At 72.3% G+C, this 113,052-nt stretch carries 100 protein-coding genes and 3 tRNA genes (1 of these 103 running past the window's edge); 61 read left to right on the top strand and 42 right to left on the bottom strand.

All coding sequences use genetic code 11. The features are described 5' to 3' along the window. Nucleotides 1–1,319, top strand: partial view of a lactate utilization protein B gene (locus K3N28_RS13340; RefSeq protein WP_228093028.1) — the 3' portion only. Its footprint begins 124 nt before the window's first position; 1,319 of the gene's 1,443 nt are visible here — the last part of the coding sequence; its start codon lies off the left edge, out of view; it ends in the stop codon at nucleotides 1,317–1,319. Nucleotides 1,320–1,392: 73 nt separating this feature from the next. Next, a complete protein-coding gene (locus tag K3N28_RS13335; RefSeq protein WP_228093027.1) occupies nucleotides 1,393–1,986 on the top strand; it encodes an LUD domain-containing protein in 594 nt (197 codons plus the stop codon). A 153-nt stretch (nucleotides 1,987–2,139) separates the two neighbouring features. On the opposite strand, the gene K3N28_RS13330 is transcribed toward K3N28_RS13335, so the two are convergent. Continuing rightward, nucleotides 2,140–3,333, bottom strand: coding sequence for an erythromycin esterase family protein (locus K3N28_RS13330; protein ID WP_228093026.1), 1,194 nt, complete (start codon nucleotides 3,331–3,333; stop codon nucleotides 2,140–2,142). A 185-nt stretch (nucleotides 3,334–3,518) separates the two neighbouring features. Continuing rightward, nucleotides 3,519–4,232: a glycosyltransferase family 2 protein gene (locus K3N28_RS13325; protein ID WP_228093025.1), complete on the bottom strand. Its 714-nt coding sequence runs from the start codon at nucleotides 4,230–4,232 to the stop codon at nucleotides 3,519–3,521. Nucleotides 4,233–4,329: 97 nt separating this feature from the next. On the opposite strand from K3N28_RS13325, the gene K3N28_RS13320 reads away from it, so the two are divergent. The 6 genes from K3N28_RS13320 to K3N28_RS13295 all read left to right on the top strand — a co-directional run bounded on the left by K3N28_RS13320 (nucleotide 4,330) and on the right by K3N28_RS13295 (nucleotide 11,193). After that, nucleotides 4,330–6,474 (top strand): hypothetical protein, encoded by a 2,145-nt coding sequence (locus K3N28_RS13320; protein WP_228093024.1) that lies wholly within the window; start codon nucleotides 4,330–4,332, stop codon nucleotides 6,472–6,474. A 188-nt stretch (nucleotides 6,475–6,662) separates the two neighbouring features. Then, on the top strand, nucleotides 6,663–7,310 hold the full coding sequence (locus tag K3N28_RS13315; protein ID WP_228093023.1) for a dihydrofolate reductase family protein: 648 nt from the start codon (nucleotides 6,663–6,665) through the stop codon (nucleotides 7,308–7,310). Between the two features lie 220 nt (nucleotides 7,311–7,530). Beyond that, nucleotides 7,531–8,106, top strand: a complete 576-nt coding sequence (gene dcd / locus K3N28_RS13310; protein WP_228093022.1) for a dCTP deaminase — start codon at nucleotides 7,531–7,533, stop codon at nucleotides 8,104–8,106. 98 nt (nucleotides 8,107–8,204) lie between these two features. Next, on the top strand, nucleotides 8,205–9,098 hold the full coding sequence (locus tag K3N28_RS13305; protein ID WP_228093021.1) for a hypothetical protein: 894 nt from the start codon (nucleotides 8,205–8,207) through the stop codon (nucleotides 9,096–9,098). 227 nt (nucleotides 9,099–9,325) lie between these two features. Further along, nucleotides 9,326–9,916 (top strand): TetR/AcrR family transcriptional regulator, encoded by a 591-nt coding sequence (locus K3N28_RS13300; RefSeq protein WP_228093020.1) that lies wholly within the window; start codon nucleotides 9,326–9,328, stop codon nucleotides 9,914–9,916. A gap of 362 nt (nucleotides 9,917–10,278) precedes the next feature. After that, nucleotides 10,279–11,193 carry a hydroxymethylglutaryl-CoA lyase gene (locus K3N28_RS13295; RefSeq protein ID WP_228093019.1) on the top strand — a complete coding sequence of 305 codons (915 nt, stop codon included), beginning with the start codon at nucleotides 10,279–10,281 and terminating at the stop codon, nucleotides 11,191–11,193. 384 nt (nucleotides 11,194–11,577) lie between these two features. Here the strand turns inward: K3N28_RS13295 and K3N28_RS13290 are convergent, their stop codons facing one another. Then, nucleotides 11,578–12,183, bottom strand: a complete 606-nt coding sequence (locus K3N28_RS13290; protein WP_228093018.1) for a hypothetical protein — start codon at nucleotides 12,181–12,183, stop codon at nucleotides 11,578–11,580. Nucleotides 12,184–12,384: 201 nt separating this feature from the next. Here K3N28_RS13290 and K3N28_RS13285 point away from each other — a divergent pair, with 201 nt between their 5' ends. Next, the gene (locus K3N28_RS13285) at nucleotides 12,385–15,246 is read left to right on the top strand and encodes an AAA family ATPase (protein WP_228093017.1); all 2,862 of its coding nucleotides are present in this window, start codon (nucleotides 12,385–12,387) and stop codon (nucleotides 15,244–15,246) included. 207 nt (nucleotides 15,247–15,453) lie between these two features. Here K3N28_RS13285 and K3N28_RS13280 read toward each other — a convergent pair whose 3' ends face one another. The 3 genes from K3N28_RS13280 to K3N28_RS13270 form a co-directional block, all read right to left on the bottom strand. Further along, entirely contained in the window at nucleotides 15,454–15,840 is a 387-nt protein-coding gene (locus K3N28_RS13280) for a type II toxin-antitoxin system VapC family toxin (RefSeq protein ID WP_228093016.1), read from the bottom strand. Then, nucleotides 15,837–16,091, bottom strand: a complete 255-nt coding sequence (locus K3N28_RS13275) for a hypothetical protein (RefSeq protein ID WP_228093015.1) — start codon at nucleotides 16,089–16,091, stop codon at nucleotides 15,837–15,839. Before K3N28_RS13275 ends, K3N28_RS13280 begins: the two co-directional genes overlap by 4 nt. Nucleotides 16,092–16,194: 103 nt before the next feature. Continuing rightward, nucleotides 16,195–17,577 (bottom strand): MFS transporter, encoded by a 1,383-nt coding sequence (locus K3N28_RS13270; RefSeq protein WP_228093014.1) that lies wholly within the window; start codon nucleotides 17,575–17,577, stop codon nucleotides 16,195–16,197. A gap of 180 nt (nucleotides 17,578–17,757) precedes the next feature. On the opposite strand from K3N28_RS13270, the gene K3N28_RS13265 reads away from it, so the two are divergent. Together K3N28_RS13265 and K3N28_RS13260 are read left to right on the top strand one after the other, a co-directional pair. Then, a complete protein-coding gene (locus tag K3N28_RS13265) occupies nucleotides 17,758–18,360 on the top strand; it encodes an NADPH-dependent FMN reductase (protein ID WP_228093013.1) in 603 nt (200 codons plus the stop codon). 356 nt (nucleotides 18,361–18,716) lie between these two features. Next, nucleotides 18,717–21,446 (top strand): AAA family ATPase, encoded by a 2,730-nt coding sequence (locus K3N28_RS13260; RefSeq protein ID WP_228093012.1) that lies wholly within the window; start codon nucleotides 18,717–18,719, stop codon nucleotides 21,444–21,446. 450 nt (nucleotides 21,447–21,896) lie between these two features. Here K3N28_RS13260 and radA read toward each other — a convergent pair whose 3' ends face one another. After that, a complete protein-coding gene (gene radA, locus K3N28_RS13255) occupies nucleotides 21,897–23,303 on the bottom strand; it encodes a DNA repair protein RadA (RefSeq protein WP_228093011.1) in 1,407 nt (468 codons plus the stop codon). Between the two features lie 106 nt (nucleotides 23,304–23,409). On the opposite strand from radA, the gene K3N28_RS13250 reads away from it, so the two are divergent. The 4 genes from K3N28_RS13250 (at nucleotide 23,410) to K3N28_RS13235 (ending at nucleotide 27,279) form a co-directional block, all read left to right on the top strand. After that, a complete protein-coding gene (locus tag K3N28_RS13250; protein ID WP_228093010.1) occupies nucleotides 23,410–24,288 on the top strand; it encodes an HAD family phosphatase in 879 nt (292 codons plus the stop codon). A gap of 34 nt (nucleotides 24,289–24,322) precedes the next feature. Beyond that, on the top strand, nucleotides 24,323–25,342 hold the full coding sequence (locus K3N28_RS13245; RefSeq protein WP_228093009.1) for a LacI family DNA-binding transcriptional regulator: 1,020 nt from the start codon (nucleotides 24,323–24,325) through the stop codon (nucleotides 25,340–25,342). A 545-nt stretch (nucleotides 25,343–25,887) separates the two neighbouring features. Further along, nucleotides 25,888–26,247, top strand: a complete 360-nt coding sequence (locus tag K3N28_RS13240; RefSeq protein WP_228093008.1) for a helix-turn-helix transcriptional regulator — start codon at nucleotides 25,888–25,890, stop codon at nucleotides 26,245–26,247. Nucleotides 26,248–26,442: 195 nt separating this feature from the next. Next, nucleotides 26,443–27,279, top strand: a complete 837-nt coding sequence (locus K3N28_RS13235; protein WP_228093007.1) for a hypothetical protein — start codon at nucleotides 26,443–26,445, stop codon at nucleotides 27,277–27,279. Between the two features lie 85 nt (nucleotides 27,280–27,364). On the opposite strand, the gene K3N28_RS13230 is transcribed toward K3N28_RS13235, so the two are convergent. Beyond that, nucleotides 27,365–28,549, bottom strand: a complete 1,185-nt coding sequence (locus K3N28_RS13230) for a hypothetical protein (RefSeq protein WP_228093006.1) — start codon at nucleotides 28,547–28,549, stop codon at nucleotides 27,365–27,367. A gap of 214 nt (nucleotides 28,550–28,763) precedes the next feature. Here K3N28_RS13230 and K3N28_RS13225 point away from each other — a divergent pair, with 214 nt between their 5' ends. From K3N28_RS13225 to K3N28_RS13215, 3 genes are all read left to right on the top strand, one after another. After that, nucleotides 28,764–29,735 carry a DUF368 domain-containing protein gene (locus tag K3N28_RS13225; RefSeq protein ID WP_228093005.1) on the top strand — a complete coding sequence of 324 codons (972 nt, stop codon included), beginning with the start codon at nucleotides 28,764–28,766 and terminating at the stop codon, nucleotides 29,733–29,735. Between the two features lie 427 nt (nucleotides 29,736–30,162). Then, on the top strand, nucleotides 30,163–30,567 hold the full coding sequence (locus K3N28_RS13220; protein ID WP_228093004.1) for a hypothetical protein: 405 nt from the start codon (nucleotides 30,163–30,165) through the stop codon (nucleotides 30,565–30,567). A 351-nt stretch (nucleotides 30,568–30,918) separates the two neighbouring features. Beyond that, nucleotides 30,919–31,911 carry a chaplin family protein gene (locus K3N28_RS13215; protein ID WP_228093003.1) on the top strand — a complete coding sequence of 331 codons (993 nt, stop codon included), beginning with the start codon at nucleotides 30,919–30,921 and terminating at the stop codon, nucleotides 31,909–31,911. A gap of 160 nt (nucleotides 31,912–32,071) precedes the next feature. On the opposite strand, the gene K3N28_RS13210 is transcribed toward K3N28_RS13215, so the two are convergent. Together K3N28_RS13210 and K3N28_RS13205 are read right to left on the bottom strand one after the other, a co-directional pair. Further along, nucleotides 32,072–32,596 (bottom strand): SRPBCC domain-containing protein, encoded by a 525-nt coding sequence (locus K3N28_RS13210; protein ID WP_228093002.1) that lies wholly within the window; start codon nucleotides 32,594–32,596, stop codon nucleotides 32,072–32,074. Then, nucleotides 32,593–35,112 carry an Hsp70 family protein gene (locus tag K3N28_RS13205; protein ID WP_228093001.1) on the bottom strand — a complete coding sequence of 840 codons (2,520 nt, stop codon included), beginning with the start codon at nucleotides 35,110–35,112 and terminating at the stop codon, nucleotides 32,593–32,595. Before K3N28_RS13205 ends, K3N28_RS13210 begins: the two co-directional genes overlap by 4 nt. A 380-nt stretch (nucleotides 35,113–35,492) precedes the next feature. Here K3N28_RS13205 and K3N28_RS13200 point away from each other — a divergent pair, with 380 nt between their 5' ends. Continuing rightward, entirely contained in the window at nucleotides 35,493–38,588 is a 3,096-nt protein-coding gene (locus tag K3N28_RS13200) for a glycoside hydrolase family 3 protein (RefSeq protein ID WP_228093000.1), read from the top strand. Between the two features lie 274 nt (nucleotides 38,589–38,862). Here the strand turns inward: K3N28_RS13200 and K3N28_RS13195 are convergent, their stop codons facing one another. Next, nucleotides 38,863–39,744 (bottom strand): NUDIX hydrolase, encoded by an 882-nt coding sequence (locus K3N28_RS13195; RefSeq protein WP_228092999.1) that lies wholly within the window; start codon nucleotides 39,742–39,744, stop codon nucleotides 38,863–38,865. Continuing rightward, nucleotides 39,741–41,789: an RNA degradosome polyphosphate kinase gene (locus K3N28_RS13190; RefSeq protein ID WP_228092998.1), complete on the bottom strand. Its 2,049-nt coding sequence runs from the start codon at nucleotides 41,787–41,789 to the stop codon at nucleotides 39,741–39,743. Before K3N28_RS13190 ends, K3N28_RS13195 begins: the two co-directional genes overlap by 4 nt. A 452-nt stretch (nucleotides 41,790–42,241) precedes the next feature. Between K3N28_RS13190 and K3N28_RS13185 the strand changes: the two genes are divergently transcribed. Next, nucleotides 42,242–42,706: a hypothetical protein gene (locus tag K3N28_RS13185; protein ID WP_228092997.1), complete on the top strand. Its 465-nt coding sequence runs from the start codon at nucleotides 42,242–42,244 to the stop codon at nucleotides 42,704–42,706. A 90-nt stretch (nucleotides 42,707–42,796) separates the two neighbouring features. Here K3N28_RS13185 and K3N28_RS13180 read toward each other — a convergent pair. Next, nucleotides 42,797–42,871: transfer RNA gene (locus tag K3N28_RS13180), tRNA-Asp, on the bottom strand. An 89-nt stretch (nucleotides 42,872–42,960) separates the two neighbouring features. After that, nucleotides 42,961–43,033 (bottom strand) — tRNA-Glu (locus K3N28_RS13175). A 216-nt stretch (nucleotides 43,034–43,249) separates the two neighbouring features. On the opposite strand from K3N28_RS13175, the gene pheA reads away from it, so the two are divergent. From pheA to K3N28_RS13155, 4 genes are all read left to right on the top strand, one after another. Beyond that, nucleotides 43,250–44,167: a prephenate dehydratase gene (pheA, locus tag K3N28_RS13170; protein WP_228092996.1), complete on the top strand. Its 918-nt coding sequence runs from the start codon at nucleotides 43,250–43,252 to the stop codon at nucleotides 44,165–44,167. 29 nt (nucleotides 44,168–44,196) lie between these two features. After that, entirely contained in the window at nucleotides 44,197–44,856 is a 660-nt protein-coding gene (locus tag K3N28_RS13165) for a GPP34 family phosphoprotein (RefSeq protein WP_228092995.1), read from the top strand. A 54-nt stretch (nucleotides 44,857–44,910) separates the two neighbouring features. Next, on the top strand, nucleotides 44,911–45,612 hold the full coding sequence (locus tag K3N28_RS13160) for a helix-turn-helix transcriptional regulator (protein WP_228092994.1): 702 nt from the start codon (nucleotides 44,911–44,913) through the stop codon (nucleotides 45,610–45,612). Between the two features lie 108 nt (nucleotides 45,613–45,720). Beyond that, nucleotides 45,721–46,989, top strand: coding sequence for an MFS transporter (locus K3N28_RS13155; protein ID WP_228092993.1), 1,269 nt, complete (start codon nucleotides 45,721–45,723; stop codon nucleotides 46,987–46,989). Between the two features lie 45 nt (nucleotides 46,990–47,034). On the opposite strand, the gene K3N28_RS13150 is transcribed toward K3N28_RS13155, so the two are convergent. The 5 genes from K3N28_RS13150 to K3N28_RS13130 form a co-directional block, all read right to left on the bottom strand. Continuing rightward, nucleotides 47,035–48,291: an ABC transporter ATP-binding protein gene (locus K3N28_RS13150; RefSeq protein WP_374209761.1), complete on the bottom strand. Its 1,257-nt coding sequence runs from the start codon at nucleotides 48,289–48,291 to the stop codon at nucleotides 47,035–47,037. Further along, nucleotides 48,273–49,076, bottom strand: a complete 804-nt coding sequence (locus K3N28_RS13145) for an ABC transporter permease (protein WP_228092991.1) — start codon at nucleotides 49,074–49,076, stop codon at nucleotides 48,273–48,275. The genes K3N28_RS13150 and K3N28_RS13145 overlap by 19 nt, the downstream gene beginning before the upstream one ends. Nucleotides 49,077–49,090: 14 nt before the next feature. Beyond that, complete coding sequence (gene modA, locus K3N28_RS13140; protein WP_228092990.1) at nucleotides 49,091–49,876, bottom strand: molybdate ABC transporter substrate-binding protein; 786 nt, start codon at nucleotides 49,874–49,876, stop codon at nucleotides 49,091–49,093. Between the two features lie 14 nt (nucleotides 49,877–49,890). Then, nucleotides 49,891–50,286 (bottom strand): molybdopterin-binding protein, encoded by a 396-nt coding sequence (locus K3N28_RS13135; RefSeq protein WP_228092989.1) that lies wholly within the window; start codon nucleotides 50,284–50,286, stop codon nucleotides 49,891–49,893. Nucleotides 50,287–50,661: 375 nt separating this feature from the next. Then, entirely contained in the window at nucleotides 50,662–51,003 is a 342-nt protein-coding gene (locus K3N28_RS13130; RefSeq protein ID WP_374209776.1) for a metallopeptidase family protein, read from the bottom strand. 66 nt (nucleotides 51,004–51,069) lie between these two features. On the opposite strand from K3N28_RS13130, the gene serS reads away from it, so the two are divergent. Further along, the gene (gene serS, locus K3N28_RS13125) at nucleotides 51,070–52,329 is read left to right on the top strand and encodes a serine--tRNA ligase (RefSeq protein ID WP_228092987.1); all 1,260 of its coding nucleotides are present in this window, start codon (nucleotides 51,070–51,072) and stop codon (nucleotides 52,327–52,329) included. Nucleotides 52,330–52,728: 399 nt separating this feature from the next. On the opposite strand, the gene K3N28_RS13120 is transcribed toward serS, so the two are convergent. After that, nucleotides 52,729–53,094, bottom strand: a complete 366-nt coding sequence (locus K3N28_RS13120; protein WP_228092986.1) for a DUF488 domain-containing protein — start codon at nucleotides 53,092–53,094, stop codon at nucleotides 52,729–52,731. Nucleotides 53,095–53,210: 116 nt separating this feature from the next. On the opposite strand from K3N28_RS13120, the gene K3N28_RS13115 reads away from it, so the two are divergent. The 3 genes from K3N28_RS13115 (at nucleotide 53,211) to K3N28_RS13105 (ending at nucleotide 55,338) form a co-directional block, all read left to right on the top strand. Continuing rightward, nucleotides 53,211–54,056: an HAD family hydrolase gene (locus K3N28_RS13115; RefSeq protein WP_228092985.1), complete on the top strand. Its 846-nt coding sequence runs from the start codon at nucleotides 53,211–53,213 to the stop codon at nucleotides 54,054–54,056. A 146-nt stretch (nucleotides 54,057–54,202) separates the two neighbouring features. Further along, nucleotides 54,203–55,030, top strand: a complete 828-nt coding sequence (locus tag K3N28_RS13110) for an HAD family hydrolase (RefSeq protein ID WP_228092984.1) — start codon at nucleotides 54,203–54,205, stop codon at nucleotides 55,028–55,030. 122 nt (nucleotides 55,031–55,152) lie between these two features. Further along, complete coding sequence (locus K3N28_RS13105) at nucleotides 55,153–55,338, top strand: hypothetical protein (RefSeq protein WP_228092983.1); 186 nt, start codon at nucleotides 55,153–55,155, stop codon at nucleotides 55,336–55,338. Between the two features lie 315 nt (nucleotides 55,339–55,653). Here the strand turns inward: K3N28_RS13105 and K3N28_RS13100 are convergent, their stop codons facing one another. Next, nucleotides 55,654–55,989: a hypothetical protein gene (locus K3N28_RS13100; protein WP_228092982.1), complete on the bottom strand. Its 336-nt coding sequence runs from the start codon at nucleotides 55,987–55,989 to the stop codon at nucleotides 55,654–55,656. Nucleotides 55,990–56,225: 236 nt separating this feature from the next. Then, a complete protein-coding gene (locus tag K3N28_RS13095; RefSeq protein WP_228092981.1) occupies nucleotides 56,226–57,872 on the bottom strand; it encodes an ABC-F family ATP-binding cassette domain-containing protein in 1,647 nt (548 codons plus the stop codon). Nucleotides 57,873–57,958: 86 nt separating this feature from the next. On the opposite strand from K3N28_RS13095, the gene K3N28_RS13090 reads away from it, so the two are divergent. From K3N28_RS13090 to K3N28_RS13080, 3 genes are all read left to right on the top strand, one after another. Next, a complete protein-coding gene (locus K3N28_RS13090) occupies nucleotides 57,959–58,117 on the top strand; it encodes a hypothetical protein (protein ID WP_228092980.1) in 159 nt (52 codons plus the stop codon). A 147-nt stretch (nucleotides 58,118–58,264) separates the two neighbouring features. After that, on the top strand, nucleotides 58,265–59,485 hold the full coding sequence (locus K3N28_RS13085) for a cytochrome P450 (RefSeq protein WP_228092979.1): 1,221 nt from the start codon (nucleotides 58,265–58,267) through the stop codon (nucleotides 59,483–59,485). A gap of 20 nt (nucleotides 59,486–59,505) precedes the next feature. Beyond that, entirely contained in the window at nucleotides 59,506–59,703 is a 198-nt protein-coding gene (locus K3N28_RS13080) for a ferredoxin (protein WP_228092978.1), read from the top strand. A gap of 105 nt (nucleotides 59,704–59,808) precedes the next feature. On the opposite strand, the gene K3N28_RS13075 is transcribed toward K3N28_RS13080, so the two are convergent. Further along, nucleotides 59,809–60,474, bottom strand: coding sequence for an NAD(P)H oxidoreductase (locus K3N28_RS13075; protein ID WP_228092977.1), 666 nt, complete (start codon nucleotides 60,472–60,474; stop codon nucleotides 59,809–59,811). Between the two features lie 107 nt (nucleotides 60,475–60,581). Between K3N28_RS13075 and K3N28_RS13070 the strand changes: the two genes are divergently transcribed. Continuing rightward, nucleotides 60,582–61,517 carry an AraC family transcriptional regulator gene (locus K3N28_RS13070; RefSeq protein ID WP_374209775.1) on the top strand — a complete coding sequence of 312 codons (936 nt, stop codon included), beginning with the start codon at nucleotides 60,582–60,584 and terminating at the stop codon, nucleotides 61,515–61,517. A 44-nt stretch (nucleotides 61,518–61,561) separates the two neighbouring features. On the opposite strand, the gene K3N28_RS13065 is transcribed toward K3N28_RS13070, so the two are convergent. Further along, nucleotides 61,562–62,488 carry an SAM-dependent methyltransferase gene (locus K3N28_RS13065; protein WP_228092975.1) on the bottom strand — a complete coding sequence of 309 codons (927 nt, stop codon included), beginning with the start codon at nucleotides 62,486–62,488 and terminating at the stop codon, nucleotides 61,562–61,564. 128 nt (nucleotides 62,489–62,616) lie between these two features. On the opposite strand from K3N28_RS13065, the gene K3N28_RS13060 reads away from it, so the two are divergent. The 9 genes from K3N28_RS13060 to K3N28_RS13020 all read left to right on the top strand — a co-directional run bounded on the left by K3N28_RS13060 (nucleotide 62,617) and on the right by K3N28_RS13020 (nucleotide 74,503). After that, on the top strand, nucleotides 62,617–63,519 hold the full coding sequence (locus K3N28_RS13060; protein ID WP_228092974.1) for a Rossmann-like and DUF2520 domain-containing protein: 903 nt from the start codon (nucleotides 62,617–62,619) through the stop codon (nucleotides 63,517–63,519). Between the two features lie 110 nt (nucleotides 63,520–63,629). After that, nucleotides 63,630–64,406, top strand: a complete 777-nt coding sequence (gene panC, locus K3N28_RS13055) for a pantoate--beta-alanine ligase (RefSeq protein ID WP_374209774.1) — start codon at nucleotides 63,630–63,632, stop codon at nucleotides 64,404–64,406. Continuing rightward, the gene (panD, locus tag K3N28_RS13050) at nucleotides 64,403–64,825 is read left to right on the top strand and encodes an aspartate 1-decarboxylase (protein ID WP_228092972.1); all 423 of its coding nucleotides are present in this window, start codon (nucleotides 64,403–64,405) and stop codon (nucleotides 64,823–64,825) included. The genes panC and panD overlap by 4 nt, the downstream gene beginning before the upstream one ends. A gap of 11 nt (nucleotides 64,826–64,836) precedes the next feature. Further along, nucleotides 64,837–66,321: a S10 family peptidase gene (locus tag K3N28_RS13045; RefSeq protein WP_228092971.1), complete on the top strand. Its 1,485-nt coding sequence runs from the start codon at nucleotides 64,837–64,839 to the stop codon at nucleotides 66,319–66,321. A gap of 450 nt (nucleotides 66,322–66,771) precedes the next feature. Next, nucleotides 66,772–68,598, top strand: a complete 1,827-nt coding sequence (locus K3N28_RS13040) for an L-aspartate oxidase (RefSeq protein WP_228092970.1) — start codon at nucleotides 66,772–66,774, stop codon at nucleotides 68,596–68,598. Next, nucleotides 68,595–69,494, top strand: a complete 900-nt coding sequence (gene nadC, locus K3N28_RS13035; RefSeq protein WP_228092969.1) for a carboxylating nicotinate-nucleotide diphosphorylase — start codon at nucleotides 68,595–68,597, stop codon at nucleotides 69,492–69,494. The genes K3N28_RS13040 and nadC overlap by 4 nt, the downstream gene beginning before the upstream one ends. Nucleotides 69,495–69,498: 4 nt before the next feature. Continuing rightward, complete coding sequence (locus tag K3N28_RS13030) at nucleotides 69,499–70,263, top strand: type III pantothenate kinase (protein WP_228092968.1); 765 nt, start codon at nucleotides 69,499–69,501, stop codon at nucleotides 70,261–70,263. Between the two features lie 35 nt (nucleotides 70,264–70,298). Continuing rightward, complete coding sequence (locus K3N28_RS13025) at nucleotides 70,299–70,772, top strand: GNAT family N-acetyltransferase (RefSeq protein WP_228092967.1); 474 nt, start codon at nucleotides 70,299–70,301, stop codon at nucleotides 70,770–70,772. A 374-nt stretch (nucleotides 70,773–71,146) separates the two neighbouring features. Next, entirely contained in the window at nucleotides 71,147–74,503 is a 3,357-nt protein-coding gene (locus K3N28_RS13020) for a BTAD domain-containing putative transcriptional regulator (RefSeq protein WP_228092966.1), read from the top strand. Here K3N28_RS13020 and K3N28_RS13015 read toward each other — a convergent pair. Beyond that, entirely contained in the window at nucleotides 74,451–75,074 is a 624-nt protein-coding gene (locus K3N28_RS13015; protein WP_228092965.1) for a hypothetical protein, read from the bottom strand. The genes K3N28_RS13020 and K3N28_RS13015 overlap by 53 nt on opposite strands. A gap of 621 nt (nucleotides 75,075–75,695) precedes the next feature. Between K3N28_RS13015 and K3N28_RS13010 the strand changes: the two genes are divergently transcribed. Beyond that, complete coding sequence (locus K3N28_RS13010) at nucleotides 75,696–76,115, top strand: hypothetical protein (RefSeq protein WP_228092964.1); 420 nt, start codon at nucleotides 75,696–75,698, stop codon at nucleotides 76,113–76,115. A gap of 113 nt (nucleotides 76,116–76,228) precedes the next feature. Here the strand turns inward: K3N28_RS13010 and K3N28_RS13005 are convergent, their stop codons facing one another. The 5 genes from K3N28_RS13005 to K3N28_RS12985 all read right to left on the bottom strand — a co-directional run bounded on the left by K3N28_RS13005 (nucleotide 76,229) and on the right by K3N28_RS12985 (nucleotide 83,709). Beyond that, nucleotides 76,229–79,111: a BTAD domain-containing putative transcriptional regulator gene (locus K3N28_RS13005; RefSeq protein ID WP_228092963.1), complete on the bottom strand. Its 2,883-nt coding sequence runs from the start codon at nucleotides 79,109–79,111 to the stop codon at nucleotides 76,229–76,231. Nucleotides 79,112–79,646: 535 nt separating this feature from the next. Continuing rightward, nucleotides 79,647–80,579: a 4-(cytidine 5'-diphospho)-2-C-methyl-D-erythritol kinase gene (locus tag K3N28_RS13000; RefSeq protein WP_228092962.1), complete on the bottom strand. Its 933-nt coding sequence runs from the start codon at nucleotides 80,577–80,579 to the stop codon at nucleotides 79,647–79,649. Next, nucleotides 80,580–81,449 carry a 16S rRNA (adenine(1518)-N(6)/adenine(1519)-N(6))-dimethyltransferase RsmA gene (rsmA, locus tag K3N28_RS12995; RefSeq protein ID WP_228092961.1) on the bottom strand — a complete coding sequence of 290 codons (870 nt, stop codon included), beginning with the start codon at nucleotides 81,447–81,449 and terminating at the stop codon, nucleotides 80,580–80,582. It lies immediately after the preceding gene. Beyond that, a complete protein-coding gene (locus K3N28_RS12990; protein ID WP_228092960.1) occupies nucleotides 81,449–83,080 on the bottom strand; it encodes a peptide chain release factor 3 in 1,632 nt (543 codons plus the stop codon). The genes rsmA and K3N28_RS12990 overlap by 1 nt, the downstream gene beginning before the upstream one ends. A 173-nt stretch (nucleotides 83,081–83,253) precedes the next feature. Continuing rightward, nucleotides 83,254–83,709, bottom strand: a complete 456-nt coding sequence (locus K3N28_RS12985; RefSeq protein WP_228092959.1) for a GatB/YqeY domain-containing protein — start codon at nucleotides 83,707–83,709, stop codon at nucleotides 83,254–83,256. Nucleotides 83,710–83,733: 24 nt separating this feature from the next. On the opposite strand from K3N28_RS12985, the gene K3N28_RS12980 reads away from it, so the two are divergent. The 7 genes from K3N28_RS12980 to K3N28_RS12950 all read left to right on the top strand — a co-directional run bounded on the left by K3N28_RS12980 (nucleotide 83,734) and on the right by K3N28_RS12950 (nucleotide 89,892). Beyond that, the gene (locus K3N28_RS12980) at nucleotides 83,734–84,630 is read left to right on the top strand and encodes a metallophosphoesterase (protein WP_228092958.1); all 897 of its coding nucleotides are present in this window, start codon (nucleotides 83,734–83,736) and stop codon (nucleotides 84,628–84,630) included. A 132-nt stretch (nucleotides 84,631–84,762) separates the two neighbouring features. Further along, nucleotides 84,763–84,836, top strand: a tRNA-Pro gene (locus tag K3N28_RS12975). A 338-nt stretch (nucleotides 84,837–85,174) separates the two neighbouring features. Beyond that, nucleotides 85,175–85,804 carry an excalibur calcium-binding domain-containing protein gene (locus K3N28_RS12970; protein ID WP_228092957.1) on the top strand — a complete coding sequence of 210 codons (630 nt, stop codon included), beginning with the start codon at nucleotides 85,175–85,177 and terminating at the stop codon, nucleotides 85,802–85,804. 90 nt (nucleotides 85,805–85,894) lie between these two features. Then, nucleotides 85,895–87,154: a sensor histidine kinase gene (locus K3N28_RS12965; RefSeq protein ID WP_228092956.1), complete on the top strand. Its 1,260-nt coding sequence runs from the start codon at nucleotides 85,895–85,897 to the stop codon at nucleotides 87,152–87,154. Continuing rightward, entirely contained in the window at nucleotides 87,142–87,801 is a 660-nt protein-coding gene (locus tag K3N28_RS12960) for a response regulator transcription factor (protein WP_228092955.1), read from the top strand. Before K3N28_RS12965 ends, K3N28_RS12960 begins: the two co-directional genes overlap by 13 nt. Further along, the gene (locus tag K3N28_RS12955) at nucleotides 87,798–88,595 is read left to right on the top strand and encodes a DUF4097 family beta strand repeat-containing protein (protein WP_228092954.1); all 798 of its coding nucleotides are present in this window, start codon (nucleotides 87,798–87,800) and stop codon (nucleotides 88,593–88,595) included. Before K3N28_RS12960 ends, K3N28_RS12955 begins: the two co-directional genes overlap by 4 nt. A gap of 451 nt (nucleotides 88,596–89,046) precedes the next feature. Then, the gene (locus K3N28_RS12950) at nucleotides 89,047–89,892 is read left to right on the top strand and encodes a hypothetical protein (RefSeq protein ID WP_228092953.1); all 846 of its coding nucleotides are present in this window, start codon (nucleotides 89,047–89,049) and stop codon (nucleotides 89,890–89,892) included. A gap of 123 nt (nucleotides 89,893–90,015) precedes the next feature. On the opposite strand, the gene K3N28_RS12945 is transcribed toward K3N28_RS12950, so the two are convergent. Continuing rightward, the gene (locus K3N28_RS12945; RefSeq protein WP_228092952.1) at nucleotides 90,016–90,678 is read right to left on the bottom strand and encodes a pentapeptide repeat-containing protein; all 663 of its coding nucleotides are present in this window, start codon (nucleotides 90,676–90,678) and stop codon (nucleotides 90,016–90,018) included. Between the two features lie 72 nt (nucleotides 90,679–90,750). Beyond that, on the bottom strand, nucleotides 90,751–91,602 hold the full coding sequence (locus K3N28_RS12940; RefSeq protein ID WP_228092951.1) for an EF-hand domain-containing protein: 852 nt from the start codon (nucleotides 91,600–91,602) through the stop codon (nucleotides 90,751–90,753). Nucleotides 91,603–91,806: 204 nt separating this feature from the next. Between K3N28_RS12940 and K3N28_RS12935 the strand changes: the two genes are divergently transcribed. Continuing rightward, a complete protein-coding gene (locus tag K3N28_RS12935) occupies nucleotides 91,807–92,796 on the top strand; it encodes an epimerase (protein WP_228092950.1) in 990 nt (329 codons plus the stop codon). 13 nt (nucleotides 92,797–92,809) lie between these two features. On the opposite strand, the gene K3N28_RS12930 is transcribed toward K3N28_RS12935, so the two are convergent. Together K3N28_RS12930 and K3N28_RS12925 are read right to left on the bottom strand one after the other, a co-directional pair. Further along, nucleotides 92,810–93,478, bottom strand: coding sequence for a YoaK family protein (locus K3N28_RS12930; RefSeq protein ID WP_228092949.1), 669 nt, complete (start codon nucleotides 93,476–93,478; stop codon nucleotides 92,810–92,812). Between the two features lie 208 nt (nucleotides 93,479–93,686). Next, nucleotides 93,687–94,541 carry a TetR family transcriptional regulator gene (locus tag K3N28_RS12925; protein WP_228092948.1) on the bottom strand — a complete coding sequence of 285 codons (855 nt, stop codon included), beginning with the start codon at nucleotides 94,539–94,541 and terminating at the stop codon, nucleotides 93,687–93,689. A 74-nt stretch (nucleotides 94,542–94,615) separates the two neighbouring features. Between K3N28_RS12925 and K3N28_RS12920 the strand changes: the two genes are divergently transcribed. Further along, nucleotides 94,616–95,842 (top strand): MFS transporter, encoded by a 1,227-nt coding sequence (locus K3N28_RS12920; RefSeq protein ID WP_228092947.1) that lies wholly within the window; start codon nucleotides 94,616–94,618, stop codon nucleotides 95,840–95,842. A 12-nt stretch (nucleotides 95,843–95,854) separates the two neighbouring features. Next, nucleotides 95,855–96,244: a carboxymuconolactone decarboxylase family protein gene (locus K3N28_RS12915; RefSeq protein WP_228092946.1), complete on the top strand. Its 390-nt coding sequence runs from the start codon at nucleotides 95,855–95,857 to the stop codon at nucleotides 96,242–96,244. A 135-nt stretch (nucleotides 96,245–96,379) separates the two neighbouring features. On the opposite strand, the gene K3N28_RS12910 is transcribed toward K3N28_RS12915, so the two are convergent. After that, the gene (locus tag K3N28_RS12910; protein WP_228092945.1) at nucleotides 96,380–97,537 is read right to left on the bottom strand and encodes a DUF5925 domain-containing protein; all 1,158 of its coding nucleotides are present in this window, start codon (nucleotides 97,535–97,537) and stop codon (nucleotides 96,380–96,382) included. 205 nt (nucleotides 97,538–97,742) lie between these two features. On the opposite strand from K3N28_RS12910, the gene K3N28_RS12905 reads away from it, so the two are divergent. From K3N28_RS12905 to K3N28_RS12895, 3 genes are read left to right on the top strand one after another with little or no spacing between them, the layout of a single operon-like run. After that, nucleotides 97,743–99,815, top strand: coding sequence for a cytochrome c oxidase assembly protein (locus tag K3N28_RS12905; RefSeq protein ID WP_228092944.1), 2,073 nt, complete (start codon nucleotides 97,743–97,745; stop codon nucleotides 99,813–99,815). Further along, nucleotides 99,812–100,231, top strand: a complete 420-nt coding sequence (locus K3N28_RS12900) for a YkvA family protein (RefSeq protein WP_228092943.1) — start codon at nucleotides 99,812–99,814, stop codon at nucleotides 100,229–100,231. The genes K3N28_RS12905 and K3N28_RS12900 overlap by 4 nt, the downstream gene beginning before the upstream one ends. A gap of 46 nt (nucleotides 100,232–100,277) precedes the next feature. Further along, the gene (locus K3N28_RS12895) at nucleotides 100,278–101,423 is read left to right on the top strand and encodes a PLP-dependent aspartate aminotransferase family protein (protein WP_228092942.1); all 1,146 of its coding nucleotides are present in this window, start codon (nucleotides 100,278–100,280) and stop codon (nucleotides 101,421–101,423) included. A 446-nt stretch (nucleotides 101,424–101,869) separates the two neighbouring features. Here the strand turns inward: K3N28_RS12895 and K3N28_RS12890 are convergent, their stop codons facing one another. From K3N28_RS12890 to K3N28_RS12880, 3 genes are read right to left on the bottom strand one after another with little or no spacing between them, the layout of a single operon-like run. Next, a complete protein-coding gene (locus K3N28_RS12890; RefSeq protein WP_228092941.1) occupies nucleotides 101,870–102,760 on the bottom strand; it encodes a biotin-dependent carboxyltransferase family protein in 891 nt (296 codons plus the stop codon). Continuing rightward, the gene (locus K3N28_RS12885; RefSeq protein WP_228092940.1) at nucleotides 102,757–103,410 is read right to left on the bottom strand and encodes an allophanate hydrolase subunit 1; all 654 of its coding nucleotides are present in this window, start codon (nucleotides 103,408–103,410) and stop codon (nucleotides 102,757–102,759) included. The genes K3N28_RS12890 and K3N28_RS12885 overlap by 4 nt, the downstream gene beginning before the upstream one ends. Continuing rightward, nucleotides 103,407–104,150 carry a LamB/YcsF family protein gene (locus K3N28_RS12880; protein ID WP_374209773.1) on the bottom strand — a complete coding sequence of 248 codons (744 nt, stop codon included), beginning with the start codon at nucleotides 104,148–104,150 and terminating at the stop codon, nucleotides 103,407–103,409. The genes K3N28_RS12885 and K3N28_RS12880 overlap by 4 nt, the downstream gene beginning before the upstream one ends. A gap of 429 nt (nucleotides 104,151–104,579) precedes the next feature. Here K3N28_RS12880 and K3N28_RS12875 point away from each other — a divergent pair, with 429 nt between their 5' ends. Next, the gene (locus K3N28_RS12875; protein ID WP_228092938.1) at nucleotides 104,580–105,530 is read left to right on the top strand and encodes a hypothetical protein; all 951 of its coding nucleotides are present in this window, start codon (nucleotides 104,580–104,582) and stop codon (nucleotides 105,528–105,530) included. Nucleotides 105,531–105,643: 113 nt separating this feature from the next. Further along, a complete protein-coding gene (locus K3N28_RS12870) occupies nucleotides 105,644–106,483 on the top strand; it encodes a serine protease (RefSeq protein WP_228092937.1) in 840 nt (279 codons plus the stop codon). Nucleotides 106,484–106,579: 96 nt separating this feature from the next. On the opposite strand, the gene K3N28_RS12865 is transcribed toward K3N28_RS12870, so the two are convergent. The 3 genes from K3N28_RS12865 to K3N28_RS12855 all read right to left on the bottom strand — a co-directional run bounded on the left by K3N28_RS12865 (nucleotide 106,580) and on the right by K3N28_RS12855 (nucleotide 108,160). Beyond that, the gene (locus K3N28_RS12865; RefSeq protein ID WP_228092936.1) at nucleotides 106,580–107,056 is read right to left on the bottom strand and encodes an SUKH-4 family immunity protein; all 477 of its coding nucleotides are present in this window, start codon (nucleotides 107,054–107,056) and stop codon (nucleotides 106,580–106,582) included. A 6-nt stretch (nucleotides 107,057–107,062) separates the two neighbouring features. Next, a complete protein-coding gene (locus K3N28_RS12860) occupies nucleotides 107,063–107,599 on the bottom strand; it encodes an SUKH-4 family immunity protein (protein ID WP_228092935.1) in 537 nt (178 codons plus the stop codon). 120 nt (nucleotides 107,600–107,719) lie between these two features. Further along, nucleotides 107,720–108,160 (bottom strand): DUF1707 domain-containing protein, encoded by a 441-nt coding sequence (locus tag K3N28_RS12855; RefSeq protein WP_228092934.1) that lies wholly within the window; start codon nucleotides 108,158–108,160, stop codon nucleotides 107,720–107,722. Nucleotides 108,161–108,396: 236 nt separating this feature from the next. Between K3N28_RS12855 and K3N28_RS12850 the strand changes: the two genes are divergently transcribed. Further along, nucleotides 108,397–109,521, top strand: a complete 1,125-nt coding sequence (locus tag K3N28_RS12850; protein WP_374209772.1) for an NADH-quinone oxidoreductase subunit D — start codon at nucleotides 108,397–108,399, stop codon at nucleotides 109,519–109,521. 163 nt (nucleotides 109,522–109,684) lie between these two features. Here the strand turns inward: K3N28_RS12850 and K3N28_RS12845 are convergent, their stop codons facing one another. Continuing rightward, a complete protein-coding gene (locus tag K3N28_RS12845) occupies nucleotides 109,685–110,332 on the bottom strand; it encodes a hypothetical protein (RefSeq protein WP_228092932.1) in 648 nt (215 codons plus the stop codon). A 91-nt stretch (nucleotides 110,333–110,423) separates the two neighbouring features. On the opposite strand from K3N28_RS12845, the gene K3N28_RS12840 reads away from it, so the two are divergent. The 3 genes from K3N28_RS12840 to K3N28_RS12830 all read left to right on the top strand — a co-directional run bounded on the left by K3N28_RS12840 (nucleotide 110,424) and on the right by K3N28_RS12830 (nucleotide 112,941). Next, complete coding sequence (locus K3N28_RS12840; protein ID WP_228092931.1) at nucleotides 110,424–111,380, top strand: sigma-70 family RNA polymerase sigma factor; 957 nt, start codon at nucleotides 110,424–110,426, stop codon at nucleotides 111,378–111,380. Between the two features lie 16 nt (nucleotides 111,381–111,396). Then, nucleotides 111,397–111,900, top strand: a complete 504-nt coding sequence (locus K3N28_RS12835) for a carboxymuconolactone decarboxylase family protein (protein ID WP_228092930.1) — start codon at nucleotides 111,397–111,399, stop codon at nucleotides 111,898–111,900. 369 nt (nucleotides 111,901–112,269) lie between these two features. After that, a complete protein-coding gene (locus K3N28_RS12830; RefSeq protein ID WP_228092929.1) occupies nucleotides 112,270–112,941 on the top strand; it encodes a phosphotransferase in 672 nt (223 codons plus the stop codon). The last annotated feature ends 111 nt before the right edge of the window (nucleotides 112,942–113,052 follow it).

Below are 113,052 nucleotides of genomic sequence, written 5' to 3'. Positions count from 1 at the left end.
TCGCCCACGCCACCGGCACCATCCGCGCCAAGCGCGCCCGGCTCGTCGACGAACTCGACGACTGGGAGCGGCTGCGCGACACCGCCGCCGCGATCAAGGCCGACGTCCAGCACCGCCTGCCCGAACTCGCCGTCGAGTTCGAACGCAACGCCACCGCCGCCGGCGCCACGGTCCACTGGGCCCGGGACGCCCGGGAGGCCAACGAGATCGCCGCCCGCCTCGTGCGCGAGGCGGGAACCGACGAGGTCGTCAAGGTCAAGTCCATGGCCACCCAGGAGATCGAGCTCAACGAGCACTTCGAAGCCGTGGGGCTCAAGGCCTTCGAGACCGACCTGGCCGAACTCATCGTCCAGCTCGCCGAGGACCGGCCCAGCCACATCCTCGTGCCCGCGATCCACTACAACCGCACCGAGATCCGCGACATCTTCGACCAGCGCATGAGCGACGCGCCGGCCGGCCTCACCGACGACCCGGCCGCGCTCGCCGAAGCGGCCCGGCTGCACCTGCGCCGCCGCTTCCTCTCCGCGAAGGCGGCCGTCTCGGGCGCGAACTTCGCGGTGGCCGAGACCGGCTCGCTCGTCGTCGTCGAGTCGGAGGGCAACGGCCGCATGTGCCTCACGATGCCCGAGACGCTCATCAGCGTCGTCGGCATCGAGAAGCTCCTGCCGCGCTTCGCGGACCTCGAGGTCTTCATGCAGCTGCTCCCGCGGTCCTCGACCGGCGAGCGGATGAACCCGTACACCTCGGTGTGGACCGGCTCGCGCGACGGCGACGGGCCGAAGGACGTCCACGTCATCCTGCTCGACAACGGCAGAACCGGCGTCCTCGCCGACGAGGTCGGACGCCAGGCGCTCTCGTGCATCCGCTGCTCGGCCTGCCTCAACGTCTGCCCGGTGTACGAGCGGACCGGCGGGCACGCGTACGGGCACGTGTACCCGGGCCCGATCGGCGCGATCCTCGCGCCGCAGCTCGAACCGGGGAGGCACGACGACCTGCCGTACGCCTCCAGCCTGTGCGGGGCCTGCTACGAGGTCTGCCCGGTCAAGATCGACATCCCCGAAGTGCTCGTCCACCTGCGGCAGCAGGGCCCGCACCACGCGGGCGAGCGGGCCGTTATGGGCGCGGCGAAAGCCGTGATGGCCCGGCCGCGCCTGTGGCGGACGGCGTTGCGCGCCGCGAGGTTCGGATCGATGCCTTGGCGCCGCAAGGGATTCATGCGGCGACTGCCTTGGCCGGGATCGAAGTGGACGGTGAGCAGGGACATGCCGACGCCGCCGAAGGAGGACTTCCGGGACTGGTGGAAGGAGCGGCGGCGGTGAGCGGGCGGCGAAGCGGCGGTCAGGCGAGCGCACGCGAGAATTCCTGTGGCGCAAGCGGAGAGTCGGTGATCGGATGAGCGCGCGCGAAGAGATCCTGGAGCGGATGCGGCGGGCCCTCGAAGGCGCCGGCGAGGCCCCTCCGGCGCCTCGCGAGTACCGCCGCGCGCTCGACCCGGAGGTCGACATCGTCGAGCTGCTCATCGACCGGCTCGTGGACTACAAGGCGAACGTGCACCACGGCCTTGATGCGATCCCCGAGGCACTCGGCGGCGCGAAGCGCGTCGTGGTCCCCGGGGACCTCCCGGAGGAGTGGCAGCTCGGCGGGGCCGACTTCGTTCCCGACGAGGCCTTGTCCACTGCGGACCTGGACGGCATGGACGCGGTGCTGACCGGCTGCGCCGCAGCGGTGGCGGTCTCGGGCACGATCATGCTCGACGCGGGCGCGGCCCAGGGCCGGAGGGCGATCACGCTGGTGCCGGACCACCATGTGGTGGTGGTCCGGCGCGACCGGATCGTGGGCCACCTGGCGGAGGCGCTGCCGATGCTCGACCCGACCGCTCCGCAGACCTGGATCTCCGGTCCGTCGGCGACGAGCGACATCGAACTCCAGCGGGTGGAAGGCGTCCACGGCCCCCGCCGCCTCGATGTCGTCATCGTCGGGCCCTGACCGAGCCGATCAGTTCCGCGAGCGGCGCCTGAGCGACAAGTGAGGCGGCGACGCCGAACCGCGCGCTCGGGGCGCGTCGGCGACGGCGTCGTTCCGCCGACGGTGCGGCCGTAGGCGAATCGCTCGCCCGCCGCCGTGCTCCGCGGCCCTTCCTCAGCCGGCCGACTCCAGCACCGTCGTCGGGGTGATCCGCGGGAGGTACGCGACCACGTCGAACCACTCCTGCAACGACTCCGCGACCACGTGGTGCTTCTCGTCCTCCGCGGGGTCGTAGACGCCCGGCACCACTCGCACCTTGCCGCCGCCCTCCAGCCACCTCGCGACCTCCTCCGGTGCCGGCGTGCGCAGGTCCAGGTAGTAGGACTCGCCGGTCCCCAGGGCGGTCTCGGCGTAGTCCGCCGGCGGGGCCGGAACCCGCACGCCGTCGTGGATCTCGCCCTCCCCGAAGCCGATCATCATCGACAGGTACCGGTCGCCCAGCCGCTCCCGCAGATGCCCGCCGGCCGTGGTGAACCGCTGGTCCGCGTCGATCGCGACCTGCATCGCATGCGAGTTCGCGGTGATGGCGATGCCGTCCCAGTAAGCGATCTTCGCGCCGGTCTCCCGGTGCCGCCGCAGGAGCGTGTCGGCGACCGTCCGCATCCACGCGGCGAAGTCCATGCCCGCGGCCACGCTCGACGAGTGGTGGTCCACGATGGCTTGCGCGTAACGCAGGACGTGCTCGCGTTCCTCGTCCTCGGGCAGGGCCGCCACCAGGTCGTAGGCGTCGCGGGCGTCCTCGGCGAACGGCCTCCCGGGGTGGGCGCCGCGGAAGCGCTGAATGTGCTCGTCGACCCGGTGGGCGCTGCGCGGCCCGGCGAGCAGCGCCTTGATCGCGTCGAGCCGCTGCGGGGCCGTGCGCCGCACGTAGTCGACGACCGCGTCGTAGTGGTACGGCTGCGCCCCGGCCGCGTCGGTCCCGAAGACCCGCACCGGGTCGTCCGGGTGCTCGCGGTTGTAGGAGCGGATCCATTCCAGGGCCGCGACGGTCTCCTCGGTGCGCCACGGCGGCCAGGCCTCCGCGAGCACCGCTTCGGGGTCCTCGCCGCCGCCGCGGACCAGGTCGTCGAGCCGTTCGCCGATGATCTCGCCGTCCTTGATCGCGAGCGCCCGGAACCCGAGCTCGTCGACCATGACCTGGAACATCCGCAGCCGGAGGCGGTCGATCTCGTGGGCGGCGCGGGTGGTCTCGCCGATGCCGACGATCGCGGCGTCCCCGATGATCGCGGGCAGGGCGCTCAGATCGTCGAGAGGATGGGCGTTGGCCTTGATCCACTGCCGCACTTGCTCGTTCGTGGTGTCGTTCATGGCGTCTCCTCGGCGGGAGGCCGCCGGAGGCTCCGGCGGCCTGTCCTCGCCGAAGCTACGAGCGGAACGACTGGAGCGACATCCGTCAGGTGACCGGTCGCGGTACGGGGGGCCGGGGGTGCGGGGTCGCGGGCGCTCAGCGGCGGCGCGGCGCACGCGAGCAGGGGACCGCTCGCGGCGAGGGGTCAGCCGCGCTCGATGCCGGGGCGCCTGCTGCGGCGGACGCGTTCGCGGCCGAGGAGCCACAGGGCCTGGACGCCGTCGGTCCAGGTGATCTTCTTGCCCTCTTCGCGGCTGCGCGCCGTGTACGAGATCGGCACCTCGTACGGCCGGATGCCCTTTTTGAGGAGCTTCGCGGTCAGCTCGGCCTCCATGCCGAAACCGCCCGAGCGGATGTTCATGTCCAGGTACATGCTCCTCGGCAGGAGTTTGTAGCAGGTCTCCAGGTCCGAGATGTACGAGTTGAACAGGATGTTCGCCGCGAGGGTGATGCCCTTGTTGCCCATGACGTACCAGAACGAGTACGCCGAGTGCGAGCCGAACGAGCGCGACCCGTACACGACCTCGGCCTTGCCCTCCAGTACCGGGATGAGGAGCCTCGGCAGGTCGGCGGCGTCGTACTCGCCGTCGGCGTCGAAGACGACCACGTAGTCGCCGTGGGCGGCCTTCACCGCGGTGCGGATCGCCGCGCCCTTGCCCCGGTTGCGGTCGTGGCGGATCAGCCGCACACGCGCATTGTCCTCAAAGGTCTGGAGGGCTTCCCAGGACCGGTCGCGTGAGCCGTCGTCGACGGCCACGATCTCGGTCTCGCAGGGGAATTCCACTGCGAGCAGCTCTTTCAACGTCCCAGCGGCGAGGCGTTCCTCATTGAAGACCGGGACGAGAATCGACAACAGCATTGCTGCTCCGTCCCCGCGGATCGAACAAGATATTGCACAACCATAACGCGCTCATGCCAGTACGGCGTCGGCCGGACGGGTCGTGTTGAATGGAGCGGTGCTGCTCGTCCTGTGGCTCCTCGTCCAGCTTCCGGCGCTCGCCTACGCCCTCCGCCCCCGCGACGGCGCGGTGCTCGCGCCCGTCCGGCTGGCGGTGGTGCGGGCGGCGCTCGTGCTCGGCGCCTACGCCGTGGCCGTGGTCGAGGCGGCCACCCTGGCCACGGCCCTGACGAGGACCACCATCGCGGTCGCGTGGGCCGTCGCCACGGCGGCCGTCATCGCCGCGGTCCTGGTCCGCTGCGTGCGCGACCTCGCCCCGGAAGGCGGACGCCGCGGCCAGCCGCTCGACGCGCTCCGCGAGGAGCTGCGGTCCCGCCGCGGCGCCACCCGCCGCACGTGGCGGCGCACCAAGTCCGCCGCCGCGGCCGCGCCCGCCTGGCAGTGGGTCATCGCCTGCGTCGTCGCGATCCTGGCCGTCAGCGTCGCCGTGCTCGCGATCGGCTCGTCCCCCAACAACTTCGACTCCCAGACCTACCACCTCCCGCGCATCGAGCACTGGGTCCAGAACGCCGGCGCGGCCGTCTACCCCACGGCCATCCACCGCCAGGTCGACCTCGGCCCCGGGGCCGAGTACCTGCTCACGCACCTGCGGCTCGTCTCCGGCGGCGACGGCGCGTACCACCTCCTCCAGTACTTCGCGGGCGTCGGCGCGGCCCTCGCCGCCTCCCGGATCGCCGCGCAGCTCGGCGGCGGCCCCGTCGCCCAGCTCGCCACGGTCTTCCTCCTCGCCACCACCCCCGAGGTCCTGCTGCAGGCCTCCAGCACCCAGGTCGACCTCGTCGCGGCCGCCTGGGTCGCGTGCCTCGCCACGGTCGTCCTCGACGAGTTCACCCGGCCCGGGGACGCCGCGGGCGCGGGGACCGCGGTCCTCCGGGCCGCGGCCCCGCACTCCGACGCCCTCTACCTCGGCCTGGCCCTCGGGCTCATCGCCGTCACCAAGACCACCGGGCTGCTCGCGGCCGCGCCGCTCCTGCTCATCTGGGGCATTGGGCGGCTCGTCCGCGACGGACGCCGCCGCCGCCCGTGCCTGTGCGGACGCAGCCCGGGCCGCTGCTCGCGCGCCGACGGCTCCCGCGCGTGGCAGTCCCGCGCCGCGACCGTGGCGGCCTCGCTCGCGGTGCTCGCCCTCGCCCTGGTCCTCGTGGGGCCGTTCCTCTGGCGGATGCAGCAGACGTTCGGGCACCCGCTCGGGCCGGACATGCTGCGCGAGTCGATCGGCGTCCAGACCGCCGACCCGCGCCTGCTCCTCGTCAACGCGCTGCGCATCGCCCAGACCGGCCTCGACACGCCGCTGCCGTTCCTCTCCGACGCCTTCGCCGCCCTCGTGAACGGCCTCGCGAGCCTCATGGGCGTCGACGTCAACGACCCGCGGATCACCTTCGGCTCCACCGAGTTCCCGGTCCCCGCCTGGTATCCGGACGAGGACCGGGCGGCCTTCCCGCTCACCGGTCTCGCCACGCTCGCGGGTGTGATCTGGTTCGCCGTCAAGGGCCCGGGGCTGCGCCGCGCCTACGCGGCCGCGCTGGTGTTCGCGTTCATCGGCGTCGCCTGCACGGTGTCCTGGCAGCCGTGGGTGAACCGGCTCGTCATGTTCCTCGTCGTCCTCGGCGCTCCCGCGGCCGGCCTCCTGGCCGCGAGCCTGGTCAGAAGCGTCGCGCGCAGCCTCGCCGAGCGACGGCGACGCCGCGTCGCGATCGCGTTCGTCACCGCCGTGGCCGTCGTCGCCTCGCTCGCCGGGGTCCTCACGGTCGCCTACGGCTTCCCGCGGCGGCTGGCCGGGACCTGGTCGGTCTTCACCCTCACCGACCTTGAAGAGCGCTTCGTGCGCCGGCTCGAATGGCTGCCGCAGTACGAGGAGGCCGCCGCCGCGGTCGCCGCCCGCGAGCCCGAGCGGATCGGCGTCGTGCAGGGCAACGACTCGTGGGAGTACCCGTGGTGGGTGCTGTTCCGGGACGAGGTCGAGGACGGCATGGCGATCGTCGCGCTGCAGTCGGTCGTCCCCGGCGAGGAACCGGCCGACCCGGCCTCGGTCGACGCGATCGTCTGCGCCGAGGACCTCGACGAATGCCGCGGCCTCACACCGGAGGGCTGGGAATTCCACGACCTCGGCACCGTCGCGTACGCGCTGCCGCCGCAAGCCTGACGCCGCTGCCGCGGGGCCGCGGCCGGACCGCGCCGGCGCTCGCCCGTCCTTGCTCCGGTCCCCGACACTTTGCCGTTGCGCTCAGTCAATTGTTGCGCCATACTTAGCCTCATGGCAAAGTATTCGATCCCGCGCTACGGCGTCCTCCCCGACCACCGCACCGCCCCCGCCCGGCGGGAGTCGATCCGATGAAGATCGCCCTCACCCAGTTCCTCACGCTCGACGGCGTCAGCCAAGGACCCGGCTCGCCGACCGAGGACACGAGCGACGGCTTCACCCGGGGCGGCTGGCTCGTGCCGTACCTGGACGCGCTGTTCGTCCGCCGCACCTCGGCATGGCTCGATGAGGCCGACGGGCTCCTGCTCGGCCGCCGCACCTATGAGGCGTTCGCCCGCGACTGGCCGCAGATCACCGACCCCGACGACCCCTACACCGAGCGGATGAACGCACTCCCCAAGTACGTCGTGACCAACACCCTCGATGAGGGAGGCTGGCGCCCGACGACCGTGCTCCGCGGCGACCCGGTCGAATCCGTCGGGGCGCTGAAGTCCCGGCCGGGGCGGGAACTCCAGATCCACGGCAGCGCCCGGCTCGGGAACGCCCTGCTGGCGGCCGGCCTGGTCGACACGCTCCGACTCGTCGTCGCCCCGACCGTCGCCGGTTCCGGCCGGCGGCTGCTGGACCACCCGGGCAGTCCGACCGGCCTGCGGCTCGTCGACTGCGAAACGACCCTCAATGGCCTGCTCCTCGTCCAATACGAGCGGACCGGCGACGCTCCGCTCGGGGCCTACCAGGGCGTCGCCGACCTGGCCCGGCGCGACCGAACCGGCGAGTGACGACCGAGGCGGCCCGTCCGCGATCGCCGCCGGCGGCGATCGCGGACGGGCCGCCTCGCCCGACACCGCACCCGGCGACCGACCGTGCCGCCGTCCCGGCGCGCCTCGGCGAGACGCCCCGGCACGGCGCCGCGGCCCGCCCTCCCGGCCCGCCGTGAGCGGCGCCCGAACCCTCGGGACCGCGCGACCTGGCCCGCCGCACTGCCACTAGCCTGGTCGCATGCTGCTTAGCGACCGCGACATCCTCGACGCCGTCAAGAACGACCGTCTCGGCATCCAGCCGTTCGAAGCGGAACTCGTGCAGCCCTCGAGCATCGACGTCCGGCTCGACCGTCGCTTCCGGGTCTTCAACAACCAGAAGTACACCCACATCGACCCGGCCAAGCAGCAGGACGACCTCACCTCTCCGGTCGAAGTCCGCGACGACGAATCCTTCGTCCTCCACCCCGGCGAGTTCGTCCTCGCCTCCACCCTCGAGGTCATCTCGCTCCCGGCCGACCTCGCCGCCCGCCTCGAAGGCAAGTCGAGCCTCGGCCGCCTCGGTCTGCTCACCCACTCCACCGCCGGGTTCATCGACCCGGGCTTCTCCGGGCACGTGACCCTGGAGCTCTCCAACGTCGCCAACCTGCCGATCACCCTCTGGCCCGGGATGAAGATCGGCCAGCTGTGCGTGTTCCAACTGACCGGCCCCGCCGAGAACCCGTACGGCGCGGGCGCGAACTTCTCCCGCTACCAGGACCAGCGCGGCCCCACGCCGTCGAAGTCGTGGATGCACTGGCGGACTTGGCCCACCTAGGCCCGTTCGTCCCGAATCGACGGTTCCGCCTACAGCAATGCCGGCCTTTATCGCGCGAAACACCTGAATACGGTCATTATCCGGCCTACGTTACGGGTATGAACATCTCGCAGAGCTTCCAGAACATGTTGGACAGCGTCGTCGCGTTCCTGCCTCGTGCGCTGGCGTTCCTCGCGATCCTCGTCATCGGCTGGATCGTCAGCAAAGTGGTCGGCAAACTCGTCGGCAAGCTGCTCCACAAAGTCGGTCTCGACAAAGTCGGTGAGAAGTCCGGCCTTCGCCGCTACACCGGCAAATTCGAATTGAGCGATCTGCTCGGCAAACTCGTCTACTTCGCACTGCTGCTGTTCACCCTGCAGCTCGCGTTCGGGGCGTTCGGGAACAATCCCGTGTCGGACCTGCTCAACCAGCTCGTGGCATGGCTGCCGCAGCTGTTCGTCGCGCTCGTCATCGTCGTGGTGGCCTTCGCGATCGCCAACGCCGTGCACAGCATCATCAGCGGCACGCTCTCCGGTACGAACTACGGCAACATCGTCGCCCGCATCAGCCAGGTCGCGATCATCTTCTTCGGTGCGGTCGCCGCGCTCGGCCAGGTCGGCATCGCCACCACGGTGACCACGCCGATCCTGTGGACCGTGCTCGCGATGATCGCGGGCACCGTGATCGTCGGCGTCGGCGGCGGCCTCATCGGGCCCATGCGCCAGCGCTGGGAGAAGATGCTCGCCACCGCCGAGGGCGAGGCGAGCAAGATGAAGGAGTCCAACGGCAGCCAGGGCGACCCGACCTCGTCGATGTCGCAGACCTACCGGTCCGGCCGGTACGGGACCGAGACCAACGCGCAGGCGCCGTCCGGGACCGTCGGCGAGGAGGCCGGCACCAGGAGCGGGACGACCTACGGCGCCACCGGCGGCACGGGTGCCGGCACGACGGGCGGACCGAGCGCCGGAGGCCGCATCGAGACCGAGCGTCCGATGCCCCCGAACGAGCCCTAGCGACCGCTCCGGGAGGCGATGCGTCGAGCCTCCCGTGGTGGTGACGACGTGCGGCGCCGTCGGCCAGGCGGCGTCGCCGCAGCACAAGCGCTGCTCGACAGTCGGCCGCATCCCGTTCGCGGGGTGCGGCCGACGCGCGTCCCGCCCCCGGAGCTGACCGCCCGGGGAAAGTGGGCTTTTGCTCCGTGCTCGTGCGAGTACGCCCGAGTAACCTCATCGAGGTGGAGATGAATGCAGTCGACAGCAGGAGCGGCTCCAAGCGACGCCGCGAGATCCTCGACGTCGCGGTCAAACTGCTCGCCAAGCACGGGTATCACGGGGTGTCGATGGACGACATCGGCGCGGCCGCCTCCATCACCGGGCCGGCGCTGTATCACCACTTCAAGGGCGGCAAGGAGCAGATGCTCGCCGACGCGCTGATTCCGGTGTCGGAGCGGCTGCTGGCGGGCGGGCGGCATTGGGCGTCGGTGCATTCGGACGATCCGCAGGCGGCGGTGGAGGCGCTGGTCGACTTCCACCTGGAGGTCGTGATCGACTCGCCGGAGATCGTCATTCTGCATTTGCACGAGCTCGACCGGCTGCCGGAGGAGCCGCGGCGGCAGGTGCGGAAGCTGCAGCGCGTGTACGTGGAGGAATGGGTGGGGGTGCTGTGCCGGCTGCGGCCGGGCCTGCTGCCGGAACAGGCGCGCGTGCTCGCGCACGGCGCGTTCGGCCTGATGAACTCGACGCCGTACCTGTCGTTGGGCGAAGAGGTCAGCGCCGATGAGACCGCGGCCCTGCTGCGCGCGGCGGCCCTGCGGGCGCTCGACCCGGGCTAGGCCGGAGGCCGGCTCCCCGAGCCCTCGATCCGGGCCGGTTCCGACCCGGCTACCCCGTTCGGGTGACAAGGCGGCCGGGGAGGCCGGTTCTTGTCGCACCCCCGAGGAACGCTGGGCACTACGGTCCCCCGGGTGGGTGGGGGTTGGGGACGGCAGACAGCCTTACCGGTAGTAGTGCCTATTCCGGCCAGGTCGCCTCACCGCCTGCTCGACGTCGGACCCCTGAGGCGCCATCGAAGCCGGGGCGCTCGCTACGCCCGATTTGTCAGGACGCTCCAAGACACGCCCGTCCCGGGATGCGGGACGACGGGTTAGCATGGTCGGGTGGGCCGCAACGGATCCCGGCCCCGGGGAGGCGGAGCATGTACCAGCCGGATCGGGTCTCACTGCGCGAGGTCGCCCCTCGCGACGGACTCCAGAACGAACCGCCCGTGCCCACCGCCGACAAGATCCGGCTCATCGACGCCCTCGGGCGCACCGGCCTCTCCCGCATCGAAGCCGTGAGCTTCGTGAGCCCCAAGGCCGTCCCGCAGATGGCCGACGCCGCCGAAGTCTGGGCGGCGGTCGAGAAGCACTCCGGGATCCGCTACAGCGCGCTCGCCCCCAACCGCCGCGGCGTCCAGCGCGCCCTCGAGGCCGGGTTCAGCGCCGTCGAAGTGGTCGTCTCGGCCTCCGAGAGCCACAACCGCGCCAACGTCGGCCGCAGCGTCGCCGACTCGCTCGCCGAGCTGCCCGACATCTGCGCCCTCGCCCGCGAGAACCTCGCGTCGGTCGAGGTCATCATCGCCACGAGCTTCGGCTGCCCCTTCGAAGGCGACGTCGCGCCCGCGCAGGTCGCCCGCATCGTCGAGGCCGCCCAGGAGGCCGGGGCCGGCCGGGTCGCGTTCGGCGACACCACCGGCATGGGCACGCCCCGCCGCGTCACCGAACTGCTCGACGCCGTCGCCACCGACCTGCCGATGCTCATGCACTTCCACGACACCCGCGGCACCGCCCTCGCGAACCTCCTCACCGCGCTCGACCGGGGCGTCACCGAGTTCGACGCCAGCGTCGGCGGGCTCGGCGGCTGCCCGTTCGCCCCGGGCGCCTCCGGGAACGTCGCGACCGAGGAGGTCGTCCACATGCTCCACGACATGGGCGTGGAGACCGGCGTGGACCTCGACGCGCTCATCCGCACCGCCGGCCTCGCCCAGGAGATCGTCGGCCGCCCCCTCGAATCCGGGGTCCTCCGCGCCGGGCCGAGGACCGAGCTCGCGCCGAAACCCGAACCGGTCTGAAGCGGCTGCCGGCGCCGTTCCCGAGGGCCGCGCGCCGACGCACGCCGAGACCGGGGCCTCGTGTTCGGGGGAATCCCTGGCGCGCAACGCATCACCGCGTACCTCAGCGGGGCGTCCGCGCGCGACCGCGCCTCGTGGCCGGGCCCTGCGTTTCGCGGGAACGCCCCGCCGCGCCGGCCGAAACGTCGCGCGCACAGCGAAGGCCCCAGGGTCTCGAACCTCCCGGGGCCTTCCTCCGGACACCGACACAGGACGGTCGGCGCCCGCGCACCGGGTAAAACCTCCGAATACCCGGACGACTCATAATGACATTCGAACCCGCCGCTCCCTTGGAACCCTGACGAAGCTCACGTCATATGCTGCAACGCTCGAACCGCCTCCCGGCTAGGCGTCGTCGGGCACGTGCTCGGCGAACTTCCACACCGCCAGCACCCCCGCCACCACCACGAGCCCGAACACGCCCCGCCAGCCGTACACCGGCAACGCGAACAGCGCGCCCACGCCCGCCGTGATCGCGGCCAGCAGCGCCGCCGCCGACAAGGCCGCCGAACCCGTGCCGTCGCCGATCTGCGCCGCCGCCATCACCCGCCCGGCCGTGGCGATCACCAGGCCCGCCGCCGCGCCGAACACCCCGGCCGCGCCCACGGCGAACCAGAAGCTCGGCGCGAACGCCAACGCGGCCGCGCCGAGCACCAACGCGCCCAACGCGATCGAACCCGTGTAGCGGGCCCGGGCCAGGGCGCCCGCGCGCCGCGAGCCGTTCACCGTCACGACCAAGCCGATCGCGAAGGCCCCCAGCGGCCACAGCCGCGTTCCGGTCGCGGCGCCGAAGCCCGCGGCGATGTCGTTCACGAGGAGCGCGGTCACGGCGGCGGACGCGAAGGCGACGGCCTGGGCGTACGTCGCCCACAGCGCCGGGGCCCAGCGCAGCGGGCGCCGCGAGGAGTCCCCGCCGCGTGCGGGCCTGTGGATCTCGGTCGATGCGGTCATGGGAACGACGCTAAGGCCGTTCCCGCGGGCGCGCCTCGGTCGCACGACCGGCCGCCGCGACTGGGTCCCGAACCCGGTCGGCCCGGTCGTTCGACCAGGTGGCGGCCGTCCCAGGTCATCCCAGTCGAATGACAGATGCGAGGTGTCGGGCCCCCTGGCTACCCTGGAGGAGTCCCCGGTCGTCCTGAGGATGGAGCCGCCGTGAAACCCACCGCCGACACCGCGCGCGCCCGCCAGGACACCGCGCCTCCGCGAAGCACCGCGCATGCGCCCGGCAGGACCGAGAGCGTCGCCTGCGAAGGCGGCGCTCCGTCATCGTGCGAGGAGTCCGTCCACACCGGCCGCCCGGTCCTGTACGGCCGCGACCGGGAGCTCGACTCGATCCAAGCGCTCCTCGACGGCGCCCGCGTCGGCCACGGCGGCGCGCTCGTCGTCCGCGGCGAACCGGGCATCGGCAAGTCCGCGATCGTCGACGCCGTGATCCCCCGCGCCGAGGGCTTCACCGTCCTGCGCACCCTCGGCGTCGAAGCCGAGCACACCTGGTCGTACGCCGGCCTCCAGATGCTGCTGCACCCCCTGCTCGGCCGCCTGGACCGCCTCCCCGCGGCGCAGGCCGAGGCCCTGCGCACCGCGCTCGGCATGGGCGACGGCACCGGCCGCGCCCACGCCCTCCAGGTCGGCCTGGCCGTCCTGAACCTCCTCGTCGACGCCTCCGCGAAGCGCCCGGTGTACGTCGTCATCGACGACGCCCACTGGCTCGACCGCGACTCGACCAACGCGCTCCTGTTCGCCGCCCGGCGGCTCTCGACCGAGTCGATCACCATGGTCCTGGTCGTGCGCGACGGCTTCGCCCCCGACTTCCCGGCCCCCGGCATCCCGGAGCTGACCCTCGGCCCGCTCGACCTCGACGCCTCGCAGGCGATCCTCGACATGCGCGCCGACGAGATCCCCTACACCAGCCGCGACTGGATCCTCCGCATGTCCGAGGGCAACCCGCTCGCGCTCCTGGAGCTCCCGGCCGCCGACAACGAGGAGTCGCTGCTGCGCGCCGACACCTCCAACAGCCGCTACTCGACCACGTCGCGCATCAAGCAGGCGTTCACCGAGCGGATCATCGCCCTCCCCGAGGGCACCCGCACGATCCTGCTGCTGGCCGCCGCCGAGGAGACCGGCGAGACCGCCGTCATCGCCGAGGCCGCCGCGAAGCTCGGCGCGAGCGTCGCCGACCTCGGACCGGCCGAAGTGGACGACCTGGTGCGGTACCACCGCGGCCGGATCGAGTTCGTCCACCCGCTGATCCGTTCCACCGCCTACCACTCGGCGCCGCGCGCCCGCCGCATCGAGGCCCACCGGGCCCTGTCCGAGGCGTTCGGCGACGGCGACATCCGCGCCGCCCGCCACCTCGCCGCCGCCACCACCGGCCTCGACGAGAAGGCCGCCGCCGCCCTCGAGTCCATCGCCTCCTACGAGGCCGAACGCGGCGGCTGCGTCGCCGAGATGGCCGCCCTCGAACGCGCCGCGAGCTTCACCCCCGACCCCTACCACCGGGCCCGCCGCCTCGTGGAGGCCTCCCAGACCGCTTACGCCGCAGGCATGACCGGCAAAGCGGTCGAGCTCGCGGAGGCCGCCGAGCGGCTCACCGACGACCACGTCCTCCTCGCCCGCACCGCCCTCATCCGCGCGACCATCCTCTCCTGGGCCGGTCACTCCAAGGGCTTCGACGTGTGGATGGAGTCGGCCGAGCACTACGCCGCCACCGGCCACGAGAACACGGGCTACCCGCTGCTGCGCGGCGTCTGGAACGCCTGGGAGACCGGCGACTTCGCGAAGGTCAAGTACGCGTCCTCGCTGGCCTCCAAGTACGGCGGTTCCAACAACGCGTGGGTGCGCCGCCTCGCCCGCGCCGCCGCCGGCCTCAACCGGCAGCCCGACGACACCGCAGGCGAGGCGGTCGACGCGCTGCGCTCGCTCTACGACTACTACCAGCCCCTCCACGAGGACTTCCAGGCGTTCGACCAGGTGCTGGCGGCGCGCTGGCGGTTCCTCGCCGGGGACGTCCCGGCCGCGTACCAGGCGGCGGCCGAGCAGGTGCGGGCGTGCCGGGAGCGGGGGGCGATGAGCCCGCTCGTGCAGGCGCTGCTGGTGCAGGCGCAGACGCAGTTCCACTACGGGCGGTACGCGGACGCGCAGGCGTCGGCCTCCAGCGCGATCGAGCTGGCGCACGAGCAGAACGACCGCCGGGCGCTCATGCAGGGCCGCATCTGGGTGCTGCTGCCGATCGCCGCGATCCGCGGCGAGGAGAAGCGCTGCCGCGAACTCGTGGCCGCCGCGATCGAGGACGCGCCCGAAGACTCGGTGATCCCCGCCGACACCGCCCTGGGCCTGCTGGAGCTGGGGCTCGGCCGCTACGAGGCCGCGTTCGAGCGGCTGCTGCGGATCGCCGAGGGCGTCACCCCGATGGAGGTCCTCACGCAGGTGCCGACGCTCGTGGAGGCCGCGTTCCGGTCCGGGCGGCTCGCCGAGGTCAAGGAGGCCTTCGACTGGTTCGCCGACTGGGCCGACGCGACCGGGCGCTCCTACTGGGAGGCCCTGGTGGAGCGGTGCCGGGCGCTCATGGCGACCGAGGCCGAGGCCGGGGCGCACTTCGCGCGGGCCGTGGAGCTGCACCACGCCGACGACATCGACCCGTTCGAGCGGGCCCGCACCGAGCTGGCGTACGGCGAGTGGCTGCGGCGGATGCGCCGCATCAACGAGGCCCGGGCGCACCTGCGCGAGGCGACGGAGGTGTTCGAGCGGCTCGGCACCGTGCCGTGGACCCAGCGCGCCCAAGGGGAGCTGCGGGCCGCGGGCGACTCGACGGCCGTGGAGGCGAAGCCGGACCTGGCCGAACTGCTCACCCCGCAGGAGCTGCAGGTGGTGCGCCTCGCGGCGGACGGCCTGACCAACCGCCAGATCGGCGAGCAGCTGTTCGTCAGCCCGAGAACGGTGGGCTACCACCTCTACAACGCCTACCCGAAGCTCGGCGTCTCCTCGCGCACGGAACTGGCGAAACTGGACCTGTAGGGCGCGCGGACCTCGGCATGTGCGGGGAATCGACATGTCGTCATGCGCGCTTCGACACTGGCCGAATGCGACGGCCACTGGTACGCGGTCATGGCCGAGGCCGAGAACGGCGAGTGCCCGTCATCTCTGCGACTGCGTCGAGATCGCCGGGCCGACTCCCGCCGCGATCGCGGCAAGGACCTCGAGGAGCGGCGGTTCGCGGCGGCCTCAGCGGTAGAGCCGGAGCTCCACGGTCCGCACCTGCCGCTCGAGTGTCGCGTCGGTCGTCGCGAGCGGGCATTGCAACTGCTCGGCCAGAGCCACATAACTGGCGTCGTAAGGGTTGAGATGGTCCCGCAGGTCCCACGCCCGCGGGCCGGTCACCGACTCGGGATACCGGAGGAACGACAGCGATTCCTTGACCAAGAGCGCGCCTTCGCCGCGTACTGGGCTGATCCTGCCGCCGAGGAGGAGCCCGCGCAGCGCACTGCGGAACTCGTAGTCGAGTAGGTGCGGGACGTGCAGTTCGAGCCGGGCGAGGTCGTCGAGAAGCTCGGGCGGCGGGCGCTGACCGGTCGTGGCCTCGACGAGGGCCGAGTTGTCGAGCACGATCACGCTTCGCGGATCTTCCGGACCTCGTCGAGGATGTCCTCGCGACTCGCACCGCCGCCGAGCGCTTTGAGCGCCTCGAGGCGCTCGCGCAGGTCGTCCGCCGTCGGGCGGGCGACCGCATCGGTCAGGATCTGGGCGGCATAGGCCGACAGCGACTGGCGGGAGCGGGCCGCCCGAGCCTTGAGCTCGGCGACGACCTCTTCGTCGAGATCGCGCACTTGCAAGTTTTTCGCCATCTGCGTCTGCAGGAGCATGCCTCGCCGTACCAATTCGCATGTGCAAGATGCGGCACATGCGAATTGGGTGTGTCTCGATCGTAGCGCGATCGTCGGGCCGCCGTCCGGTCTTGCCGGTCGCTCAAGCGGAGGGCGGGGTCTTCCACGGCTTCGTCGTCGCCTGGAGCGCCGCGCCCAGGAGCAGGATTCCGGCGATCGTCCACGCCGACAGCCGGTAGCCGTCCACCGGCGTCGTCCCCAGGCCCCACATCAGCGCCGCCACGACCGGACCGAGCGAGGTGCCGATCGTCCGCGTCGTCGCCATGAACGCCCCCGCCGTCCCGGACTGCTCCGGCGGCGCCGACGCCAGCAGCTGCGTGTTCATCGGCGTGTTGAAGACCCCGAACGCCAAGCCCAGCACCGCGATCCGCGCGCCCAGGTCGACCAGGCCGGTCGAGGCGTCCACGAACAGCAGCGGCGCGATCGCCGCGACCACCAGCCCGGCCCCCGCCAGGGAGACCCGCCCGGGCCCGAACCGGTCGGCCAGCCACCCCGCCAGGGGCGTCATGAGCCCGACCCCGCCGATGAACGTCAGCATCACCGTCGACACCAGCTCCGGGCGCACCTGCTGCACGTCCGTCATCAGGAACGGGATGCTGAAGTTCAGCAGGCCCGTCACCGCCGACAGGAGCGTCAGCGACAGCAGCGCCCCGGCGATCACCGGTGAACGCACCAGCGCCACCGTCGGCCCCGAGGAGGGCTGCCGGATCCACACCGCCGCCAGGGCGACGCTCGACCCGAACGCCGCGAGCGAGATCCACGGCGCGGAGTCCAGGTACTCGAAGGCCAGCAGGAACGCGGCGATCGCCCCGCCGGAGGTGGCGGTGTCCACCAGGAGCGCCCGGTCCGGCCGCGGCAGGCCCGTCCCGTTGCTGGGCACTGTCAGCGCCAGGCCGGCCACGGCGACCGCCGACAGTGCGGCGAACACCCAGAACAGGCCGCGCCAGTCGAACGCGGCGATGATGAATCCGCCCGCGCCGACCATGCCCATGCCGCCGATCGTCATGAGCAGCGCGATGACCGACATGGCCCGGCCGCGCTGGTGCGCGGCCGCCGACGTGACGATGATCCGCCCGGTCATGCCGAACAGGAGTCCGCCGAGCAGGCCGCCGAGCGCCCTGGCGGCCAGCAGGAGCGGGAAGGTCGGGGCGAGCGCCGCCCCGACCGAGCCGATCATGAGCGCGCCCATGGAGAACACGGCGACGGCCCGCAGGTCGGCGCGGTCGGCCAGCCGGCCGGCGGCGATCGCGACCGCGCCCATCGGGAGGGCGTACGCGAGCAGGACCCAGGCGGTGGCCGCCTCGGTCACGGCGAACTCGGTGCGGATCGGCGGGAGGCCGACGGCGAGGCTCGACATGCCGCCGGCGACGACGAGCTGCGCGAACCCGACGGCCAGGATCGCCGGCCACCGGGTCGTCGCGGCGGGTGCGGGTGCGGCCTCCAGGGCCGCTGCTGCGGTAGACATGGGCGCAACGCTAAGAGGGAGGCGACCGGCGCGGCATCTGCTCGGCGACCGGTCCGACCGACCGGCCTTCAGTCGCCGCGCGGTCCAGTCGGCGTCCAGTCGGTCGACAGATGTCGCCCCCGTCGGACCGTTCGTAGCTTCGACCTCCTCAACCGCGAAGTCCGAAGGAACGGAACCACCATGAGCGACACACTCAACCTCGGCGTCATCATCGGGTCGACCCGCGAGGGCCGCTGGGCCCCCGTCCCCGCGAAGTGGATCGCCGGCGTCGCCGAGCGGCACGGCGGCTTCGACGTGGACCTGATCGACCTGCTCGACGCCGACCTCCCGCAGCACATGAGCGAACGGGACATGTGGTCCACCGACGGCGAGCTCTCCGCCCCCGTCGCGGCCCTCTCCGAGCGCCTCCACCGCGCCGACGCGTTCATCGTGGTCGCGGGGGAGTACAACCTGTCGATCCCGGCGGCCCTCAAGCACGCCATCGACTTCTACATGAACGAGTGGGCCGCCAAGCCCGTCGCCATGGTCACCTACGGCGGCAAGATCTCCGGCGGCCAGAACGCCGCCCAGCACCTGCGGCAGATCTTCCCCGAGCTGCGCACCATGACGATCCGCAACTCGATCGCGTTCCCCCGCTTCTACCAGCACTTCGACGAGCGCGGCGAGTTCACGAAGTTCGAGGAGCACGAACCGGCCGCCAAGACGCTGCTCGACGAGCTGCACTGGTGGTCGCGGGCCCTGGCGAACGCGCGCGCCGCGACCCCGATGCCGAGCCCCTTCTAAGGCCGGCGGCGACACCGGGGGCCTCCGCGCCCGTGGGGCCGGTCGCCTCCACGAACGCCGACCCCGTTGCGGCGTCGGCGAAACGGCGACGCCGCGCCCTGGCGCGCCGGCGGTCGTTCCGCGACGGCGACCGGCCCGGACGGACCCGGCCCGATCCCCCGGACCGGGGGCCGGCCGCCGGGAGGTGCGGTCCGGACGGCCTCGACCCGATTGCCGAGACCGGGGTCGGGTGGCCGGGCGGTCCCCTGCCGGGGCCGCGCACGGACCGGCCCGCGGTCCGACCCTCCTGGTCACTTCGTCCTAAGACCCGGTCCGCGGACCTGGCGATCCCGAACGGCGACGGTACCGTTGGTCGCGTGCTGTACGGACGCGACTTCGAGACCGCCGCCCTCGCCGACCGCCTGGCCGCCGCCCGGGCGGGCCGCGGCTCGGCGCTGGTCGTCCGCGGCGAGGCCGGGATCGGCAAGTCGAGCCTGGTCGCCGCGGCCGCCGAGACCGCCGACGACTTCACGGTGCTGCGCTGCACCGGCGTCGAATCGGAGCACGCCTGGTCCTTCGCGGGCCTCCAGGCGCTCCTGCTGCCCCTCGCCGGGCACCTCGAGGCCGTCCCCGAGCACCACGCGTGCGTGCTCTCGCGGGTCCTCGGCCTGGAGGCGGCCCCCGACAAGGGCGCCCCGCCCGGCGATCTGCGGTTCACCGTCGGCCTGGCCGCACTGAGCCTCCTCACCGAGGCCGCCGCGCACCGGCCCGTCCTGTGCATCGTGGACGACGCCCACTGGCTCGACCCGGACTCGGCGGCCGTCCTCCTCTTCGTCGCCAAGCGCCTCGCGGCCGAGTCGGTCGCGATGCTGCTGACCGTGCGCGAGGGCTACGCCCCGGACTTCCCCACCCCCGGCCTCGACCAGCTCGTCCTGGGGCCCCTGGACGACGAGGCGGCCGCGTCGCTCCTCGCCGAACGCCTCCACGGGCTGCCCCAGCCGGCCAGGAACCAGATCCTCCGCTCCGCCGAAGGCAACCCGCTCGCGCTGCTCGAACTGCCCGCCGTCGACTCGGACGCGCGCATGGCCGTCGACTGGACGTCGGGCACGGCCTCGACCACGAGCCGCCTCAAGCACGTCTTCGGCGACCGCATCGAGCGCCTGCCCGAAGCGACCCGGACGCTGCTGCTGCTCATCGCCGCCGACGACGGCGGCGACACCGCCCTCGTCCTCGACGCCGCCGCGAAGCTCGGCGCGCAGCTCACCGACCTCGCCCCGGCCGAGGCCGACGAGCTCGTGCACTACGGCAACGGCCGCTTCACGTTCGGGCACCCGCTCATCCGCACCGCCGCCTACCAGGGCGCGCCGGTGTTCCGCCGCATCGAGGCCCACCAGGTCCTCGCCGACGTCATGGAACCGGACGACCCCCGGCGCGTCTTCCACCTCGCCGCCGCCGCGACCGGCCCCGACGAGGCCGTCGCCGCCGCCCTGGAGGCCTCGGCCGCGTGCGGCGCCGGCTGCGGCGGGCACGCCTTCGAGTACACGGTGTTCGAACGCGCCGCCGCCTTCACCCCCGACGCCGCCGAACGCGGCCGCAGGCTCCTTCGCGCCGCCGAAGCCGCCGTCGCGGCGGGCAACGGCCCCAAGGCCCGCGAACTACTCGTGCAGATCAGACGGTACACAGAGGACCGCGGAATCCTGGCCCGCGCCACCCTGGTGGCCGCGCAGGTCGCCGCCTGGGAGAACGACGTCCGCGAGTCCTACCGGCTCTACATGGAATCGGCCGACCACTACACCGCCGCCCAGCCCGACGCCGCCGGGTACCCCCTCTTCCGCGCCGTCGAACTCGCCTGGCAGGCAGGGGACTTCTCCCGCGCCGAAGTCGCCGCCGAACACGCCGAACGCCTCGGCATCGAGCACTCGCCGTGGGTGCGCGACCTCGCCACGGCGACCGCCGGCTTCAACCGCTCCTGCACCGTCACCATCGCCGAATCGGTCGCGGCCCTGCGGCGGCTCATCGACATCCACGTCGGCTTCGGCGAGTCGGTGACCGCCGAGAACCGCGCGATGGTCGCCTGGTGGCAGCTCCTCATCGGCGACATCGACGCCGCCGAGCAGACCGCCGCCGAGACCGTCCGGCTCGCCCGCCAGACCGGCGCTGCCGCGGCCCTGCCGCGGGCACTCGTCCTCAACGGCATCACCGAATTCCGCAGAGGACGGTGGCGCGACGCCGAGGCGCTCGCCGAGAACGCCATGGACCTCTCGGTCGAACTCGGGCAGCGCATCGGCCCCGTCAAGGCCCGCGCCCACCTCCTCGCCATGACCGCCGCCTACCGCGGCGAGGAGGAGCGGACCCGCTCGATCATCGAAGCGGCCCAGGCCGACTCGCCCGGGGACACTTCGGTCGCCATCGACACCGCGCTGGCGCTGCTCGACTTCTCGCTGGGCCGCCACGAGGAAGCGCTGGACCGTCTGGCGGGCCACCTCGAATCGAACGCGCCGGGCGATGCGCTCACGCTGGTGCCGGTGGCCGTCGAGGCCGCCGTCCGCACCGGCGGGGTCGAACGCGTCGCGGACGCCTTCGACTGGTTCGTCCAGTGGGCCGAGGCGAGCGGTCAGGCGCATCTGCAGGCCCAGGTCGAACGGTGCCGCGGCCTGCTCGCGGGCGACCAGGAGGCCGGGGTCCACTACGAGCGGGCCGCCGCGCTCCACAAGGAGGACGACCGGTTCCCGTTCGAGGCGGCGCGGACCGATCTGCTGCTCGGGGAGTGGCTGCGCCGGGCGCGGCGCGTGAACGAGGCCAAGAGCCGGCTGCGTTCGGCGGCGGCGGTGTTCGAGCGGCTCGGCGCGGAGCCGTGGACCGAGCGGGCCCGCCGGGAGCTGCGCGCGGCGGGCGACGCGGGCCCGGTGGCGGCGGCCCCGGATCTGGCCGACAAGCTCACCCCGCAGGAACTGCAGGTGGTGCGCCTCGCGGCGGCGGGCCTGAGCAACCGCGAGATCGGCGAGCAGCTGTATCTCAGCCCGCGGACGGCCGGGTACCACCTGTACAAGGCCTACCCGAAGCTCGGCGTCTCCTCGCGCAACGACCTCGCCAAACTGGGCCTCTGATCTGCCGCGCCGCTGACCTGCCGGGTCCCTGAGCGGCCCGGCGCGATCGGCCGCACGTCGATCCTCAGTACGTCGACCGGTGCGCGGGCACGCCGGCGACCGCTGGGGGCCTCGGGTCGGGCCCCGGTGTTCCACGGCGCCCGAGGGGTACGACAATCCGGCGTTCGGCGCCCCCGAGGCGCCGGTCACACACCGTCGACAGTGGCCGATCACGCCGGTCCGCGGCAGCGGCGGCCCCGGCCGTGCCGGGACCGGTCGCCGAGGCCCGCGCCGCGCCGGGTCTCGCGAAGGGGATGGCCACTGCCCCGGCCGAGTCGCGCGGGGGCGATGCCCGGACGTCAGCGCTGGGCCTCCCGAGGAGACGGCGCCGACCGGATCCGAGGCTCGCGAGGGCGATCGTGCCGGCCCGTGCAGGGCGACGGCCCGGGCGTCAGCGCCGGCCGATTCCGCTCAGCCTCTCCTCGCCCAGGTCCTCGCCGCCGCTCGCTTCGCGTCGTTGATCGTCTCCACCTCGACGACCTCGATCCCCCGGTGCCGCTCGGCCACCGATCCCTTCGGGACGATCGCCGTCTTGAAGCCCAGCCGCGCCGCCTCGCCGATGCGCCGGTCCGCGTTCACCGTCCGCCGCACCTGGCCCGTCAGGCTCACCTCGCCGATCGCGACCAGGTCCGCGCTCACCGCGATCTCCTGCTCCGCGCTCACCAGCGCCAACGCCAGCGCCAGGTCCACCGCGGGCTCGCGCACCCGGATCCCGCCGATCGTCGTCGCGTACACCTCCCGGTCCAGCAGCCGCATCCCGCCGCGCCGCGTCAGCACCGCCAGCACCATGTTCAACCGCGCCTGGTCCAGACCCGACACGGTGTGCCGCGGGATCGCGCCGTCCTTCACCGACTTCCCCAGCAGCGCTTGCACCTCCACCGGCACCGCCCGGCGGCCCTCCATCGTCACCGTCACGCACGTGCCCGGCGTCGGCTCGGTCGGCGCGTCGTCCAGGAACAGCCCCGACGGGTCGGCCAGCGAGATGATGCCGTCCTCGGTCATCTCGAAGCACCCGACCTCGTCGGCCGGCCCGAAGCGGTTCTTCACCCCGCGCAGCAGCCGCAGCATCGAATGCCGGTCGCCTTCGAAGTGGACCACCGTGTCGACCAGGTGCTCCAGGGCCCGCGGCCCGGCGATGCCGCCGTCCTTGGTGACGTGGCCGACGAGGATCACCGCCATGTCGCGCGCCTTGGCCTCCGCGGTGATCGCGCTGGCGACGGCCTTGACCTGCGTGACCCCGCCGGGGACGCCGTCGGTGTCGGGGGCGATGACGGTCTGCACGGAGTCGAGGATGAGCAGCGAGGGCTTGACGTCCTCGACGTGGCCGAGCACCGCGCCCAGGTCCGTCTCGGCCGCGAGGTAGAGCTCTTCGGAGAGGCACCCGGTGCGGTCGGCGCGGCGGCGCACCTGCGCGGCCGACTCCTCGCCGGTGGCGACGAGCGCCCTGCCGTACCCGGCCTCGCCGAAGCGGTGGGCGACCTCGAGGAGCAGCGTGGACTTGCCGACGCCGGGCTCGCCGGAGATGAGCGTGACGCCGCCGGGGACGAGGCCGCCGCCCATGACGCGGTCGAACTCGCCGATGCCGGTGGGCAGGCTCGCGGCCTGCGCGGCGGAGACGGTGCCGATGCGCATCGCGGGCTTGGCGGGCCGCCGCGCGCTCGGTGCGGCCGAGCCGCCGCCGCCGACGCTCTGGCGCGGCGGGGCCGCCGTCTCCTCCATCGATCCCCATTCGCCGCAGTCGGGGCACTGCCCGACCCACTTGGGGACGCGGACGCCGCAGGCGCCGCAGGCGTAGGCGATTCGCTGGCTCTTCGACATGGCGCCAGCCTACGGCGCGGCGCCGACATTCCGAGGTCGCACGGCCCGGCGCATCGGCTGCGACAAGTGGTCGAAACGGGGTTGTCCCGCTGTTTAGACTGGCGGCATGAACGCAGCGGAGCCGATCAGCGGCTCATCGGCACTCTCGCTCGAACCGGACGCGCCGGTACGCGCCATCGGGGCGCAGGCGCGGCCCGGCGCGGCCTTCTTCGACCTCGACAAGACCGTGATCGCCAAGGCCAGCAGCCTCGCCTTCTCGCGCCCGCTCTACCAGGGCGGCCTGCTGGCCCGGCGCGACGTCCTCAAGGTGGCCTACTCCCATCTGCTGTTCCGGCTCGGCGGCTCGGGCGACGAGGTGCAGATGGCGCGCACCCGGGACCAGATCGCGCAGCTCTCGCGCGGGTGGCCGGCCGAAGAGGTCAGGTCGATCGTGAACGAGACCCTCGAAGAGCTCATCGCCCCGTCGGTGTACGCGGAGGCCGCCGCGCTCATCGAGGCGCACCGCTCGGCGGGTCGGGCGGTCGTCCTCGTGAGCGCCTCCGGTGAGGAGATGGTCGCGCCGATCGGGCGGATGCTCGGGGCGACCGACGTCATCGCCTCGCGGATGAAGATCGGCGACGACGGCCGGTACACCGGCGAGATCGCCTTCTACGCGGCGGGGCCGGCGAAGGCCGAGGCGCTCAAGGAGTTCGCGGTCGAGCGGGGCGTCGACCTCGACGTGTCCTTCGCCTACTCCGACTCGATCACCGACGAGCCGATGCTGCGGGCCGTCGGCTACCCGCGCGCGGTCAACCCCGACCGGGGCCTGCGCCGCCTGGCGCAGGAGGAGGGGTGGCCGCAGCTGGCGTTCCGGCGGCCGGTGGCCCTGCGCCAGCCGCTGCCGAGGCCGAACCCGCTCGCCGTGGCCGCCACCGGCGTCGGCGTTGCCGCTGTGGCGTACGTTGTCTGGCGAGTGTGGAGGGAACGGCGGCTCCGGACCGCTTGAGCAGCGCTTTCCGCAGATGGGTAGCCTCAGCGGGATGGAACGCAAACAACCGGCCCGACTGGCCGATGTCGCCCGAGCCGCCGGCGTCTCGGTGGCCACCGCCTCTCGCGTGCTCAACGGCTCCCCGCACCGGGTGAGCGACCAGCTCAGCGAGCGGGTCCGCGAGGCGGCACGCCGGTTGCGCTACGCCCCCAACGTGGGCGCGCAGGTCCTCGCGCGCGCCACCTCCCAGACGGTGGCCCTGCTCCTGCACGACGTGACCGACCCCTACTTCGGGCAGATCGCCGGCGGGGTCCTCGCCGAGGCCGCCCGGCGGAACGTGCGGGTCCTCATCGCCGACACCGGCATCGACCCCGACTCGGAGGTGCAGCACCTCGACTCGCTGCGCGGCTACCGGCCGCGCGCGGTGATCGTGGCCGGTTCGCGGACCACCGACAAGGCCGCCGAGCAGCGCCTCTCCGAGCACCTCTCGGACCTGCTGGAACTGGGCGCCACCGTGGTCAGCGTGGGCCAGCCGGGCCTGCCCGGGCGCGTGGTGCGCCCGGCCAACCGCGAGGGGGCCGCCTCGCTCGCGCGGTACCTGGCCGATCTGGGGCACCGCCGCTTCGCCCTGGTCGCCGGGCCCGAGCAGCTGCAGGTGGTGCGCGAGCGCCGCGAGGGGTTCCTCTCGGCGCTGCCCGAGGAGGCCGAGGTCGTCCACGTCCCGGCGGCGTTCACCCGCGACGGCGGGTACCGGGCCGGGCAGGCCCTTCTCGACGGTGACCGGCTTCCCACTGCGGTGTTCGTCACCTCGGACGTCCAGGCGACGGGTCTGTGCACGGCCCTGCGCGAGGGCGGGGTGAGCATCCCCGAGCAGGTCTCGGTCGCCGGTTTCGACGACATCCCGATCGTGCGCGACCTGACGCCCTCGCTCACCACGGTCGCCCTGCCGCTGCACGACATGGGCGTCAAGGCCCTGGAGGCGGCCCTGGTCGAGGACGAGGGCTACCCCGAGGAGCTCCTGGTCGACGCCGGGCTCATCGAGCGCGACTCGACGGCCCGACCGCACGCCTGAGCGCCGCGGACCGCCCTCCGAAGACCATTTCCCGAGACGGGGCCGCCGCGGTCCCGTCCTTCGGCGTGCCCGCGGATGTGTGCTTTCTCAAGCGCATGTAACGGTCTCGAAACATTGATGCCCGGCAATCCTGGCGGCCACGCGGTAAGCTCCATAGATCAAGGACGTTCTATATAGTGGGACGTCGATCGATATGCCGGCGTGAACCGGGTCTCATCCGAGCCGCGGCAACCGCTTAAATATAGCTGACTCTAGATATAACTCCAGGTAGTGTGTTATTAACTGAACAGCCGTCCCTGTGGCCTGCAAACTGATCAAGCGCCAGCGGTGGACCCGCTGGCGGCGCAGGCGTAATCTCGGCGGTGGATCGATCCGAGCCTTGGTGCAGCCCGGGCGATCCGAAGGAACCGAAACCCTTTGCGAGCCGGAAGCGTCGTCGTTACCGCCCGGCCACACCGCGAGGGCATATTCAGGGTTGGAACTGGATTAATGGCAGTGCGGCCGTGTCCAGATCCGACTGGAACCAATCCGGAAGGAACACGATCATGGTGCGAGTCACCGTCGAGGCTGAGGCGCCCGTTTCGCCGGTCAGCGGCGAAGCGCTCTCCAAATCCGACGCCGAGCGCATCGCGGGTGTCCTCAAAGCACTCGCCGATCCGAACCGCCTCCAGCTCATCAGCCTGATCCAGGCCGCTCCCGAGCAGGAGGCCTGCGTGGCCGAGTTGACCGAACCGCTCGGGCTCTCACAGCCGACCGTCAGCCACCACCTGCGCATCCTGGCCGAGGCCGGGGTCGTCGAGCGCGACAAGCGCGGTGTGTGGGCGTACTTCCGCCTCGTCCCCGAGACGATGCGCGTCGTCGCCGACCTGCTGACCCCGCCCAAGCGCCGCCCCCGGCGACGCTGAAGGCACGAGACGCCGACGGCCGACCCGCCGCACCGGAACCGACCGACCGGTGAGGCCCAGGTCGGCCGCGCGCGTCCGGCCGCGTCCGAAAACCGGTGGGAGACAGCGGCCCTGACGTGCGGTGACGCCCAGTCCTCAACAGATAACTGAAAAAGCGAACTCGACTGGGTTCGCGCCACGTCATACACTCGTCACATGGCCGGTGTGCATCGCAGAAGAGGGCGCCTCTCGAAAGAGGGCCGCCGCCTCCTCGGCGGCGTCGCCCTGCTCGCCGTCTTCGCGCCGGTCACGGCCTACACCCTCAACGCCGCCATCGCCCACGTCCAGTCCTGCGGGACCGAGGTGGACCTGCGCGTGGCCGCCGCCCCCGAGATGGCCGCCATGCTCGACGACTTCGTCGCCGCCGGCGGCGGCGCCCCCTCCCGCGGCTCCGACGTGTGCGCCGACATCACCGTCGAGGCCGTCACCGGCAACGCCGTCACCGACGCCCACGTCTGGATCCCCGAGACCGCCCTGTGGCGCGACCTCCCCGACACCGGCGCCGCCCAGCAGTGGGACGTCCTCCAGGAGTCCACCGCCACCTCCGCGGTCGGCATGGCCCTGCCCGCCGGCGAGAGCACCGACCAGATCCTCCCCGACGAAGCCGACGTCGCCCTCCAGGACCCCCGCGGCCACGCCGCCAGTCTCATGTGGATCATCATGTTCGGCGCGGACGGGCACACCCCCGACGGCGTCCCCGTCATGTCGGCCCCCGAAGTCGCCGCCGCCAACGCCGCGGGCGGCGAGGAACGCCAGCCGCCCTCCGGCATGGCGCAGATCGGCCAGTTCGAATACCCCATGCTCCTGCGCGCCGGCCTCGGCGACGACGAACGCGAGGCCGCCCAGAACCTCCTGCGCTCCTACGGCAGCGACCTGTACACCGAACTGCTCGTCCAGCACGCCTTCGGCCCCGCCATCCCCCAGCCCGCACCGGCCTCCCCCGAGGTCGTCGCCGCCGCACTGGCGAGCTGGGACGCGCGCGAGGCGGGCTAGCCGCCCCGACCGCGCACCGGGGCCCGGCGCTGCCGCGGGAGCGGCGAGGCGCCGCGAGCGCGCCCGGCGGCGAGGGGAGCGCGCCCTACTGCTCGGCTTTGGCGAAGGCCTGGTTGAGCACGTCGTTGAAGACCTGCCAGCCCTGGTCGGTGCGCTCGGTCGTCACGTCGGCGCTCGCCCACGCGTGGAAGGCGCCCTGCGGACCGGTCGCGAACACGCTCAGCGAGCCGCGCCAGCGCCCGTACACCTGGGTGCGCTCGGCGTACGCGACCTCGCCGTTCCCGAGCTCGACCAGCGGCTGGTAGGGCAGGGCCTCGCGCAGCGCCTCGCGGACGGCGCGGGGGCACTCGCCCGAGCAGTCCTCCCAGCCGATGGTGATCCGCGAGTCGTCCTCGGCGGTGCAGACCGTCGTCCGGCCGTTCTCGGCGCATTCGAAGTCGTCGGGGATCCGGAAGGCGAAGGGCCAGTTCTGGTAGGCGATCGTGCTGACGGCGTCGCCCTCCTCGAAGAGGGAGCCGCCGACGCGCTCCTCCGGGGCCTCGGGGTCCCATTGGGGCACTTCGTCTCCGGCGTCGGCCTCCTCGCCCTCCTCCGCGGGGGGCTGGGAGACCTCGTCGACGGCGGCGTTGTCGGGGACCTGGGTGACCGAATCGCCCGACTCGTCCGAGTCCGTGTTGGACAGGACCGCCCAGACGCCGACGACGAGCGCGAGGATGACCACGACCGAGCCGATGCCGATGAGGATCGGCTTGACCTGCGAGCGCTTCTTCGGCGGGGCGATCATGACGACGGGCGGCGACTGGAACGCGCCGTGGCCGCTCGTCGCGGCCGGCGACATCGGCGGGGAGGTCGGGCCGCCCGGGGACGCGGGGGCCGCGGACCGCTGCGCGGCGGCCAGCTGGTGGGCGGCGCGCTGGGCCGCGGCGGCGGGCCCCACGGGGAGCGGCCCGGTGGCCGGGCCGAGGGCCAGGAGCCGGTCCATGATGCGGTCGGCGCCGCGCAGGCGCGCGTCGCGCAGGACGACCACATAGGGCTGCTCGGCGTCCAGGTCCGCCACCAGGATCGGGGCGTCCTCGGGCCCGGCGGTGGCGTAGGCCCAGGCGACGGTGTCGGAGAGCAGGCCGCGCCGGGCCGGGTCCTTCGAGGAGGTCGCGCCGAGGGTGAGGATCTGGACGGGACGGCCGTTCTCGTCCCGGCCGTCGCACAGCTCGTAGGCGCCTTCGACGCGGACGGTCGCGACATCTTCGTACGGCCCGACCGTGCGACTCATCGAAGCCCCCTTCACCTGCGTTCCGCTGAGCGATGAACGGCCCGGCACCGAGCGTGCGAGCCGTGGGAAGCGCGGAATTACCACTAAGTATGGACCGGCTCCGCACGCCGGGCGACACCCGGCCGCGGGAGTCGTCCGAAGGGCCCCAGGCGGGGGCGCGGACTCGGTCGGACGACCGAGGCGGGGGCGAAGGTGAGCCCGATACGCTGACGGCGTGACGATCTACCGCAGCACCGACGACGGCCCGGTCCCCCTCGACCCCGCGGGTGCCGTGCCGCGCCGCAGGACCCCGTGGCGCACCGCGCCGTTCAACGCGTTCCGCGGCGGGCTGGTGGGCGCCGCCGAGTCGGTGCCGGGCATCTCGGGCGGGACGATCGCGCTGATCGTGGGCCTGTACGACCACCTGATCGACGCGGCGAGCGAGTTGCTGCACGCCTTGCGCGCCTTGGTCACCGGGGTGGCGCGCCGCGAGGGCGCCGGGCCGGGCCTCAGGGCTCTCAAGGCGGTCGACTGGCCGCTGCTGGTGCCGGTGCTCGCGGGCATGGGCGTGGTGCTGGTGCTGTCGCTCAAGACGATCGCGCCGCTGCTGGAGTCGCATCCGGTGCCGATGCGGGCGTTGTTCTTCGGCATGATCCTGATCTCGATCGCGGTGCCGCTGCGGATGATGCCGGACCGGTTCCGGGTGGTCGACGGCGTGCTGCTGGTCGTCGGCGCGGTGGCCGCGTTCCTCCTCACCGGCCTGCCCGAGGCGGAGATCGACCGGCCGCCGCTGTGGCTGGTGTTCATCGGCGCGGCCATCGCGATCAACGCCCTGGTGCTGCCGGGCGTGTCGGGTTCGTTCGTGCTCTTGGCGATGGGCCTGTACGTGCCGGTCCAGCACGCCATCGACGACCGGAACTTCGCGTTCATCGGGGTCTTCGCGCTGGGCGCGATGATCGGCCTGGGCTCGTTCGTGAAGCTCCTGCAGTGGCTCCTGCACCACCGCCGCCAGGTGACGATGGCGGTCCTCGCCGGGCTGATGATCGGCTCGCTGCGGTCGCTGTGGCCGTGGCAGACGGAGTCGCACGCGCTGCAGGGCCCCTCGGGGCAGGTGCTCGGCCCGATCCTGCTGACCGTGCTCGGGGCGGCGCTGGTGATCACGGCGATGATCTGGGAAGCCCGGCAGCAGCAGAAGCAGGCCCGCTGAGCAGGCCCGGCCCTTATGCGGGGCTTTGTCCCGCTTTGCCTCCGGGCATATGAGTCATCTACGCATTTCGACGGCGCAACATCGCAATATTTTCGAGTTTCTTCGCGTCTGGGCGTAACCGCGCCCCAGCCTCTCCAGTTAGTCAGAGTGGTCGCGTCACCAACCCGACGCGACCGGGTCGGAGTGTCACCGGCCCACCGGACAGCGAGCGCGGTTCTCGATCCGCCGGCGAACCAGCCGGCTCGGTCGCGGCTGAGAACCGCAGACGGCAGGAGCGCGCGTCCCAACGGCGAGCGCACTGCCCCGAGCCGCTGGTCAACCACGGACAATTCAGCGATCTTGCACCGCACGGCGGTCGATTCGTGCTGCTTCCCCAGCCGTCGACCAGCACCGTGCGGTACGGAGAAAGGCTAAAAAGCAGATGAAGATGCGCACTGCGCGTACGGCGGGCCTCGTCGGAGGCCTCGCCACGGGGGCTCTGCTGATCGCGGGGTCGGCCGCTCAGGCCGACGACACCGTCGCCCCGGAATCGACCGGCGACCTGGTCATGGCGACTCCGGAGGCCCTCGGGGGGCTCCCGGTCTCTCCTGAGACGGTCACCGGCCTCGCCGGCGGCGTCACCGACAAGGTGCCCGGCCTCAACGCGGTCCCGGTCGACTCGATCCCCGGCGTCGGCGCTCTGATGCCCGACGGAGCGAGCGCCGAGGCCAAGCGCGACAAGGTCGCCGACCAGGTCAAGGACCAGGACGACGACGAGGCTCCGGCCGGCAACCCCGTGAGCGATCTGCTCTCGGACCTCGGCGGCGGTCTGCCGCTCCCGCTGCCCTTCTAGGGCGACGGCTCAGAACCCGACGCGGCGCGCGCTCCGCCAGGCGCGCCGTGCACGACCACGGTCGATGGGCCCGCCCGGGTCCGAAGCGAACGACTCCGCGAACGTCGCGGCGGTGCACCGCCGCGGCTTCGCGAACGGTCCGCGCGAGCGCGCCCCACGGCGCCTCGAACGGCCGGCGTGAGCGCCGGCCCGGGCGGCCCACCGACCGAGCAAGGAAAACTCTCCCGGTTTCAATGCACCCCGTCCAGGCAGGACCCAGCCCGCCGGACGCGACCAGCCATTGGAGCCACGGAGCTTCACGGGGGATACGTGATGCAACAGCAAGAACCACTTCCCTGAAAGGTGAACTTCGTGAACTACTCATGGGCACGCAAGACAGCGCAGACCGGTTTCGTCGCAGCGGGGGCCGTCCTCGTCGCCGGCGTCGGCACCGCCCAGGCCTGGGGCCCTGACGTCACCACGCAGGACCAGGTCGGCGCCGTGTCGGGCAACCAGGTCGTCGCGCCGATCCAGGCGCCCATCAACATCTGCGGCATCGCCGCGGCGGTCCTCGGGACCGCCGACGCCGCCTGCGAGGGCGGCGCGTCCGCCGAGTTCAACGGCGCGGGCGACCTGACCACGCAGGACAACACCGGTCTCGGCAACGGCAACCAGGCGTACGCGCCGATCCAGGTCCCCACCGAGGTCAGCGGCATCGCCGCCGCCGTCGGCGGGATCGCGAACAGCTGGTCCACCGGCGGCTCGAACGCCACCGTCGCCGAGTCCGGCCGCCACGCCGAATCCGACACCACCACCCAGCGCAACATCGGCGCGCTGTCGGGCAACCAGCTGCTCGCGCCGATCCAGGCCCCGGTCAACGCCTGCGGCAACGCCATCGCCGTCGGCGGCGTCTCCGACGCCGCCTGCGAGGGCGGCGCGTCCGCCGAGTACAACGGCGCGGGCGACCTGACCACGCAGGACAACATCGGCCTCGGCAACGGCAACCAGCTCTTCGCCCCGATCCAGGCCCCGATCAACGTGTGCGGCAACGCCATCGCGATCCTCGGCAGCGCCAGCGCCTCGTGCGAGGGCGGCTCGGACGCGGAGATCCCCGGCGACGGCGGTCACCACCACAGCCACAAGGAGCACTCGACCACCGAGTCCTCCGGCGCTGACGTCAACGAGGAGATGCTCCCGGCCGTTCCCGGCCTGGACACGGTGAGCGGCGCCACCGGCGCGCTCCCCGTGGACGGCGTCCCGGTCGTCGGCGGCCTCGTCGGCAACACCACCTCCGAAGGTGTTGCCGACACTGCCACCGACACCCTCGCGGGCGTCACCGAGCTGGCCGGCGCCGGCCTGCTCTAAGCCGCACGGAAAAGCGCACACGGCGAGCGGTCCACGCCCCCGGGGCGCGGGCCGCTCCCGGCGCTCGGACCCTGCACGACCCGGCGCGCCGCGGCATCGAGCCGCGGCGCGCACGCGCGTCTCCACAACTGCCGGCCGGCCGCGTCCCGCGCGGCGCGGCTCACGCCTCGACGGTCTTCAAACGCGCGGCGAGCGCCTGGTTCATCGCGGTGAAGTTGCGTTCGGTGTCGTCCAGGACCGAGGACATCAGCGGCACGAGCACCCCGGTGAAACGCTCCCCGTGGATGAGGACCGTGGTGCCGTCGCTCTGCGGTTCGAGCACGAAGTAGTGCTCGCCGTCGAACAGGCCCCCGGGGCCGAGCTTCCCGAGCCAGCGGATCTGCCGGGCCGGGGAGACGCGCAGGATCCGCGGCCGGAACCGGGTGGTCCTGCCGTCCGGGTGCTGCTCCGACACCTGCTTGAAAGCCACCTCGAGGCGCTCCTCCTCGGCGAGGAGACCGGAGATCTCGGTGATGAACGGATTCCACTCGCCGTAGGCGGGGAAGTCGGCGAGGACCGCCCACACCTCGTTGGCGCGCGCGTCGAGATGCGCGGTGGTCTCGATCCGGCGCTCCTGGCCCATGGCCCAGATGGTGTACGCGGTGGCGGCGGCGATGATGACCGCCGCGATGACCAGGAAGATCACAGTCCCAGACTCCAGAATTGAATGTTGCCGGCCGCATCGCCGGTGACGGCGACGCGAGTGCCGTCGACGTCGACGGTCCCCAGCTCGGTGAACGCGGCCGCGTCATTGCGGCTGAGCGGGATCGTCTCCTCGGTGTCGAAGCTCTTGAGCCACCCGCCGCCGTCCACGTCGGTGAACAGGATCGACGGGCCCTCCGCAGTATCGACGATCTCGTCGTGGAATTTGGCGAAGTCGGTGTCGAAGGGCATCGGGCCCAGCGAAGGCGCATAGGACGAGAGGTCCCAGCAGTACAGGATCCCGTCCTCGCCGAGGACCATCGCGTGCGGCATGCCCCCCTGGTAGAGGACCTTCAACGCCCCCACCCGGACGTCCTGGGGCCATTGGCCGGTGTCCTCCAGGGGCGCCAGCATCTGGGCGCTCTCCGCGTCGATGTCCATGAGCATGTGGTCGGGATGCACCGCGACCGCGGAATGGAGCTCGTCCTCGGCCGTGTAGAAGACCGCCCAGCCGCCGTGCTCGGGAATCGCGTGGACCCCGTGGGAGGTCCGCGATTCGAGGTCGAACAGCTCCATCCGGGTGTCGTTCGTGAGACCGAGCGTCGGCGCGTCCATGAACGTGCCCACGCTGAGCCGGCCCACGTCGCCCCTCTCGGCCAGCTCCGGCATCCCCGCGTATTCGAACGTCGACGCGGAGGGACGCCACACATGGGCGGCGTAATCGTGGTCCACGGCGACGACGATCGGCGAACCGTCGGAGCCGTACGTCGAGTGGAGGGAGTCGACCCCGGCCGAGACCCGGTAGGTCTGCACCATGGCGCCGGTGTCCATGGACCACGACCGGATGGTGCCCTGGGCGTCGGCCGAGAACAGCAAGGCGCCATCGTCGGTCTCGACGGTCGTGAGCGAGGCGATGGCCTCCTCGTGCGCGCCGGTGAGCTCGGCGACCAGGGTCCCCGTCTCGTTGGCGCCCCAGTTCAGGACCAGCGAGGGCGGCACGTAGTCGTAGAAGTCCTCCTCGCCCTGGCCCCCGTCCCGGCCGAAGTGCCAGGCGAGACCGGCGATCACGAGCGCGTTGACGAGGATGATCGCGACGACCGCGCGGGTGCCGATCCGTTTGCGGCGTCGGCGTTCCGCCTCCGTCAGCGGGGGTTCCGGCGGGTCGGCGTCGTCGCCGCCCACCGCCGCCTGCGGCCGGGGCGGCGTCGGGACCGGGCGGGCCTGCGGCGGGAGGGCCTGCGCCGGGCTCGGCCGCCGCCCCGTCGCGTCGTGCGGCTCCGGCGGCGAGGGCCGGTAGGGCGGCGCCTGCGGTTCGGCCGGCGTGAGCGGGCCGACGGTCGGCGGCGTCGCCGAGACCGGCCCGGGGGTCACCGGCGCGGCGGGCGTCAGCGGCGCGGCGAACGCGGCGGCCTGCGGCGTCCGCTGCGAGGCAAGGGCGGGCTCCGAGGAGCCCGCCTGCCACAGCACGCTCCCCTCGGCGACGACGATCTCGGGCTGGTCGAGGACCGTGGGGGCCGACCCCAGCGCCCGGTGCAGCATGGTCGCCACGAGCGGCATGCGGCTGGCGCCGCCGACGAGGAACACCCCCGCGCTCGCGGCGACGTCGAGCCCGGCGGCGCGGATGACGGCCTGCGTGACCTCGATGGTCCGCTCCAGGTGCGGCCTGGCGACGGCCTCGAGCTCGGTGCGGGTCAGGTGCGCCTCGACGCCGAGCAGGGGGATCGCGAAGTCGGACTGCTGGTGGCGCGAGAGGCGCTCCTTCGCGCCGCGGATCTCCCCCTGGAAGTCGAGGAAGTGGCGGCGCTCCTCGAGCGTCGTCGGGCGCATCAGCCGCTTCCAGCCCTCCCGGTCCCCGTAGGTCCGGCCGAGATGCTCCACGAGCGCCGCGTCGATGTCCAAGCCGCCCAAGTCGCTGCGGCCGTCGAGGGCCACCGTGGTGAAACCGTCGTCGGTGCGGCGCACGACACTCGCGTCGAACGTGCCCGCCCCGAGGTCGTAGACCACGATGGACGACCCGACGGCCATGCGGTGCTTGAGGGACTCGGCGTAGTAGGTCGCGGCGGCCACCGGCTCGGGGACGAGGCGGACCCGCCCGAGCCCGGCACGCGCGGCGGCGTCCTCGACGACCTGGCGGCGGCCCGGCCCCCACTCGGCGGGGACGGTGAGCGTGACCTGCGAGGGGCGGCCGACGACGCGGCGGCATTCCTCGGCGACGGCGTGCAGCACGGCCGCGATGAGGTCGGCGATCGGGAATTCGCGCACGCCGAGCAGGGTCGAGGGGCGGTCGATGAGGCGCTTGGGGTTGGGTTCGAAGCGCTCGGGGTGGCGGCGGCCGGCGTGGACGGCGTCGCGGCCCACGAGGAGGCCGCCGTCGGCGTCGGCGCACACCGCGGAGGGCATGAGGGGCGCGCCGTCGAAGAGCAGCGGCCGCAGGCTCCCGTCGGCACGGCGGACCACCGCAATGGTGTGCGAGGTGCCGAAATCGACGCCGAGCGAAGTTCCTTGGGGGCCGGGGCTCATGACGAGCATCGTAACCAACCGGACCGAGACCGGCCGCCCCCGTTGCGAGCCCCGCTCGCCCACCGGAACACGCAGAACGCAACCGAACGGCCACCCCCGAGCCGCCGTCGCACCGGGGCCGCTGTGTCGCGACCCACCCGACTTCGGGGACCGGTCAGCAATCCGAACGAGACCGAACCGCCCCCGCGTCGTCGACCGTCCCGCCCCTGCGGCAGCGTTGAACCAGGAAACCCCCGGCGCCGCCACACCTGCCCCCCGGGGCACGGCGCCGCAGCACCTCGCCCCCACGCCGCCCACCGCGCCGTACGTCATACCCGCTTGAATTTGTCTGGTCGTCCGTCGTAATGTCATGGGACCTGCCACCGACCGATCGGACAAGCATGAGCGCTCCCGCGTACCTCGACCCCAACCGGCCCGTCGCCGAACGCGTGGAGGCGATCCTCGCCCTCATGACCGACGAGCAGAAACTCGCCTGCCTGAACGGCGTCCCCGAGACCCTCCTCGCCGACGGCAACACCCTCCCCGCCCTCCGCAACCAGTTCAACGAGGTCCTCCACGGCTCCGGCCACCACGCGGACGCCACGCTCTTCCCCCAGGCCATCGGCCTCGGCGCCACCTGGGACACCGAACTGATGGAACGCATCGGCGAAGTCGTCTCCCACGAGACCCGCGCCCGCGACACCGACGTCTACGCCGGCTTCGGACCCGTCGCCGACATCCGCTCCAACCCCCTCGCCGGCCGCTTCGAGGAAGGCTTCGGCGAAGACCCCCTCCACGTCGCCGCCATGACCACCGCCTACGCCTGGGGCCTGCGCGGCCGCCACCCCGCCTACGTGCGCATCCTCCCGCAGATGAAGCACTTCCTCGGCTACAACCACGAATGGCACCGCCACCGCGGCTCCGCCTCGATGGGCGTCCGCGCGCTCCACGAATACCAGGCCGTCCCCTACCGCAAACCGGTCGAGGCCGGCGCGGTCCACGGCGCGATGACCGCCTACAACCTCGTCAACGGCGTGCCCTCCATCATCTCGCCCATCATGGACACCCTCCGCACCGAGTGGACCGACGGCCGCTTCTTCTTCCTCCCCGACGGCTGGGACGGCGTCAACCTCAACACCACCAAGGGCGCCGTCTGGGACACCTGGGAGACCCCCGAAGGCGGCGACGTCCCCTACCCGAAGGCCCTCGCGGCCGAAGCCGGCCGCGACATCGACAAGGACGAGACCGGCGTCTACGCCGCCGGGCTCATGCTCCTCGCCGGGCAGAGCCACTTCCACGACGGCTCCGACCTGCCCTTCGTCGCCGACGCCGCCGAAGCGGTCCGCCGCGGCCTCTTCGGCCTCACCATGGACCACGTCGACCGCGCCGTCCGCGACTGGCTCGACTTCCTCGTCCGCACCGGCAAACTCGACGGCGACGCCTGCGCCTACAACCGCATCGAACCCGACCCGCACCCCCAGCACCGCCCCGAAGCGACCGGACTCGCCCTCCAAGCCGCCCGCGAACAACTCGTGCTCCTCAAGAACGACCAGGCCGCCCTCCCGCTCCCCGAGACGGCCCGCATCGCCGTCCTCGGCCCCCTCGCCGAGCTGAACCTCCGCGACTACTACAGCCCCCTCGTCCCCGACGAACGCCGCGTCACCCCGCTCCAGGCCCTCCGCGAACGCCTCGGCGCCGCACAGGTGACCTTCCACAGCGGCAACGACACCGTCGCCTGGGAGGCCGACGGCAAATACGTGAACGTCGCCGACAGCGGCGCCCTCGTCGCCCGCGCCGAGACCCCCGGCGACACCGAGACCTTCGAAGTCTGGGACTGGGCGCACGACCAGTACATGTTCCGCCACCACGCCACCGGCACGTTCGTCACGGCCAACCTGCTGGAAGAGAACGACGAAGGCGCGACCTTCGCCAACCAGGCCGGCGCGTCCGGCGGCGGCACCGGCCCCGTCCTCCTCGCCAAGGACGAGCGGATGGAGGACGCCAACGCCTGGTTCACCTTCCAGAACTTCCACTACCACCCCGCCCCGGGCGCCGAAACGGGCAAAGTCGAGCTGTTCGGCATGAACCACGTCCCCTCCGAACCCGACGGGCCCTTCCACGTGCGCCTCGCCGAAGACCGCTCACTGCCCCTCGCCAAAGGCCCGGCCGAACCGCTCCTCACCGAAACACTCGTCGAGGACGGCCCCGCCGCGGCGGCCGCCGTCGCGGCCGAAGCCGACTGGGCGGTCGTCTTCGTCGGCAACCACCCGCTCATCAACGCCCGCGAATGCTTCGACCGGCCCGGCCTCGACCTCGCCCCCCGCCAAGCCGACCTCGTCCGCGAGGTCGCCGCCGCCAAACCCGGCCGCACCGTCGTCGTCGTGGTCGCCGCCTACCCGCTCGCGATCGGCGACATCGCCGCCGACCCGAACGTCGCCGCGATCCTCTACAGCTCCCACGCCGGCCAGGCCGCCGGGACCGCGCTGGCCGAGGCCCTCGTCGGCGACTACGCGCCCGCCGGCCGCCTCACCTCCACCTGGCTCGCCGACACCGCCTCACTGCCGAAACCGGGCCCGAAGGCCGGGGCGTACCGGGTCAACGAGGTCGACATGCTCGAATACGACGTCATCAGCGCGGGCCTGACCTACCGCTACTCCAAGGCCGAACCGGTCTTCGGCTTCGGACACGGCCTCAGCTACACCACTGTGGAGTACAGCGGCCTGGAGGTCCCGGCCGAGGCCGACGCGGGCTCCCCATTCACGGTGGCGTTCGACGTCCGCAACGCCGGGGAGCGCACCTCCGACGAGGTCGCGCTGGTCTTCGCGAGCGCGACCGCATCGGCCTACGGCGACCGGGTCCCGAACGCCCAGCTCGCGGGCTTCACACGCGTCAAGGACCTCGCCCCGGGCGAGACGCGCCGGGTCGCGATCGAAGTGGATCCGCAGGACCTGTTCGTATGGGACGTGGTGCGCGGGGAGCGGATCGTGGAGACCGGGGACTACCGCATCAGGCTCGGCGTCGGCGGCGAAGGCCCCGAGGCGCTGGTGCGCCTCCGAGGCGAGACCGTCGCGGACCTCGACCTGTCCGAAACGGCCAATGTCTGGGAGAAGGCCACGATCGCCGAGGGCCTCACCTATTGGGAGGTCTCCAAGCTGCACACGGTCGCCCGCGAGGGCGGCTACCACTCGACCGGTTCGCGCCGACCGGGCGCGTATGTCGGCTTCACGAAGGCGGTCCTGGACGGCGCGAGCGGGATCCACCTGCGCGCGGCCACCACGGGAGCGGACTGGGCCGACCTGGCCGACCCGGTGGTCGAGGTCCGCGCCGGCGCCCCCGACGGCCGGCTGCTCGGCGAGGTCGCGGTCCCGAAGACCGGCGACCTCCAGGCCTTCGTGGACGTCGAAGCGCCGCTCACCGGCGCCGCGGGCGTCCAGGACCTGTACCTGGTGTTCCGCGGCGGCGGCATCTTCCTCGACACGGTCCGCCTGGCCCGCTGACGCCGTCCACAGGCCTGCACCAGGCAACAAAAGTCCAGCTCACGAAGTTATCCACAGGTGAGAAGTTCTTGTTGCGACTCGCTGACCGAGCGTGTTGTAGTAGATGGCAAAAACGCCATCTGGCACTGCGGGATGGCGGCGACAGAGGGGATTCGCGAACGTCGCCATACCGAGACCGCGCGCGGGAAGCCACCCGCGCGCGGTCCCCGCAGTGCCGCCTCCTCCGCGGAGAGCGCGGGCGGCCGGGCACCCGGCCCGGCCGCCCGCGCCGACATCACTCGTGCTGCTCGGTCGCCACCAGCTCGCCGCCGGCGGTGTGGAAGACCACGAACGAACCCTTCTCCAAAGGCCCCTCGTGGACCGGCGCGCCGAGGCGGCCGCTCACCCACGCGATCAGCTCGTCGATCGTCTCGCCGTGCCCGCACACGACCGCGGGCTTCCCGGAGGCGAGGATCTCGTCCAGGCGGGCCTCGGCCTGGCCCGGCTTCGCCGTGCCCGGCGTGAACTCGGGCAGGCCGCTCACCGGGATGCCCTCGGCGGCGCAGTACGGCAGCAGCGTCTCCAGGCAGCGGGCGCTCGAAGCGCTGTAGGCCGCACCCGTGGGGTACGCGGCGAGCAACACCTCCAGCTGCTGGGCCCGTTCGCGACCGCGCTGGTTGAGCGGGCGCAGTTCGTCCTGGTCGAACCAGTCGGCCTTCGAGAGGGCGACGGCGTGCCGGATGAAGATGAGCGGCACGGTCTCGCGGGCGATGTCCTGCGCGAAGTCGGCGAGCACCGGCTGGTCGCGTTCGTACGTGAGCCGGTCGGCGACATCGGCGAGCGGCACCCATTCGAGGTCGTCGACCTCGCGCGGGTCGACCGCTTCGCCGACGGCGTCGCCGGGCGCGGCCGTGGCGCACCAGTAGTCGACGCGCTTGAGTTTGCCCTCTTTGTCGTAGAAGGACGGCGCGAGCGGGCGGCCGAGCACCGGCCGGACGCCCGTCTCCTCGAAGATCTCCCGCTGCGCGGCGGCGAGCAGGTGCTCGCCGCGCTTGAGCTTGCCTTTGGGGAAGGTCCAGTCGTCGTACTTGGGGCGGTGGATGAGTGCCAGTTCGGGGCCGTTCTCGCTCTGGCGCCACAGGACGGCTCCGGCGGCGAAGATCTCGGGTTGCGTCAACGGTGCTCCTGCATGAGTTGTTCCTGGAGGTCGCCCCCTCGAGTCTGCCGGGTCCACAGTCCCAGGGGGCCCAGCCGCCAGGACCGGATGTCGTCGTCCATGCCGCGGTCGAGCAGCGATGTGAGCTGCGCGCGGTGGGCGTCGCCTTCGACCCGCACCAGGACCTCCACGCGGCGGTCGAGGTTGCGGTGCATCAGGTCGGCGCTGCCCAACCATACTTCCGGGTCGCCGCCGTTCTCGAACACGTATACCCGGGAGTGTTCGAGGAACCGGCCCAGGACGCTGCGGACGCGGATGTTCTCGGACAATCCGGGCACGCCGGGCCGCAGGGCGCAGATGCCGCGGATGAGCATGTCGACCTTGACGCCGGCGCGGGAGGCCCGGTAGAGGGCGTCGATGATGCCTTCGTCGGTGAGCGAGTTGCATTTGAACCGCAGGCGCGCGGGCAGGCCCTTGCGGTGGTTCTCGATCTCGCGGTCGATCCGCTCGATCAGGCCGGGCCGCAGCGAGTGCGGGGCGACGAGCAGCCGGTGGAAGTCCTCGTCGCGGGAGAAGCCGGTGAGGTGGTTGAAGACGGCGTTCACGTCCTCGCCGACCTCGGGGTCGGTGGTGAGGATGCCGACGTCCTCGTAGAGGCGCGCGGTCGTCGGGTGGTAGTTGCCGGTGCCGACGTGGCTGTAGCGCAGGAGCGTCCCGTCCGCTTCCTGCCGCACGACCAGGGCGAGCTTGCAGTGGGTCTTGAGGCCCACTATCCCGTACATGACGTGGCACCCGGCCTGTTCGAGCTTCTGGGCCCAGTCGATGTTGGCCTGTTCGTCGAAGCGGGCCTTGATCTCCACGACCACGACGACCTGCTTCCCGGCGTCGGCGGCGTCGATGAGCGCGTCGACGATCGGGGACTTGCCACTGGTGCGGTAGAGGGTCTGCTTGATGGCGAGGACGTTGGGGTCGGCGGCGGCCTCCTCGATGAGCCGCTCCACCGAGGTGGTGAACGAGTCGTAGGGGTGGTGGACCAGGACGTCGCGTTCGCGCATGACGGCGAACAGGTCGGAGTCGGGCGGGAGCACCTTCTCGGAGGGCCGGAAGCGCGGGTACTTGAGGTCGGTGCGGTCGAGGTCGGCGATGGCGTCGAGCCCGGCCAGGTCGAGCGGCCCGGGGAGCCGGTAGACGACTTCTTCGCCGACGCCGAGTTCGGCGATGAGCCGGTCGAGGACCTTCGGGTCGATGGTGTCCTCCACTTCGAGGCGCACGACGGGCCCGAAGCGGCGGCGCAGCAGCTCGCGTTCGAGGGTCTGGAGGAGGTTCTCGGTGATGTCCTCGTCGATCTCCAGGTCCTGGTTGCGGGTGACGCGGAAGGTGTGGTGCCCGAGGACGTCCATGCCGGGGAAGAGCTGCGCGAGGTGCGCGGCGATGACGTCTTCGAGCGGCGTGAAGCGTCCGGGGGCGACGGCCATGAAGCGCGAGAGGAGCGCCGGGACCTTGACGCGGGCGAAGCGGGTGGCGCCGTTGCGGGGGTCGTGGACCTGGACGGCCAGGTTGAGGGATTTGCCGGAGATGTACGGGAAGGGGTGGGCGGGGTCGACGACGAGCGGGGTGAGGACCGGGTAGATCCGGGTGCGGAACAGTTCGTGCATGCGCGCCCGCTCGGCCTCCTCCAGGTCGGCCCAGCGGACGATCGCGATGTCCTCCTTGGCCAGGAGCGGCACGATCTCGTCGGTGAAGTATTCGGCGTGCTCGAGGCTCAGCTGGTGCGCGAGGCGGGTGATGCGCCCGAGGACGGCGTGCGGGGGGCGGCCCGAGGAGGTGCGCACGGGCAGGCCCGTGGCGAGGCGGCGCATGAGGCCGGCGACGCGGACCATGAAGAACTCGTCGAGGTTGTTCGAGAAGATCGAGAGGAAGCGGACCCGTTCGAGCAGCGGCAGTTCGGGGGACTGCGCCAGGCGCAGGACGCGGCCGTTGAACCGCAGCCAGCTCTCTTCCCGGTCGAGGAACCGGTCGGGCGGCAAACCGGTCTCGACGAGTGGAACAGGGTCACTATTCGTCATACATCACAAGGTTAACCAAGAAAGTGAACTCGTGGTGAACGCGCTTTGAAATCCGCTCGCGATCACGAGATCACAATGGGTGACCACAGTGGAGGACCCCGCCCGGGCGGGGCGCCGCGTGGGCGGCTGCGGGTCCGCCGCGCCGCCGATACGCTCCCCGAGGAGGTCGGCGCGCCCGTCGCGGCGAGCCTGCTTCCGGATCGCGGGCAGGGGCCTCCACTGCAGGCTGCGGGGCCGCCGCGGGGGTGCTCGAAGGTGTCGTCCAGGTGGCGCGCCCTGGCGGCCGCACTCGGACGCTCGACCGCCGCGCGGTCGGTCCCGAGCGTCTGCGCAGGTCGCGGCCGGTGGCGTCGCCCCAGTGGTACAACGGCGCCACTCCCGGAATCCGACAGGCCGATTACGGGCCCCGGCCCGGGGTAGTCCTTGGGGACCGCCGAAACGGAGGGGGAGCCATGGCAGCGGACCGCAGGCCGTACTCGGCCGAAGACCAGGACAGCTTCAGCTACATCGACGACATGGAGCAGAGCGAGGAACCCGTCGTCGACGCGATCCTCGAAGCGGAGGATTACCGCGCCGCCGACAACTACGGCACCACCCCGGCCGAGGAGCGGCGAGGCGTGCCCCTGGAGGAGCAGCTCGCCGCCGAACAGCCCGACACGCCGGGCGCGGTGCCGGACGAGTGGCCGCAGGGCCCCGACCCGCGCTCCGGGGAGCTCCACGACCGGGACGGCCAGTACGCCGAGGAGGCCGGAGGCGAACCGGCGGACCTCGGCGAGATCCACGTGACCGAGGACGACCGCGTCCGCGCTGAGACGCTGCGCGAGACGTGGGAGGCGGGCCCGCCCGAGGACGCCCAGGACGACGCGGCCCTCGATGAGGACCGCGGACAGCAACCCGGCCCGGACGACTGGCGCTGACAAAAGGAAGCCGCTGAGGAAAAGGGAATCTCCCTTGTGGGCGGAGCAGGCAAAGAAGACCCGCTGGCGAACCAGCGGGTCTTCATATTGCGGTCCCGACGGGATTTGAACCCGCGACCTCCGCCTTGACAGGGCGGCGAGCACTCCTAGCTGCTCCACGGGACCTTGTCCGGACGCTTGCGTGTCCTTCGAGGCCCTAAGACCTGTTCATTTATACCAGTCGCCGCCGTGTGACCGGCGCCGCGTCTGGCCTGTACCCCCAACGGGATTCGAACCCGTGTTACCGCCTTGAAAGGGCGGCGTCCTAGGCCCCTAGACGATGGGGGCGCACATTGATCCTGGCACGCGACATCAAGTGTCGCATTCCGATTTCTCTGGCTGACCACCGCGGAATTCCGCTTGGGCCCGACAAGCATACGTGACGGCGACAAGTGCGTCCACGGCGGGGCTCCGGTGAGACTGCCGTCTCATCGCGACCCGGTCTCGAATGAGCCGATGCCCTGCTCGCGGCCCCTGCCGCGCCGCGCTTGCTAGCGTGGGGCCATGGAGTTCGCCTATTTCGGTCCGCGCGGGACCTTCACCGAGGCCGCGCTCCGACGACTGCCCGCCGCCAAAGGCGCGACCACCACCCCGATGCCGACGATCGTCGACGTCCTCGACGCCGTGCGCCGCGGCGACGCCGACGCCGGCTTCGTGCCGATCGAGAACTCCCAAGAGGGCACCGTCACCGTCACCGTCGACGAACTCGTCGGCGGCGACCCCCTCGTCATCGCCGGGGAGGTCGTCCTCCCGGTCACCTTCGTGCTCGCCTCCCCCAAGGCGCCCGACGCGATCGCCACCGTCGCCTCCCACCCGCACGCCCTCGCCCAGACCCGCGGCTACCTGCGCCGCGAGCTCCCGAACGCCGAGGTCCACCAGGCGCTCTCGACCGCCCAGGCCGCCCAGCGCGTCGTCGACGGCGAGTTCGACGCCTGCGTGTGCGCCCCGTTCACCGCCGAAGCCGCCGGACTCCCGGTGCAGGCCTTCGACATCGGCGACAACCCCAACGCCGAGACCCGCTTCGTGCACGTCGTGCGCCCGGCCGCGCCGCCCGAGCCGAGCGGCAACGACATCACCTCCCTGGTCGTCTACATCGACTACGACCGGGTCGGCGCGCTCCTGGGCGTGCTCACCGAGTTCGCCATCCGCGGCATCAACCTCACCCGGATCGAGTCCCGCCCCACCGGCGAGGGCCTGGGCCGGTACGCGTTCTTCCTCGACTGCACCGGCCACCTGGCCGACGCGCGGATGGGCGAGGCGCTCATGGGCCTGCGCCGCATCTGCGCCGATGTCCGCTACCTCGGCTCCTATCCGCGCGACCACTCCGACGAGCCGGTCCCGCCGCCCGCGGGCCTGGACAACGAGGACTTCGCCGCCGCCGCGGACTGGCTCGGCCGCCTGCGCGACCGCGGCACCGCCTGAACGGGACGCCGCTCACTAGGATCGGCGCCATGACGACGCTTGTGGAAGAACTCCTCCTGCTCGCCTTCGACGACACCACCGGCCGCGACCGCTCCGGCGGCCACCTGGAGCTCGGCCTCGCGGGAGCGATCGTGCTCGAGCTGACGATGGCCGGCCGCTTGGACGTCGCGGACAAGAAGGTCCGCGTCATCGACACGAGCCCCGTGGGCGATCCGGTCCTCGACGGCCGCCTGGCCGCCATCGCCGCCGACAAGCCCCGCGCCCCCAAGAGCGTCGTGGAGCGGACCGCCAAGGGCCTCAAGCAGGCGGTGCTCGCAGCGCTCGTCGCCGACGGCGTGCTCCGCCACCGCCGCGACACCGCGCTCGGGATCTTCCCGGTCCACCGGTACCTCCCGAACGACCCCGCCGCGGAGGCCGACGCCCGCGCCCGGCTCGGCGCGGCCGTCGACGCGGGCGAGGCCGCGGACGCCCGCACCGCGGCGCTGGCGGTGCTCGTCTACGCCTTGCGGCTCGAACGGGTCGCCTTCCCCGGCCGGAAGGCCGGTCCGACCCGCAAGGCGCTGAAAGCCGTCGCCGAAGGCTCCTGGGCCGGTGAGGCGACGCGCCAGGCGGTGGACGCGGCGCAGGCGGCCGTCATGGCGGCGGTCATCGCCGCCACGGCCGCCGCGACGGCCGCAGGCGGAAGCTGACCGGCCCTCGCGGTCCACGCCACGGGCCGGGGCGGGGCGTGGTTAGCTTGAGGCATGTCTGAAACGCCTGCTTCGCATCCTGACGCGGAGCCGCCGGAGCCCGGCGTCCCGGGCCCGCCCGCGCCGCCGTCGCCGCCCGAACCGCCGGCCGTGCCCAAGCCGCCGGGCGGGGAGCTCATGAAGATCACCGACCCCGAGCGGATGAAGGCGCTGGCGCATCCGGCGCGGATGGCGGTGTTCGACTTCCTGGCCACGCGCAGGGTGCAGGGCTTCGAGGGCGCCACCGCGACCGAGATCGCCGAGGTCGCGGGGATGACGCCGAGTGCGATGAGCTATCACCTGCGGACCCTCGCCCGAGCCGGCTTCATCGAAGAGGCGCCGAGCCGCGGGGACGCGCGTGAGCGCTTGTGGCGCATGACGATCGAGAGTTTCTCGATTGCCGCGGAACCGGACGCCCCCGAGAGCCACAGGGTCATCGAGCGGACCATGGGCGAGGCGTTCAGGGAGCAGCAGGAGCGCAATTTCTCCCGCTGGCTGGATCAGCGGTCGGCGCACCCGCGGCTTCGGGAGGCCTCGTTCACGCAGCAGGGGCATATACGGCTCACGGTCGAGGAGGCGGAGGAGTTCGCCCGGCGGTACATGGAGCTGGAGCAGGAGTATGTGGATCTGACCAAGAAGCGCAGTGAGCAGGGCGTGGACCCCGAGGACGGCACGGTGGTGTGGAACGTGCTCTTCCGGTTCTTCCCCAAGGTCTGAGGGCGCTCGGCGGGCGTGCGCCCGGTGACGCCGAGGGTCTGAAAGAAATATTTCGGAAAATCTGAAAAACCTCTTTCGCATTGGAGTGTGAAGCGGTATTTTCGAAATATGTCTTTCACATCCTTCCTGGACGGGACCCGATGGTCCGACGTCTACACCGCCGCGACCTGCGCGTTCCTGGCCGGGACGGCCATGTTCACCGCCGACTTCGCCCTCACGCTGAAGCTCCAGTCCGAGGGCTACGGCGGCATGGCCGTCGCCGTCCTCATCTTCTGCGCGACCCTCCCGCTCGTCGTCCTCGCCCCGATCACCGGGCGCATGGCCGACCGCTTCGACAGCCGCGCCCTCATGGCGTACTCGGGCCTCCTCCAGGCCGCCGCGATCATGGCGATGACGATGACCGACGACCTGTACGCGCTCTACGCGCTGGTCGTCCTCAACGCCTGCGGCACCGCGGTCCTGCAGCCGGTCGTCAGCGCGCTCGTCCCGGTCATGGCCAGGCCGGAGGACCTGCCGCACGCGGCCGCGATGGTCCAGACCGGCACGCTCGTGGGCTTCGCGACCGGCCCGGCCGCCGCGGGATTCCTCATCAGTTCGAGCGGCGTCACCGTCGCCCTGCTGCTCGCCGCCGGATGCGCGGTGGCGCGGGTGCTGCTGTGCTGCGACATCCGCACGCGCCGCGGCGGGATCCGCCGCGAGCGCGCCGTCCCCGGTGCGAAGGCGGCCGCCGCGTGGCGGCTGCGCCGGGACCGGCTGCTGGCGGCGATGGTCTTCGGCCTGGGCGCGGTGATCGCGGCGATGTGCGCGGTGAACGTCCTCAGCGTGTTCCTGGTCCGCGAGGTCTACGGCGCGTCCGAGAGCACGTACGGGCTCGTCAAGGCCTGCTGGATCGTCGGCATGGTCGGCGGCGCCTGGATCGCGGCCGCGGTCATCCGGCGCCTGCGGCGGGACGTGCAGCTCGCGTGGATGCTCATGGCATGCCTGGCGGGGGTCGGGCTGGTCTGTTTCGGGCAGGGGCTGCCGCTGTTCAGCGTGCTGCTGCTGGTGCCGCTCAACCTGATCGGCGGGCTCTTCAATGCGGGCGAGAACGCGGCGCTGGGGATCGCGGTGGCCCGCAGGGTCCCGGAGGCCTTCCGGGGCCGCGCGAACGCGGCGGTGGGCGGTCGGATCAACGCGGCGCAGCTCATCGGGTTCCTGCTCGGCGGAGCGATGTCCACAGTGCTCGACGTGCGGACGGCCTTCATGGCGGTGGGCCTGGTGTCGATCGGCATCGTGCTCGCCTGCCTGCCGATCATCCGCAAGGCGGCCGGCGACGACGCGGCCGGGATCCCGGCGGCTCCGGTGGCGGGGCGGGACCTCGCGGGCGCAGCGGCGTGAGCGTCATCGATGTCGGCCGGGTCGGCACGCGGCCGATGCGGCGGGTCAAGCCGGGTAGGCGGTGATCTCGGTGGCCTTCACTGCGGCCCAGACCGTCTGGCCCGGTTCGAGTCCCAATTGGGCGGCCGCCGCGGGGGTCACGTCGGCCGCGGCTCGCAGGGGCCCGTCCAGTTGGACCCGCACGCTGTCGCCGTGCCGGTGGACGCCCGCCACCGACGCCCGCCAGGTGTTCCGCGGGCTCCCGTCCGGCTCCTCCCGGTACAGGGCCACCGCGCTGGGCGCGAAGGCCGCGAACGCCTCGCCGTCGGCCTCCGCGCCGCCGAGCGGCTCGGCCGTCGTCAGCACCGTGCCCGAAGCCAACCGCACGGTGCGTCCGGAGGCCTTGCCGCGGTAGAGGTTCAGGCCGACGAGCCGCGCGATGTAGTCCGTGCGGGGCCGCGCGGTGACCGATTCGGCGTCGCCTTCCTGGACCGCCCGACCGTCCTCGATCACGACGAGCCGGTCGGCGAGCATGAGCGCGTCCACCGGGTCGTGCGTGACCAGGACGGCCGCCCCCGGGTGCCCGGTGAGGTGGCGGTGGAGCTCCGCCCGGGTGTCGAGCCGGGTGCGGGCGTCGAGGGCCGCGAGCGGCTCGTCGAGCAGCAGCAGCGCCGGGTCGGTGGCGAGCGCCCGGGCCAGCGCGACCCGCTGCGCCTGCCCGCCCGAGAGCTGCCCGGGCCGGCGCTTCCCGAAGCCGTCCAAGCCGACCCGGTCGAGCCAGTCGGCGGCGTGCGCCCGGGCCTCGGTTCGGCCGAGGCCTCGGCGGCGCGGCCCGAACGCGACGTTGTCGATCGCGTTCAAGTGCGGGAACAGCAGGTAGTCCTGGAAGACGACGCCGATGCCGCGGTGCTCCGGGGGCACCCACCGGTCGCCTCGCTGTTCGGATCCGTCCGGCGAGGGCCGGCGTACCCCCGTGCCAGGGTGGTCGGACGGGGACGCGTCGATGGGCGACCTGCTTCGCGCGGTCCGCTTTCGGCCGCGCCGTGGTCCGGGCCGGTCGAGCACTTCCCCGTTGAGGACGATGTGCCCGTCCGAGAGCGCTTCGAGCCCGGCCAGCGCCCGCAGCGCTGTGGTCTTTCCCGCGCCGTTGGGGCCCAAGAGCGCCACGGTCTCGCCGGGGGCGACGCGCAGGCGCAGTTCCAGGCGGAAGCCGCTCTCGTCGCGGCCTCGGCCGCCGGTGTCCCGTTCGACCACGAGGTGCGCGTCCAGGCCCGCCGCGCCGGTCTGGGGCTGCCGCTCCGCGTTCACGGTGCGGCCGTCCATCGGTCGCGCAGCGACGCCAGGACGATCACCGATACCGCCAGGAGGATCAGGCTGAGCACGATCGCGGCTTCCAGATCGGACTGCAGGGCCAGGTAGACGGCGAGGGGCATCGTCTGGGTGGTGCCGGGGAAGTTGCCCGCGAACGTGATCGTCGCGCCGAACTCGCCGAGTGCCCGCGCCCAGCACAGGACGGCTCCCGCCAGGACGCCCGGGGCGACCATCGGCAGGGTCACGTGCGTGAACACGGTCCAGCGTCCCGCTCCGAGGGTCGCCGCGGCCTCCTCGAACCGCGTGTCGGCCCCGCGCAGCGCCCCTTCGACCGAGACGACGAGGAACGGCATGGACACGAACGTCATCGCCAGCACCACGGCCGTCGTGGTGAACGGGATGGTGAGGTCGAAGCGCTCGTAGAGCGGGGCCCCGATGATGCCGCTCCGGCCGAACACGAGCAGGAGGGCGACGCCGCCGACGACGGGTGGCAGCACGAGCGGCACGGTGACCAGGGCGCGCAGGACGCTGCGGCCGGGGAAGTCGCCGCGGGCGAGGAGCCAGGCGATGGGGACGCCGAAGAGCAGGGACAAGGCGGTCGCGGCGGTGGCGGTGACCAGTGAGAGCCGCAGGGCGGCGAGCATCTCGGGTTCGGCGAGCCGGGCGGGCAGTTCGGTCCACGGGGCGCGGACGACGAGGCCCGCGAGCGGCAGGATGAGGAACGCCAGGCCGATCACGGCGGGGGCGAGCAGTGCGGCGGGGATGCGGCGGCGCCGTCGGGTTCGCGTGGCGGACATGGCGTTCCCCGCCGCTACCGGTCGCCGTCGGGTGCTTGGAACCCGGCGGTCTCGAGCACCGCCTGACCGGCGTCGGACTGGACGTAGGCGATGAACGCGGCCGCGAGGTCGGGGTTCGCGGCCTCGTGCAGGACGGTGATCGGGTAGGCGTTGCGGGCCGATGCGGCTTCGGGGAACTCGACCGCGTCGACGGCGTCTCGGGCCGCGATGACGTCGGTGCGGTAGACGAGTGCGGCGTCGACTTCGCCGAGCGCGAGTTTGGCCAGCGTCGCCTTGACGTCGGGCTCGTAGGTGGAGGGGGCGATCGGGGTGCCGGAAGCCGCGATCGCGGTCTGGGCGGCCGAACCGCAGGGCACCGCTTCGGCGCAGGCGGCGACCGAGCGGCCGGCGAGGTCCTGGAGGCCGGTGACGCCGTCGGGGTTGCCTTCGGGGACGGCGATGACGAGCTGGTTGAGCGCGAAGACCTCGGGGTCGTCGGCGGCGCCCGCGTCGACCGCGGCGGCCATGGTGGCCTCGTCGGCGGCGGCGAAGACGTCGCCGGGCGCGCCCTCGGTGATCTGGGCGGCGAGCGCGGAACTGCCGCCGAAGTTGAGCACGATGCCCACGCCGGGCCGCTCGGCCTCGTGTTCGGCCTCGAACTGGTCGGCGAGCGCGTTGAAGGCGTTCGTGAGGGAGGCCGCGGCGAAGACGGTGAGGGTGTTGCCGGCGTCGTCCTCGGCGTCCGGGCCGCATGCGGTGAGGGCGAGGAGTGCGGTGGCGAGTGCCGTGGCGGCGGCGAGGCGGCGGGCGGCGGTGCGCAAGGGGGCTCCCGGGCTCAGTGGTCGGCGCGTTCGACGACGACGTTGGTGGACTTGACGACCGCGGTGCCCAGGGAGCCGACCTCCAGGCCGAGTTCGTCCACGGCTTCGCGGCTCATGAGCGAGACGACCCGGAACGGGCCGACCTGCAGATCGACTTGGGCCATGACCTGGTCCTTGACGATCGCGGTCACGATGCCGCGCAGGCGGTTGCGGGCCGAGGACGACGCGGCCCCGGCATCGGGGGCGGCGGCCCGCTCGCGGGCGAACGCGGCCAGGTCGGCGCCGGTGATCGCACGGTGCCCGTGCTCGTCGCGGGCGGCGGCGAGGCGCCCGGAGTCGATCCAGCGCCGAAGCGTGTCAGGGGAGACCCCGAGCAGCTCGGCGGCCTCTCCGATGCGAAACGTCGTCACCGGTCCAGCGTAGCCTCGCACATGCGAGGATCAATACTAAATCTTGCTCGTATTTACGAGTCGGCTTCGCCCACGGTCTCGCATACGCCATCCCGGAAATGTCACACCCCCATGCCAGGGTTGTTGAACCGGGGGCCCGCGGGTTCGTCGGGACTCCAGCCGAACCGCCCCCGCTCCGCGTTGCCCGACGTCCGCCGTTGCCGGCGCCCTCCACTGCCACCGGGCGGCGACGAGCACGAACCGTCGTCGCGTTCGACGGTGATGTCGGACCCCTGTGTCAGGGTTGTCGACGGGGGGCGCTCGAGTAAGGCGGGAGCCCAGCCGAACCACGTCCGCTCCGCGCTGCCCGCGAAACCGCGCCGAGCCCTGCGGGGTTCAGCCCCAGCCGAGTTCGTGCAGGCGGTCCTCAGCGATCCCGAAATGGTGGGCGATCTCGTGCACCACCGTCACCGCGACCTCGTCGACCACTTCCTCCGGCGTCGAGCACATCCGCAGGGTCGGGCCCCGGTAGATCGTGATCGTGTCCGGCAGGACCCCGCCGTACTCCCAGCCCCGTTCCGTCAGCGCCGTCCCCTGGTAGAGCCCGAGCAGGTCCTCGTCCGGCCCTTCGGGTTCGTCGTCGACCAGGATCACCACGTTGTCCAGCATCGCCATCAGCTCGGACGGCACCGCGTCCAGCGCGTCGGACACCGCCGCCTCGAATTCCGCCTCGCCCATATCGACCGCCACACGCCCACAATATGCGCATCGTGTCCGCATGGGCCGGCCGGTAATCTGGTGAGCGTGATTGATCTGCGTGCACTGCGAGACGACCCGGACGCCTACCGCGACAGCCAGCGCAAGCGGGGTGCCTCCGCCGACGCCGTCGACGCGCTCCTCGTCGCCGACGCCGAACACCGCAGTGCCCTCCAGTCCTTCGAGACCCTCCGCGCCGAACAGAAGGGCCTGGGCAAACGCATCGCCGGGGCCGGCCCCGACGAGAAGCAGGCCCTCCTGGCGCGCACCAAGACCCTCGCGGAAGAGGTCAAGGCCGCCGAGTCGAAGGTGACCGCCACCGCCGCCGCGTTCGACGCGGCCGGGAAGGCCATCCCGAACCTCGTCGCCGACGAGGCCCCCGCCGGCGGCGAGGACGATTACGTCGTCCTGCGCGAGGTCGGCGAGAAGAACGCCCTCGAGGACCCGAAGGACCACCTCGAACTCGGCACGGCCCTGGGCCTGCTCGACACCGAGCGCGGCGCGAAGACCTCCGGCGCGCGCTTCTACTACCTCACGGGCGACGGCGCGATGCTCCAGCTCGCCATGCTCAACCTCGCCATGCAGCAGGCCGTCGAGACCGGCTTCACGCCGATGATCCCGCCGGTGCTCGTGCGCCCGGACGCCATGGAGGGCACCGGTTTCCTCGGCGAGCACGCCGACGAGATCTACTACCTCGAACGCGACGACATGTACCTCGTCGGCACCTCCGAGGTGCCGCTCGCGGCCTACCACTCGGGCGAGAACCTCGGCGAGCTCACCGCGCCGCGCCGCTACGCGGGCTGGTCGTCGTGCTTCCGCCGCGAGGCCGGGTCGTACGGCAAGGACACCCGGGGCATCATCCGGGTCCACCAGTTCGACAAGGTCGAGATGTTCTCGTTCTGCCGCCCCGAGGACGCGGCCGCCGAGCACGAGAAGCTCCTGTCCTATGAGGAGCAGATGCTGCAGAAGATGGAGCTGCCCTACCGGGTCATCGACGTGGCCGCGGGCGACCTCGGCACCTCGGCGTCGCGCAAGTTCGACTGCGAGGCGTGGGTGCCGACGCAGGGCCGGTACCGGGAGCTGACCTCGACCTCGAACTGCACCACGTTCCAGGCGCGCCGCCTGAACGTGAAGTACCGCGACGAGCAGGGCCGCAACGCGGTCGCCGCGACCCTGAACGGGACGCTCGCGACCACGCGCTGGCTCGTGGCGATCCTCGAGAACCACCAGCGGCCGGACGGCTCGGTGGCGGTCCCGAAGGCGCTCCAGCCGTACCTGGGCAAGGACGTGCTCGAACCGAAGCAGTGAGCGTGCGAAACGGCGCGGCCCCCCGGCCATGCGGTCGGGGGCCGCGCCGTTTCGGGCGTTTCCGGTTCTTTTGGCGACCCGACCAACCTGCGGGCCCCCGGTTCGACAACCCTGGCACGGGGGTGCGACAGGATTCGGGGGTCGGAACGGAGGGATCGGCCCCCGCGCCTGAACGCGAATCGGCCGCATGAACGAGCGGGCCGGGTGCCGGGCGGGCATGGACGCTGGAGGCGGAGCCCCGCCGGTTTTCGCGGTGCACCGGCGGGGCCGGTCCTGGCGCTGCGACCGCCTCGCACGCCGGGCCGCCGCTCCCGGTTCGAGCCGCCGCCGGGCCGTCGCCGTCGGTCGCCGCGGCGCACCGGCGGGCCCGGACGTCGAGGCCGGGCCGCTGCTCGCCGATCAGGCGGCCAGCCGGTCCTCCAGCCACCCCTTCAGGACCAGCGCGTGGTTGACCTCGGGGTCCTTCGCGGCGTACAGGAGGGTCACCGGCCCCGACCGGGCCGCCTCCAGGAGCGGCTCGGCCCGTTCGGGATGCTTGTCGAGCTCGCCTCGGTAGCGGCTGCTGAACTCCGCGAAGCGATCGGCCGTGTGGCCGAACCACACCCGCAGATTCGGCGACGGCGCCGCGTCCTGCGCCCAGGTGACCCCTTCCAGGTCCTCCTTGCCGACCCCGCGCGGCCAGAGCCGGTCGACCAGGAACACCGTCCCGGCCCGCTCCGAGTCCTGCCGGTAGTCGTAGACGCGTTCGATCATGATCTCGCCCATAGACGAACCGTATGCCGCAAGCCGCCGCGATGGGTGGGTTTGGTGTGATTGCGCGTCGACGTGAGTTCAGCCGCTCGGACTCCTGCCGTTCACCCGCGCAGGGCTACGGTTGACAGGTGCCAGACAACGCCCCGGCCCCCCGGCAGACGCCCCCCAAGCTCGTCGCCGTCGACCTCGACGGGACGGTCGTCGACTACCACGACCGCGAGCCGACCAAGCCCAGCCGCGCGGTGATCGACGCCCTCCGGGCCGTCCGCGACGCCGGGGTCCCCGTCGCCGTCGTCACCGGCCGCGCGATCTGGGGCGCCGTGCGCACCGCCGACGACCTCGGGCTCGACGACGGCTTCGCCTCCGCCTCCCACGGCGCCGGCGAATACGACCTGGCCGCCCGCGAGATCTCCCACCAGTCCGCCGTCGACGCCGCCACGGCCGTCGCGGCCCTCCGCGACGCCGACCCGGCCGTCGAGTTCGCGGTCGAATGGGACCTCGACGGCTGGTGGCACACCCCCGGCTTCAAACGCGACTTCGACGCCCGATGGGCCGGCGAGATCACCCTCGACGAGCTCGTCTCCCGGCCCGCCCCGCGCCTGGTGGCCCGCGTCGACTCCGACAACCGCTACGGCGCCGCCATCCGCTGCGCCAACGCCATGCGCCTGGCCGAGCGCGCCGCCCTCGGCCCGGCCGACTACCACGTGGAGGTCGGCTACAACGGCTGGGTCGACATCGGCCCGCCCGGAATCAGCAAGGCCACCGGCATCGCCCGCATCGCCGACTACTACGGCGTATCATCAGCCGACACCGTCGTCTTCGGCGACGCCCACAACGACCTGACCATGTTCGCGTGGGCGGGGTACGCCGTGGCGATGGGACAGGCGGCCCCGGACGTGCGGGCCGCGGCCGACGAGGTGGCCCCCTCGGTGTGGGAGGACGGGGTGGCGAAAGTACTGGCACGGTGGTTCTGACGGACCAGGGGCCCTCGCGCCCGAGGCGGGCCCGCCCCTCCCGGCGGCCCCGGACCTGAAGCGAGACAGCGGATCCGCATCGACCGCGACAGTGAGACCATTGGTCTCACGGCGGCCGATCGCGGCGAGACGACCAAGGAGGACACATGATCCAATTGGACCGGGCACCCCGACTCGTCGCGACGGACCTCGACGGCACCGTCGTCCGCACCGACGAGTCCGTCTCGCCCCGCACCATGGCCGCCCTCAAGCGCCTGGCCGCCTCGGGGGTGCTCCTCGTCGGCGCGACCGGCCGCGGACCGCGCCTGCTCGACATGTGCCGCAACGACATCCCCTCGGCCGACTTCCTCGTCCTCGGGCAGGGCGCGTTCGTCTACGAATGCCGCTACGACGACACCGTCGTCCCACTCGCCGACCGCTCCGTGGACGGCGCCGTGCTCCTGCAGGCGCTGCGCCTGGTGGAGGCCGAGGTCGGCCCCGTCCGCGCCCTCGCCGAGCCCGCCGACCCCGAGCGGCACATCACCGGCGACCCCATGCCCGACTGGCCGTGGCCCGGCGTCACACTCGAGACCGCGCCCCGCGAGGTCGCCTTCTCCGGTCCGATGGTCAAGGGCTACTTCGTCTCCGACCACCACACCGGGCCCGAGCTCCTCGTCGCCGCCCAGGACGTGATCGACCCCGACCTCGTCAACGTCACCGAGTCCGGCGTCGGCATGCTCGAGGTCTGCCCGGTCGGCGTCACCAAGGCCGCCGGGATCCAGATCGTGCTCGACAAGTTCGGCATCGACTGGTCCGACGTGCTCGTCTTCGGTGATGCCACCAACGACCTCAGCATGATCAAGGCCGCCGGCCACTCGGTCGCGATGCCCAACGGCCACCCGTGGGTGCAGGCCGCCGCCAGCGAGATCGCCCCGGCCGGCAACAACGACGACGGCGTCGCCCAGTACATCGAGGAACTCCTCGAACTCCTGTAGCGACGCGGACACTGTCTGATCGAGGACACCGGGCCCGGAATCATTGCGTCCCGGCGCGAACCCGCCTAGGCTCCTCTGTGGTGGGGGCCACGGATCGATGCCGTTCGCGCACAGGAGACCGCATGTCCCAAGCCGATGTCCACCCCTACGGCACACCCTCCGAGCGGGAGACCCGCTCCGACCCGCCGCCCGCGGCCAAGGCGCTGCAGCAGCCGCTGCGGCGCCTGCGGCACCGCCCCGACGGCGTCGCGACCCCCATGCGCAGCGACATGGCCGTCCACGGCGTCCCCGGCCCGCCCGTCGAGTGAGAGGCCCGGCGGGGACCACGGTCCCCCCAATGACGCGCGGCCGGGGCGCTGTGCCACCAGCAGCGTCCCGGCCGCGCCCTTCGCGGACCGCCCCGGCGGACGCGTCCGACGCCGTGCCGGACGACCGCGCCCGCCGCCCGATCGGTCAATCCGCGCGCAGGCGGGCCGGCCCGTCCCCGTGCGCGGTCGAGGCGTCCCCGTCCGGCCCGAGGCTCCTCCGCATCGTGCAGCCCCGGCCGGTCGAGAGGGGCGACGCCAGGACCGCGCTGAACGCCGCCGATCGCCGCACCGTGGTGCGGCGACGCCCGCCGACGCTCATGCGGTGGCGAGCAGCACGACGCCGCCGACGGCGGCCGCCCCGTAGAGGTAGGGGAAGAACCGCATGGGGATGAAGAAGAACGTGTCCCGGCGGCGGACGGCGACCTGCTGGCCGGTGCGCTGGTCGACCAGGGTCCGCGGCGGGTTGCGCCGCTCCAGCAGGCGGTCCAGCCACCAGATGAGCGCCGCCGCCGCGATGCCGCCGAGGATCAGGCCGACGCCCCAGGAGGGCGTGGTCTCCAGCGTGGTGACCGCCTCGGTCAAGGTGGCGAAGATGCCGAAGAACAGCGCCGGAATGAAGGCGAGGAGGCCCTTGCCTTGCCAGATCAACATGGGTGAACGCTCCTGTTCAGAGGTTCTCGTGTCGCAGGGGGAATGGATGCGATCGCGGTGGTCGGGGCATGCCGGCGGCCGCCGCATCGGGGGATGCGGCGCGGGGTGCGCGGGCCGACCGCCTCGCTCCGCGGTCGATGGGGAAGCCTAAGCGGCCGGACTTGCCATTCGCTTGCCATGCGCGACATCGGCGGCGCGGTTCCGGACGCGCCCGCCGACCGATCCGCGCCTCGTCCTCATCGGACGTCCCAGACCGGCTCGTCCGTCTCGACGACCTCGCCGTCGCGTCGGAAGACCACGAAGCGGTCGAAGCCGCGGGTGAACCAGCGGTCGTGCGTGACGGCGATGACGGTGCCGTCGAAGGCCCGCAGGCCCTGCTCCAGGGCCTCGGCCGACGCGAGGTCGAGGTTGTCCGTCGGCTCGTCCAGGAGCAGGCAGGTCGCGCCCGAGAGCTCCAGGAGGAGCACCATGAACCGCGCCTGCTGGCCGCCCGAGAGCGTCTTGAAGTCCTGTTCGGACTGGGCGGTGAGCTCGTAGCGGTTGAGGGCGCTCATCGCCCGCGAGCGGTCCAGGGACGGCCGGTCCTCGTCGCCCTCCCACAGGATCTCGCGCAGCGTGCGCCCCGCGAACTCGGGGTGCTCGTGCGTCTGCGAGAAGTGCCCGGGGGAGACGCGGGCGCCCAGGCGGGCGACGCCGCTGTGCCGCACCGGGTCCAGGCGCCGCTTCGCGGCGAGCCCGGCGCCGGGGTCGGAGCCGCCGCGGGCGAGCAGGCGCAGGAAGTGGCTCTTGCCGGTCCCGTTGGCGCCCAGCACCGCCACGCGGTCGCCGTACCAGACCTCCAGGTCGAACGGGAACGTCAGGTCCTCCAGTTCGAGCTGCTCGCAGACCACCGCGCGCTTGCCGGTGCGGCCGCCTTCGAGCTTGACGCGGATGTCCTGCTCGCGCGGCGGCGCGGGCGGCGGCCCGGCCTCCTCGAACTTCCGCAGCCGCGTCTGCGCGGCCCGGTAGCGGGAGGCCATGTCGGCGTTGTAGGCCGCCTTGTTCTTGTACATGAGCATGAGCTCGCGCAGCTTCTGGTGCTCCTCGTCCCAGCGCCGCCGCAGCTCCTCGAACCGGTCGTGGCGGGCGGCGCGGGCCTCGTGCCAGGTCGCGAAGCCGCCGCCGTGCGTCCAGGTCGTGCCGGCCTCCAGGGTCACGATGGACTCGGCGGCGTTGGCGAGGACCTCCCGGTCGTGCGAGACGAACAGGATCGACTTGTCGGAGTCGCGGATCGCCTGCTCCAGCTCGCGCTTCGCGGGCACGTCGAGGAAGTTGTCCGGCTCGTCCAGGGCGAGGACCTCGTCGCGGCCCCGGAGCAGCAGCCGGAGGGCGAACCGCTTCTGCTCGCCGCCCGAGAGCGTCCTGAGCGGACGGTCCCTCGCGTCCTCCCACGGCAGGCCGAGGACCGCGACCGAGACGGTGTCGCAGAGGACGTCGAACTCGTAGCCGCCCAGCTCGCCCCAGTCGGCCAGGGCCTGGGCGTAGTCGAGCTGGGTCCCGGTGGAGTCGTCCTCGCCCATGAGCCGCTCGGCGGCGATGAAGCGCTCGCCCGCGACCCGCAGCTCGGGCGCGGCCAGCGACAGCGCCAGGCGCCACAGCGGCCGGTGGCCTTCCCGCATGCCGACGAGCTGCCGCATGACGCCCAGGCCGCCCGAGTGCGCGACGGTGCCCGCGTCGGGGGCGAGGGCGCCGGTGACGATGTCGAGCAGCGTGGTCTTCCCCGCCCCGTTCGCGCCGATGAGCGCGACCTTCGCGCCCTCGCCGACCCGGAACGACACGTCGTCGAACAGCGTCGTGCCGTCGCTGAGGCCGTAGCGCACGCCGGAGAGGTCCACGAATCCCATGCCCATGAGTGTGTGCGTCTAACGGCACGGCGTCAAAATGATTTGCGCTGTTGGCTCCACTGGGGTCCACTGCCTACGCTGGACGCATGAACGACACCCCTGACCCGAAGCAGGAACCCGGGCGGCCGCGCAGACGGTTCTGGCGGCCGAAGTCCGCGAGCGAATGGGTGGAGCTCGCGATCTACGTCTTCTTCGCCCTCATCGCGATGCTCGCCGGCATCGGCTGGCTCCTCGGGCGCGACTGACCCGCGGACCGCCCGGCGCCCGCCTGGGCTGCGGAAAGCCGACGCACTGAAGCGGACGCGGGCCCTTGCGCGCTGCTATGTATACGTATATTCTCTATATACGTAGATCGCGGTCCGCGCGATCACCGCCACCACCGAGGAGACCCGATGTCAGCACCCGACACCGTGCCCTACGGCATCCCGCTCGAACGCGAGCACCCCTTCGACCCGCCCGCGGCCGTCATGGCCCTGCACCGCGGGGCCGAGATGCGACGGATGCGCTACCACCCGAACGGCGAGCTGGGCTGGCTCGTCACCAGCCACCGCCTGGCCCGCAAGGTCCTGGCCGACACCCGGTTCAGCTCCCGCCTCGGATCGCCGATCCAGGCGCCGGTGCCCATGCCGGGCTTCGAGGCCTACGCCGACTTCGAAGGCGACTTCCCCGTCACGCCCGGCATGTTCATCGAGATGGACCCGCCCGACCACACCCGCCTGCGCCGCAAGCTCACCGGCGTCTTCACCGTCAAGCGGATGAAGCAGCTCGAACCGCGCATCGCGCAGCACGTCGACGACCGCCTCGACGCCCTCGCCGCCGGGCCCCGGCCCGCCGACCTGGTGCGGGAATTCGCCGTCCCCGTGCCCTCGATGATGATCTGCGAACTGCTCGGCGTCCCCTACGAGCGGCGCGAACGCTTCGAGGCGGACACGGCCGCGATCTTCACCCTGGACGCCGGGGCCGAGGCCAAGGGCGAAGCCGTCAACCGGCTCTACGCGTTCCTCGGCGAACTGGCCGCGGCCAAGCGGGAGACGCCGACCGACGACGTGCTCAGCGACCTCGCGGCCGACCCCGACCTGGCCGACGAGGAGGTCGCCGGGCTGGCGGTCCTGCTCCTGGTCGCCGGGCACGAGACCACCGCGAAGATGCTCGCCCTGGGCGCCCTGGCGCTCCTGGAGCACCGCGACCAGTGGGACCTCCTGCGCGAGCGCCCCGAACTGACGGCCGGTGCGGTCGAGGAACTGCTGCGCTACCTCAGCATCATCCACACCGGACTCATCCGGCAGGTCAAGGCCGACTTCGAGTTCGAAGGGCACCGGCTCAAGGCGCGCGAGTACGTCACGGTGTCCGTGCAGACGGCCAACCGCGACGAGGCCCACTTCACCGAGCCCGACGAACTGGACGTCACCGGCGACGGCAGGGGACACTTGACGTTCGGGCACGGCGTCCACCAGTGCCTGGGGCAGCAGCTGGCGCGCATGGAGATGCGGATCGCGTTCTCGCGGCTCGTCGCCCGCTTCCCGGGCCTGCGGCCGGCCGTGCCGCTCGATGAGGTGCCGCTGGTCACCGGGCAGAACTTCTACGGCGTCGCCGAGCTCCCGGTGACCTGGTGACAGCGAGTTCAGGGGGAGCCGTGAAGAGGATCATCGCCGACGCCGAGCAGTGCATGAGCTCGGGGATGTGCGCGCTGACCGCGCCCGACCACTTCGACCAGGACGACGAGGACGGCCGCGTCGTACTCCTCGCCGAGGAGGCCGAGGACGGCGACGGCGACGTGGCCGACGCGGTGCGCCTGTGCCCCGCGGCGGCGCTGCGACTCGAACCCGCGTGACCGGCCGGGCCGGCGTCGCGCGACGCCGGCCCGGCCGGCCGGGTCCTCGGCCGCCTCGCGCACGTCCGCGCCCCGCCCGTCCCCGACCGGTGCGCCCCGCCGGCCTCAGGCGAGCTTGAGGAACCGCTCGACGTGCGCGGCGGCCGTGCGGTCCATCGCCGCGTAGTGGGCGGCGCGCGCCTCGCCGCTGAGGGCCTCGCCCTTGGTGAAGTTGCCGTCGGCGTCGACGATCTGCGGCTCGCCTTCGGCGTCGTGCAGGACCGCGACCTCGGATTCGGTGATGCCGGTGTAGAACGAGATCCCTTCGCGGAGCACGCGGTCGAGGTTGTCGTGCATCCAGGCCGCGTACTCGTCCCCCTCGGCGGCCCCGGCCAGGCCGAGCCACAGCATCCGCTTCCCGGCGAGCCGCGGTTTGCTGCGACCGTAAGCGAAACCGTAGTTCCACACCCGGTCGATCCAGCCCTTCAGCAAGGCGGGCACGCTGTTCCAGTAGACCGGGAACACCGGGACGATGACGTCGGCGGCGAGGATCCGCTCCATGTGCGCCCGCACCTCAGGGGAGTAGACCTTGTCGCGGTCGTCCCAGTCGGGCTGGTCGGCGACGGTCATGCGCGGGTCGAAGCCCTCGGCGTGCAGGTCGAGCAGATCGATCGCGTACCCGGCCTCCTTGAGCCGCGCGGCCACGACGTCGCCGATGTGGGCGGTGAGGGAGTCGGCGCGGTGGTGGGCGACGACGACGAGCGCGGTCGGGCCGGTCAGGTCGGTGTTCATGGCGGGAGCCTCCAAGCGTTGCGGTGTTCCTTCAGTACAGCGCCGAAAGCGTGGACGGACGATGGTTGCGACGCTCGAGTGCATGTGTGATCGTCTACCATGGCGGCATGGACCCGCTCAGCCAACTCCTGGGAGGCATCCGCGCCGAAGGCGCGATCCTCAGCGACGCGATGCTCAAGGCCCCCTGGGTCGTCGGCTTCGACGACCGCGCCCCGCTCACCATGGTCACCGTCGCCCGCGGCGGCGGGACGCTCCTCCTCGCCGACGGAGGCCGGGTCGGCCTGCGGGCCGGGCAGACCGCGGTCGTGCGCGGCAGCGAGCCGTTCCGCATGGCCGACACGCCCGCGTCGGTCGAGCGGCCGCACCTCGAGTACTGGCTCACCTGCTTCGACGCCGAGGCCTGCCCGGAACTCAAGGCGCCCGCCTCGCGATCGGACGACGCGGAGGCGACCGCGCTGTTCGTCGGCGCCTACCGGGCCTCCGGCCGCCGCCACGAGCGGCTCATGCGCGCACTGCCGCCCGTGCTGGTGGTGGACGACGAAGCCGACGTGTGCGTCTGGCTCGACGCCTGCGCCACCGACCTCTTCGAGCGCAAGCCCGGCACGCAGGCGTTCATCGACCGGCTCTTCGACTGGGGCCTGGTGTGCACGCTCCGCGCCTGGTTCGACCAGCAGGGGCGGCGCGCGCCGGTCTGGTACCGCGGCTTCACCGATCCCGTGGTCGGGCCCGCGCTGGAGGCCGTGCACACCGCGCCGTCCCGGCCCTGGACCGTCGCGGACCTGGCGGGCGAGGCCGGCGTCTCCCGGGCGCTGCTCGCCAAGCGCTTCAGCGAGGTCATGGGCGAACCGCCGCTGACGTACCTGACCGAATGGCGCATGGAACTCGCCGAGGAACTCCTCGCCGACCCCGATCTCACGGTGGCCCAAGTGGCCCGCAGGGTCGGCTACGCCGACCAGTTCGGTTTCAGCAACGCGTTCAAGCGACGGAAGGGCAAGAGCCCCACGGCGTTCCGCGAATCGACGCAGACGGCCGTCCCGGTGTAGCGAGGGCGCGGCCCACTGCCGCTGCAGCGTCCCCTTACCGCGCCTCAGCGGTCGGTGCGCATCCACCACTGGGCGCCGAGGCCCGCCGGGTCCATGAGCCTCGCGGTGGCGCTGGCGTTCGCGAGCGCCACCGCGTACGCGGTCGGGTCGCGGTAGGCCAACGACATGGGGGGCCGGGTCGCGTTGAGGCCCAAGGCCCGGAGGGCGTCGCGCTGCGGTTCGACGCGGTCGGCCGGGATCGCGTCCACCGCCACGTGCGCGGTGATGTCGCAGGAGCCGTCCGGGACCGGCTCGGTCGAGCGGCCGTCCTTGAACCCGGTCATCGTGCCGCCCTCGGGGCGGTCGGAGCCCAGGTGGCCGTAGTCGACCGCCAGGGCCGTGCCCCGCACCAGGCGTTCGGTGAGCTCGCGCCACCGCGCCTCCCGGGGACGGCCGATCTCGGCCCGCTCGCCCGGGTCGCGCAGCGGCCACCAGGCGGCCAGCCACTGCTCGTCGGCCTCGTCGAGCCTGCCGCCCGCGCGGGTCGCGCCGTCGCGGTTCACCTCCTCGTAGCGGAGGCGGCCGTCCTCGTCGACCAGCGCCCGGTCGCATGGCACGTTGTCGAGCAGTTCGCAGGCGATCAGCAGGCCCTCGAACGCGTCGGGGAGGCGCCGCCGCCATTCGATCCGCTCCGGCAGATGCCGCGGCCTCGGGCGCAGCTCCACGGCGATCAGGCGGGCCCGGTCGTCCAGGAGCTCGGAGAGGTGGAACAGCAGATCGCCGTTCCCCGCGCCCACGTCCACGACGGCGAACGACCGGGGCCGGCCGAGGCGCTCGTCCGCCTCGTCCGCGAGCTGGGCGACGGCCTCGGCGAACGCCGGGGTCTGCGCGCTCGTTGAGAAATGGTGCACGGGCAGCTCACGGCGGTAGAAGCCGCCCGGCCCGTACAGCGCCCGCTCCATGGCCGTGCTCCACCGCTCGAACCCCGACATGGGATGACACTAGCCCCACAGTGAGAATTGCCACTCGGAGGCTCCCGGGATGGCGTTGACGATCCCGCGACGCACAATTAACCCGTAAGCAATGACCGGTACCTCCCCGCCAGGACTGGATCAGCATCATGGATCAGCAGCGCAGCGCAGCCCCGCAGCGACCCGCCTCACGGCTCGCCGTCGGGGTCGTCTCCGCAGGCAGGGTCGGCTCCATTCTCGGAGCGGCCCTCACCCGCGCCGGCCACCGGGTCGTCGCCGCCTCCGCCGTATCCGACGCCTCCCGCGCCCGCGCCGCCCGCCGCCTGCCCGCCGCCGAGATCCTCTCGCCGCCCGACGTGGCCGCCGCGGCCGACCTGCTGCTCATCGCCGTCCCCGACGACGCCATCGCCCCGCTCGTGGCCTCCCTGCCCGTGAAGCCCGGGCAGATCTGGGTCCACACCTCCGGCGCGCTCGGCGCCGACGTCCTGCGCCCCGCCCGCGACGCCGGCGCCCTCACCGTCGCGCTCGCCCCCGCCATGACCTTCACGGGCCGCGACGAGGACCTCGAACGCCTCGCCGGCATCTCCTGGGCCGTCACCGGCGAGGCCGAGGCCCGCTTCATCGGCGAAGCCCTCGTCCTGGAGATGGGCGGCGAACCCGAGCACGTCGACGAGACCGACCGCGCCCGCTACCACGCCGCGCTCGTCTACGCCGCCAACCACCTGCAGACCCTCGTGAACGACGCGACCGAGCAGCTGCGGGCCATCGGCGTCGCGGCCCCCGAGCGGCTGCTCTCGCCGCTCGTCTCGGCCTCCCTCGACAACGCCCTGCGCCACGGCGACGCCGGCCTCACCGGCCCGGTCTCCCGCGGCGACGCCGGCACCGTCGCCCGCCACCTCGGCGCGCTCGCCGGGACGGGCGTCGAGGACGCCTACCGCGCCATGGCCCGCCGCACCGCCGAACGCGCCCTCGCCTCCGGCCGCCTCAAGAGCGCCGACGCCGAAGGCCTCCTGGACGTCCTCGCCCACCCCGACAAAGAGGAGACCCCGTGACCGGCCCGCACCCCTCCCCCCGCCCTCCCACGCACCGCGAACCCGGGCGGACCGGCCGCGGCGTCGAGGTCGTCCACACCAGATCCGAGCTCGCGAAGGCCCGCGCGGCCCTGCCCGGCCGCGTCGCCGTGGTGCCCACCATGGGCGCCCTCCACGACGGCCACCGCGCGAACTTCCGGCGCGCCGCGGAGCTCGCCGACTCGCGCGTCGTGACGATCTTCGTCAACCCGCTGCAGTTCCGCCCGAACGAAGACCTCGACAAGTACCCGCGCACCCTCGACGCCGACCTCGCCATGTGCGAGGCCGAGGGCGTCGACCTCGTCTTCGCGCCGAGCGTCGGCGAGATGTACCCCGACGGCCGCGAGGGCCTCACCACCGTCCACGCCGGACCGGACGGCGAGATCCTCGAAGGCGCCTCCCGGCCCGGGTTCTTCACCGGCGTGCTCACCGTCGTGTCGAAGCTCTTCCACCTCACGCGGCCCGATGTCGCCTGCTTCGGGGAGAAGGACTTCCAGCAGCTCGCGATGGTCCGCCGCATGGTCCGCGACCTCGACATGGGCGTCGAGATCGTCGGCGTCCCGACCGTCCGCGAAAGCGACGGCCTGGCCCTGTCCAGCCGCAACGTGTACCTCTCCGAGGCCGAGCGCGCCGCCGCCCTGGCGATCCCGCGCGCCGTCCGCGCCGCCCAGGCCTCGCCCGACCCGCTCGCCGCCGCCCGGCAGACCCTGGAGGCCGAGCCCGGCCTGGACGTCGACTACGTCGCCGTCCGGGCGAACGACCTCGCCGAGGCCCCCGACCGGGGACCGGCGAGGCTGCTCATCGCAGCCCGGGCGGGGACCACCCGCCTGATCGACAACGCCGCCGTGCGGATTGGAGACCCCCGATGATCCGGACCATGTTCAAGTCCAAGATCCACCGCGCCACCGTCACCCAGGCCGACCTCCACTACGTCGGCTCGGTGACCGTGGACGCCGACCTGCTCGACGCCGCCGACATCCTCGACGGCGAGCTCGTCGCCATCGTCGACATCACCAACGGCGCCCGCCTGGAGACCTACACGATCGCCGGGGAGCGCGGCTCGGGCGTCATCGGCATCAACGGCGCCGCCGCCCGCCTCGTGCAGCCCGGCGACCTGGTGATCCTCATCTCCTACGCGCAGATGGAGGACGCCGAGGCGCGCGCCTTCAAGCCCACGGTCGTCCACGTGAACGAGCGCAACGAGATCATCGAGGTCAACGCCGACAAGGCGCACCCCGCGCCCGGCACCGCGGGCAACCCGGTGGCGTCGCCACTAGCCGAGCGGTAAGTTTCTGTTCCATGACCGAAGAGCAGAAGAACGAGGCCGCCGAGAACCACGGCAAGGACGAAGGCAAGCAGGTCGACAGGCCCGAGCCCGTCGACGACCTCAAGACCACCCACCACACCCTCGGTGATCTCGCTTACACCGCCACGACCGGTCGCGTCGTGCTGCGCGAGGAGGTCACCGAGGAGGAGAAGTACAACGGCCTGAAACCCAAGGCCGTGGTCTCCGTCACCTACTACACCCTCGACGACGCCGACGCGGCCACGCGCCCGGTCACCTTCGCCTTCAACGGCGGCCCCGGCTCCTCCTCGATCTGGCTCCACCTCGGCCTGCTCGGCCCGCGCCGCGTCGACTCCGGCGACGTCGACGACCCCACCCCGCCCCCCTACGGGCTGCTCGACAACCACGAGACCCTGCTCCACCAGACCGACCTCGTCTTCATCGACCCCGTCTCCACCGGCTACTCGCGCGCCGCCGAGGGCGAGAAGGCCGCGCCCTTCCACGGCTTCACCGGCGACATCGAGTCCGTCGGCGAGATCATCCGCCTGTGGACCACCCGCCACAACCGCTGGCTCTCCCCGAAGTTCCTCATCGGCGAGTCCTACGGCGGCACCCGCGGCGGCGCCCTCGCCGACTACCTCCAGAACCGCTTCGGCCTGTTCCTCAACGGGCTCATGTTCATCGCCCCGGCCTTCAACCTCGAGACGCTCTACCACTCGAACCGCTCGGACCTGCCGAACCCGCTGTTCCTCCCCACCTACGCCGCCACCGCCCACTACCACGGGCTGCACGCCGGACGCACCCTCGAGGACGTCGTCGAGGAGGCCCGCGCCTACGCCGACGAGTACCGCGCCGTGCTCGCCAAGGGCCAGAACCTCCAGCCCGAGGAGCGCGCCGCCGCCGTCGCCAAGATCGCCTCGCTCGCGGGCGTCAGCGAGGAGTACGTCGACCGCGCCAACCTGCGCCTGGAGCACACCCGGTACTACGCCGAGCTGCTGCGCCACAAGGGCCTCGTGACCGGCCGCCTCGACACGCGCTTCACCGGCCCGGCCGACCACCTCATCCACGAGCAGATGCCGTACGACCCGTTCCTGGTCGGCACCGCCGGCTCGTACACGGCCGCACTGCACCACTACCTGCGCTCGGAACTCGAATACGAGAACGACGCGATCTACGAGGTGCTCTCGCGCAAGGTCTACCCGTGGAGCTTCAAGGAGTTCGAGGGCGAGGCGGTCGACGTGATCGGCAAGCTCGGGAACGCCATGCGGCTCAACCCGTTCATGCAGGTCCACGTCGCGATGGGCCGCTACGACGGCGGCGTGCCGATCGAGGCCATCGAGTACACGCTCGACCAGCTGGAGATCCCGCTCGCCGACCGCGAGCGGATCGAGACGAAGACCTACCCCGCGGGCCACATGACGTACGTCCACGAGGCGTCGCGCGTGCAGCAGTCGGCCGACCTGGCCGACTTCATCCGCCGCGCCTCGAACCGGGGCTAGCGGCACCGTGCACGCGCACCCGGACCCGGGCGCCGCCGCCGAACGCGACGACGCCCGGGCCCGGCCATGCGCCGGCGGGCGGCATCGCCGCACTGCCCGCGGCCGCGCGGATCGGACGCCCGCGGCAGCCGCGCGCCCGGCCCGGCCGAGTCCCGGCGCGGCGCACCGCTCGGCGCCGCGGCCTCCCGCTTCCCACCGCAGCGGCCGCGGAGCGCCCGCGGCACTCGCCGGCACGCCCGCGCGTGGCCGCGGTCGCCCGGGCGACCGCGGCGAAGCCCCACCGCACGCATCAGCTGACACGGGGATCACTCGCGCTGGCACCGCGGCGGCCCGGGCGGGCACAGTTGAGTCGTTCCGCACGCCGGTCGTCCCGACCGGCGGCGCACCCATCGAGCGGGTTCCCGGGCCACCGGGGACTCCGGGCTAGAAGGGCAACGGCACGTGCCACCCGTGTTCGCACCGCTCCCGCATCTCCCGCGCCTGCCGCGGCGGCTGCGCGCCGCGGCGCCGTCCTGGACCGAGACCACCGACGTGTGCGTCATCGGCTCCGGCGTCGCCGGGCTCACCTGCGCCCTCAACCTCCGCCGGGCCGGATTCCACGTCACCGTGGTCACCAAGGTCCGCATCGACGACGGCTCCACCCGCTGGGCCCAGGGCGGCGTCGCCGCCGTCCTCGACCCGCTCGACACCCCCGAGGCCCACGCACGGGACACCCAGGTCGCCGGGGTCGGACTGTGCGACCCGGCCGCGGTCGACGTCACCGTCACCGAAGGCCCCGCGCGCATCGCCGACCTCATCCACCTCGGCACCGAGTTCGACCGGCACCCCGACGGCTCGCTTCAGCTCACCCGGGAAGGCGGCCACCGGGCCCGCCGCATCATCCACGCCGGCGGCGACGCGACCGGCGCCGAGATCCAGCGCGCGCTCCACTCGGCGGTCCTGCGCGACCCCTGGATCCGCATCATCGAGCACGCCATGGTCCTCGATCTGCTCACCGACGCCCGCGGCCACGCGGCCGGGGTGAGCCTCCACGTGCTCGGCGAAGGCGTCGAGCACGGCGTCGGCGGTGTGGAGGCCCGCGCGGTCGTGCTCGCCACCGGCGGCCTCGGGCAGATCTACCAGTCGACCACCAACCCCTCGGTGTCCATCGGCGACGGCGTGGCGCTGGCCCTGCGGGCCGGCGCGGTCGTCACCGATCTCGAGTTCGTCCAGTTCCATCCGACCGCCTTGTTCCTGGGAGGCGAAGCCGGACAGGACCTGAAGCACCGTCTTGGAGGCGAAGCCGGACAGGACCTGCGGCACGGTCCTGGAGGCGAAGCCGGGGGCCTTGCCGGTCCGGGCCTCGGGGGCGGCTCCCGAGGCGCCGAACCGGCCGTGGGCGGCGTCCCTGGAGCGGGACACGACCTCGGCATCGAAGTTACGTCGGGGGACCGACAACCGCTGATCTCCGAGGCACTGCGCGGGGAGGGAGCGCACCTCCGCGATTTCTCGGGCGAGCGCTTCATGCTCGGCCGCCATGAGCTGGCCGAACTCGCGCCCCGGGACGTGGTCGCCAAGGCCGCCACCGCCCGGATGCGCGCCGAGGGACGGCCGCACGTGTGGCTCGACGCCCGCCACCTCGGGCGGCGGATGCTGGAGGAGCGCTTCCCGACCATCACCGCGTCGTGCCGGGCGATGGGCATCGACCCGGTGATCGACATGATCCCGGTCGCGCCCGCCGCCCACTACTCGTCCGGCGGCGTGCGCACCGACCTGTTCGGCCGCACCAGCGTCCCCGGCCTGTACGCCGCCGGGGAGGCCGCCTGCACCGGTCTGCACGGCGCGAACCGGCTCGCCTCGAACTCCCTGCTCGAAGCGCTCGTGTTCGCGCAGCGCATCGCCGACGACCTGGCCGATCGCAAGCCCAGCCCGGGCGTCCCCGAGATCGCCGAAGGCGCGGGCGACGTCTGCTCGACCACCTCCCGCGCCCCGCTCCAGGAGGCCATGACCGCCGGGGCCGGCGTCCTCCGCTCCGAGGAGTCACTGGAGGCCACCGCTGCGTCGCTGACGGCCTTGGGGGACAATGTGTCCGGACGCCCGCGACCGGCCACATGGGAGGCCACGAACCTGCTCACCGTCGCCGCCGCCGTCACCGCCGCCGCCCACCGGCGGCGCGAGACGCGAGGCAGCCACTGGCGGGAGGACCATCCCGAGGCCGACGACGCCTGGCGCGGGCACCTCTGCCTTTCCATCAGCTCCGACGGGGAGCTCGAGACCACCTGGGAGCCCATCGCATGAGCCGATTCGCCGAAGCCCCGGGCGGGGCCGGATTGGACGAGCGGCTGCTCGCCCTCCGCCTCGACCCGGAGGACGTGTACGTCGCCGTCCAGGACTACCTGGACGAGGACCTCTCGCACGCCCGGCGCGACGTCACGTCCGAGTCCATCTTCGGTCCCGAGCACACCTCCACGGTGGCCGTGACCGCCCGCGCCGACGGGCTCCTCGCCGGACTGCCGGTCGCGCACGCGGTCTTCCACGCCATGCCCGGCGACGTCGAGTTCACCTACCTCGCCAAAGAGGGCGCGCGCATCCGTGCCGGGCAGATCCTCGCCCGCGTCTCCGGGCCCACGCGGTCCCTCCTGGCGGCCGAGCGCACCGCGCTGAACCTGCTGTGCCGCATGTGCGGCGTGGCGACCCACACCCGCCGCTTCGCCGACGTCCTCGCCGACTGGCACACCACCGTCCTCGACACGCGCAAGACCACGCCGGGCCTGCGCGCCTTCGAGAAGTACGCGGTGCGCGCCGGCGGCGGCGACAACAAGCGCATGGGCCTGTACGACGTGGCGATGATCAAGGACAACCACAAGGAGGCGGCCGGCTCGATCAGTGAGGCGTTCGCCGCCGTCCGGTCCGCCGAGCCCGAGATCGACATCCAGGTCGAGATCGAGACCCTCGACGAGGCCCTCGAGGCGGTCGCCGCCGGAGCCGTGTTCCTCCTGTGCGACAACATGAGCCCCAAGGAACTCGGCGAGGTCGTCGACGCGGTCGGCGATCGGGCCGAGCTGGAGGCGACCGGGCGCATCAGCATCGACAGCGCGGTCGAGTACGCGGCCACCGGCGTCGACTACATCTCGGTCGGGGCGCTCACGCACTCCTCGCCCATTCTGGACATCGGACTCGACTTCGAGGAGTAAGACCGTGCTGCTGTGCGTCGACATCGGGAACACCAACACGGTGCTCGCCGTCTTCGAGGGCGAGACCTTGAAGCACTCGTGGCGGATCCGCACCGACCCGCACGCGACCGCCGACGAGCTGGGGCTCACCTTCCGGGCCCTGCTCGACGGCGACGGCGTGGACCTGAGCGGGATCGCGCTGTCCTCCACGGTGCCGCAGCAGGGCGCGGAGGTCGCGAAGATGGTGCAGCGGTACTACCCGCACGCGCATCTGGTGCAGATCGCGCCGGGCGTGAAGACCGGTGTGCGTCTGAGCATCGACAACCCGCGCGAGGCCGGCCCCGACCGGATCGCGAACACGCACGCGGCCTTCCACCTCTACGGCGGGCCGTGCATCACCGTGGACTTCGGGACCTCGACGAACATCGACGTGATCTCTGCCACGGGTGATTTCCTCGGTGGGGCGTTCGCGCCCGGCATCGAGATCTCCATCGACGCACTCGCCTCGCGAGCGGCGAACCTGCTGAAGATCCCGCTGGTGAAGCCGCGCAGCGTCATCGGCAAGAACACGGTGGAGTGCCTCCAGTCGGGCATGGTCTACGGCACCGCGGCGCAGGTGGACGGCCTGGTCCGGCGCATCACCGCCGAGCTGGGCACCGACCCGACCGCGGTGGTCGCCACGGGCGGCCTCGCCCCGGTCGTGATCGAGCAGTGCGAGACCATCACCCACTACGAGCCGGACCTGACCCTCCACGGCCTCAGGATGATCTGGGACCGCAACGCCGTCTGACCGGCTCCGAAGCCGAACGACGAGGAAGGCCTCTCTTGGAACTGCGGGAACTGCACCACGGGAATCTGCCCGACCTGCTTGAAGCCGCGGTCGCCGGCACCGACCCGCTGGAGGTCATGCCGCCGGTCGACGGCCCGCCGGGCTGGAACGACGAGCGCCGACAGGCGTTCCACGACTTCCACCGGGCGCGGTCACTGGACGCGCCGGAGCCGGTGGAGACGACGTACGTCGTCGAGGTCGACGGCCGCGTAGTCGGGGCCGCCCGCCTGGAGCCGCAGTCCGAGGGCGTCGAGGTCGGCCTGTGGCTCGCGCGCGGACACCGCGGCCTCGGCATCGGCGGAGAGGTTCTGGAGGCGCTGGCCGTCGTCGCCCGGTCGCAGGGGCACACCCGGCTCCTCGCCTCCACCACCACCGAGAACACCGCCGCCCGCCGCATCCTCGACAGGGCGGGCGCGCAGTCGGCGACCGTGGAGACGAGCGTCGCAGCCGTGGTCGACCTGACGCGCTGATATCGGACGGGCGCGGCTCGCTCCCCGAGCGCGCCCGCGGCGGAGCGCGGCGCCTGCTCGCTCCCGGGAGCGACGGGCACGGCCGGGGCGAACCCGAACTGTTCGCGCTTCACTTCGGACGGGCGGTCGGCCGTCCCGCACGGTCGCGGATCCCGACCATGTCGCCCGCCGCCGCATTTCGAGCGCGACGATCCTGTATGCGGCGAAAGCAGCGTGCCGCCGGCCCGGTCGTGAACGATGACGTCCGGACACTGGATCGCCGCAGACTTGCGGTCCGATCGCCGAGACGACTCGGATAGGATTCGCGAGTTGCGCCCGCGTTCGCGGGGCCGGTCCCGCCCACGACCACTCGTCCGAGGAGCCGAACGCAGTAGATGGCAGGGAATCTCGAATTCCGAGTGCTCGGACCGCTCGAACTCGTCTTCGACGGCGAACCGGGACCGAGGCTCCCCCCGATGCAGCGCCGCCTGCTCGCCGTACTGCTCGCGCGAGCCGGGCGGCAGTTCACCGCCGACGAGCTCATCGACGCCGTCTGGGAGGGGGCCCCGCCGCCGAGCGCGGAGCGGACCCTCCGAGTACACCTCCACCGGCTGCGGCGCGCCCTCGGCGACGCGGCCGGCATCGTCACGGGCGAGGTGGGTTACCGGATCGACGTCCCCGGCGAAGCGTTCGACGCCGCCCGCTTCGAGCAGCTCGTCGAGCAGGCCCGTCGTGAGCACGCCGACTCGGCCGCGACCGCCGCCGAGACGCTGCGGCGCGCCCTGGAGCTGTGGCGGGGCGCCGCCTACGCCGGAGTCGACGCCGGAAGCCTGGTCACCGCCGAGGCCCGCCGCCTCGAAGAACTCCGGTTCAGCGCCCGCCAGCGCCTGCACGAGCTGCGACTCGACCTCGGACGCCACGAGGAGGTCGTCGGGCCGCTCGCCGAGCTGGTGCTCGAGCACCCGCACCGCGAGCGGGTCGCCGCCCTTCTGATGCTCGCGCTCTATCGATCGGGCCGGCAGGCGGACGCGCTGCAGGTGTTCCGCACCGCCCGGGAGCGGTTCGTCGGCGAGCTGGGCATCGAACCCGGGGAACTGCTGCGGCGCATGCACGACGCGGTGCTGCGCGCCGACGAGCGGCTGCTCGTGGTCGCGACCTCGAGCCTCGACGGCGCCTGGGAGCCCCCGCAGCCTGAACCAGAGGAACCCGCCGCGGGACCGGTCCCGCGCGAACTGCCCAGGGCCCCGCACGCCTTCACCGGCCGCGAACGCGAGATGGAGGCCCTGGAAGCCCTGCTCGCCGCGCCCGCGCCCGCGCCCATCGCGCTCATCGCCGGGATGGGCGGCATCGGCAAGACAGCACTGGCAGTCCATTGGGGATCCCGGTTCACCGAGCGGTTCCCCGACGGCCAGCTGTTCGTCGATTTGCGCGGACACGGCGACGCGGCACTGACGCCGATCGAGGCGCTCACGGCCATGCTCGGCTCGCTCGGCGTCCCGCCCGGGCAGGTCCCGACCGACACCGACCAGGCCGCCGCGCGCTTCCGCAGCCTGATCGGCGACCGCCGCATGCTCATCGTCCTCGACAACGCCGCGAGCGGCGATCAGGTCAGACCGCTGCTCCCGGCCGGCCCGGACTGCCTGACCCTGGTCACCAGCCGCCACCGGCTCACCGACCTCGTCGTCCTGAACGGCGCGAAGCGGATCACCCTCGCCCCGCTCCCGCCCGAAGCGGCGCGCTCGCTCCTCGGCAGGATCCTCCCGCCGGGCCACGGCGAAGCGCACCTGGCCGAACTCGCCGACCTGTGCGACCGGCTGCCGCTCGCGCTCCACATCGCCGCCGCCAACTTCGCCGACCTCCCGCAGCACGACATCGCCTCGTACACGGGCCTCCTCGCCGAAGGGGACCGCCTCGCCACTCTGGAACTCCAGGGCAGTCCCGACGCCGCGATCCGCGCCGTCTTCGACTCCGCCTACCGCGGCCTCCCGGCGACCGGCCGACGCTTGCTCCGGATGCTCGGCCTCCTGCCCGGCCCGGACTGCACCGCCGAGTCCGCCGCGCATCTCGTCGGCCGGCCGGTCGCCGACACCGAGCGCGCCCTGGACCAGCTGGTCGCCGTGCACCTCGTCGACCACCACCATCCGGGCCGATACCGGCAGCACGATCTGCTGCGGCTCTACGCCCAAGAGCGCGCCGAGGCGGAGGAGACCCCCGAGGACCGCGACGCGGCCAGCGCGCGGCTGCACGACTGGTACCTGGACCGAGCCGACGCCTGCCGGCGCGTGCTGTACTCCGAGCTGACCGCGGTCGAGCCGCCCGCCCCGGACGATCGGCCGTTCCGGCCGGAGACCGAGGAGGCCCAAGCCTGGCTGACGTCCGAACGCGACAACCTCCTCGCCGTGCTCCGGCAGACCGTCGAGCACGGGCCCGCGGCGACCGCGTGGAGGCTGTACGACGCCCTCGCCGGGCTCACGTGGCTGGGCGTCCACACCACTGAGGCGTTGAACCTCGGCACCTCCGTCCTCGAGGCCGCCGAGCGGGAAGGCGACCCGCTCGGCACGGCCGCGGTCGAGACCGGGCTGGCGTGGACCCTCTTCGGCGCCAACCGAGCCGCCGACGCCGTCGAGCGCGGTGCGCGCGCTGCGCGCCTGGCGGCCGAAGCCGGGTCGCCGCGTGCCCAGGCGGCGGTCGACTTCCTCCTCGTGCTCGCGAACGCCAGCATCGGGCGGCCGCGGGACGCGCTCGCCCACGCCGAGGCGGGGCTGCGAACCAGCCGCGAACTCGGGCACGCCGTCCTCCAAATGGAGAACATGGAGGCCCTGGCCGGCCTCAACATGCACCTGGGGCGAGTCGACACGGCCGTCGAACTGTTCGAGGAGGAGCTGCGCATGGTCGAGGACGAGGGCTTGCCCGCCACGGTCTCCATGTACGGCAACCTCTTCTCCGCCTACCTGACGCAGGGCCGCCTCGACCGGGCGGAGGACTCCCTCGATCGGATGATGGCCGTCAGGTTCGGCGATTTCACCGCCGGGCCCGTCGCGAGCAAGGCCAGGAACTTGGCGCGAATGCGGCTCGCCGCCGGTCGGCTCGACGAGGCGCTGAAATACGCGACGGAGGCGGTCGAAAGTCTCGGCGAGCACACGAGCGGCATCCGCGAAGCGATGGTGATCAGCGTCATGGCCATGGTGCGCGATGCCCTCGGCGATCACGCGGAGGCCGTCGCCCTGTACGACCGGATCCTCGAACTCACCGAGCAGGGTTGGCGCTACCTCGAAGTCGAGGCGATGATCGGTCGCGCTTCGGCGTTCCTGCACCTCGGCGACATCGACAGCGCTCGCGGCGGAGCGTCCAGGGCGGTCGAGGCGAGCCGCGTCTCCGAGTACGCCGTACTCGAAGGCACGGCGCTCAACCTGCTCGCCGAGATCGGGCTCGCCGAAGGCCGCCTCGACGAGGCCGCGGCCGACGCCGCCGACGCGCTGCGCTGCCACCGCGAGACCGGGCATCGGCCCGGAGAGGCGGCCGCACTGCGCCTTCTCGGAGAGGCCCACGGCCGCATCGGCGACGCCGACGCCGCCGCGGGGTTCGGCGGCGAGGCGACCGCGCTGTACGCGGTCACCGGGTTCGCCGAGCCGCGGCGACCGGCGCGGGGGACCGCCGCGGCCGCCCCCCGCACCGACCCGGGCGCGAACGACCCGCAGGTCACTCGGCCGCGAAGAAGAAACCCGTCTGGCCGGTCGGCTGCCAGTCCTTGACGTTGACGAATACCTCGCCGGTCCTGTCGGCGGGGATCTGGGCGCAGAAGGCGCTCGACACGGTGTCGCCCTGGTCGACCGAGCCGCCGATGTAGAGCCCGGCGGGGACGTTCGCGCCGCAGTCGTCGTATTCGACGCCGTCGATCCAGAACGCGATGACCAGGTCCGAGTAGAAGCTGTTGTCCGCCTCGTCGCCCTGGTAGGTGCCTTCATAGGTGACCTTCGCGAACTGGTGGCCCGGGTCGGGCTCCTGGGCGAGCATGCCGGTCTCCGCCATGATCGACTCGGTGGCGTCGAGTTCGACGGCGGTGACGGTCACGTCCCAGCCCCAGACTTCGACGCTGTCGCCGATGGCGAGCGGGGACTCGGCACTGGTGCCGGCGGTGTTCTCGGCGCCGTCTCCTGAGGCGCCCGAGCCTGACGTGCCCGAGCCGGAGGCGTCCTCGCCGCCGCAAGCGGCGAGCCCCAGCAGGAGGGCCGCGCCGGCGGCGGCCGCGAGGGGCCGTCGGCCCTCGATGCGGCGCGTGGTCGCGGCGGTGGCGTTCGGGGAGGCTGATCGCTGCCTGGTCATCTCGTCGGTGCTCTCTCACTGTTCGAAGGTCGGATCGGATTGCGGTCGCCGCGGAGGCCGTCGGACTCAATGGACATCGGGCTGCTCGATACCGGAATGCCGGGAGCCCCGCTGGATGACGCGCGCGAATGCACGCAAGGGAGCCTGCGTTCGTGGCTCGCCGCGACGCGTGCGTGCGGACCACCACTCGCCCGCGGACGCTGCCGGATGCCAGGTCGATGGAGCTTCCTTCCAAGCGAAGACGGCCGATGCCGGATCGTCGGGACCGCGAGACGGGGTCGGCGTCGGCGCCGTCTCGCCGACTCTGAAGGCTATGCGGGCTCGCTTGCGGTTCGGTTGCCGTGGCGTTGCCTCAGGTCGGATCGGACGCCAGCCGGAGCGACGTCGACGCCCTCAGAGCGCCACCGCGTCCGACCGGGCACGGGCAGTCCGGTCGGAACGGCGGCGAGGCGATGCGCCGTCCTCGCCGGACGATCAGGGACGAGTGGACGCTGGGACGTCGCCGTTGCACGGCGGCGTGCGCCTGATGCGCTCCTGTATGGAATGCCGCAGAGGGAGGTATGAGCCGGGAATGAGCGGCATATGAGGTGCGCATGAGCCCCGCTCAATACGTTGGTCCCTATGACAGAGAAGACGATCAGTTCCCCGCTGCGGCGCACCGCCGCAGCGCTCGCACGTACCGCCGCCGCCGGTTCGCTGGCGGGGCTCGCCGTGGCCGCGTTCGCGGCCCCGGCCCAGGCCGGGGAGAACCGTGACTGGGGCACCGCTCCTGACACCGTCCATGCCGTCGCCGCCGACGACAAGATCTGGGGAGTGGACGACAAGATCTGGAGCGTCACCCCCGACAACCGGGACATGAGCGTCCGGATCACCGGTGACGGCGTCCTCAAGCCCCTGATCTTCCAAGCGCCGTACAGCGTCCGGATCACCGGGGTCGATCTCGACAACCGGGACATGAGTGTCACCCCGGACAACCGCGACATGAGTGTGGCTCCTGACAACCGCGACATGGGTGCCACCCCTGACAACCGCGACTGGTGACCCTGAAGCCCCGGCCTCCAGGGCCGGTGCGTAGGAGCGCGGAATGAACACGTCGCCCGCAGCGGAACAGAGCGCCGCCGCGCTTTGACCCCGCCGCGAGCGGTGCGACCTGTTCAGGGGCGCCCGGCCACCCCCTCGCCGGGCGCCCCTTTCGCGTGCTCCGAAGCGGCGCACGCCTGCAGCGCCCGCTCGGGAGTCGACCCCGATGCGTCTGCACCGGGTCCCGAGTCGCCGCGGTCTTCGAGCAGGCCGCGGATCTCCTCGGCGCGGGGGTCGCCGACCGCGGTGGCGAGCTCGAGGGCCCGCTCGAGGACTTCGGCGGCTTCGTCGGCGCTGCCGTGGGCGCGAAGCTCGCGGCCCAGACTGGTCAGGCTCCCCGACTGGTACCAGCGGTCGCCGATGTCGGCGAACACGTCGGACGCCCGACGCAGCCAGGACGCCGCGGCCCCGTGGTCGCCGAGCTGTCCGTGGGCGCGCCCGATGGTGTCCATGGCCCGGCCCTGGCCCCGGCGATGCGAGAGCCCGCGCAGCAGCTCGAGCGACCGCTCGGCCGTTTCGATCGCTTCGGCCGCCCGTCCCGCCTCGATATAGGCCTGGGCGAGGTTCAGCAGCGAGACCGCCAGATCGCCCGGTTCGTCGGCCTCCTCGTCGAGCGCGACGCAGCGCCGGAGGTAGTCGATCGCGTCCTCGTGGCGGCCCATGCTGCGGAAGATCATGCCCAGGTTGTTCAGCACGGAGGCCTGGTCGCTGCGAAGCTCCATGTCGCGGTAGAGCCGCAGCGCCCGCCGCTGCGTATCGATCGCCTCGTCGAAGCGTCCCAGGTGCCGCAGGCTCGCGCCCATGCTGAGCATCTCGGCCTCGGCATAGCGGTCGCCGGTGCGCCGCGCCGCCGCCAAGCCGGTCGCACCGAGCGAGGCGATCTCCGGCCAGGCCCGGCAGCGGTCCAAATGGACCCACAGGAGATGGACCAACTGCCAGCAGTGCCGGTCCAGGCCCGTGCTGGCGGCCGCGCTCACGGCCGCGATCAGGTTGTCCTGCTCGGTCTCGAACCAGCGCAGCGCGGACGGGGCGTCGGCGAAGGCCAGGGGGGCGACCTCGGTCCGCGGCGTCTCCAGGCCCACCGATGTGGGCTGCACATGCGACCGCGCGCCCAGGCCCGTCGCGATGTACCAGTCCAGGAGCCGGGCCAGCGCGGCCGTTCGCCCATGCTCGCCGTCCACCGCGGTGGCGAGCTCGGCGGCGTAGACGCGCAGCAGGTCGTGCAGCTCGTAGCGGCCGGGGCGGGGACGGGTCAGCAGGTTGTGGTCGACGAGCGACTCCAGGAGCCGGAGGGCGACCGGCGGGGCGGCCCCCGCGAGGGCCGCCGCCGCTTCGACGCCGACGTCGGGGCCGGGAGCGGTGCCGAGCGTCCGGAACATCATGGCCGCCTGCTCGGGCAGGGCCTGGTACGACCAGGAGAAGACTTTGCGGACGTCGTCGGCCCCGTCGTCGAGCGCGTCGAGGCGGGCGGTGTCGTCGCGGGCCTGTTCGACGAGCATCGGCAGGTCGATGCCGGTGTTGCGGACGCGTTCGGCGGCCAGGGCGACGGCGAGCGGCAGGTGGCCGCAGAGGTCGGTGAGTTCGGCGATCGCGCCGGGGTGGCTCGACACCGCCTCGGGGCCGAGGACGCGGCGCAGGAGCTCGGTCGATTCGGCGGGGGTGAAGGGGTCGAGTTCCATCAGGTGTGCGCCTTCGCGTCGGCGCAGGCTGCGCAGCCGGTTGCGGCTGGTGATCACGACCAGGCTGTCGGAGCCGGGGAGGAGGGGGCGCACTTGGTCGGCGTCGCGGGCGTTGTCGAGGAGCATCAGGACGCGGCGGCCGGCCAGGGCGGTGCGCAGGGCCGCCGAGCGCCCGTCGGTGTCGGGCGGGATCTGCTGGGGCGGCGTGCCGAGGGACAGCAGCAGCGTCATGAGCGCGGCGTCGGCGGCGGATCCGCTTCTCCAGCGGCCGGAGAGGTTCACGTGGAGCTGTCCGTCGGGGAAGCGGTCGGCCACCCGGTGCGCCCAGTGGACGGCCAGCGCGGTCTTCCCGACGCCGGCCGGCCCGCTGATCACCGCGATGGCGACCGGCCGGCGGCCCGGTTCGCGAGCGGTGTCGAGGAGCCGGTCGAGTTCGGACAGACGGGCGGCGCGCCCGGTGAACCCCGCGATGTCGATCGCCAGCTGCCGCGGGGCGGGGGCGGCGACCGGCGCGGTCGCGGGGGCCGCGACGGCCTCGGCCGGACGAGGTCCGCTCCCGGGCCGCAGGACGGTGCGGTGGACCGCTTGGAGTTCCTCGCCGGGGTCGATGCCGAGCCGGTCGGCCAGCAGGGTCCGGACGCGTTGGTAGGCGGCGAGGGCTTCGGCCTGCCGACCGGACCGGTGGAGTGCGAGCATCAGCCGCGACCAGAGGAATTCGCGGAGCGGATGCTCGTTGGTGAGCTCGTTCAGTTCGGCGACGAGTTCGGCGTGGCCGCCCGCGTCGAGGACCAGGTCGGCGCGCCGTTCGAGGGCGCGCAACCGCTCCTCGGTGAGGGTCGGGACGTGGGCGCGCGTCAGTGATTCGGCGTCGATGTCGGCGAGGGGGTCGCCGCGCCAGAGTGCGAGCGCCCGGTCGAGCGCTGCGAGTTCGGCCGCCCCCTCGACGCGTTTCGATTCGGCCACGAGGGCGCGGAACCGGTGGAGGTCCACCGCCTCAGGCTCCAGGTCCAAGGTGTACTCGCCGGCGGCGGTGCGGATGACGTCGGGGCCGAGCACCTGGCGCAGGCGGTTGACGATGGCGTGGAGGCGGTGTCGCGTCGCCTGATCGTCCTCGCCCCACACGAGTGCGGCGAGCGCGCTGCTGCGGACCGGTTTCCCGGCCGCCAGGGCGAGGGCGGCGAGGACGGCCCGCTGCCGTCCGCCGTCGACGGCTTTCGGCAGGCCCTCGACGGTGACCTGGAACGGGCCCAGGAGTCCGATTCGGATCGTCTCTGTCATCGCGCAGCATTCTCACATCGCTCGTCGGATGTCACCGCTCCCAAACGGCGGGCCGGTCTCGGTGAACAACGCATGGACGCGCCCTCTGCTTCCCGCCCGCGACGGCTGTGCCGTCCAGAGCCGACATTAACGGCCCGATGCTCGCGCGGCCCCTCGATGCCGCGGTGGCGATCATGGGGGCGGTGGGCCCGATGCGCCTCGGTCCTGTCCGGCGGATCCGACCGGGCGCCGCCCGGCCCGCCAGCCACCACTTTGACCGGTCGCCGCGGCGCGGTGCCGGTCCGCGTGCCCGCTCGCTGCGTTGTCGGCCTCGGCGACACCACACACCGGTACCGCGGGGCCTTCAGCGACCGCGGCTCTGGCCGTCGACGGCTCGTCGGCACTCGGCTCTGCTCTTTGACGGCTCGCAAGCGTCGCCGAGGCCGCTGGCGAACCGTCGACGACCAGGACCGAGGCCGTTGGCGAGCCCTCACTCGGCGAGGCGAGCGAACACAGGGACTCGGCTACCGCCGCTCCCGGATGCACCGGACGGGCCCTAGGCGGCGGGTCCGTTCACCGGGCCGCGCGCCAGGTGGACGCTCTTCGCGCCGCCGCGCATGCGGATGCGCCGGGCCAGGGCCACGGCGTGCTTGACGTCCGTGGCGAGGAACAGGACCGTCGGCCCCGAGCCGGAGACGTGCGCGGCCAGCGCGCCCTCTTCGAGGCCGCCGTGCATGAGCGAGGCCAGCTGCGGGCGCAGGCTCACCGCCGCGGCCTCCATGTCGTTGATGAGCAGCCGCGCCAGCTCCTCGGCGCCCGCGCCGCCCTCGAAGGCCCGCACGATCGGGTCCACATCGGAGGAGTAGCGGCCGATGCCGTCCTCGCGGAGCCGGTCGACCTCCTTGTAGCACTCGGGGGTCGAGATCTGCGTGTCCGTCGTCGCGACGACCCAGTGCCAGGTGCCCTTGGCCTGCACCGGCGTCAGCTCCTCGCCGCGGCCCGCGCCGATCGCGGTGCCGCCCTTGAGGCAGAACGGGACGTCCGAACCGAGCCCGGCCGCGAGGCGGTGCAGCTCGGCGTCGCCGATCTCGACCTGCCACAGCCGCGCGCACGCGACGAGCGTCCCGGCCGCGTCGGCCGAGCCCCCCGCGAGGCCCCCGGCGACGGGGATCCGCTTGTTCAGGTGCAGCCGCACGTCCGGTTCGATCCCGGCGTACAGCGCGACGAGCTTGGCGGCCTTGTGCGCGAGGTTCTCCTCACCCGTGGGCAGCGTCCCGGCGCCCTCGCCGGAGACGGTGATCGCGATGCCCGGTTCGCCCCGCCGCTCGGCGGTCACCGTGTCGTGCAGGCTGATCGCCTGGTACACCGTGGACAGCGCGTGGTAGCCGTCGGCGCGGGGGTCGCCCACGCCGAGGTGCGGGTTGATCTTCGCGGGCACGTCGACGCTGATCGACGCGCCGGGCTGGGCGGGTGCGGTCTGTCCACTCATTCAGGCCTCCTGGGATCGCGGTCCGATCGCGCCTACGGCCTCCTTGGCGTCGGCGAGGGCGATGAACTCCGTGATGTCCAACGACTCACCCCGTCTGGTGGGTTCGATCCCGGACCGGTCGAGCACGGCGTCCACGCTCTCGCCCGCCCACGTCTTCAGCGACTGGCGCAGCATCTTCCGCCGCTGCCCGAACGCGGCGTCCACCGCGCCGAACACCTCGCGGCGGTTCGCCTTCGGGCTCTCGATCCGCTCGAACGCGACCAGGCCGCTGGCGACGTTCGGGACCGGCCAGAACACGTTCGGCGACACCGACCCGGCGCGTTTCGCCTTCGCGTACCAGGCCATCTTGACGCTCGGCGCGCCGTAGATCTTCGAGCCCGGGCCGGCCGTGAGCCGGTCGCCGACCTCGGCCTGCACCATGACGAGGCCCTTCTCCAGGCTCGGGAAGACCTCCAGGGCGTGCAGGACGACGGGCACGGCAACGTTGTACGGCAGGTTCGCCACGAGCGCCGTCGGCGGCTCGGGCATCTGCTCGGGGGCGATCCGGGCGGCGTCCGTCTCGATCACGGTGAGCCGCTCGTGCTCTTCGGGGGCGCGGTGCGCGACGGTGGTCGGCAGCGCGAGCGCGAGCTTCGGGTCGATCTCGACGGCGATGACGCGGCGGGCGATCTCGATGAGCGCCAGCGTGAGCGATCCGAGGCCGGGGCCGACCTCCATCACCACGTCGTCGGCGTCCAGCTTCGCGGCGGCCGCGATGCGGCGCACCGTGTTGGCGTCCACGACGAAGTTCTGGCCCCACTTCTTCGTCGGCGTGATGGCCAGGCCGCGCGAGAGCGTCCGGATGTCGCCCGAGGTCAGCAGGCGTGCCATCAGCCCTGGCCCCCGGCGAGGAGCGGCTCGAGGACGATGCCGGGGTAGTCGTTGACGATGGTCTGGATGCGGTACTTGTTCGGCAGCGCCACCAGGAACGCGCCGTCCCTCGGACGGCTGAACACCTCGACGCCGGGGGCCGTGCGCAGGCGGCCCGCGCCCTCGGCGTCCGTGAGGCGCGCGAGCTGGTACGGCAGGTGGTCGATCGTGGCCGGGACGTCGAACTCGGCCTGGAGGCGGGCCGTCGTGACCTCGAACTGGAGCGGGCCGACCGCCGCGAGCACCGGCGTGGCCTCGCCGCGGCGCTCGGAGTACAGCACCTGCACGACGCCCTCCGCGTCGAGCTGGGCGATGCCGCGGCGGAACCGCTTGGCCTTCGACGTGTCGTGCATCTGGAGCGCCCCGAAGTGCTCGGGCGCGAACGCCGGCAGCGGCGGGTACTCGACGGCCTTGCCCGCGTAGATCGTGTCGCCCACCGACAGGCCCGTGGCGTTGACCAGGCCGACGATGTCGCCCGGCCAGGCCTCGTCCACGGTGTCCCGCGCGGAGCCGAACAGCGTCTGGGCGTACTTGGTGGACATGGTGCGCCCGCCCTGGGCCTGCGTGACCTGCATGCCGCGCTCGAAGCGGCCCGAGCAGACGCGGATGAACGCGAGCTGGTCGCGGTGCGAGGCGTTCATGTTCGCCTGGGACTTGAAGACGAACCCGGAGAAGCCCGCCTCCAGGTCGCGCGGCTCGCCCTTGACGTCCTCGCGGGCGAACGGCGACGGGGCGATGTCCACGAGCAGGTCGAGGAGCTGGCCGACGCCGAAGTGGACGAGCGCCGCGCCGAACAGGGTCGGCGTGGTGTTCCCGGCCTCGAAGGTCTTCGGGTCGAAGTCGGCCCCGACCTCGCTGAGGAGCTCGGCTTCCTCTCGGGCGCGTTCGTAATCGGGGCCGAACTCGGCCGTCGCGGCGTCCTCGTCGAGGAACTCCGCGACGGCGAGCTGCTGCCCGCCGGGGGAGCGTTCGTAGCGGACCATGCCGGGCGCCTGGGGGCCCGCGGGGCGGCGCCCCTCGGTGATCTCGCCGAACCCGACGCGCTCGATGACGCCGCGGAACTCGCCGCCCACGCCCACCGGCCACGTCACGGGCGTCGGCTTGATGCCGATGCGGGTCTCGATCTCCTCGATCAACTCGAGGGCGTCCTTGGCGGGGCGGTCCCACTTGTTGATGAACGTGATGACGGGGATGCGCCGGGCCCGGCACACCTCGAAGAGCTTGAGGGTCTGCGGTTCGAGGCCCTTGGCGGCGTCGAGCAGCATCACGGCTGCGTCGACGGCCGTGAGCACCCGGTAGGTGTCCTCGGAGAAGTCGGCGTGGCCGGGCGTGTCGAGGAGGTTGACCACGCAGCCGCGGTACTCGAACTGGAGGGCCGCGGAGGTGATGGAGATGCCGCGGTCCTGCTCCATGGACATCCAGTCGGAGACCACGCCCTTGCGGTCGCCCTTGCCGTGGACGGCCCCGGCCGAGGAGATGGCGCGGCCGTACAGCGCCAGCGCCTCGGTGATCGTCGACTTGCCGGCGTCGGGGTGGGAGATCACCGCGAAGGTGCGGCGGCGCGCGGCCTCGGCCGCAATGTGGCTGGACATGGATTCCTCAAGGTGTGACAAACGTGGTTCGGGCCCGACCTCCAACGATAGCCGTGCAGAACGACACGGCCCCGGAAGCCGCTCGGGGCCGCCGTTCTGTCGGACCCCAGCGGGAGGACGGCGCCCACCGTTCTCCGGGTGGGCGGGGGCTCGGGAGGGCGGACGCGATACGCCTAGCCGCCGAGCTCCGCCTTCACGATGCCGGCCACGGCCTTGCCGTCGGCGCGCCCGGCCGTCTTCGGGCCGATGGCCTTCATGACCTTGCCCATGTCCTTCGGGCCGGAGAACCCGCCCTCGGCGATCGCCTCGCGCACCAGCTGCGTGACTTCGGCCTCAGTGAGCTCGGTCGGGAGGTACCGCTTGATCACGGCCTCCTCCGCCAGCTCGGCCTCCGCCGACTCCTCACGGCCGCCCGCGCGGAAGCCCTCGGCCGCCTCGCGGCGCTGCTTGGCCTGCTTCACCAGGACCTTCACGACGTCCGCGTCGGTGAGCTCCCGCTGGGACTTCCCAGCGAGCTCCTCGTTCCGGATCGCCGTGAGGACCATCCGCAGCGTGCCCAGCGTCACCTTGTCCTTCGCCTTGAGGGCGGCTCGCATATCCGTTTCCAACTGGGTCTTTAGCTCGCTCATATCTCGACAATCTACCGTTGGGGTATGAAGATCAGCCGTGGACTAGCCGCAGCAGCCGGGATCGGGGTCGGTGCCGGGGCGCTGGCACTCGCCTACGCCTCTCTCTACGAGCGCGTCCAGTACACGCTCCGGCACTTCGCGGTGCCCGCGCTCCCCGAGGGCGCCGAGCCCATCCGGGTCCTGCACATCTCCGACCTGCACATGACGCCCGGGCAGGTGCGCAAGGCCCACTGGGTCGCCTCCCTGTCCGCGCTCGACCCGGACCTGGTGCTGCTCACCGGGGACAACCTGGCCCACCCGGACGCGGTGGACCTGGTCGCGAAGACGCTGAGGCCGCTCTTCCGCGCGCCGGGCGCGTTCGTGTTCGGGTCGAACGACTACTACGCGCCGGTGTTCAAGAACCCGCTGCGGTACTTCAACCCGAACCGCGACCACAAGTACGGCGAGCCGCTGCCCACGGAGGAGCTGCGGAAGGTCCTCGTCGACGGCGGCTGGCTCGACCTGAACAACGCGACCGCCGACAAGGTCGTGTCGGGCCTGAACGTGCACTTCGCGGGCGTGGACGACCCGCACTTCGACCTCGACGACTACGACCTCGTGGCGGGATCGGTGCCCAAGAGCGCCGATCTGTCGATCGGGCTGACGCACTCGCCGGAGCCGCGCGTGCTCGACGAGTTCTCCCGGGACGGCTACGACTTCGTGGCCGCGGGGCACACGCACGGCGGCCAGGTGTGCGTCCCGGGCTACGGGGCGCTGGTCACCAACTGCGGGATCGACCGCGAGCGGGTGAAGGGCCTCCACCCGTGGGAGGACCTGTGGCTCCACGTCTCGGCCGGCCTGGGCACCAGCCCGTACGCTCCGGTCCGCTTCGCCTGCGCCCCGGAGGCGAGCCTCTTGACCTTCGTGCCGAAGGCGTTCTAGCGAGCGCCCGCTTCGGGCCCGGGTGTGACCGGGCCCGAAGCGGCCCCGACCCCGTTCGACACGGGCCCGGACCCTCGGGTAGCATTTCAAACCGACGCGAACGCCCAGCGTGCGCGCGAAAAAACAACACATCGGGTTGTGGCGCAGCTTGGTAGCGCACCTCGTTCGGGACGAGGGGGTCGCAGGTTCAAATCCTGTCAACCCGACAGATGGAAACACAGTTCAGGGCCGGTCTCCCACCTTCGGGATGCCGGCCCTGACGGTGTCTACGGCAGCGATTTGCGGCAACGCGGTCGAACGACCTCGGCATGGCCTGACAGCGTTGCCATGCCGGGCGAGCGTGCTGAGCAATGTCGCGCTTGCCTCGCGGCCGTACGCACGCGCCGGGCGGCGGCCCTCGCTTCGCCCCGGAGGCGTCACTCGTTCGGGGTCGTCCTAACGGTTGGTAGCTGTTCAGCCACGCGAAGGATGCTCTGGATTCGCTTTCGGGCATAGCCTTCAGGTACTCCTCACACGCTCCGCTTCACGCTCAAGGGAGCTTCCAGTGCCCGACGATCACCTCTCCGCCGCCGGCCCGCAGCGAACCGGCATCAAGCCTTGGTCTGAGCTCTCCACGCGCGAGAAGGCCTCTGGGATCGCGATCCTCGCCCTCCCGTTGTTCTGCTGCTTCGGTGTCGTCAACATGGTCGGCGACGATGACGACTCCCGGTCTCCGGTCGACCGCGTGACCGAGATCGCCACGGTCGCAACCGAATCGCCCACCGAGCCCGAACCGACCACCACCCGGGCCGCGCCGACCGAGGTTGCCACGACCGAGGCCGCCACCACCGAAGCGGCCGAACCGGAACCCGAGACCCAGGCGGCCCCGGAGGTCTACTACGACAACTGCGACGCGGCCCGCGAGGCGGGCGCCGCTCCCGTCCACGACTGGGAGGAGGGCTACGGCGAACACCTCGACCGCGACGGCGACGGCGTCGGCTGCGAAGACTCCTCCGGAGGCGGCGACACCGGCTCCGACACCGGCGGAGGCGGAGGCAACGACGAGGAGGACGAGGACGTCTACTACAAGAACTGCGATGCCGCCCGAGCCGCAGGCGGCGCGCCGGTCTACGCCGGCGAACCCGGATACGGCTCCCATCTGGACCGCGACGGCGACGGCGTCGGCTGCGAATGACCTGCTCGCGGACGGGGTAGAGAAAACTTCACCGTGAAGTCGGGTGTCTGCGGCAATGTGGGCGGCTGCGAGCGACCTTAGTGTTCAAGCATGGACATCTCAGCGACGCCGGCGATCGCCTGGCGCCACGCCCCGCTCACGGCGGTGAAGGCCCTCTGGTCGGGGCCGACATGGCGTTCCCTCATGCACCTGGTGACCGGCGCGGTGATCGGCTCCGCGGGCGGGGTCGTCGTCCTCGCCCTCGTGATCGCCGGGTTCGCCGGGCTCATCACCATCGTGATCCCGATCTTCGCGGGCGGTGCACTCCTCGTCGTCAGCGGGGCGCTCACCGTCGCCCAGCGCAGCCGGCACACGGCCTTCCAGGGCGTCGAGTGGCCCGACGGGCCCTTCTCGCAGGCGGTGACGTTCGCGCCCCGCGCCCTCCTGGAGATCCTGCGCAGCCCCAGGACGTGGCGGCAGTTCTCCTACCACGTCATCGTCGCCTTCTACGGCTTCTTCGCGGCGTTCATCGCCGTCGCCGCCTGGACCATGGGGCCCGCGATGATCGCCTCGCCGCTGGTCGGGATCCCCGACGGACTCGACGCCCGCCACTGGTTCCTCTGCGGCGCAGGCGTCCTCGTGCTCCTGGCCGCGCCGTGGATCACTCAGGGCCTCTCGACGCTCGACGCCCTGATCGCCCGCCGGCTCCTCGGCGTCACCCGCGCCGAGCAGCTGGAACTGCGGGTCACCGATCTCGCCGCCAGCCGCGATTCCACCGTGGACGCCGCCGACGCCGAGCGGCGCCGCATCGAGCGGGACCTGCACGACGGCGCCCAGCAGCGGCTCACCTCCCTCGCCATGAACCTCGGCATCGCCCGCGCCACCCTCACCGACCTCCCCGAGAGCGGCACCCGGGCCATCGAGCAGGCCCACGAGGAGGCCAAGCAGGTCCTCACCGATCTGCGCGACCTCGTCCGCGGCCTGCACCCGGCCGTGCTGGAGGACCGCGGCCTGGACGCGGCGCTCTCGGCCGTCGCCGCCCGCTCGCCCGTCCCGGTGCGCCTGCGGGTCGACATGAACCGCCGCGTCGCCCGCGACGTGGAGGCCGTGGCCTACTTCGTGGTCTCCGAGGCGCTCACGAACACGGCCCGTCACGCCGACGCCCAGAACGCCGCGGTCGACGTCGAGCTGCAGGCCGACCTGCTGCGCGTGCGCATCGCCGACAACGGCCGCGGCGGCGCCGACCCCGACGGGGGCACCGGCCTCCAGGGTCTCGCCGACCGCGTCCGCTCGGTCGACGGCCGCTTCGAACTCACCAGCCCGCTCGGCGGGCCCACCGTCATCGAAGTGGAGCTGCCGTGCGCGTCGTGATCGCCGAAGACTCGGTCCTGCTGCGCGAAGGCCTCGCCCGGCTCATGGAAGTCGGCGGCATCGAAGTGATCGACACCGTGGGCGACGCCGAGGCGCTGCTCCGCTCGGTCGAGCGCGACTGCCCCGACCTCGTCGTGGCCGACGTGCGGATGCCGCCCGACCAGAGCGACGAAGGGGTCCGCGCCGCCCTGGTGCTGCGCCGCCGCTATCCCGACCTGGCCGTCCTCATGCTCTCCCAGTACGTCGAGGAGCGCTACGCCGTCGAGCTCCTCACCGGGCAGATGCGCGGCATCGGCTACCTGCTCAAAGACCGCGTGGCCGACGTCGCCGAGTTCCTCGACTCGCTGCGCCGGGTCGCCGGCGGCGGCACCGCCCTCGACCCCGAAGTGGTCTCCCAACTGCTCGTCCGCCGCGACGGCGACGAACTCGACCGCCTCACCCCGAGGGAACGGGAGGTCCTCTCGCACATGGCGGAAGGCCGTTCCAACGCCGGCATCGCGGAAGTCCTCGTCCTCAGCGACGGCGCGGTCAGCAAGCACATCAACTCGATCTTCACGAAGCTCGGGCTCCCGCCCAGCGACAGCGGCAACCGCCGCGTGCTCGCCATTCTCAAGTTCCTGCAAGGCAACGCAAAGGACCGGTCATGATCGACACCCCCGAGAAGCCCGCTGAAACCCCCCGAACGGAACCGACCGACCAGTCGAACCGGAAGGTGTGGTGGATCGTCGGCGGCATCGTCACCGCTGCCGTGCTCCTGTCCGCCATGTCCGTCGTCGGCGTCTGGATCTGGACCGTCTCCTCGCCCGAGGAGCGCAGCACGCACACCGAGGAGTACACGCAGGACGTCACGGGCATCGATCTCGTCAACGAGGTCGGCGACATCGACCTGACGGCCGCCGACGGCAATGTGCTCGAAGTCCACCGCGAAGCCTCATGGCGCGGCGCCGAACCTGAGGTCACCGAGGAGGTGGCGGGCGACGTGGTCGCCGTCGAGGCCGACTGCGACGACGGCTTCGCCTTCTTCGGTTCCGAGCGGTGCGAAGTGGAGTTCGGCCTGCTGGTGCCCGCCGGCGTCGACGCCGAGGTCGACTCCTCGATCGGCGAGGTCCATCTCGACGGCCTCGACGGCGACATCGAGGTCGAGACGAGCGTCGGCGACGTCGAGGGCCGGAACCTGCGCGCGACCTCGACCGAGGTCGACTCCGACGTCGGCACCGTCACGCTCGAATACGCCGAGGTGCTCGGCGACATCACCGTCACCACCAGCACCGGCGACGTCGTGATCACCGTCCCCGACGACGGCACCACCTACGAGGTCGTGTTCGAGTCCGGCGTCGGCAGCCAGAACATCGGCATCGCCACCGATCCCAGCGACCGGGCCGACCACGTCATCCGCGTGAGCACCAGCGTCGGCGACCTCAGCGTCCGCTACGCCGAGTGACACCGCGCTCCCGCCGCCCGCGACCGACCCGGCCGCGGGCGGCTCCGCGTTCCGGGGCGCGCAGGGACGCGTCGCAGCCGCGCCCGTCGTCGTTGCCGGGCAGGGACTTCGCCGCTCCGAGCAGGCCCGTGTGGCCTCCCCTTCTCCTCAGCGGATCGCGCGAGCGGGCGCCGGCGGTGGTGGAGGCCGGCGATGGAGGGCGCGAAGCGGCTTGCTGCGGGGGAAGCGGTATGAGGCGGGCAGTGCACGGGGTCGACGACGACGATCCGGCCGAGCGATATCCGTAGCCGCATCCGTACTCATTGTGAGGTGCGCCGCATTTCCTCGATCGGAGGGCGATGCCGGGAAAAACTGTCGTACCCCGTGGATACGGTCGTGGAGGCAACTGAATAACGCGCGCATCGCCTGGTAGGCGAGGTGCGATGACCGATTGGACGGTGCGATGGCGACAGTGCGACCATCCGACAGTTCACGGAACCAGGCGGGGGTCGAAGTCCTCGCCGACCACATCGGCGGCAGCGCTCCGACCAAGCCGAGACGCCGCCCCAAGCGACCCAGGGGCGCACCGCCGAACGCGGAGCGCCCATCGGGGCCCGAGATGGTCGCCACGGCACTGCCGTTCGAGACCATCCCCGACGAGCCGCTCCGCGCGCACTTCACCCGATGGCTCGCTCACACGCTGACCGGCCCGGCCCAGGAACCGGCGAGAGCCGAGCCGACCGCGGAGCAGACCTCCGCCCTGGAGGCCCGCAGCGAGCGAGCATCGCCCGGCCCGCACACTGACGCCGACTCACCTGAATCCTCGAGGACATCGACGGTGCCCGCCCGCGTGGACGCTCCACATGCGACGTTCGACGCCTCGACCGGTGCGCCGCCCACCGCACGAGATCCGGCCGGGGCCATGCCTTTGGCACCGCGGCACCTGACGGCCGCCGGTCGGCCGCAGTACGTGGGGAGCCGCGATGGGACGGTCTGGGTGACCAAACCGATCCTGCGCTCCCGCGGCTGGACCGACGCCGCGGTCCGTGATTTCCTCCCCGAGCCTGAAGGGCTCAAACCCAACCCGCGCTTCCCGGTGAGCGGAGCGCCCATGCAGGTCTGGAGGCCCGCGACCGTCGCGGCGGCCGAGGCCGGCCCGGAGTGGCGGGAATGGCGGGAACGATCGCTGCGGCGACGAGGCACCACGCTCGATGCCCTGGCCGAGACGGCAGACGAGGACTTCCGCGCCCGACTCGAAACGGCCCGAGCAGCGATCGAGGCAGAGGGAGGTCCAGCCCCGGCGGCCCCTGAGCAGTAACGGCGTCGACAGCGGAACGGGCGGCGGCCGGAGCGGGGGAGACGGACTCGATGCAGGATGCGGCATCGAGCGAAGCCGAACAACGCCGCGAGGCCGAGGGAGGTGGGATCTGCTTCCGCTCGTTCAGGCGAGTTTGAATCCTGCGGCCGTTGCGAGTTCACCGGCGATGTCGACCGCTTGGTCGGCGGTGATGAGGGCGCCTTTCAGGCTCATGAGGCCGGTGATGCCCGTCATTTCGGACCGTCGCAGGTCGCAGCCCTTGGCGTTCGCCACCCGTGAGAAGTCCGCGTCCGGGAACGTGCAGTCGATGAACACCGCCTTCGAGAAGTCGCCCAAGAACGTCGCGTTCATGAACCGGCACCGCTCGAAGACCACCGGGCCCTTCGCCGAGCCGATCGAGAGGCCCGCGAAATCCGCCCGGCAGTCGGCGATGTAGACGTCCTGCGCCAGTGAGAACTGCGCCTGCCAGCCGACCAGCTGGCTCTCGGTGATCTCCAGCCGCCGGGCCGTCGCCCGCTCCCAGCGGCTGTTCGAGAGGACCGAGTGGTCGACGGTCACGTCGACGACCTCGAACGGCGTCAGCTCGACGCCCGACATGTCGGCGTCGCGGATCGCCGACGCCTCAAGGCTGCCGTCGCCGTGCTGTCCTGACCAGTCCAGGCCGTCGATCGACCGCTCGCTCCACTCGAAGTCCTGGTCGAGGTCCTCCTCCAGCGGCGTGAGTCGGTCGACTTCGACCAGTGGCCTGCGCATCGAGCGCTGCTCGTCGATCTTCCTGAACTTCACCGGACCTCCTCGGTCGTCGCGGATCCCGGCAGGCTACGGCAAGCGTCCGACATTCCGGCGATGAGCGGCTCGTCAGGGCTCTGGGGCGAGCGGGGTGCGGAAGCGCGGGACAGGCGGCGATGCGCCCGGCGGTCGGTCCAGGACGCGAGGTGGGGCGGGGTTTCGGGGTGCACTGGGGACGACGACGAGAGGCGACCTGCCCGAGCCGGCCTCGCACCGGTCGGACAGGTCGCCCCTCGCCCGTAACGAACCGATCGGAACCATGATCGGAGTGCCGACTTTGCCCATCAGGTTGTTCGCCGGGCAGTCGCGCGCAGGACTGAGGAAGAACCCGAAGATCGCCCCGCGCCACTCGTCCGGCGAGATCCGGTTGTCGTGGTCGGCGTCGAGGATCTCGAAGAGGCGGTGGCTCTCCTGGTAGTCCACCCCGTTCCAGTTGCGCAGCAGCTGAACGAATTCACTGGAGCTGATCAGCCCGTCGCCGTCCGCATCGGTGATCGCGAAGTAGGCGTCGGCGACGGACGCGAGCTTGGCGCCCGCGGCGATCCGGTCGCTCAGCATGTTCTGCGCCAGCGCCGAGTGCAGTTCCCTGCGGCCCACGCGGCCGTCCTCGTCGGTGTCGCCCGACGCGATGAAGTCGGTCCACAGCTGCAGCGTGGCGTCCCGGAGTTCCAAGCCCATCGGGCTGTCCACGGGCACGTCGCGGGCGGTCAGCACCCGATCGGCCGCCCGCAGCAGGTCCTGCTCGGTGATGAACTCGTTGCCGTCCACGTCAAGGGTGTCGAACCACCGGTCGAACTTGTTCCGCCGGACCTTGTCGAGGCGGCCCTCCTGCCTGAGCCGGTTGTTGATCAGGACTGCCGCTCCGGCGGCCATAGCGGTGGCGGCAGCGCCCGCTGCCAGTGCTTTCGTGCTTCGTCGCATCAAGGTCACCTTTCCTTTCCCGATGGGATCGTGCCATGACGGACCGCTTCAGGGATGGAAACCGCCGATCCGGCGGACGCGCACGCGAGGGGGCAGGAGCGGCGCGACGACACCGGTGGCATTCGCTCGGTGTCGCACGTCGCCCTCAAGGTTTATTGAACGTGTTCAGTTCCGGCGGTAGGGTGGGGCGCAAGGAGGAATCCCATGAAGATCGTCATCCCCGGCGGCACCGGCCATGTCGGCGCCGTCCTCGAACGCCGGCTCACCGCCGCCGGGCACCGCCTCACCGTTCTCACCCGCCGCCCCTCCCGCCCCCACCACCGCCACTGGGACGGGCGCACGCTCGGCCCCTGGGCCGAGGCCGTCGACGGCGCGGACGTCGTCATCAACCTCGCCGGACGCAGCGTCAGCTGCCGCTACACCCCCGAGCACCTCGCCGAGATGAGGCGCTCCCGCGTCGACGCCACCCGCGTCGTCGGCGAAGCCATCGCCGCCGCCGCCGAGCCGCCGCGCGTCTGGCTCCAAGCGAGCACCGCGACGATCTACGCCCACACCCACGGCCGCGCCAACGACGAGGCCACCGGCGTCATCGGCGGCGGCGAACCCGACGTGCCCGCGTACTGGGCCGAGAGCATCGACATCGCCCTCGCCTGGGAACGGGCCCTCGACGAAGCGGACACGCCGCACACCAGGAAGGTAGCGATGCGGTCGGCGATGACCATGAGCGTCGACCGCGGTTCCGTCTTCGACGTGCTCTCCCGCATGGTCCTGCTCGGTCTGGGCGGCGCGGTCGGCGGCGGCCGCCAGTTCGTGTCGTGGATCCACGAGGAGGATTTCGCGCGGGCCGTCGAGTTCCTCATCGAACGGGACGACCTCGCCGGCCCGGTCAACCTCGCCTCCCCGCATCCGCTGCGGCAGAAGGACTTGATGCGCGTTCTCCGCCGTCTCTGGGGTCGGCGCTTCGGGCTCCCGGCGACGAAGTGGATGGCCGAGATCGGGGCGTTCGCGCTCCGCAGCGACACCGAGCTGCTGCTCAAGAGCCGCCGCGTCACGCCCGGTCGACTGGAGGCCGTCGGGTTCGACTTCGTCCATCCCGCATGGGAAGCGGCCGCCGACGATCTGGCGCGCCGCACGGCGGCCGACCGGAAGTGGCTCCTCGCGCGCCGGCCCGGGCTGCGGGTTCGCAGCGCCTGAATCGGCCGCCGGGTCAGTCCGCGCCCCGGTCGCGGCGGGCCTCGGCGAAGCCGGCGACCGCCATCACGGCCGCGACGCCCGCGGCCGTCCAGCACACGGCCTCGAACGAGAACGTGTACGCCATGGCCGAACCGACCCCTGCGGCCACCAGGTAGACCGCCCACACGGACGCCTGGAGCCGTGCCGAGCGCCGGGCCGTGCGGTCGCCGAAGAGGTTCACGAACAACGCGATGAGCGTCCCCGTGAGCACCGTCGTGTTGATCCCGGACAGCCCGATGCGCGACGCGTGGATGCTCTGCACGCCCATGGCGAAGGCCGCCAAGGCGACCGCGAGCTCGAAGCCCGTCACGAGCGCGGCCGCGCAGAGCACCGCCACTTCCGCCACGAGCAGGAACGGCAGGCCGAAGCGGGTGAGTACATGCCGGCGGGTCGAGAACGACGCGAGCATCGCCCCGAGTGCGAAGCCGGCCAGCGAGCACAAGGGGCCGACGGGCGAGAGGCCGTCGTCGCGGCCGGCGACCTCGCTCGACAACGAGACGGCGAGGAGGACCGCGTTCCCGGTCTGGTTGGCGACGAACTGCTGGCTGAGGCCGACGAAGCCCGCGCCGTCGACCGCCCCGGCGATCGCGGTGAGCACCAAGGCGGTCCAGACGTGCGCGGCGTCGGGGACGGGACGGTTCATCGGACCTGCGTGTCTCCTCGTCTCCGGGCGGCGAGCACCGTCGCGCCGGTCGCGGCGGCGAGCCCTCCGGTACCGGTTCGACTGGGCGGCGCTGCGGCCCGCATGGTGCTCCCTCCCGGTGGACGGTCGGCGGGGAACCGTGTCGAAGACTATCGGGGCGATGGCCGGGCGCGCCTGCGAAACGCCCTGTGTTCCGGGGCCGGTCGGCTCATTCGGCGAGGAGCTTGAGGACCACCGGGCGCGAGCACGTGCCCGCGACCTGCCTGGCGAGCCGGTTCGCGCTGACGCCCGCGGCGTTGGCCGCCCGGAGGGCCTCGCCGAGCGCGGCCTTCGCCGCCTCGGTCTCGGCCTGGGCCCGGCGCAGCCGCTCGGCGGCGGCCTCGACCGGATCCGGCTCCGCCCCGGCGCCATCCTCGACCGGACTCGGCTCGGCCGCCGCACCAGTGGTCAAGTCATTGACCGGGTCGGTGCCGGGCTTCATCGCCTTCGTCGCGCCTTCGGCGAACGGGACGAGGAACGCCCGGATCGCGTCCGCGTCGTTCGCGCGATCGCCGAGCAGGAGCCGCCGCAGCTGCGGCGCCAGGTTGAGCCAGTTGGTGATCCCGTAGAGCACGAGCGTCATCAGCCCGGCCCGGAACGGGTCGTCGGTGCCGAACTGCGCCATCGAGTGCTGGATCTTGCGGCGGTAGTGCTCGTGCCGCCAGCCGTCGACGTCGTGCACGTCGTCGCCGCGGTGCAGCGCCTCCCACGTGAGCAGCCGCAGCAGCTGCGGCTTCGTGCGCTGGTAGTCGTAGAGGCTCGCCACGAACGCGCCGACGTCGTCGGTCTTCCACAGCGGGTCGACGACCTCGGTGAACTCCTGCATGGTGTCGACGATCACGGCGTCGAACAGCTTGTCCTTGCTGCCGAAGATCCCGTAGATGCGCTCCTTGTTGACCCCGGCGACCTCGGCGATGCGGTCGACGCGGGCGCCGGCGAGGCCCAGTTCGGCGAACTCGTCGCGGGCCGCGCGCAGCAGCGCCCGTCGGGTGGCGTCGGAGCGTTTCCCCTCTTGCGGTGGCATGAGGTCCAGGTTACCAGAAGAAAAACCAACTATTTGGTTGACAGAGTGCCGCAGGCGGACTTAGATTTGCCGCCATGACTGCAACCACCACCGCGTCATCCGACCGCTACCTCCCGGCGCAGATGCCCGCGCGCATCCCGCCGGCATACACACCCGCCTACCGGGTCGTCCCCGTGTTCGCGCTCGCGGCCCTTCTGGCCACCGGCCAGATGTACACGCCCATACCGATGTTCAGCGCCATGGAGGCCTCCTGGAACGTCGGCCTCGGATCGATGACCTGGATCATCAGCGCGTTCGCGTTCGGCTACGCCGGGGGCTTCGTCCTCTTCGGTCCCATGGCCGACCGCTTCGGGCGCAAACGCGTCCTCATCGCCGGGCTGCTCGCCGCCGGGGTGGTCACACTGTTGACCGGTCTGGCGCCGAGCCTGGCCGCCGCGATCCCGCTGCGGGTCCTTCAAGGCCTCGCGATCGGCTCGATCCCACCCGCCATGACCGCCTATGCCACCGTCCGCCTCGCGCCGGACCGCCGCGCCGTCGCCGTCTCCACCATCATCACCTCGTTCCTGGCCGCCACCGTGATCGGCCAGCTCGCCTCCCAGACCGTGATCCGGTTCGCCGACTGGCGCACCGTCTTCATCGGATCGGCCGTCCTGTTCGGCCTCGTCGCGCTCGCCGCGAGCCGCGTCATGCTCCCCGACCGGCCCGCCGCGGGCGCGAACCTCGCGAGCAGCTACGCCGCGATCCCGCGCGTCCTGCGCCTCGCCTCCCTGCTGCCGATGTTCGGCGCCGGAGCACTCGTGATGGCCGCCATGGTCGCGATCTACACCGGCATCGAGCTCACCGGCATCGTCACCGGCACCGGCGAACTGCTCGCCCTGCGCGCCAGCGCCCTCCCGGTGATGGTCGCGCTGCCGTTCCTGGCGGTCCCGCTCGCACGCGTCGCCCGGCCGAACCAGATCGTCCTCGGCACCGTCGTCGCCGCGCTGGCCATGGCCGCCGCCGTGTTCGCCGGCGACCACCTCGTGATGCTCGCGGTCCTGTTGGCCGTGCTCATCGGCGGCCTCGGCATCGTCGGGCCCGCGGCGAACCAGACCGCGGCGGAGGCCGGCGGCGAGCACCGCGCGGCCGCTTCCTCGGTGGCGATGTTCAGCCTCTACGTGGGCGCCACGGCGGGACCGCTCATCGCTCAGGCCGCGGCCGTCCACGGCTTCGCCGCGCTGGCGTTGGCCCTTGCGGGCATGCTCCTACTTGCAGCAGGATTGGCGTTGTGGGGCAAGCGGATCCAAGCCTCACGCGACTAAGGAGGTTCGCAGATGGAGGATTCCGGAGAACGCTATGAACGCGGGATCAAGGCCCTGCAACGGCTTTCAGGAGAGGAGGGCCCCTCGCCCGTCACCTCCCTCGCCGACATCGCACCCGATCTCGGCCGCTTCATCGCCGAGTTCGCGTACGGCGACGTCATCTCCCGATCGGAGCTGGAGCCGCGGGATCGGCAGCTGGTGACGATCGGCGCCTTGGCCGCACTGGGGAACGCCGCCCCGCAGCTGCGTTTCCACATCAACGGCGCCCTCAATGCGGGGCTCACCCGCGGCGAGATCGTGGAGGCGCTCACGCAGATCGCGGTCTACGCGGGTTTCCCCGCCGCGATCAACGCGGTCACCGCCGCCAGAGAGGTCTTCGCCGCCCGCGACGCCGAGGCCTGACCGGGTCGAAGACTGAGAAAGCGAAGCCGAACGCGGGGCGGCGTGCCCGATGCGCACCGCCCCGCGGCACCGCCGACCCCGTGCAGGACGAGGCCCGAGGCGCCCGTTTCGCAAGTCGGCGCAGGGAACGCGGCCTTATAGGTACTGGCCGATGTGCTGGTGGGGGATCGGTGTCTCGGACCTGGTCGGATCGGTGCCGCCGCGCCGGGCGTAGAGCTCGGCCAACGTCATCGGCTCGCGCACCGGCTCCCCGCCGAGCCAGTCGCTCGACTCCAGCGGCGACAGCGCGCCCACCTCGATCTGCGCCAGGCACCGCCCGGGGCGCACCACCGCCGGGTGCAGCCGGTCGAGCCGTTCGTTCGTCGTGATCGCCACCATGATCTCCCGGCCCTGCCCGAGCAGGCCGTCCGTCAGGTTCAGCAGCCGCGCCAGCGACTGCCCCGACGCCTCCTTGGCCTCCCCGCGGATCAGCTCGTCGCAGTCCTCCAGGACCATGAGCCGCCAGTGCCCGCGCCGCGGCTCACCGGGGTTGAGGTCGGCGTCCAGCGCCAGATCCATCTCCGACCCGATGATGACCTCCATCAGGTACGACGGGTCGGCGAAGAACGCCTCCGGGTCGAGCACCGTGTCCACCTGGCACCACGGCGCCCACTCGCGGGCGAGCGCCCGCAGGGCCGTCGTCTTGCCGGTCCCCGGCGGGCCGTGGAACAGGACGAGCCGCCCCGCCACGTCCGAAGCCTGCGTGGCCATGAGCTTCCCCAGGGCCGAACCCGCGCCGGAGGAGTAGTTCCGCTCGATCTCCGGCCACCGCGGCGCGCTGATCGACCGGGTGGACCGGAACGGGCCGCGCGCCGACCGGTACCAGAAGCCCATGTCGACCTTGTCCTCGCCGACCTCCTCGACCGAACCGGTCCGGTCGGTGAGGTACGCGGCGATCTCCTCGGCGCGCTCGCGCGTCTCGGCGGTCACCACCGCCTGCCCGGAGCCGTCGCGCCACCGCTGCGTCCGCAGCGTCCAGCCCTCGCCGACCACCAGCTGCAGGAACGACGCCCCGGAAATCGACCGGACGAGCGACCCGCCCTCGGGTATGAGGTCCACGTCGTCGGCGACCATGTCGAGCGCCCGCACCACCGCATGGGGCTGCGCGCCGCTGACGTACGCGTCCAGGGCCATGAGGTTCAGCACGTTCGACGGATCGTCCGAGCCGTCGAGCGTGAAGTGCATGTTGCCGAGCACGCCGCCGCCCCCCTGAAGCAGGTTCATGATCTCACCGCGTCTTTCGATGATTCCCATCGCGATCCACCATAGAAAATTACGGCGCCGCAAGCGATCGCCGTGACTGCCAATGCACGGCTCCGCCTCGAGCGCTCCGTGTGATCGTGCCTTATGACCCCGACACGGCCCATAGCCGCCCGAGCGGCTCGCCGTGAAGTTGCCGGAGATGACTGGACCCCACCCGGTGGGGCGTGAGCTGGATTAATCAGCCATGCTGGGTTACGTGACCGCATCGACCGAGACCAGCCAAAACACCGCCGCTACCATACCTGGCGGCGGCGCGGGGCCCCGAAGCGGGCTGCACGGGCACGGCCGCGGACCGCAGGGCCCCGGGCGCGGGCTGCGCGCACTGGCCGTCGCCGCCGCCGTCCTCGCCGGGCTCGCCGCCGCCGTCGTCGCCCTCGACCTCGGCGGAGCCGTCGACGTCGACGCGCTCCCGGGCCTCACGGCCCCCGACCCCGCCGTCACCTGGGCCGCCGGCCTCCTCAAATACGCCTACGACCTCGCGATGCTCGCCGCCGTCGGCTGCATGGTCGCGGCCGCCTGCTTCCTGCCGGGACGCCAGGGCGACCGGGCCCGCCTCACCGCCCAGTCGTGGCGGTGGCTGCGCGTCGGCGCCGCGGCCTCGGCTCTGTGGGCGGTCGTGGCGCTGGTCCGCCTCCCGGTCGAAGCCGCGAACCTCAACGCCGTGCCGCTCGACCGGATCGGGACTCAGGACGTCTGGTTCTACGTGTCCGAGTTCGAGCAGGGCCGGGCGCTCGCACTCGCCGCGCTCCTCGCGCTCGCCGCGGCGGTCCTCGCGCTGCGGGCGTTCACCATCCCCGGCGCGGTGGGCGCCGCCGCGCTCGCCGTCGCGGCCACCTTCCCGCCGGTCTTCACCGGCCACTCCGCGTCGAACGGCAACCACCAGATCGCCGTCGACGGCCTCCTCATCCACGTCGTCGCCGCCGCGTTCTGGGCCGGCGGCCTGTTCGCGCTGTTCATCGCCCGCAAAGACCCCGCGGTCGCGGCCCGCCGGTACTCCCGGACGGCCCTGTTCGCCTACGCCGCCGTGGGCGGCTCCGGCCTGATCGTCTTCTGCGCCAACGTCGCCCTCACCGACCTGTGGACCACGCCGTACGGGCGGATCGCGCTCGCGAAGCTCGCCGTGCTCGCCGCCGGCGGCCTCCTCGGCTGGGCCCACCGCCGCCGCGCCCTCCCGGCCGTCGCCGCGGGCGACCGGCGCGCGTTCACGCGCCTCGCCGCGGCCGAACTGGCGCTCATGGCGATCGCGTTCGGCCTCGCCGCCTCCCTGTCGGTGACCCCGCCGCCCGCCGAGGAGCTCGCCGACCCGAACACCGCCGTGCTCGGCTTCCCCACCCCCGGGCCGCTCAGCGTCGCCTCCGTGGCACTCGACTGGTACCCGTCGATCCTGTTCTGCACGGCCGCGATCGCGCTCGTCGGCGCGTACGTCGCCGGGGTGGTCCGCCTGCGCCGCCGCGGCGACGCCTGGCCCTGGTACCGCACCGCCCTGTGGATCGCCGGATGGGTCGCGCTCGTCGTCACCACCTCGTCGGGCCTGGGCAAGTACGGGATGGTCCTGTTCAGCGCCCACATGGTGCAGCACATGGCGCTGAACATGCTCGTGCCGATCCTCCTCGTGCTGGCCGCGCCCGTGACGCTCGCGCTCCGGGCCCTGCGGCCCGACCGCGCCGGCGGCCCGCGCGAATGGCTCCTCGCCGCCGTCCACAGCCGCTGGTCCCGGTTCGTCTCGAAACCGCTCGTGGCGCTCTTCATCTACCTGACGAGCCTGTACCTCATGTACTTCACCGGCATGTTCGAGTGGGCGCTGCGCTCGCACTTCGGGCACCTGTTCATGACCGCGCACTTCCTCGCCGCCGGGAGCCTCTTCTTCTGGGTGATCATCGGCCCCGACCCGAAGCCGCGGCCGCTGAGCTACCCGGCGAAGGTCCTGCTCTACTTCGTGTCGATCGTCTTCCACGCCATCTTCGGGCTCACCCTGATGTTGAGCACGACGCTCATCGCGGGCGACTGGTACACGCAGATCGCCATGCCCTGGGCGGGCGACCTCCTCGCCGACCAGCGCGCCGGCGGCGGCATCGCGTGGGCGTTCGGGGAGATCCCGAGCCTCATCATCATCGGCGTGCTCATCGCCCAGTGGACGCGCTCGGAGGACCGCGAGGGCCGGCGCCTCGACCGGATGGCCGAGCGCGCCACCGCCAGCGGCCGCCCCGAGGACGACCCGCACGAGGTCTACAACGCCTATCTCGCGAGCCTCGACCAGGAACGCCGGTGACGGTGCCGGAGGGCGCACGCGGCTGGCTCGCCGCTCTCGCGATCGCGGCCGCCCTCATCGTCCTGACCTGGGCGCTCCTCGCCGTCCTCGCCCGGCGGCTGCCGCCCGGGCTCCTGCGGGACCTCGCCGCCTTCATCCCCGACTGCATCGCCTGCGCGCGGCGGCTGCGCCGCCACCCCGCCGTCCCGCGCCGCGCGAAGGCGGCCGTCGTGATCGCGGCGGTGTACCTGGCAAGCCCGATCGACCTCATCCCCGAATTCCTGCCGGTCATCGGGCCCCTCGACGACATCGTCGTGGTCGCGCTCGCCCTGCGGTACGCGGCCCGCAGCGTCCCCCGCGAGGTCCTCCACGAGGCGTGGCCCGGCGAGACCCGCCTCCTCGACCGGCTCATCGGCGCCCGCCCCGGCGCCGGCTGAGACCCGAATCATTGCGGGGCGACCGGGCCGCCGATATCGTCGGCGGATGAGCGACGCAACCCGGTTCGAGACCCTGGCCGTCCACGGCGGGGAGCCCCGCCCCGCCCGCGACCGATCGGTCGTCTTCCCCATCTACCAGGGGACGGTCTACGAGATCGAACCCGGCGGCGGCGTCGACTACATCCGCTACTCCAACACCCCCACCCAGACGTACGTGCAGGACAAGCTCGCCGCCCTCGAAGGCGCCGAGGCCGCCGTCGTCACCGCCTCCGGCATGGCCGCGATCGCCACCGCGCTCAGCAGCGTCCTCGGCGGCGGCGACCGCCTGATCGTCGCCGGGAACCTCTACGGCGGCACCCACGCCCTCCTCGCCGAGGAGGCCCGGCGGATCGGCTGGGGCGTCGACTTCGTCGACGCCGATGACCCCGCCGCCTGGGAGGCCGCGCTCCGGCCCGAGACCAAAGCCGTCTACGTCGAGTCGATCACCAACCCGCTCGTGCGGGTCGGCGACCTCGCCGGACTCGCCCGCTTCGCACGCGAGCACGGCCTGACCTCCATCATCGACAACACTTTCCCCACCCCGGTGCTGTTCCGGCCCCACACCGTCGGCTACGACCTGGTGTGCCACTCCGCGACCAAGGCCCTCAACGGCCATTCCGACCTCGTCGCCGGCGTCGTCACGGGCTCGGCCGAGCGGATCGAGCGCGTGCGCCACCAGCTGATGCTCTTCGGCGGCAGCCTCGACCCGAACGCGGCGTTCCTGCTCTCGCGCGGACTCAAGACCCTCGCCCTGCGGGTGCGGGCGCAGAACGAGAACGCGCTCGCGTTGGCGCGGTTCCTGGAGGAGCACGAGGCGATCGCCGACGTGCACTACCCGGGCCTGGCCTCGCACCCCGACCATGAGCGGGCCGCGGCGCTGTTCGACGGCTTCGGATCGATGCTGGCGTTCCGGCCCGCCGGGGGCCTGGACGCGGCCGAGCGCCTTCTGCGGACGCTGCGCATTCCGTATCCGGCCGCGAGCCTGGGCGGAGTGGAGTCGCTGATGACGCGACCGGCGATCAGCAGCCACGCCAAGATGACCGCCGAGGAGCGGGCGGCGGCGGGGATCGGCGACGACCTCATCCGGTTCTCCACGGGCATCGAGGCCGCGGAGGACCTCATCGCCGACTTCGCTCAGGCCTTGGGCGACTGAGTCCTCGAACGGCGGCGCTCCCGCATCGCCGCGCGCTCGCACGGCAGTGCTCCTGAACGACAGCGCCTCTAGGTGGCAGCGGTCCTGAACGACAGTCCTCCTGAACGACAGTCCTCCTGAACGGCAGCGCTTCTGAACGACGGCGCCGGCGAACGACCGCGCGCTCGAACAACTGCCACTCCGCAGCGACGAGGCCCCTGGAGACGACGCGCCTGGCGAGTGCGCTCGCAAACCGCGAGAGCCTTCGCGCCAGACCGCCGCGACAGGCCGATCGCACGAGCCGCTGCAAGCCCCGGGGTCCGGCCGTCCCCAACCCCCGCCCTCCCGAGAGGGGAAGGAAGTCTCGGGCCGATCGTGGCAGGCGGGTCCGACAAGAACCGCCGCCGAAACCGGCCGCCCGCGCGGAATGCACTCGAACGTGTGGCCCTACGCGAGCGGCCGACGCGTCAGACCCGCTTGCTCCAATGGGGCATCGGGATCGGCACGAACCTGATCGGGGTCCCCGGCCGCGCCTGCGCCGCGGCCGCCTGCGCCTCCGGGCCCACCACGCCGATCACCGGGTAGCCGCCCGTCGTCGGGTGGTCGGGGCCGAACAGGATCGGCTGCCCGTTCGGCGGCACCTGCAGCGCCCCCGCCGCGATCCCCTCGCTCGGCAGCTCCGCCTTCGCATCGGCCCGTCGGAGCACCGGACCCTCCAGCCGCAGCCCGATCCGGTTGGAATGCTCCGAAACGGTCCACACCCCGCGCGCCAGCTCGGCCACCGCCTCCGGTTGGAACCACTCGATCCTCGGTCCCAAATGGAGCTTCAGCACGAGTTCCTCGCCGACTCCCGACCACGGCGCGGGCCACTGCGTCGGCAGCGGCGGATGCGCCGGACTCGGCCCCAGCGGGATCGTGTCGCCGTCGCTCAGCGGCGCCGGCCCCAAACCCGAGAGCAGGCACGTCGAATGCGAACCGAGGCTCGACTTCGGATGCAGCCCACCGGAGAACGCCAGATACGAGCGCACGCCGACCTCGGCGGGCCCGGCGTCCAGCACCGAACCGGCCTGCAGCTTCACCGGCTGCCCCCAGGCCTCCGGCCGCCCGTCCACGGTGACCGGGCACGGCGCGCCGCCCACGACCACGGTCACGTTCCGGTGCGCCTTCACGGTGCATCCGTTCAACGTCGTCTCCAGCGCGCACGCCCCGGTCGGGTTGCCCGCCAGCTGGTTCGCGAGCCGCCACGACGGCCGGTCCGCGGCCCCCGAGGGCGGCACCGCCAAGTGCCCCCAGCCGGGACGCCCGGCGTCCTGGCAGGTCGTGAGCACGCCCGCGCGAAGGATCTCGATGTGGCTCATACGCGCACCGCCGCGAACCGCACGCGCGTGCCGGGCACCAGGAGCGCCGCGGGCTCGCGGTGCTCGTTCCACAGTCGACCGGGATTCGTCATCGTCGCGATGAGCTGCCAGCCGCCGGGACTCGTGCGCGGATAGACGCCGGTGTACGGCCCGGCCACGGCCACGGACCCGGCCGGCACCGTGGTCCTCGGGTTCTCGCGGCGCGGTACCTGGTAGCGCTCGGGCAGCCCTTCGAGGTAGGCGAAGCCGGGCGAGAATCCGCAGAACGCCGACTCGTACTCGATCCCCGAATGGATGTCGGCCACCGCCTCCGGGGCCACCCCCCACAGTTCGGCGACGGCCTCGAGGTCGGGTCCGTCGTAGCAGACGGGGATCTCGACGGCCTCGCCCCCCGCGTCGGGCTCGTCGGTGAGCGGCCAGCCCGGCAGTTCGGCGGCCAGCAGCTCCGGCTCGTCGATCCCGTCCACCAGCACGGTGGTCGCCCCCGGCACCAGGTCGGCGGCCTCCAGGAGACCGGACATGCGCCGGCTCTGCAGCGAGCGGTAGCAGGAGCGCGCGGCCTCGCTGGTGCCGCAGTCGATCAGGATGCCCCGCGGCCCGGCCGGGAGGGGCCTGAGCCGATGGGCGGCGGTGGTTCTTCCGGTACTCACGAGAATGCCTCCACGTCGATGCCTCGTTCGTCCAATGCGGCCCTGACGGACGCGGCCAGCGCGACCGCGTCGCGACCGTCGCCGTGTACGCAGATCGATGCGGCCGCAACGGCGATGCGCGTCCCGTCGATCGCCGTCACCGCTCCTTCCACCGCCAGTTCCACGGCCTGCCGCACGGCCGCGTCGGGAGCGAGCAGCGCGCCCGGCGTCCCGCGCGGCGCCAGCCGCCCGTCGGGGAGGTATGCCCGGTCGGCGAAGGCTTCACCCACGACCCGCAGCCCGGCTTCGGAAGCGAGTCGGTCGAGCGCGTTCCCGCGCTGGGTGAGCACGGTGTCCACGCCCGCCAAGCGGACCCCTTCGACCACCGCGGCGGCCTGCACCGGGTCGCGGCCGGTCCGGTGATACAGCGCCCCATGGGGTTTCACATAGGACACGTGTCGGCCCGCAGCTTCGGCGAACACGCGCAGCGCCCCGATCTGATAGGCGACCTCGGCGGCCAGTTCCGCGGCGGGGACGTCGATCTCGCGCCGCCCGAACCCGGCGAGGTCCCGATAGGACACTTGCGCGCCGATCCGCACGCCCCCGGCGGCGGCCAGCGCGGTGACGCGGCGCAGGGTGGCGGGGTCGCCGGCGTGGAAACCGCATGCGACATTCGCGCTCGTGACGATGCGCAACAGTGCGTCATCGTCCGTGAGCTCCCAGCGACCGAAACCCTCCCCAAGGTCCGCGTTGAGGTCCATGCCTAAACGGTACCGGAGTGCGCGGTATTCGGGCGCTTCGGGAACGGGGGCTGAAATATCGCCTCCGTGATGTTTGCGTGACAAGCCGCCGCAGGCTTCGGCGCGGAGGAGGCGCCGTGGCCGTCGGCGCGCGGACGCGACGAAGCCCGTCGGCATCGGCGCCCGCGAGGCCGGCGGTCTCGCCGCTTCGCGCGCCGTGGCCCCCGGTCCCGCTCGTCCCCTTCGCCACGATCGGGTGACATGCGCGCCGCCGCACCCGGTTCTTGTCGTACTCGGGCGGGAGGATCGGCGTTGTGTTCCCCGGGCGGGTGGGGGTTCGGGACGGTATTCGGTAAGCTCTGCAACAGTTGCGGCAAGCGCTATCCATGGCTACGGTTCAAGCACCCCGCCGGGCCCGGCCTTCCGGCCGCCGACTTCCCTGGAGGAACCATGACGACCGGACCGACCACCGAGGCGCTCCCCGCGCCGGCGCCGCTGTTCACCGACCCGGTCTTCGACGGGCCCACCGACCCCACCGTCGTCTACGACCCCGACTCGGGCCTGTGGCGCCTCTTCTACACGCAGCGCCGCGCCGACCAGCCCGACGCGGGCGTCGCCTGGGCGCACGGCACCGACATCGGCCACGCCACCAGCCCCGACGGTCGCGAATGGACCTACGTCGGCACCGCGGCCGGTCCCGACCGCGCCCCCGGCGACACGTGGTGGGCCCCTGAGATCCTGCGCCACGACGGCCTCTGGCACATGTACGTCACCTACCTCGAAGGCATCCGCGAGGACTGGTCCGGCCCGGCCGAGATCCGCCACTACACCTCCGAGGACCTCGAGGACTGGACCTACCGCTCCACCGTCGACGTCGACTCCGAACGCGCCATCGACGCCACCGTCCACCGCCTCCCGAACGGCAAGTGGCGCATGTGGTTCAAGGACGAGCAGCGCGAGAGCCGCATCCACGCCGCCGACTCCGACGACCTCTTCGCCTGGACGCCCGCCGGTCCCTCCGTCACCGACCAGGCCCAGGAGGGCCCCACCGTCTTCCTGCTCGGCGGCGTCTACTGGATGGTCACCGACGGCTGGGCCGGACTCCTCGTCCACCGCTCCACCGACCTCGAGCACTGGCACCGCCAGCCGCTCCCGATCCTCGCCGGTCCCGGCCGCCGCGCCTACGACGAGGCCTTCGGTCACCATGCCATGGCCCTCACGCAGGGCCCCGACGAGGGCTTCCTCTACTACTTCACCCATCCCGGCGGCGGCCGCCGCTCCACGGTGCAGGTCGCGCGCCTCTATGTCCGCGAGGGATGGCTGCGCTGCGACCGGGACGAGCCCTTCGACTACCGCCCCGACCCGGCCCTCGCCCCGGCCTTCAGGGGCGGCTCGGCCTGAGGCGTGCGCCAAGGCACCCGGCCGCGGGAGGGGTCCCGGGACGATGTGGGTATTTTTCGGGTCAGGACGGCCAAACGGCCCGAGCCTCACATCCACCCCCGAAAGGATGCACAGTGGACAGAACGAGGAAGCATCTGATCCGGTTCGGCGCGGGCGTCGCCGCAGGCCTCGGCGCCGCGGCCGTCGCTTGGGCGGGCACCGCCGCGAACGCCGACCCCCTCGAGCCCGCAGGCGACTTCGAGGCCATGATCATCGGCGGCCAGCCCGCCGAGGAGGGCCGGTTCCCCTGGCTCGTCGGCGTCGGCTGGTCGGGCGCCGGCTCCGCCTACGAACGGCAGTTCTGCGGCGGCTCGGTCATCACCGAGACCGTCGTCCTCACCGCCGCGCACTGCGTGGAGGGCACGAGCGACCCCGACGAACTCGTGGTCTTCTCCGGCTCGGTCGACCTGGACTCGGCGGACCTCGTCGAGACCGCGGTGGTGGACCTGCACCTCGCGCACGACTACAACGAGCCGGTCACGTTCGCGAACGACTGGGCGCTGCTCCTGCTCGACGAGCCGGTCGACGTCGAGCCGATCGACGTCGGCACCGAGCCGACCGAGTTCGACGCCGTCACCACCGCCGGATGGGGCTACACCGGCGAGGTCTTCCCGGCCGTCGCCCGATGGGTCGAGGTGCCGTTCATCGACGACGAGACCTGCGAAGCGGCCTATCCCGGCGAAGTCGACGCCCAGACCATGCTGTGCGCGGGCGACCTCGAGCACGGCGGCATCGACTCCTGCCAGGGCGACTCGGGCGGCCCCGCCATGGCCCCCGACGAGGACGGCGACCTCATCCTCGTCGGCATCGTCTCCTGGGGGTACGGCTGCGCCGAACCCGGCAACCCGGGCGTCTACGCCGAGGTCGCCGACTTCAACAGCGCCATCGACGACGTCCTCGAAGACTGGGAGTGACCGCGGTACGAGCCGACCGCACCCGGTCGGCTCCCTTGAGCCGCAACGGGGCCGGGAGGGTGCGCCCTTCCGGCCCCGCGCCGTCCCCGGATCCGCTCAGACCTGGTCGAGGCGTTCGAAGACCAGCGGCCACCACTCGGCCTCGTCGAACGCGCGCTCGTCCAGCGCGCGCAGCGTGAACCGCATGCCCCGGTTCATGATCGAGCCGATGTCGTCGGTCTCGCTCATCTCCAGCGCGAACCCGATGCGGCGCAGGAACTCCACGAACCACCGGTACGAGGAGTTGACCCCGCGCACCTCGTTGCTGTCGGTGTCGAACTGCAGGACCTCGCCGGTGTTCGGGTCGATCGCGTACAGGAGCCCAGGCGAGCCCTCGACCGCGCCGACGACGATGAGCCGCACGTCCAGGTCGGTGCCCTCGGCGGTCAACCGGATCATGTTGAACGGCGCGAGCCCCTCCGGGAGCCGCGAGGTGTAGATCCGCGGGATCGACTCCGGGAGCCCTTCCAGGTCCTCCGGCAGCGACTCGGGGGCGACGCCCCCTTCGATGAGCTTCTCGCGCGGAAAGTCCACGGCCGCCTAGCCTTTCGCGCCTTCGAGCTGCATGAGCGCGATCGACCACCAGGACTCGCGGTCGGCCAGCGCCTCCGGGTCGACGCCCCGCATCGCGGTGCGCAGTCCGGCGGCGCGCCGGGCGCGGCCCGCGCTGCCGGTGTCGGCGTCGACGAACAGCGCGAACCGGTACAGGAACTCGGCGAAGGCCTTGAACGTGGAGTTCACCAGTTCGAGGGTCCCGTCCTCGACGCCGAGGAGCAGCACCTGGCCGCTCTCGGTGTCGAGGCAGAACAGCATGTCGTCCCGGTCGTGCGGGACGGCCCCGATGACGGCGAGCGCGAGCGTGCCCTCCTCGCCCATGTCGAGGTCGATCCGGCTGTACAGGTCGAAGCGGGCGCCGTCGAGATACGCGGTGTAGACCGCCGACATGTCGATCGGGAGGAAGTCGACCTCGGGGTAGACCGAGGCGGGAGCGGCGAACTCACCGATCCACTGGGCGCGCGGGTACTCGATGACATTGTCGGGCTCCCAGGCCCGCAGGTAGGCGTCGCTGTCGGTCACGGTGCTTCCTCACTGGGCGTCGGTCGAGGTGCGCCAGCTGGGGATCGAGCCGGTCTCGCGCAGGTTAGCGTACCGACGGCCCCGGCCGCGTCAGGGGTTGTCGGCGCCCCGCCGCGCGCCTCAGAAGAGCCCGGCGACCGCCGCGACGACGAACAGGACCAGGACCACCAGCACCCCGATCGCGAGGTACAGGAACAGCTCCGGCGCGACCGCGAACACGATCAGCGAGATCACGGCGGCGATCCCCACCGCGACGCCCGCGATCCTCCACTTCCGAGGGCTCGTCTCCGCGCTCTCGCGCAACTGCTGGTTGACCTTGGACAGCGGCGGACGCATGACCGCGGTCGGCTCCAGCGCCGCCTCCGAGAAGCCCGGCGGCGGCAGCTGCTGCAGGTCGGCGATCAGGACGTCGAGCTCGGAGTAGACCTTGGCCTGCATGGCGGCGTCGATCCGGTCCTGGTACTCGGGCACGTCCAGGCGGCCTTCCTCGACCGCCTGCCGCAGGCGCTCCATCACGACCTGCCGGTCGGACTCCGACGCACGCATCTGATCGCGGTCCACGGCCACTCCTCCATAGTCGGATGCTCCGTCAAGAATGCCAGGGCGCGGCAACCCGCGCCATGCGCACCTGCGGCTCGCCGGCCGCGAACCCGCGGTCCGCACGCTCGCCGGCGGGTCGCGGGCCGGGCCCTCGCCCCGGCCCGCGCCCGCCTGCCGCCCGAGTGGGCAAAGCCGTGGCGACCCTTCCCCGGAGGCGCCGAAACTGCGACGATGGGACCGTGATCGAGTCGGAGCGAATGACCGTCGGCGTCGGCGCCGGAACCGAGCCCACCGACATGGTGCTCAACATCGGCCCGCAGCACCCCTCCACGCACGGGGTGCTGCGCCTGCTGCTGCGCGTCGACGGCGAACGCGTCACCGAATGCGAGCCGGTCGTCGGCTACATGCACCGCGGCGCCGAGAAGCTCTACGAGGTGCGCGACTTCCGCCAGATCATGCTGCTCGCCAACCGGCACGACTGGCTCTCGGCGTTCTCGTCCGAACTCGGCGTCGCGCTCGCGGCCGAACGCCTCGCCGGCATCGAGGTCCCTGAACGCGCCGTGTGGCTGCGCATGGCCCTGGCGGAGATGAACCGGGTGCTCAACCACCTCATGTTCCTCGGGTCCTACCCGCTGGAGATCGGCGCGATCACCCCGATGTTCTACGCGTTCACCGAACGCGAGCGGCTCCAAGCGGTCATGGAGGAGGCCAGCGGCGGACGCGTCCACTACATGTACAACTGCGTCGGCGGCCTCAAGTCCGATGTGCCCTCCGGGTGGGAGGGGCGGGCGCGCCGGGCGCTCGACGAGGTCGAGCACGGCATGGTCCGGCTCGACAAGATGCTGCGGCACAACGAGATCTTCGCGGCCCGCACGAAGGGCGTCGGCGTGCTCGACGCCGCGACGGCCGCCGCGTTCGGCGTGACCGGTCCGGTCGCACGCGCCTCGGGCCTGGACTTCGACCTGCGGCGCGACGAGCCGTATCTGGCCTACCCGGAGCTGGACGTGCCGGTCGTCCTCCGCGCCGAAGGCGACTGCCACGCGCGGTTCATGGTGCTGCTCGACCAGGTGCAGGTCTCGATCGACCTCGCCCGCCAGTGCCTGGAACGGCTCGCGGGCACACCCGGGCCGGTCAACGTGAAGCTGCCGAAGATCTTCAAGCCGCCGGTGGGCGAGACCTACGTGTGGACCGAGAACCCGCTGGGCGCCAACGGCTACTACCTGGTGAGCCGGGGCGAGAAGACCCCGTGGCGGCTCAAGCTCCGCACCGCGTCCTACGCGAACGTGCAGGCGCTGGCGACGCTCATGACCGGCTGCCTCATCCCGGACATGATCGCGATCCTCGGTTCGATGTTCTTCGTGGTGGGCGACATCGACAAGTGATCGCGCGGGGTCGCCGCTCGCCGGTGGCGACGTTGCAGACCACGGTGAAGACGACCACCGCGAGGAATCCCGGACCGGGCAGCCGTTGCACGCCGTCGTGCTCCACGCCTGCGCTGTCGGATCGCCGCCCGGCAGCGGGCCGCTGGAGACCCGCGGCATCGGGTCAGACGCAGCCGCCGGTGGTCTCGTGGACGCGGAACGGCCGGGCCTCGATCGGCTCGGTCCAGCTCGCCAAGGTCTCGCCGCCCGGGCACGGCACCGACCCGTAGGCCCACTCGGCGGTCGCCTCCGCCGGAGGGGCCGGCGCGAACGCCCCGACCGGCTCGTCGAGCGGCCGGCAGCCGGTGACGGCCTGGACCTCCACCGGTTCGGACCAGCGGCCCCCGGGCGGATCCCCCGCGGGCGCGGTGACCCGCAGCCCGATGAAGTCCCCGGTCGTCCCCGACCAGGAGGCGCCCTCCGGCGTGTCGGTCAGCACGCTCATCGCGAACCGGTCGGCCAGCGCCTCCACCTCGCTCACCCTCGCACCCGAGACCTGAAGGGTCCGTTCGAGCGACAGGCCCGGCCGCACCGGCGTCACGTCGCACGCCTCCCAATGCAGGGGTCCGGCCGCGAGCACCGACGCGCCCGTGAAGAGCGCCGCGGCCTCGCCGACCACGGCGTCCATCACCGTGCGGGCCTCGGCCGCGTCCACCTGCTCGCGCACGGTCGTCCGCGAAGCGGCGAAGGCGACCGCGACCAGCACGACCGCCCACACGACGACCGCGACGCGCAGGCGACGGCGCCACCGCGCCGAGACGTTCGAGAACACGCCTGCCAGTCTGCCCTACGACTCCAGCGAGATCACCGTCACAATCTGCGCTCGACTGTCACACTTATCCACCATGTCCCGTCCTCCTCGCATGAACGAACCGGAAGCGCACACCCCAGAGGAGGCCGCGGCCCTCTTCGAGGACCTCCGGCCCCGCCTCGTCGGGGTCGCCTACGGCCTCCTCGGCTCCGTCGCCGAAGCCGAGGACGTGGTCCAGGACGCCTGGATCCGACTCCAACGCACCGACTTCGCGCAGATCGAAGACCTCACCGGCTGGCTCGTCACCACGACCTCCCGGCTCGCCCTCGACGTCCTCCGCTCGGCCCGCACCCGCCGCGAGGCCTACGTCGGACCCTGGCTCCCCGAACCGGTCGAGACCGGCCCCGACCCGGCCGACTCCGTCAGCCTGGCCGACTCGATGTCCTGGGCCATGCTCGTGGTCCTGGAGACCCTGAGCCCGGCCGAGCGGGCCGCATTCGTCCTCCACGACGTCTTCGGCCTCACCTTCGAAGAGGTCGGCGCGGCCCTCGGCCGCAGCCCGGCGGGCTGCCGCAAACTCGCCAGCCGCGCCCGCTGGCACGTCGAGGAGCGCAAGCCGCGCTTCGACGTGGACCCCGAAGCCCACCGCGCCGTGGTCGAGGCCTTCTCGAAGGCCACCCGCTCGGGGGATCTCGACAAACTGGTGGCGCTCCTCGACCCCGAGGCCGTCCTGGTCTCCGACGGCGGCGGCCACGTCCCGGCCGCGCGCAGGCCGATCCACGGCGCGGAGAAGGTCGCCCGGTTCCTCGTGGGCACCAGCGCGAAGGCGCCCGACCGCCACCACCAGTCCATCGTCATCAACGGCAACCCCGCCCTGATCACCGTCCGCGGCGGCCTCGTCGACGGCGTCATCGCCCTCGGCATCGAGAACGGCCGCATCACCACCGTCGACCTGGTCCGCAACCCCGACAAGTTCCACGGGCTGCGCACCACGGCGGTCCGGCGACCCGCAGGGCAGCCCGCAGAGCCGCCGACGGAGCAGTCGGCCGATCCGCAGATCGAACAGTAAGAGAAAGGAAACCGCCATGGAACCCCGTCTCGCCTTCACCGAAACCGAGTTCGCGAAGCAGTACTACAAGAACATGCTCGCCAACGAGAAGCTCTTCCACACCGCCTCGCCCGTCCCGTTCACCACCATGGAACTGGTGAAGCTGCGCGCCAGCCAGATCAACGGTTGCGGCTACTGCGTCGACATGCACTACAAGGACGCCGTGCACGCCGGAGAAGACCCCGAGCGGCTCAACCTCGTCACCGTGTGGCGCGAGGCCCCGGCCTTCACCGAGGCGGAGCGCGCCGCACTGGCGCTGGCCGAGGAGTCGGCCCGCATCGCCGACAACCCGGACGCCGTCAGCGACGAGACGTGGGAGGCCGTGCGCAAGCACTACGACGACGAGCAGATCGCCGCCCTGGTGGCGATGTGCGCCCAGATCAACGCCTGGAACCGCATCAACGTCATCCTCCGCACCCCGGCCGGCTTCTACGACCCGGCCACGAAGACCGCCCGCTACCGAACCGCCGACAAGGAGTAGCGAGCCGAGGCGCAGCGAAGCGACGCGACAGCGGGGGAGGTGCGAGCGCGGATCACGACCGCATCGGCCCGAAGCGGGGTCGCCCAAGAAGCGGAGGAGCGGCGCCGTCGCTCACCGCCGGGCAGCCTGTCGATAGTGGACTCGCCCAGCCGGCGTGCCGACCGTCATCGGAACGCGGTCTCGCTCAGCCGCCCAGGAATGCAGTGAGGAACCCGCGAGGAGCGGACTCGCTCGGCCGGGGCTGCGGAGCGCCATCGGGCGAGGGCATCGCTCGGTCGCTCAGTGCAGTACCCGCGAGGAGCGGAGCAGCGCAACCGGACAGGTGTTCCGCCGCTCTGCTCCTCGCCGCCGCTGCGATACGGTTCGGTGATGGAGTTTCTCGCCTCTGGCCGCGACTCGGTCGTGTACGCGATCAACGACCGAAGAGTGCTGCGATGCGCCGAGTACGACACCACGGACGTCGCGCAGGTCATGCGCTATCTGCGGGACCAGGGCTATCCGGTCCCGGCGGTGTACCACGCGGAGGGCGGCGACATCGAGATGGAACGCCTGCACGGCCCGACCCTGGCCGAGGAGGTCGTCAGCGGCCGCGTCAGTCCCGCTGCGTGCGTCGAGCTGATCCGCGAACTCCACAGCGACCTGCACCGGATCGAACCCCCGGCATGGCTCGCCGCTCGGTCGCGCGGCGTCGACTTGACCGGTGGCGGAGCCGACCGCGTGCTGCACCTCGACCTGCATCCCGAGAACATCATGCTGACCGAGGGCGGGCCGGTGGTGATCGACTGGACCAACGCCGCCGCAGGCGATCCGGACATCGACCGAGCGGTCACGTGGGCGGTCTTCGCCGGCTTCGACCCGACGCCGCTGGGACCGGAACTCGCCGCCGGCTTCGACCGGATGCTCGACCAGTTGCTCGACGGCCTCCCCCAGGGAGCGCTCGACACGGCACACCGGTACCGGCAGCTGGATCCGACGCTTGAGGCGGCCGAACGGCATCGGCTGCGGACACGGTTCGAGCAAGCGGGGTCGGCCCACGGCTGAGCCGCAAACCCCAACGCCCGGAATACCGACGACGATCGACCCCGAGCCCCGGCCCCGTCTCCCGGTACGCGAGCGGCGGGTCCGTTCCCCCGGTACGCGAAAGGCCGGTCC

It is taken from the genome of Glycomyces sp. TRM65418, assembly GCF_019710475.1.
GTDB lineage: Bacteria > Actinomycetota > Actinomycetes > Mycobacteriales > Micromonosporaceae > Glycomyces.
The sequence above is the reverse complement of the archived record's forward strand: the minus strand, read 5'-3'. Positions and strand labels throughout refer to the sequence as shown.

What these genes read in the sequence shown, in the direction of transcription:
- K3N28_RS13335 (WP_228093027.1), top strand. Translation starts at nt 1,393, where the DNA reads ATGAGCGCGCGCGAAGAGATCCTGGAGCGGATGCGGCGGGCCCTCGAA.
- K3N28_RS13330 (WP_228093026.1), bottom strand. Translation starts at nt 3,333, where the DNA reads ATGAACGACACCACGAACGAGCAAGTGCGGCAGTGGATCAAGGCCAAC.
- K3N28_RS13325 (WP_228093025.1), bottom strand. Translation starts at nt 4,232, where the DNA reads ATGCTGTTGTCGATTCTCGTCCCGGTCTTCAATGAGGAACGCCTCGCC.
- K3N28_RS13315 (WP_228093023.1), top strand. Translation starts at nt 6,663, where the DNA reads ATGAAGATCGCCCTCACCCAGTTCCTCACGCTCGACGGCGTCAGCCAA.
- dcd (WP_228093022.1), top strand. Translation starts at nt 7,531, where the DNA reads ATGCTGCTTAGCGACCGCGACATCCTCGACGCCGTCAAGAACGACCGT.
- K3N28_RS13305 (WP_228093021.1), top strand. Translation starts at nt 8,205, where the DNA reads ATGAACATCTCGCAGAGCTTCCAGAACATGTTGGACAGCGTCGTCGCG.
- K3N28_RS13300 (WP_228093020.1), top strand. Translation starts at nt 9,326, where the DNA reads ATGAATGCAGTCGACAGCAGGAGCGGCTCCAAGCGACGCCGCGAGATC.
- K3N28_RS13295 (WP_228093019.1), top strand. Translation starts at nt 10,279, where the DNA reads ATGTACCAGCCGGATCGGGTCTCACTGCGCGAGGTCGCCCCTCGCGAC.
- K3N28_RS13290 (WP_228093018.1), bottom strand. Translation starts at nt 12,183, where the DNA reads ATGACCGCATCGACCGAGATCCACAGGCCCGCACGCGGCGGGGACTCC.
- K3N28_RS13275 (WP_228093015.1), bottom strand. Translation starts at nt 16,091, where the DNA reads ATGCTCCTGCAGACGCAGATGGCGAAAAACTTGCAAGTGCGCGATCTC.
- K3N28_RS13270 (WP_228093014.1), bottom strand. Translation starts at nt 17,577, where the DNA reads ATGTCTACCGCAGCAGCGGCCCTGGAGGCCGCACCCGCACCCGCCGCG.
- K3N28_RS13265 (WP_228093013.1), top strand. Translation starts at nt 17,758, where the DNA reads ATGAGCGACACACTCAACCTCGGCGTCATCATCGGGTCGACCCGCGAG.
- radA (WP_228093011.1), bottom strand. Translation starts at nt 23,303, where the DNA reads ATGTCGAAGAGCCAGCGAATCGCCTACGCCTGCGGCGCCTGCGGCGTC.
- K3N28_RS13250 (WP_228093010.1), top strand. Translation starts at nt 23,410, where the DNA reads ATGAACGCAGCGGAGCCGATCAGCGGCTCATCGGCACTCTCGCTCGAA.
- K3N28_RS13245 (WP_228093009.1), top strand. Translation starts at nt 24,323, where the DNA reads ATGGAACGCAAACAACCGGCCCGACTGGCCGATGTCGCCCGAGCCGCC.
- K3N28_RS13240 (WP_228093008.1), top strand. Translation starts at nt 25,888, where the DNA reads ATGGTGCGAGTCACCGTCGAGGCTGAGGCGCCCGTTTCGCCGGTCAGC.
- K3N28_RS13235 (WP_228093007.1), top strand. Translation starts at nt 26,443, where the DNA reads ATGGCCGGTGTGCATCGCAGAAGAGGGCGCCTCTCGAAAGAGGGCCGC.
- K3N28_RS13230 (WP_228093006.1), bottom strand. Translation starts at nt 28,549, where the DNA reads ATGAGTCGCACGGTCGGGCCGTACGAAGATGTCGCGACCGTCCGCGTC.
- K3N28_RS13220 (WP_228093004.1), top strand. Translation starts at nt 30,163, where the DNA reads ATGCGCACTGCGCGTACGGCGGGCCTCGTCGGAGGCCTCGCCACGGGG.
- K3N28_RS13205 (WP_228093001.1), bottom strand. Translation starts at nt 35,112, where the DNA reads ATGAGCCCCGGCCCCCAAGGAACTTCGCTCGGCGTCGATTTCGGCACC.
- K3N28_RS13200 (WP_228093000.1), top strand. Translation starts at nt 35,493, where the DNA reads ATGAGCGCTCCCGCGTACCTCGACCCCAACCGGCCCGTCGCCGAACGC.
- K3N28_RS13190 (WP_228092998.1), bottom strand. Translation starts at nt 41,789, where the DNA reads ATGACGAATAGTGACCCTGTTCCACTCGTCGAGACCGGTTTGCCGCCC.
- K3N28_RS13185 (WP_228092997.1), top strand. Translation starts at nt 42,242, where the DNA reads ATGGCAGCGGACCGCAGGCCGTACTCGGCCGAAGACCAGGACAGCTTC.
- pheA (WP_228092996.1), top strand. Translation starts at nt 43,250, where the DNA reads ATGGAGTTCGCCTATTTCGGTCCGCGCGGGACCTTCACCGAGGCCGCG.
- K3N28_RS13165 (WP_228092995.1), top strand. Translation starts at nt 44,197, where the DNA reads ATGACGACGCTTGTGGAAGAACTCCTCCTGCTCGCCTTCGACGACACC.
- K3N28_RS13160 (WP_228092994.1), top strand. Translation starts at nt 44,911, where the DNA reads ATGTCTGAAACGCCTGCTTCGCATCCTGACGCGGAGCCGCCGGAGCCC.
- K3N28_RS13155 (WP_228092993.1), top strand. Translation starts at nt 45,721, where the DNA reads ATGTCTTTCACATCCTTCCTGGACGGGACCCGATGGTCCGACGTCTAC.
- K3N28_RS13150 (WP_374209761.1), bottom strand. Translation starts at nt 48,291, where the DNA reads ATGGACGGCCGCACCGTGAACGCGGAGCGGCAGCCCCAGACCGGCGCG.
- K3N28_RS13145 (WP_228092991.1), bottom strand. Translation starts at nt 49,076, where the DNA reads ATGTCCGCCACGCGAACCCGACGGCGCCGCCGCATCCCCGCCGCACTG.
- K3N28_RS13130 (WP_374209776.1), bottom strand. Translation starts at nt 51,003, where the DNA reads ATGGGCGAGGCGGAATTCGAGGCGGCGGTGTCCGACGCGCTGGACGCG.
- K3N28_RS13120 (WP_228092986.1), bottom strand. Translation starts at nt 53,094, where the DNA reads ATGGGCGAGATCATGATCGAACGCGTCTACGACTACCGGCAGGACTCG.
- K3N28_RS13110 (WP_228092984.1), top strand. Translation starts at nt 54,203, where the DNA reads ATGATCCAATTGGACCGGGCACCCCGACTCGTCGCGACGGACCTCGAC.
- K3N28_RS13105 (WP_228092983.1), top strand. Translation starts at nt 55,153, where the DNA reads ATGTCCCAAGCCGATGTCCACCCCTACGGCACACCCTCCGAGCGGGAG.
- K3N28_RS13100 (WP_228092982.1), bottom strand. Translation starts at nt 55,989, where the DNA reads ATGTTGATCTGGCAAGGCAAGGGCCTCCTCGCCTTCATTCCGGCGCTG.
- K3N28_RS13095 (WP_228092981.1), bottom strand. Translation starts at nt 57,872, where the DNA reads ATGGGATTCGTGGACCTCTCCGGCGTGCGCTACGGCCTCAGCGACGGC.
- K3N28_RS13090 (WP_228092980.1), top strand. Translation starts at nt 57,959, where the DNA reads ATGAACGACACCCCTGACCCGAAGCAGGAACCCGGGCGGCCGCGCAGA.
- K3N28_RS13085 (WP_228092979.1), top strand. Translation starts at nt 58,265, where the DNA reads ATGTCAGCACCCGACACCGTGCCCTACGGCATCCCGCTCGAACGCGAG.
- K3N28_RS13075 (WP_228092977.1), bottom strand. Translation starts at nt 60,474, where the DNA reads ATGAACACCGACCTGACCGGCCCGACCGCGCTCGTCGTCGTCGCCCAC.
- K3N28_RS13070 (WP_374209775.1), top strand. Translation starts at nt 60,582, where the DNA reads ATGGACCCGCTCAGCCAACTCCTGGGAGGCATCCGCGCCGAAGGCGCG.
- K3N28_RS13065 (WP_228092975.1), bottom strand. Translation starts at nt 62,488, where the DNA reads ATGTCGGGGTTCGAGCGGTGGAGCACGGCCATGGAGCGGGCGCTGTAC.
- K3N28_RS13060 (WP_228092974.1), top strand. Translation starts at nt 62,617, where the DNA reads ATGGATCAGCAGCGCAGCGCAGCCCCGCAGCGACCCGCCTCACGGCTC.
- panD (WP_228092972.1), top strand. Translation starts at nt 64,403, where the DNA reads ATGATCCGGACCATGTTCAAGTCCAAGATCCACCGCGCCACCGTCACC.
- K3N28_RS13045 (WP_228092971.1), top strand. Translation starts at nt 64,837, where the DNA reads ATGACCGAAGAGCAGAAGAACGAGGCCGCCGAGAACCACGGCAAGGAC.
- nadC (WP_228092969.1), top strand. Translation starts at nt 68,595, where the DNA reads ATGAGCCGATTCGCCGAAGCCCCGGGCGGGGCCGGATTGGACGAGCGG.
- K3N28_RS13020 (WP_228092966.1), top strand. Translation starts at nt 71,147, where the DNA reads ATGGCAGGGAATCTCGAATTCCGAGTGCTCGGACCGCTCGAACTCGTC.
- K3N28_RS13015 (WP_228092965.1), bottom strand. Translation starts at nt 75,074, where the DNA reads ATGACCAGGCAGCGATCAGCCTCCCCGAACGCCACCGCCGCGACCACG.
- K3N28_RS13010 (WP_228092964.1), top strand. Translation starts at nt 75,696, where the DNA reads ATGACAGAGAAGACGATCAGTTCCCCGCTGCGGCGCACCGCCGCAGCG.
- K3N28_RS13005 (WP_228092963.1), bottom strand. Translation starts at nt 79,111, where the DNA reads ATGACAGAGACGATCCGAATCGGACTCCTGGGCCCGTTCCAGGTCACC.
- K3N28_RS13000 (WP_228092962.1), bottom strand. Translation starts at nt 80,579, where the DNA reads ATGAGTGGACAGACCGCACCCGCCCAGCCCGGCGCGTCGATCAGCGTC.
- rsmA (WP_228092961.1), bottom strand. Translation starts at nt 81,449, where the DNA reads ATGGCACGCCTGCTGACCTCGGGCGACATCCGGACGCTCTCGCGCGGC.
- K3N28_RS12990 (WP_228092960.1), bottom strand. Translation starts at nt 83,080, where the DNA reads ATGTCCAGCCACATTGCGGCCGAGGCCGCGCGCCGCCGCACCTTCGCG.
- K3N28_RS12985 (WP_228092959.1), bottom strand. Translation starts at nt 83,709, where the DNA reads ATGAGCGAGCTAAAGACCCAGTTGGAAACGGATATGCGAGCCGCCCTC.
- K3N28_RS12980 (WP_228092958.1), top strand. Translation starts at nt 83,734, where the DNA reads ATGAAGATCAGCCGTGGACTAGCCGCAGCAGCCGGGATCGGGGTCGGT.
- K3N28_RS12965 (WP_228092956.1), top strand. Translation starts at nt 85,895, where the DNA reads ATGGACATCTCAGCGACGCCGGCGATCGCCTGGCGCCACGCCCCGCTC.
- K3N28_RS12955 (WP_228092954.1), top strand. Translation starts at nt 87,798, where the DNA reads ATGATCGACACCCCCGAGAAGCCCGCTGAAACCCCCCGAACGGAACCG.
- K3N28_RS12940 (WP_228092951.1), bottom strand. Translation starts at nt 91,602, where the DNA reads ATGCGACGAAGCACGAAAGCACTGGCAGCGGGCGCTGCCGCCACCGCT.
- K3N28_RS12935 (WP_228092950.1), top strand. Translation starts at nt 91,807, where the DNA reads ATGAAGATCGTCATCCCCGGCGGCACCGGCCATGTCGGCGCCGTCCTC.
- K3N28_RS12930 (WP_228092949.1), bottom strand. Translation starts at nt 93,478, where the DNA reads ATGAACCGTCCCGTCCCCGACGCCGCGCACGTCTGGACCGCCTTGGTG.
- K3N28_RS12925 (WP_228092948.1), bottom strand. Translation starts at nt 94,541, where the DNA reads ATGCCACCGCAAGAGGGGAAACGCTCCGACGCCACCCGACGGGCGCTG.
- K3N28_RS12920 (WP_228092947.1), top strand. Translation starts at nt 94,616, where the DNA reads ATGACTGCAACCACCACCGCGTCATCCGACCGCTACCTCCCGGCGCAG.
- K3N28_RS12915 (WP_228092946.1), top strand. Translation starts at nt 95,855, where the DNA reads ATGGAGGATTCCGGAGAACGCTATGAACGCGGGATCAAGGCCCTGCAA.
- K3N28_RS12910 (WP_228092945.1), bottom strand. Translation starts at nt 97,537, where the DNA reads ATGGGAATCATCGAAAGACGCGGTGAGATCATGAACCTGCTTCAGGGG.
- K3N28_RS12895 (WP_228092942.1), top strand. Translation starts at nt 100,278, where the DNA reads ATGAGCGACGCAACCCGGTTCGAGACCCTGGCCGTCCACGGCGGGGAG.
- K3N28_RS12890 (WP_228092941.1), bottom strand. Translation starts at nt 102,760, where the DNA reads ATGAGCCACATCGAGATCCTTCGCGCGGGCGTGCTCACGACCTGCCAG.
- K3N28_RS12880 (WP_374209773.1), bottom strand. Translation starts at nt 104,150, where the DNA reads ATGGACCTCAACGCGGACCTTGGGGAGGGTTTCGGTCGCTGGGAGCTC.
- K3N28_RS12875 (WP_228092938.1), top strand. Translation starts at nt 104,580, where the DNA reads ATGACGACCGGACCGACCACCGAGGCGCTCCCCGCGCCGGCGCCGCTG.
- K3N28_RS12850 (WP_374209772.1), top strand. Translation starts at nt 108,397, where the DNA reads ATGACCGTCGGCGTCGGCGCCGGAACCGAGCCCACCGACATGGTGCTC.
- K3N28_RS12840 (WP_228092931.1), top strand. Translation starts at nt 110,424, where the DNA reads ATGAACGAACCGGAAGCGCACACCCCAGAGGAGGCCGCGGCCCTCTTC.
- K3N28_RS12835 (WP_228092930.1), top strand. Translation starts at nt 111,397, where the DNA reads ATGGAACCCCGTCTCGCCTTCACCGAAACCGAGTTCGCGAAGCAGTAC.
- K3N28_RS12830 (WP_228092929.1), top strand. Translation starts at nt 112,270, where the DNA reads ATGGAGTTTCTCGCCTCTGGCCGCGACTCGGTCGTGTACGCGATCAAC.